Origin of the sequence: Staphylococcus sp. SM3655, from assembly GCF_016917315.1 — a bacterium.
In the GTDB taxonomy this organism is placed as follows: Bacteria; Bacillota; Bacilli; order Staphylococcales; family Staphylococcaceae; genus Staphylococcus; species Staphylococcus aureus.
Genome location: NZ_CP070305.1, coordinates 1,211,099 through 1,326,441, shown reverse-complemented (window position 1 = coordinate 1,326,441; position 115,343 = coordinate 1,211,099). Strand labels below are relative to the sequence as shown.

At 33.2% G+C, this 115,343-nt stretch carries 129 protein-coding genes, 2 rRNA genes and 6 pseudogenes (2 of these 137 running past the window's edge); 28 read left to right on the top strand and 109 right to left on the bottom strand.

What is annotated here, in order from left to right; all coding sequences use genetic code 11:
• The 10 genes and pseudogenes from JQN76_RS06545 to JQN76_RS06500 all read right to left on the bottom strand — a co-directional run.
• Window positions 1–55, bottom strand: a 23S ribosomal RNA gene (locus tag JQN76_RS06545) (it extends 2,868 nt beyond the left edge of the window).
• Between the two features lie 366 nt (window positions 56–421).
• Window positions 422–1,973: ribosomal RNA gene (locus JQN76_RS06540) — 16S ribosomal RNA — on the bottom strand.
• Together the 16S and 23S rRNA genes form the textbook arrangement of a ribosomal RNA operon.
• Before the next feature lie 183 nt (window positions 1,974–2,156).
• A pseudogene (locus tag JQN76_RS06535) lies at window positions 2,157–2,341 on the bottom strand (hypothetical protein).
• 88 nt (window positions 2,342–2,429) lie between these two features.
• Window positions 2,430–3,494, bottom strand: coding sequence for an Mrp/NBP35 family ATP-binding protein (locus tag JQN76_RS06530; RefSeq protein ID WP_000958531.1), 1,065 nt, complete (start codon window positions 3,492–3,494; stop codon window positions 2,430–2,432).
• Between the two features lie 147 nt (window positions 3,495–3,641).
• Window positions 3,642–5,084 carry a multidrug efflux MFS transporter LmrS gene (gene lmrS, locus JQN76_RS06525; protein ID WP_025175394.1) on the bottom strand — a complete coding sequence of 481 codons (1,443 nt, stop codon included), beginning with the start codon at window positions 5,082–5,084 and terminating at the stop codon, window positions 3,642–3,644.
• A gap of 321 nt (window positions 5,085–5,405) precedes the next feature.
• A complete protein-coding gene (gene sepA / locus JQN76_RS06520) occupies window positions 5,406–5,879 on the bottom strand; it encodes a multidrug efflux transporter SepA (protein WP_000636857.1) in 474 nt (157 codons plus the stop codon).
• Window positions 5,880–5,977: 98 nt separating this feature from the next.
• Window positions 5,978–7,321: a multidrug efflux MFS transporter SdrM gene (gene sdrM / locus JQN76_RS06515; protein WP_001237506.1), complete on the bottom strand. Its 1,344-nt coding sequence runs from the start codon at window positions 7,319–7,321 to the stop codon at window positions 5,978–5,980.
• 176 nt (window positions 7,322–7,497) lie between these two features.
• Window positions 7,498–8,181 (bottom strand): PAQR family membrane homeostasis protein TrhA, encoded by a 684-nt coding sequence (trhA, locus tag JQN76_RS06510; RefSeq protein ID WP_000047255.1) that lies wholly within the window; start codon window positions 8,179–8,181, stop codon window positions 7,498–7,500.
• Between the two features lie 18 nt (window positions 8,182–8,199).
• Window positions 8,200–9,387 (bottom strand): UTP--glucose-1-phosphate uridylyltransferase, encoded by a 1,188-nt coding sequence (locus JQN76_RS06505; RefSeq protein ID WP_000884739.1) that lies wholly within the window; start codon window positions 9,385–9,387, stop codon window positions 8,200–8,202.
• A gap of 43 nt (window positions 9,388–9,430) precedes the next feature.
• Window positions 9,431–9,946, bottom strand: coding sequence for a metal-dependent hydrolase (locus JQN76_RS06500; protein WP_000147094.1), 516 nt, complete (start codon window positions 9,944–9,946; stop codon window positions 9,431–9,433).
• 176 nt (window positions 9,947–10,122) lie between these two features.
• On the opposite strand from JQN76_RS06500, the gene JQN76_RS06495 reads away from it, so the two are divergent.
• Window positions 10,123–10,383, top strand: coding sequence for a SunI/YnzG family protein (locus JQN76_RS06495; RefSeq protein ID WP_001251935.1), 261 nt, complete (start codon window positions 10,123–10,125; stop codon window positions 10,381–10,383).
• Window positions 10,384–10,514: 131 nt separating this feature from the next.
• Here the strand turns inward: JQN76_RS06495 and JQN76_RS06490 are convergent, their stop codons facing one another.
• The 4 genes from JQN76_RS06490 to JQN76_RS06475 form a co-directional block, all read right to left on the bottom strand.
• Window positions 10,515–11,885, bottom strand: a complete 1,371-nt coding sequence (locus JQN76_RS06490) for a YjiH family protein (RefSeq protein WP_001549577.1) — start codon at window positions 11,883–11,885, stop codon at window positions 10,515–10,517.
• Between the two features lie 235 nt (window positions 11,886–12,120).
• Window positions 12,121–13,089 carry a FecCD family ABC transporter permease gene (locus JQN76_RS06485; protein WP_000989091.1) on the bottom strand — a complete coding sequence of 323 codons (969 nt, stop codon included), beginning with the start codon at window positions 13,087–13,089 and terminating at the stop codon, window positions 12,121–12,123.
• Window positions 13,086–14,117 carry a FecCD family ABC transporter permease gene (locus JQN76_RS06480; protein WP_000974906.1) on the bottom strand — a complete coding sequence of 344 codons (1,032 nt, stop codon included), beginning with the start codon at window positions 14,115–14,117 and terminating at the stop codon, window positions 13,086–13,088. The genes JQN76_RS06485 and JQN76_RS06480 overlap by 4 nt, the downstream gene beginning before the upstream one ends.
• Window positions 14,118–14,128: 11 nt before the next feature.
• A complete protein-coding gene (locus JQN76_RS06475) occupies window positions 14,129–15,112 on the bottom strand; it encodes an ABC transporter substrate-binding protein (protein WP_001214661.1) in 984 nt (327 codons plus the stop codon).
• A gap of 165 nt (window positions 15,113–15,277) precedes the next feature.
• Here JQN76_RS06475 and JQN76_RS06470 point away from each other — a divergent pair, with 165 nt between their 5' ends.
• Window positions 15,278–15,403 (top strand): hypothetical protein, encoded by a 126-nt coding sequence (locus tag JQN76_RS06470; RefSeq protein WP_001789076.1) that lies wholly within the window; start codon window positions 15,278–15,280, stop codon window positions 15,401–15,403.
• 100 nt (window positions 15,404–15,503) lie between these two features.
• Here JQN76_RS06470 and sfaC read toward each other — a convergent pair whose 3' ends face one another.
• The 3 genes from sfaC to sfaA are packed head-to-tail and all read right to left on the bottom strand — an operon-like array spanning window position 15,504 to window position 19,518.
• Complete coding sequence (sfaC, locus tag JQN76_RS06465; protein WP_000951624.1) at window positions 15,504–16,574, bottom strand: staphyloferrin A biosynthesis protein SfaC; 1,071 nt, start codon at window positions 16,572–16,574, stop codon at window positions 15,504–15,506.
• 6 nt (window positions 16,575–16,580) lie between these two features.
• Window positions 16,581–18,338, bottom strand: a complete 1,758-nt coding sequence (gene sfaB / locus JQN76_RS06460; RefSeq protein ID WP_000262634.1) for a staphyloferrin A synthetase SfaB — start codon at window positions 18,336–18,338, stop codon at window positions 16,581–16,583.
• Entirely contained in the window at window positions 18,325–19,518 is a 1,194-nt protein-coding gene (gene sfaA / locus JQN76_RS06455) for a staphyloferrin A export MFS transporter (protein WP_000170397.1), read from the bottom strand. The genes sfaB and sfaA overlap by 14 nt, the downstream gene beginning before the upstream one ends.
• A gap of 101 nt (window positions 19,519–19,619) precedes the next feature.
• Between sfaA and sfaD the strand changes: the two genes are divergently transcribed.
• Window positions 19,620–21,596 carry a D-ornithine--citrate ligase SfaD gene (gene sfaD / locus JQN76_RS06450; RefSeq protein ID WP_001052562.1) on the top strand — a complete coding sequence of 659 codons (1,977 nt, stop codon included), beginning with the start codon at window positions 19,620–19,622 and terminating at the stop codon, window positions 21,594–21,596.
• A 160-nt stretch (window positions 21,597–21,756) separates the two neighbouring features.
• Here the strand turns inward: sfaD and JQN76_RS06445 are convergent, their stop codons facing one another.
• From JQN76_RS06445 to JQN76_RS06375, 15 genes are all read right to left on the bottom strand, one after another.
• On the bottom strand, window positions 21,757–22,266 hold the full coding sequence (locus tag JQN76_RS06445; protein ID WP_000215236.1) for an Asp23/Gls24 family envelope stress response protein: 510 nt from the start codon (window positions 22,264–22,266) through the stop codon (window positions 21,757–21,759).
• A 62-nt stretch (window positions 22,267–22,328) separates the two neighbouring features.
• A complete protein-coding gene (locus JQN76_RS06440) occupies window positions 22,329–22,568 on the bottom strand; it encodes a DUF2273 domain-containing protein (protein ID WP_000002683.1) in 240 nt (79 codons plus the stop codon).
• Between the two features lie 12 nt (window positions 22,569–22,580).
• On the bottom strand, window positions 22,581–23,117 hold the full coding sequence (gene amaP, locus JQN76_RS06435) for an alkaline shock response membrane anchor protein AmaP (RefSeq protein ID WP_000825819.1): 537 nt from the start codon (window positions 23,115–23,117) through the stop codon (window positions 22,581–22,583).
• Window positions 23,118–23,291: 174 nt separating this feature from the next.
• Window positions 23,292–24,854 (bottom strand): BCCT family transporter, encoded by a 1,563-nt coding sequence (locus JQN76_RS06430; RefSeq protein ID WP_000792338.1) that lies wholly within the window; start codon window positions 24,852–24,854, stop codon window positions 23,292–23,294.
• 307 nt (window positions 24,855–25,161) lie between these two features.
• Window positions 25,162–26,169, bottom strand: coding sequence for a zinc-binding alcohol dehydrogenase family protein (locus JQN76_RS06425; protein WP_000781941.1), 1,008 nt, complete (start codon window positions 26,167–26,169; stop codon window positions 25,162–25,164).
• A 233-nt stretch (window positions 26,170–26,402) separates the two neighbouring features.
• Complete coding sequence (locus JQN76_RS06420; RefSeq protein WP_001180210.1) at window positions 26,403–27,404, bottom strand: NADP-dependent oxidoreductase; 1,002 nt, start codon at window positions 27,402–27,404, stop codon at window positions 26,403–26,405.
• Window positions 27,405–27,685: 281 nt separating this feature from the next.
• The gene (locus tag JQN76_RS06415) at window positions 27,686–28,555 is read right to left on the bottom strand and encodes an alpha/beta hydrolase (protein ID WP_000719328.1); all 870 of its coding nucleotides are present in this window, start codon (window positions 28,553–28,555) and stop codon (window positions 27,686–27,688) included.
• A 265-nt stretch (window positions 28,556–28,820) separates the two neighbouring features.
• Complete coding sequence (gene lacG, locus JQN76_RS06410) at window positions 28,821–30,233, bottom strand: 6-phospho-beta-galactosidase (RefSeq protein WP_000169224.1); 1,413 nt, start codon at window positions 30,231–30,233, stop codon at window positions 28,821–28,823.
• A 17-nt stretch (window positions 30,234–30,250) separates the two neighbouring features.
• Complete coding sequence (locus tag JQN76_RS06405) at window positions 30,251–31,963, bottom strand: lactose-specific PTS transporter subunit EIIC (protein WP_000983330.1); 1,713 nt, start codon at window positions 31,961–31,963, stop codon at window positions 30,251–30,253.
• 5 nt (window positions 31,964–31,968) lie between these two features.
• On the bottom strand, window positions 31,969–32,280 hold the full coding sequence (locus JQN76_RS06400; protein WP_001078309.1) for a PTS lactose/cellobiose transporter subunit IIA: 312 nt from the start codon (window positions 32,278–32,280) through the stop codon (window positions 31,969–31,971).
• A gap of 21 nt (window positions 32,281–32,301) precedes the next feature.
• Window positions 32,302–33,282, bottom strand: coding sequence for a tagatose-bisphosphate aldolase (gene lacD, locus JQN76_RS06395; RefSeq protein WP_000047010.1), 981 nt, complete (start codon window positions 33,280–33,282; stop codon window positions 32,302–32,304).
• 3 nt (window positions 33,283–33,285) lie between these two features.
• On the bottom strand, window positions 33,286–34,218 hold the full coding sequence (gene lacC / locus JQN76_RS06390; protein WP_000604145.1) for a tagatose-6-phosphate kinase: 933 nt from the start codon (window positions 34,216–34,218) through the stop codon (window positions 33,286–33,288).
• A 12-nt stretch (window positions 34,219–34,230) separates the two neighbouring features.
• On the bottom strand, window positions 34,231–34,746 hold the full coding sequence (gene lacB / locus JQN76_RS06385; RefSeq protein WP_000684746.1) for a galactose-6-phosphate isomerase subunit LacB: 516 nt from the start codon (window positions 34,744–34,746) through the stop codon (window positions 34,231–34,233).
• A gap of 15 nt (window positions 34,747–34,761) precedes the next feature.
• The gene (gene lacA / locus JQN76_RS06380; RefSeq protein WP_000974608.1) at window positions 34,762–35,190 is read right to left on the bottom strand and encodes a galactose-6-phosphate isomerase subunit LacA; all 429 of its coding nucleotides are present in this window, start codon (window positions 35,188–35,190) and stop codon (window positions 34,762–34,764) included.
• A 367-nt stretch (window positions 35,191–35,557) separates the two neighbouring features.
• Window positions 35,558–36,313: a DeoR/GlpR family DNA-binding transcription regulator gene (locus JQN76_RS06375; protein ID WP_001032739.1), complete on the bottom strand. Its 756-nt coding sequence runs from the start codon at window positions 36,311–36,313 to the stop codon at window positions 35,558–35,560.
• A 241-nt stretch (window positions 36,314–36,554) separates the two neighbouring features.
• Between JQN76_RS06375 and JQN76_RS06370 the strand changes: the two genes are divergently transcribed.
• Together JQN76_RS06370 and JQN76_RS06365 are read left to right on the top strand one after the other, a co-directional pair.
• On the top strand, window positions 36,555–37,295 hold the full coding sequence (locus JQN76_RS06370; protein WP_025175395.1) for an NAD-dependent protein deacylase: 741 nt from the start codon (window positions 36,555–36,557) through the stop codon (window positions 37,293–37,295).
• Between the two features lie 36 nt (window positions 37,296–37,331).
• Window positions 37,332–37,533, top strand: a pseudogene (locus JQN76_RS06365) (hypothetical protein).
• A 55-nt stretch (window positions 37,534–37,588) separates the two neighbouring features.
• Here JQN76_RS06365 and JQN76_RS06360 read toward each other — a convergent pair.
• The 5 genes and pseudogenes from JQN76_RS06360 to JQN76_RS06340 all read right to left on the bottom strand — a co-directional run bounded on the left by JQN76_RS06360 (window position 37,589) and on the right by JQN76_RS06340 (window position 40,139).
• A complete protein-coding gene (locus tag JQN76_RS06360; protein ID WP_000273451.1) occupies window positions 37,589–38,197 on the bottom strand; it encodes a DUF3885 domain-containing protein in 609 nt (202 codons plus the stop codon).
• A 13-nt stretch (window positions 38,198–38,210) separates the two neighbouring features.
• A pseudogene (locus JQN76_RS06355) lies at window positions 38,211–38,459 on the bottom strand (SAR2788 family putative toxin); the annotation flags it as partial.
• Window positions 38,459–38,584 carry a hypothetical protein gene (locus tag JQN76_RS06350; RefSeq protein ID WP_001815470.1) on the bottom strand — a complete coding sequence of 42 codons (126 nt, stop codon included), beginning with the start codon at window positions 38,582–38,584 and terminating at the stop codon, window positions 38,459–38,461. The gene JQN76_RS06350 and the pseudogene JQN76_RS06355, both read right to left, overlap by 1 nt.
• 220 nt (window positions 38,585–38,804) lie before the next feature.
• Complete coding sequence (locus tag JQN76_RS06345; protein WP_001015500.1) at window positions 38,805–39,653, bottom strand: aldo/keto reductase; 849 nt, start codon at window positions 39,651–39,653, stop codon at window positions 38,805–38,807.
• Window positions 39,654–39,722: 69 nt separating this feature from the next.
• Window positions 39,723–40,139, bottom strand: coding sequence for a MerR family transcriptional regulator (locus tag JQN76_RS06340; protein WP_000848406.1), 417 nt, complete (start codon window positions 40,137–40,139; stop codon window positions 39,723–39,725).
• 244 nt (window positions 40,140–40,383) lie between these two features.
• On the opposite strand from JQN76_RS06340, the pseudogene JQN76_RS06335 reads away from it, so the two are divergent.
• The 3 genes and pseudogenes from JQN76_RS06335 (at window position 40,384) to JQN76_RS06325 (ending at window position 43,608) form a co-directional block, all read left to right on the top strand.
• Window positions 40,384–40,550: pseudogene (locus JQN76_RS06335) on the top strand (hypothetical protein).
• On the top strand, window positions 40,547–42,994 hold the full coding sequence (locus JQN76_RS06330) for a polysaccharide lyase 8 family protein (protein WP_047210388.1): 2,448 nt from the start codon (window positions 40,547–40,549) through the stop codon (window positions 42,992–42,994). Before JQN76_RS06335 ends, JQN76_RS06330 begins: the two are co-directional and overlap by 4 nt.
• Before the next feature lie 188 nt (window positions 42,995–43,182).
• Window positions 43,183–43,608, top strand: coding sequence for an MAP domain-containing protein (locus tag JQN76_RS06325; RefSeq protein ID WP_000769703.1), 426 nt, complete (start codon window positions 43,183–43,185; stop codon window positions 43,606–43,608).
• A 386-nt stretch (window positions 43,609–43,994) separates the two neighbouring features.
• Here JQN76_RS06325 and budA read toward each other — a convergent pair whose 3' ends face one another.
• Together budA and alsS are read right to left on the bottom strand one after the other, a co-directional pair.
• Window positions 43,995–44,699, bottom strand: coding sequence for an acetolactate decarboxylase (budA, locus tag JQN76_RS06320; RefSeq protein ID WP_000179062.1), 705 nt, complete (start codon window positions 44,697–44,699; stop codon window positions 43,995–43,997).
• Window positions 44,700–44,735: 36 nt separating this feature from the next.
• Window positions 44,736–46,400 carry an acetolactate synthase AlsS gene (gene alsS, locus JQN76_RS06315; protein WP_000130155.1) on the bottom strand — a complete coding sequence of 555 codons (1,665 nt, stop codon included), beginning with the start codon at window positions 46,398–46,400 and terminating at the stop codon, window positions 44,736–44,738.
• 232 nt (window positions 46,401–46,632) lie between these two features.
• Between alsS and JQN76_RS06310 the strand changes: the two are divergent.
• Window positions 46,633–46,862: pseudogene (locus JQN76_RS06310) on the top strand (hypothetical protein).
• Here JQN76_RS06310 and JQN76_RS06305 read toward each other — a convergent pair.
• From JQN76_RS06305 to rpsJ, 36 genes are all read right to left on the bottom strand, one after another.
• Window positions 46,844–47,026, bottom strand: a complete 183-nt coding sequence (locus tag JQN76_RS06305; protein ID WP_000655246.1) for a hypothetical protein — start codon at window positions 47,024–47,026, stop codon at window positions 46,844–46,846. The pseudogene JQN76_RS06310 and the gene JQN76_RS06305 overlap by 19 nt on opposite strands.
• A 281-nt stretch (window positions 47,027–47,307) precedes the next feature.
• Window positions 47,308–47,700, bottom strand: a complete 393-nt coding sequence (gene rpsI, locus JQN76_RS06300; protein WP_001790547.1) for a 30S ribosomal protein S9 — start codon at window positions 47,698–47,700, stop codon at window positions 47,308–47,310.
• Between the two features lie 19 nt (window positions 47,701–47,719).
• The gene (gene rplM / locus JQN76_RS06295) at window positions 47,720–48,157 is read right to left on the bottom strand and encodes a 50S ribosomal protein L13 (protein ID WP_001250038.1); all 438 of its coding nucleotides are present in this window, start codon (window positions 48,155–48,157) and stop codon (window positions 47,720–47,722) included.
• A 239-nt stretch (window positions 48,158–48,396) separates the two neighbouring features.
• On the bottom strand, window positions 48,397–49,200 hold the full coding sequence (gene truA / locus JQN76_RS06290) for a tRNA pseudouridine(38-40) synthase TruA (protein ID WP_001221855.1): 804 nt from the start codon (window positions 49,198–49,200) through the stop codon (window positions 48,397–48,399).
• A gap of 4 nt (window positions 49,201–49,204) precedes the next feature.
• Complete coding sequence (locus JQN76_RS06285) at window positions 49,205–50,011, bottom strand: energy-coupling factor transporter transmembrane component T family protein (RefSeq protein ID WP_000791621.1); 807 nt, start codon at window positions 50,009–50,011, stop codon at window positions 49,205–49,207.
• Window positions 50,001–50,861, bottom strand: coding sequence for an energy-coupling factor transporter ATPase (locus JQN76_RS06280; protein ID WP_000155385.1), 861 nt, complete (start codon window positions 50,859–50,861; stop codon window positions 50,001–50,003). Before JQN76_RS06280 ends, JQN76_RS06285 begins: the two co-directional genes overlap by 11 nt.
• The gene (locus JQN76_RS06275) at window positions 50,858–51,667 is read right to left on the bottom strand and encodes an energy-coupling factor transporter ATPase (protein WP_000389652.1); all 810 of its coding nucleotides are present in this window, start codon (window positions 51,665–51,667) and stop codon (window positions 50,858–50,860) included. Before JQN76_RS06275 ends, JQN76_RS06280 begins: the two co-directional genes overlap by 4 nt.
• Before the next feature lie 537 nt (window positions 51,668–52,204).
• Complete coding sequence (gene rplQ, locus JQN76_RS06270; RefSeq protein ID WP_000542274.1) at window positions 52,205–52,573, bottom strand: 50S ribosomal protein L17; 369 nt, start codon at window positions 52,571–52,573, stop codon at window positions 52,205–52,207.
• Between the two features lie 16 nt (window positions 52,574–52,589).
• Entirely contained in the window at window positions 52,590–53,534 is a 945-nt protein-coding gene (locus JQN76_RS06265) for a DNA-directed RNA polymerase subunit alpha (RefSeq protein ID WP_000569649.1), read from the bottom strand.
• A 74-nt stretch (window positions 53,535–53,608) separates the two neighbouring features.
• On the bottom strand, window positions 53,609–53,998 hold the full coding sequence (gene rpsK, locus JQN76_RS06260) for a 30S ribosomal protein S11 (RefSeq protein WP_000101625.1): 390 nt from the start codon (window positions 53,996–53,998) through the stop codon (window positions 53,609–53,611).
• Window positions 53,999–54,021: 23 nt separating this feature from the next.
• The gene (rpsM, locus tag JQN76_RS06255; RefSeq protein ID WP_000090796.1) at window positions 54,022–54,387 is read right to left on the bottom strand and encodes a 30S ribosomal protein S13; all 366 of its coding nucleotides are present in this window, start codon (window positions 54,385–54,387) and stop codon (window positions 54,022–54,024) included.
• 22 nt (window positions 54,388–54,409) lie between these two features.
• Window positions 54,410–54,523, bottom strand: coding sequence for a 50S ribosomal protein L36 (gene rpmJ, locus JQN76_RS06250; RefSeq protein WP_000868342.1), 114 nt, complete (start codon window positions 54,521–54,523; stop codon window positions 54,410–54,412).
• Window positions 54,524–54,554: 31 nt separating this feature from the next.
• Entirely contained in the window at window positions 54,555–54,773 is a 219-nt protein-coding gene (gene infA, locus JQN76_RS06245; RefSeq protein WP_001118443.1) for a translation initiation factor IF-1, read from the bottom strand.
• A 192-nt stretch (window positions 54,774–54,965) separates the two neighbouring features.
• Window positions 54,966–55,613 (bottom strand): adenylate kinase, encoded by a 648-nt coding sequence (locus tag JQN76_RS06240; RefSeq protein WP_001021468.1) that lies wholly within the window; start codon window positions 55,611–55,613, stop codon window positions 54,966–54,968.
• Window positions 55,614–55,629: 16 nt separating this feature from the next.
• Window positions 55,630–56,922, bottom strand: a complete 1,293-nt coding sequence (gene secY / locus JQN76_RS06235; protein WP_000616784.1) for a preprotein translocase subunit SecY — start codon at window positions 56,920–56,922, stop codon at window positions 55,630–55,632.
• Window positions 56,922–57,362 carry a 50S ribosomal protein L15 gene (gene rplO / locus JQN76_RS06230; RefSeq protein ID WP_000766074.1) on the bottom strand — a complete coding sequence of 147 codons (441 nt, stop codon included), beginning with the start codon at window positions 57,360–57,362 and terminating at the stop codon, window positions 56,922–56,924. Before rplO ends, secY begins: the two co-directional genes overlap by 1 nt.
• A gap of 16 nt (window positions 57,363–57,378) precedes the next feature.
• A complete protein-coding gene (gene rpmD / locus JQN76_RS06225; RefSeq protein ID WP_001096577.1) occupies window positions 57,379–57,558 on the bottom strand; it encodes a 50S ribosomal protein L30 in 180 nt (59 codons plus the stop codon).
• Window positions 57,559–57,574: 16 nt separating this feature from the next.
• On the bottom strand, window positions 57,575–58,075 hold the full coding sequence (gene rpsE / locus JQN76_RS06220) for a 30S ribosomal protein S5 (protein ID WP_000113851.1): 501 nt from the start codon (window positions 58,073–58,075) through the stop codon (window positions 57,575–57,577).
• A gap of 20 nt (window positions 58,076–58,095) precedes the next feature.
• On the bottom strand, window positions 58,096–58,455 hold the full coding sequence (gene rplR / locus JQN76_RS06215; protein ID WP_000623881.1) for a 50S ribosomal protein L18: 360 nt from the start codon (window positions 58,453–58,455) through the stop codon (window positions 58,096–58,098).
• A 30-nt stretch (window positions 58,456–58,485) separates the two neighbouring features.
• Window positions 58,486–59,022, bottom strand: coding sequence for a 50S ribosomal protein L6 (gene rplF, locus JQN76_RS06210; RefSeq protein ID WP_000091975.1), 537 nt, complete (start codon window positions 59,020–59,022; stop codon window positions 58,486–58,488).
• Between the two features lie 24 nt (window positions 59,023–59,046).
• On the bottom strand, window positions 59,047–59,445 hold the full coding sequence (rpsH, locus tag JQN76_RS06205) for a 30S ribosomal protein S8 (protein WP_000178881.1): 399 nt from the start codon (window positions 59,443–59,445) through the stop codon (window positions 59,047–59,049).
• A gap of 31 nt (window positions 59,446–59,476) precedes the next feature.
• Window positions 59,477–59,662 (bottom strand): type Z 30S ribosomal protein S14, encoded by a 186-nt coding sequence (locus JQN76_RS06200; RefSeq protein ID WP_001140799.1) that lies wholly within the window; start codon window positions 59,660–59,662, stop codon window positions 59,477–59,479.
• Between the two features lie 22 nt (window positions 59,663–59,684).
• Window positions 59,685–60,224 (bottom strand): 50S ribosomal protein L5, encoded by a 540-nt coding sequence (gene rplE, locus JQN76_RS06195; protein ID WP_001080824.1) that lies wholly within the window; start codon window positions 60,222–60,224, stop codon window positions 59,685–59,687.
• Between the two features lie 26 nt (window positions 60,225–60,250).
• Window positions 60,251–60,568 carry a 50S ribosomal protein L24 gene (gene rplX, locus JQN76_RS06190; protein WP_000547687.1) on the bottom strand — a complete coding sequence of 106 codons (318 nt, stop codon included), beginning with the start codon at window positions 60,566–60,568 and terminating at the stop codon, window positions 60,251–60,253.
• A gap of 35 nt (window positions 60,569–60,603) precedes the next feature.
• Window positions 60,604–60,972, bottom strand: a complete 369-nt coding sequence (gene rplN, locus JQN76_RS06185; protein ID WP_000615921.1) for a 50S ribosomal protein L14 — start codon at window positions 60,970–60,972, stop codon at window positions 60,604–60,606.
• Window positions 60,973–61,003: 31 nt separating this feature from the next.
• A complete protein-coding gene (gene rpsQ / locus JQN76_RS06180) occupies window positions 61,004–61,267 on the bottom strand; it encodes a 30S ribosomal protein S17 (protein WP_000004086.1) in 264 nt (87 codons plus the stop codon).
• 23 nt (window positions 61,268–61,290) lie between these two features.
• The gene (rpmC, locus tag JQN76_RS06175) at window positions 61,291–61,500 is read right to left on the bottom strand and encodes a 50S ribosomal protein L29 (RefSeq protein ID WP_000644737.1); all 210 of its coding nucleotides are present in this window, start codon (window positions 61,498–61,500) and stop codon (window positions 61,291–61,293) included.
• Window positions 61,490–61,924: a 50S ribosomal protein L16 gene (gene rplP, locus JQN76_RS06170; protein WP_000926310.1), complete on the bottom strand. Its 435-nt coding sequence runs from the start codon at window positions 61,922–61,924 to the stop codon at window positions 61,490–61,492. The genes rpmC and rplP overlap by 11 nt, the downstream gene beginning before the upstream one ends.
• A gap of 2 nt (window positions 61,925–61,926) precedes the next feature.
• Window positions 61,927–62,580 carry a 30S ribosomal protein S3 gene (gene rpsC / locus JQN76_RS06165; RefSeq protein WP_000529877.1) on the bottom strand — a complete coding sequence of 218 codons (654 nt, stop codon included), beginning with the start codon at window positions 62,578–62,580 and terminating at the stop codon, window positions 61,927–61,929.
• Window positions 62,581–62,603: 23 nt separating this feature from the next.
• Window positions 62,604–62,957 carry a 50S ribosomal protein L22 gene (rplV, locus tag JQN76_RS06160; protein WP_000387527.1) on the bottom strand — a complete coding sequence of 118 codons (354 nt, stop codon included), beginning with the start codon at window positions 62,955–62,957 and terminating at the stop codon, window positions 62,604–62,606.
• Between the two features lie 28 nt (window positions 62,958–62,985).
• Complete coding sequence (gene rpsS, locus JQN76_RS06155; protein ID WP_000124353.1) at window positions 62,986–63,264, bottom strand: 30S ribosomal protein S19; 279 nt, start codon at window positions 63,262–63,264, stop codon at window positions 62,986–62,988.
• 66 nt (window positions 63,265–63,330) lie between these two features.
• Window positions 63,331–64,164, bottom strand: coding sequence for a 50S ribosomal protein L2 (gene rplB / locus JQN76_RS06150; RefSeq protein ID WP_000985472.1), 834 nt, complete (start codon window positions 64,162–64,164; stop codon window positions 63,331–63,333).
• A 32-nt stretch (window positions 64,165–64,196) separates the two neighbouring features.
• Entirely contained in the window at window positions 64,197–64,472 is a 276-nt protein-coding gene (gene rplW, locus JQN76_RS06145; RefSeq protein ID WP_000388082.1) for a 50S ribosomal protein L23, read from the bottom strand.
• The gene (gene rplD / locus JQN76_RS06140) at window positions 64,472–65,095 is read right to left on the bottom strand and encodes a 50S ribosomal protein L4 (protein ID WP_000024827.1); all 624 of its coding nucleotides are present in this window, start codon (window positions 65,093–65,095) and stop codon (window positions 64,472–64,474) included. Before rplD ends, rplW begins: the two co-directional genes overlap by 1 nt.
• A 26-nt stretch (window positions 65,096–65,121) precedes the next feature.
• On the bottom strand, window positions 65,122–65,784 hold the full coding sequence (gene rplC / locus JQN76_RS06135; protein WP_000160212.1) for a 50S ribosomal protein L3: 663 nt from the start codon (window positions 65,782–65,784) through the stop codon (window positions 65,122–65,124).
• Between the two features lie 27 nt (window positions 65,785–65,811).
• Window positions 65,812–66,120 (bottom strand): 30S ribosomal protein S10, encoded by a 309-nt coding sequence (rpsJ, locus tag JQN76_RS06130; protein ID WP_001118667.1) that lies wholly within the window; start codon window positions 66,118–66,120, stop codon window positions 65,812–65,814.
• A gap of 356 nt (window positions 66,121–66,476) precedes the next feature.
• Here rpsJ and JQN76_RS06125 point away from each other — a divergent pair, with 356 nt between their 5' ends.
• Complete coding sequence (locus tag JQN76_RS06125) at window positions 66,477–66,866, top strand: hypothetical protein (RefSeq protein ID WP_000788443.1); 390 nt, start codon at window positions 66,477–66,479, stop codon at window positions 66,864–66,866.
• Window positions 66,867–67,056: 190 nt separating this feature from the next.
• Here JQN76_RS06125 and stgP read toward each other — a convergent pair whose 3' ends face one another.
• From stgP to JQN76_RS06110, 3 genes are all read right to left on the bottom strand, one after another.
• The gene (stgP, locus tag JQN76_RS06120) at window positions 67,057–68,391 is read right to left on the bottom strand and encodes a 6-thioguanine permease StgP (protein WP_000800700.1); all 1,335 of its coding nucleotides are present in this window, start codon (window positions 68,389–68,391) and stop codon (window positions 67,057–67,059) included.
• Between the two features lie 112 nt (window positions 68,392–68,503).
• Window positions 68,504–70,639: a DNA topoisomerase III gene (locus JQN76_RS06115; protein WP_000838479.1), complete on the bottom strand. Its 2,136-nt coding sequence runs from the start codon at window positions 70,637–70,639 to the stop codon at window positions 68,504–68,506.
• A gap of 25 nt (window positions 70,640–70,664) precedes the next feature.
• A complete protein-coding gene (locus JQN76_RS06110; protein WP_001790553.1) occupies window positions 70,665–70,760 on the bottom strand; it encodes a hypothetical protein in 96 nt (31 codons plus the stop codon).
• A 65-nt stretch (window positions 70,761–70,825) separates the two neighbouring features.
• On the opposite strand from JQN76_RS06110, the gene JQN76_RS06105 reads away from it, so the two are divergent.
• On the top strand, window positions 70,826–71,713 hold the full coding sequence (locus JQN76_RS06105; RefSeq protein WP_000029536.1) for a GNAT family N-acetyltransferase: 888 nt from the start codon (window positions 70,826–70,828) through the stop codon (window positions 71,711–71,713).
• A gap of 180 nt (window positions 71,714–71,893) precedes the next feature.
• Window positions 71,894–72,757 carry a GRP family sugar transporter gene (locus tag JQN76_RS06100; protein WP_001159898.1) on the top strand — a complete coding sequence of 288 codons (864 nt, stop codon included), beginning with the start codon at window positions 71,894–71,896 and terminating at the stop codon, window positions 72,755–72,757.
• A 116-nt stretch (window positions 72,758–72,873) separates the two neighbouring features.
• On the opposite strand, the gene JQN76_RS06095 is transcribed toward JQN76_RS06100, so the two are convergent.
• Complete coding sequence (locus tag JQN76_RS06095; RefSeq protein WP_001789121.1) at window positions 72,874–73,005, bottom strand: hypothetical protein; 132 nt, start codon at window positions 73,003–73,005, stop codon at window positions 72,874–72,876.
• A 170-nt stretch (window positions 73,006–73,175) separates the two neighbouring features.
• Entirely contained in the window at window positions 73,176–74,084 is a 909-nt protein-coding gene (locus JQN76_RS06090; RefSeq protein WP_001836988.1) for an AEC family transporter, read from the bottom strand.
• Between the two features lie 132 nt (window positions 74,085–74,216).
• On the opposite strand from JQN76_RS06090, the gene JQN76_RS06085 reads away from it, so the two are divergent.
• Together JQN76_RS06085 and mspA are read left to right on the top strand one after the other, a co-directional pair.
• Window positions 74,217–74,381 (top strand): SE1832 family protein, encoded by a 165-nt coding sequence (locus tag JQN76_RS06085; RefSeq protein ID WP_000051206.1) that lies wholly within the window; start codon window positions 74,217–74,219, stop codon window positions 74,379–74,381.
• Between the two features lie 244 nt (window positions 74,382–74,625).
• Window positions 74,626–74,943 carry a membrane stabilizing protein MspA gene (mspA, locus tag JQN76_RS06080; RefSeq protein ID WP_001161085.1) on the top strand — a complete coding sequence of 106 codons (318 nt, stop codon included), beginning with the start codon at window positions 74,626–74,628 and terminating at the stop codon, window positions 74,941–74,943.
• 161 nt (window positions 74,944–75,104) lie between these two features.
• Here the strand turns inward: mspA and JQN76_RS06075 are convergent.
• The 3 genes and pseudogenes from JQN76_RS06075 to femX form a co-directional block, all read right to left on the bottom strand.
• Window positions 75,105–76,711, bottom strand: a pseudogene (locus tag JQN76_RS06075) (IS1182 family transposase).
• A gap of 393 nt (window positions 76,712–77,104) precedes the next feature.
• Window positions 77,105–80,272, bottom strand: coding sequence for an efflux RND transporter permease subunit (locus JQN76_RS06070; protein ID WP_000592314.1), 3,168 nt, complete (start codon window positions 80,270–80,272; stop codon window positions 77,105–77,107).
• A 116-nt stretch (window positions 80,273–80,388) separates the two neighbouring features.
• Complete coding sequence (gene femX / locus JQN76_RS06065) at window positions 80,389–81,654, bottom strand: lipid II:glycine glycyltransferase (protein WP_000413866.1); 1,266 nt, start codon at window positions 81,652–81,654, stop codon at window positions 80,389–80,391.
• A gap of 388 nt (window positions 81,655–82,042) precedes the next feature.
• Between femX and JQN76_RS06060 the strand changes: the two genes are divergently transcribed.
• Entirely contained in the window at window positions 82,043–82,294 is a 252-nt protein-coding gene (locus tag JQN76_RS06060; protein ID WP_001566779.1) for a hypothetical protein, read from the top strand.
• Here the strand turns inward: JQN76_RS06060 and JQN76_RS06055 are convergent.
• Window positions 82,286–83,050, bottom strand: a complete 765-nt coding sequence (locus JQN76_RS06055) for a VOC family protein (protein ID WP_000600967.1) — start codon at window positions 83,048–83,050, stop codon at window positions 82,286–82,288. The two genes, JQN76_RS06060 and JQN76_RS06055, sit on opposite strands and share 9 nt — an antisense overlap.
• A gap of 161 nt (window positions 83,051–83,211) precedes the next feature.
• Between JQN76_RS06055 and JQN76_RS06050 the strand changes: the two genes are divergently transcribed.
• Both JQN76_RS06050 and JQN76_RS06045 read left to right on the top strand, forming a co-directional pair.
• A complete protein-coding gene (locus JQN76_RS06050) occupies window positions 83,212–83,652 on the top strand; it encodes a MarR family winged helix-turn-helix transcriptional regulator (RefSeq protein WP_001836615.1) in 441 nt (146 codons plus the stop codon).
• Window positions 83,645–84,856 (top strand): MFS transporter, encoded by a 1,212-nt coding sequence (locus JQN76_RS06045; RefSeq protein ID WP_000184419.1) that lies wholly within the window; start codon window positions 83,645–83,647, stop codon window positions 84,854–84,856. The genes JQN76_RS06050 and JQN76_RS06045 overlap by 8 nt, the downstream gene beginning before the upstream one ends.
• A 101-nt stretch (window positions 84,857–84,957) precedes the next feature.
• Here the strand turns inward: JQN76_RS06045 and sarV are convergent, their stop codons facing one another.
• Complete coding sequence (sarV, locus tag JQN76_RS06040) at window positions 84,958–85,308, bottom strand: HTH-type transcriptional regulator SarV (protein ID WP_000066900.1); 351 nt, start codon at window positions 85,306–85,308, stop codon at window positions 84,958–84,960.
• A 125-nt stretch (window positions 85,309–85,433) separates the two neighbouring features.
• Between sarV and JQN76_RS06035 the strand changes: the two genes are divergently transcribed.
• On the top strand, window positions 85,434–85,619 hold the full coding sequence (locus tag JQN76_RS06035; protein WP_001789125.1) for a hypothetical protein: 186 nt from the start codon (window positions 85,434–85,436) through the stop codon (window positions 85,617–85,619).
• A 263-nt stretch (window positions 85,620–85,882) separates the two neighbouring features.
• Here JQN76_RS06035 and moaA read toward each other — a convergent pair whose 3' ends face one another.
• From moaA to JQN76_RS06005, 6 genes are read right to left on the bottom strand one after another with little or no spacing between them, the layout of a single operon-like run.
• A complete protein-coding gene (moaA, locus tag JQN76_RS06030; protein ID WP_000230173.1) occupies window positions 85,883–86,905 on the bottom strand; it encodes a GTP 3',8-cyclase MoaA in 1,023 nt (340 codons plus the stop codon).
• A 19-nt stretch (window positions 86,906–86,924) separates the two neighbouring features.
• The gene (gene mobA, locus JQN76_RS06025) at window positions 86,925–87,524 is read right to left on the bottom strand and encodes a molybdenum cofactor guanylyltransferase MobA (RefSeq protein WP_000643985.1); all 600 of its coding nucleotides are present in this window, start codon (window positions 87,522–87,524) and stop codon (window positions 86,925–86,927) included.
• Window positions 87,525–87,530: 6 nt separating this feature from the next.
• Window positions 87,531–87,764 carry a molybdopterin converting factor subunit 1 gene (moaD, locus tag JQN76_RS06020; protein WP_000866971.1) on the bottom strand — a complete coding sequence of 78 codons (234 nt, stop codon included), beginning with the start codon at window positions 87,762–87,764 and terminating at the stop codon, window positions 87,531–87,533.
• Window positions 87,765–87,769: 5 nt separating this feature from the next.
• Entirely contained in the window at window positions 87,770–88,216 is a 447-nt protein-coding gene (locus tag JQN76_RS06015) for a molybdenum cofactor biosynthesis protein MoaE (protein WP_000808500.1), read from the bottom strand.
• A gap of 13 nt (window positions 88,217–88,229) precedes the next feature.
• Window positions 88,230–88,715: a molybdopterin-guanine dinucleotide biosynthesis protein B gene (gene mobB / locus JQN76_RS06010; RefSeq protein ID WP_000602940.1), complete on the bottom strand. Its 486-nt coding sequence runs from the start codon at window positions 88,713–88,715 to the stop codon at window positions 88,230–88,232.
• A complete protein-coding gene (locus JQN76_RS06005; protein WP_001836619.1) occupies window positions 88,712–89,971 on the bottom strand; it encodes a molybdopterin molybdotransferase MoeA in 1,260 nt (419 codons plus the stop codon). Before JQN76_RS06005 ends, mobB begins: the two co-directional genes overlap by 4 nt.
• A gap of 62 nt (window positions 89,972–90,033) precedes the next feature.
• Here JQN76_RS06005 and moaC point away from each other — a divergent pair, with 62 nt between their 5' ends.
• Window positions 90,034–90,528 carry a cyclic pyranopterin monophosphate synthase MoaC gene (moaC, locus tag JQN76_RS06000; RefSeq protein WP_000134527.1) on the top strand — a complete coding sequence of 165 codons (495 nt, stop codon included), beginning with the start codon at window positions 90,034–90,036 and terminating at the stop codon, window positions 90,526–90,528.
• A gap of 1 nt (window position 90,529) precedes the next feature.
• Here the strand turns inward: moaC and JQN76_RS05995 are convergent, their stop codons facing one another.
• The 5 genes from JQN76_RS05995 to modA all read right to left on the bottom strand — a co-directional run bounded on the left by JQN76_RS05995 (window position 90,530) and on the right by modA (window position 94,308).
• Entirely contained in the window at window positions 90,530–91,036 is a 507-nt protein-coding gene (locus JQN76_RS05995) for a MogA/MoaB family molybdenum cofactor biosynthesis protein (protein WP_000503820.1), read from the bottom strand.
• A gap of 30 nt (window positions 91,037–91,066) precedes the next feature.
• The gene (locus JQN76_RS05990) at window positions 91,067–92,071 is read right to left on the bottom strand and encodes a ThiF family adenylyltransferase (protein WP_000076931.1); all 1,005 of its coding nucleotides are present in this window, start codon (window positions 92,069–92,071) and stop codon (window positions 91,067–91,069) included.
• A 169-nt stretch (window positions 92,072–92,240) separates the two neighbouring features.
• Window positions 92,241–92,846: an ATP-binding cassette domain-containing protein gene (locus JQN76_RS05985; protein ID WP_000913019.1), complete on the bottom strand. Its 606-nt coding sequence runs from the start codon at window positions 92,844–92,846 to the stop codon at window positions 92,241–92,243.
• Window positions 92,847–93,518, bottom strand: coding sequence for a molybdate ABC transporter permease subunit (gene modB / locus JQN76_RS05980; RefSeq protein WP_001113093.1), 672 nt, complete (start codon window positions 93,516–93,518; stop codon window positions 92,847–92,849).
• 13 nt (window positions 93,519–93,531) lie between these two features.
• Window positions 93,532–94,308, bottom strand: a complete 777-nt coding sequence (modA, locus tag JQN76_RS05975; RefSeq protein ID WP_000825082.1) for a molybdate ABC transporter substrate-binding protein — start codon at window positions 94,306–94,308, stop codon at window positions 93,532–93,534.
• A 289-nt stretch (window positions 94,309–94,597) separates the two neighbouring features.
• Here modA and fdhD point away from each other — a divergent pair, with 289 nt between their 5' ends.
• The gene (gene fdhD, locus JQN76_RS05970; protein ID WP_001030826.1) at window positions 94,598–95,395 is read left to right on the top strand and encodes a formate dehydrogenase accessory sulfurtransferase FdhD; all 798 of its coding nucleotides are present in this window, start codon (window positions 94,598–94,600) and stop codon (window positions 95,393–95,395) included.
• A gap of 171 nt (window positions 95,396–95,566) precedes the next feature.
• Here the strand turns inward: fdhD and JQN76_RS05965 are convergent, their stop codons facing one another.
• The 6 genes from JQN76_RS05965 to yut all read right to left on the bottom strand — a co-directional run bounded on the left by JQN76_RS05965 (window position 95,567) and on the right by yut (window position 101,827).
• The gene (locus JQN76_RS05965) at window positions 95,567–96,337 is read right to left on the bottom strand and encodes a GNAT family N-acetyltransferase (RefSeq protein WP_000146745.1); all 771 of its coding nucleotides are present in this window, start codon (window positions 96,335–96,337) and stop codon (window positions 95,567–95,569) included.
• Between the two features lie 76 nt (window positions 96,338–96,413).
• Window positions 96,414–96,968 carry a biotin transporter BioY gene (locus JQN76_RS05960; RefSeq protein ID WP_000208737.1) on the bottom strand — a complete coding sequence of 185 codons (555 nt, stop codon included), beginning with the start codon at window positions 96,966–96,968 and terminating at the stop codon, window positions 96,414–96,416.
• A gap of 120 nt (window positions 96,969–97,088) precedes the next feature.
• Window positions 97,089–98,030 carry a nucleoside hydrolase gene (locus JQN76_RS05955; protein WP_000163416.1) on the bottom strand — a complete coding sequence of 314 codons (942 nt, stop codon included), beginning with the start codon at window positions 98,028–98,030 and terminating at the stop codon, window positions 97,089–97,091.
• 398 nt (window positions 98,031–98,428) lie between these two features.
• A complete protein-coding gene (locus JQN76_RS05950) occupies window positions 98,429–99,337 on the bottom strand; it encodes an ABC transporter substrate-binding protein (RefSeq protein ID WP_000735038.1) in 909 nt (302 codons plus the stop codon).
• Between the two features lie 213 nt (window positions 99,338–99,550).
• Window positions 99,551–100,705 carry an acyl-CoA dehydrogenase family protein gene (locus JQN76_RS05945; protein ID WP_000999205.1) on the bottom strand — a complete coding sequence of 385 codons (1,155 nt, stop codon included), beginning with the start codon at window positions 100,703–100,705 and terminating at the stop codon, window positions 99,551–99,553.
• Window positions 100,706–100,921: 216 nt separating this feature from the next.
• Window positions 100,922–101,827: an urea transporter gene (gene yut / locus JQN76_RS05940; protein WP_000691095.1), complete on the bottom strand. Its 906-nt coding sequence runs from the start codon at window positions 101,825–101,827 to the stop codon at window positions 100,922–100,924.
• A 259-nt stretch (window positions 101,828–102,086) separates the two neighbouring features.
• On the opposite strand from yut, the gene JQN76_RS05935 reads away from it, so the two are divergent.
• The 7 genes from JQN76_RS05935 to JQN76_RS05905 are packed head-to-tail and all read left to right on the top strand — an operon-like array spanning window position 102,087 to window position 107,135.
• Window positions 102,087–102,389, top strand: a complete 303-nt coding sequence (locus JQN76_RS05935; RefSeq protein ID WP_000545928.1) for an urease subunit gamma — start codon at window positions 102,087–102,089, stop codon at window positions 102,387–102,389.
• A gap of 13 nt (window positions 102,390–102,402) precedes the next feature.
• Entirely contained in the window at window positions 102,403–102,813 is a 411-nt protein-coding gene (locus JQN76_RS05930) for an urease subunit beta (protein WP_000612128.1), read from the top strand.
• Window positions 102,810–104,525: an urease subunit alpha gene (ureC, locus tag JQN76_RS05925; RefSeq protein WP_000008673.1), complete on the top strand. Its 1,716-nt coding sequence runs from the start codon at window positions 102,810–102,812 to the stop codon at window positions 104,523–104,525. The genes JQN76_RS05930 and ureC overlap by 4 nt, the downstream gene beginning before the upstream one ends.
• 12 nt (window positions 104,526–104,537) lie before the next feature.
• Window positions 104,538–104,990, top strand: coding sequence for an urease accessory protein UreE (ureE, locus tag JQN76_RS05920; RefSeq protein ID WP_001836617.1), 453 nt, complete (start codon window positions 104,538–104,540; stop codon window positions 104,988–104,990).
• Window positions 104,983–105,672 carry an urease accessory protein UreF gene (locus tag JQN76_RS05915; RefSeq protein WP_000565255.1) on the top strand — a complete coding sequence of 230 codons (690 nt, stop codon included), beginning with the start codon at window positions 104,983–104,985 and terminating at the stop codon, window positions 105,670–105,672. The genes ureE and JQN76_RS05915 overlap by 8 nt, the downstream gene beginning before the upstream one ends.
• A gap of 12 nt (window positions 105,673–105,684) precedes the next feature.
• The gene (gene ureG / locus JQN76_RS05910) at window positions 105,685–106,299 is read left to right on the top strand and encodes an urease accessory protein UreG (protein ID WP_000002969.1); all 615 of its coding nucleotides are present in this window, start codon (window positions 105,685–105,687) and stop codon (window positions 106,297–106,299) included.
• Window positions 106,299–107,135, top strand: a complete 837-nt coding sequence (locus JQN76_RS05905; protein WP_000344351.1) for an urease accessory protein UreD — start codon at window positions 106,299–106,301, stop codon at window positions 107,133–107,135. Before ureG ends, JQN76_RS05905 begins: the two co-directional genes overlap by 1 nt.
• A 188-nt stretch (window positions 107,136–107,323) precedes the next feature.
• Here JQN76_RS05905 and sarR read toward each other — a convergent pair whose 3' ends face one another.
• From sarR to JQN76_RS05885, 4 genes are all read right to left on the bottom strand, one after another.
• Complete coding sequence (gene sarR, locus JQN76_RS05900) at window positions 107,324–107,671, bottom strand: HTH-type transcriptional regulator SarR (protein WP_000036076.1); 348 nt, start codon at window positions 107,669–107,671, stop codon at window positions 107,324–107,326.
• A 427-nt stretch (window positions 107,672–108,098) separates the two neighbouring features.
• Complete coding sequence (locus JQN76_RS05895) at window positions 108,099–108,425, bottom strand: PH domain-containing protein (protein ID WP_000599584.1); 327 nt, start codon at window positions 108,423–108,425, stop codon at window positions 108,099–108,101.
• 63 nt (window positions 108,426–108,488) lie between these two features.
• Window positions 108,489–109,232 (bottom strand): SarA family transcriptional regulator, encoded by a 744-nt coding sequence (locus tag JQN76_RS05890; protein ID WP_000032856.1) that lies wholly within the window; start codon window positions 109,230–109,232, stop codon window positions 108,489–108,491.
• A 25-nt stretch (window positions 109,233–109,257) separates the two neighbouring features.
• On the bottom strand, window positions 109,258–111,213 hold the full coding sequence (locus JQN76_RS05885) for a helix-turn-helix transcriptional regulator (protein ID WP_000131846.1): 1,956 nt from the start codon (window positions 111,211–111,213) through the stop codon (window positions 109,258–109,260).
• A 609-nt stretch (window positions 111,214–111,822) separates the two neighbouring features.
• Here JQN76_RS05885 and JQN76_RS05880 point away from each other — a divergent pair.
• On the top strand, window positions 111,823–112,626 hold the full coding sequence (locus tag JQN76_RS05880) for a CHAP domain-containing protein (RefSeq protein WP_000717381.1): 804 nt from the start codon (window positions 111,823–111,825) through the stop codon (window positions 112,624–112,626).
• Between the two features lie 16 nt (window positions 112,627–112,642).
• Here the strand turns inward: JQN76_RS05880 and JQN76_RS05875 are convergent, their stop codons facing one another.
• The 3 genes from JQN76_RS05875 to JQN76_RS05865 form a co-directional block, all read right to left on the bottom strand.
• Window positions 112,643–112,885: a hypothetical protein gene (locus JQN76_RS05875; protein ID WP_001789136.1), complete on the bottom strand. Its 243-nt coding sequence runs from the start codon at window positions 112,883–112,885 to the stop codon at window positions 112,643–112,645.
• A 173-nt stretch (window positions 112,886–113,058) separates the two neighbouring features.
• Window positions 113,059–114,459 carry a Na+/H+ antiporter NhaC gene (gene nhaC / locus JQN76_RS05870; RefSeq protein WP_000977737.1) on the bottom strand — a complete coding sequence of 467 codons (1,401 nt, stop codon included), beginning with the start codon at window positions 114,457–114,459 and terminating at the stop codon, window positions 113,059–113,061.
• A 94-nt stretch (window positions 114,460–114,553) separates the two neighbouring features.
• Window positions 114,554–115,343: the 3' portion of an NAD/NADP-dependent octopine/nopaline dehydrogenase family protein gene (locus JQN76_RS05865; RefSeq protein ID WP_000684567.1), read on the bottom strand. Its footprint extends 293 nt past the window's final position; 790 of the gene's 1,083 nt are visible here — the last part of the coding sequence; its start codon lies off the right edge, out of view; the stop codon is at window positions 114,554–114,556.

The window sequence follows — 115,343 nt, the reverse complement described above, 5'->3', positions numbered from 1 at the left end:
CCTTCATCGGCTTCTAGTGCCAAGGCATCCACCGTGCGCCCTTAATAACTTAATCTATGTTTCCACCATTTTTATAAGTCAAACGTTAACATGAAGTTACGTTCTTTTATAAAAAGATTTAAACGCGTTATTAATCTTGTGAGTGTTCTTTCGAACACTAGCGATTATTTCTTATGAATTCAAGCTTATTTAAAACTCTTTATTCACTCGGTTTTGCTTGGTAAAATCTATATTTTACTTACTTATCTAGTTTTCAATGTACAATTTCTTTTTAGTCAAGCGCTCGCATACTGCTTTATTTTCATAAGCAATATCACTTTAACCAAAAAATATTTGAATGTTAAATAAACATTCAAAACTGAATACAATATGTCACGTTATTCCGCATCTTCTGAAGAAGATGTTCCGAATATATCCTTAGAAAGGAGGTGATCCAGCCGCACCTTCCGATACGGCTACCTTGTTACGACTTCACCCCAATCATTTGTCCCACCTTCGACGGCTAGCTCCTAAAAGGTTACTCCACCGGCTTCGGGTGTTACAAACTCTCGTGGTGTGACGGGCGGTGTGTACAAGACCCGGGAACGTATTCACCGTAGCATGCTGATCTACGATTACTAGCGATTCCAGCTTCATGTAGTCGAGTTGCAGACTACAATCCGAACTGAGAACAACTTTATGGGATTTGCTTGACCTCGCGGTTTCGCTGCCCTTTGTATTGTCCATTGTAGCACTTGTGTAGCCCAAATCATAAGGGGCATGATGATTTGACGTCATCCCCACCTTCCTCCGGTTTGTCACCGGCAGTCAACTTAGAGTGCCCAACTTAATGATGGCAACTAAGCTTAAGGGTTGCGCTCGTTGCGGGACTTAACCCAACATCTCACGACACGAGCTGACGACAACCATGCACCACCTGTCACTTTGTCCCCCGAAGGGGAAGGCTCTATCTCTAGAGTTGTCAAAGGATGTCAAGATTTGGTAAGGTTCTTCGCGTTGCTTCGAATTAAACCACATGCTCCACCGCTTGTGCGGGTCCCCGTCAATTCCTTTGAGTTTCAACCTTGCGGTCGTACTCCCCAGGCGGAGTGCTTAATGCGTTAGCTGCAGCACTAAGGGGCGGAAACCCCCTAACACTTAGCACTCATCGTTTACGGCGTGGACTACCAGGGTATCTAATCCTGTTTGATCCCCACGCTTTCGCACATCAGCGTCAGTTACAGACCAGAAAGTCGCCTTCGCCACTGGTGTTCCTCCATATCTCTGCGCATTTCACCGCTACACATGGAATTCCACTTTCCTCTTCTGCACTCAAGTTTTCCAGTTTCCAATGACCCTCCACGGTTGAGCCGTGGGCTTTCACATCAGACTTAAAAAACCGCCTACGCGCGCTTTACGCCCAATAATTCCGGATAACGCTTGCCACCTACGTATTACCGCGGCTGCTGGCACGTAGTTAGCCGTGGCTTTCTGATTAGGTACCGTCAAGATGTGCACAGTTACTTACACATATGTTCTTCCCTAATAACAGAGTTTTACGATCCGAAGACCTTCATCACTCACGCGGCGTTGCTCCGTCAGGCTTTCGCCCATTGCGGAAGATTCCCTACTGCTGCCTCCCGTAGGAGTCTGGACCGTGTCTCAGTTCCAGTGTGGCCGATCACCCTCTCAGGTCGGCTATGCATCGTTGCCTTGGTAAGCCGTTACCTTACCAACTAGCTAATGCAGCGCGGATCCATCTATAAGTGACAGCAAGACCGTCTTTCACTTTTGAATCATGCGGTTCAAAATATTATCCGGTATTAGCTCCGGTTTCCCGAAGTTATCCCAGTCTTATAGGTAGGTTATCCACGTGTTACTCACCCGTCCGCCGCTAACATCAGAGAAGCAAGCTTCTCGTCCGTTCGCTCGACTTGCATGTATTAGGCACGCCGCCAGCGTTCATCCTGAGCCAGGATCAAACTCTCCATAAAAATTATGATGTTTGATTAGCTCATAAATACTAAATAATGTTTGTAACTTATAGTTACATTTTTTGGAATTAACGTTGACATATTGTCATTCAGTTTTCAATGTTCATTAATGTTCAATCTCTTTTATTCTACTTCATTTATTTCTTGAAGTCAATAACTTTTTGAACGATTACTTTATTTATTCTATATTGTTTTTATAGTTATTTCAATGGTAAGTTTTACACTTTTGAAATTCTTCTTTAAAAACAACTGCGTCGTTTTTGACGACTTTATCATATTATCAACTTTGGAATTTAAAGTCAATAACTTTTTTAAAACTTTTTGTGTTCACAACCCGCTTCTTTTTCAACGCGTTTATTGCTTAACACAAGAACTTATTTTACCAGCATTCCAAAACAAATCAACATAAAAACGTACAAAATAAAAGTAATTTTGTACGTTTAGCATATATTATACCTATTTATTTGTAGCAGCTATAACTTTTTGTGCAATCGAGCTATAAATTTTACCTAGACGATCATCTGATTGATATATTGACGGTGCAAAATCTTTTGGATTCCAAGATGGTTGCTCTAAAGGTAATTCCCCAAGTAATTGAGTATTAAGTTCATCAGCTAACTTAGTACCGCCACCTTTGCCAAAGACATATTCTTTATTACCCGTCTCTTTACTTTCAAAATAACTCATGTTTTCAATTACGCCAAGAATAGAATGATCCGTATGTTTTGCCATCGCACCTGCGCGAGCTGCAACAAATGCTGCTGTAGGATGAGGTGTCGTTACAATAATTTCCTTACTTGAAGGTAACATCGTATGAACATCTAAAGCTACATCTCCTGTTCCAGGTGGAAGATCGAGTATTAAATATTCAATGTCTCCCCATTTAACTTCTGTAAAGAAATTCGTCAACATTTTACCTAACATTGGCCCTCTCCATATAACTGGCGCATTTTCTTCCACAAAAAAGGCCATTGATATAACTTTAACGCCATGACGTTCAACTGGAATTACTTCCTTCCCTTTAATTCCAGGCTTTTCATCAATACCCATCATATCTGGTACACTAAATCCATATATATCGGCATCTACTAATCCGACTTTTTTCCCTTCACGAGCTAAGGCAACGGCTAAATTTACTGCAACAGTAGATTTACCGACACCACCTTTACCGGAGGCTATTGCAATAAATTCGACTGGATTATTTTGAGATAATAGGCCTTCTATCGTTTTAGGTTTATTTTCTTCTTTTGGTTTAAATTGATTTACTTTTTCTTCCGGCAATGTTTCAAATCGTATACCGACCGTTTTCGCACCGTTTTCTTTTAATGCATTAACAACAGCCATCTGTAAATCTAATTGCGGTGCACCACCTAATTGTGCCATTGCTAATTTAACACTCACATGTTCTTTTTCTTCCTTAATAGAAACTTCAACAATACCTTCTGTTTCTTTTAAAGGCACATCTATAATAGGATCTTTAATTTCTCCTACCAATTCTTTCACTTGATCTACCGTTAACAAAGCAAATCCCCCTTAATCATTTTAAGACATCTACATCATAGCAAATAACAATTTTTGCTTAGTCTATCACTAAAAGTATAAAACTTTTTATTAAATAAAAAAAGCAGTTAGCCTATTATTTTAAATAGACCAACTACTATAATTATTTTAAAATTTCCTTCTATTACTTTCTATTTCTTTAGGTTCTCTTATAAAAAGTGCTATCACATAAGCTGCCATAACAAGCACAGCTACAAAAGCAAATGAGATATCCACCCCTATAGCAATGGATTGCTGTTTAATTTCAGTTGCAGTTAAATGCGATGGCGATGTAGATAAAAATATTTTTGCACCAAAACTCATTAATGTAACCATTAAAGCTGTGCCTAGTGAACCAGCCATTACACGACCAAAGTTCATAATAGCCGTGCCATGTGAGATTTCTTCATTTCTCAAAGAATTAATTCCTGTAGTATTTATCGGCATCATGAGTAAAGAAACTGAAAACATTCTAATTGCATATACGACTATTAAATACGTATAAGATGTGTCTGTATGCAAGAAACACAACATAATTGTAGTAATTGTTAAAATTGTAAAACCAGTATAAATCAATGGTCTAGGACCATACTTATCATAAAATTTACCTGTAAAAACTGACATAATACCATTTATTATTGCACCAGGCATGATAACAAGTCCTGATAACAAGGCAGATAAAGATAAACTGTTTTGAACATATAGCGGTATAAGCAGCGCAGGTCCAACCATTGACATCATTATAATCATTGAACTAATCGTACATAATGCAAATGTTCTATTTTTAAAAACCCTTAAATTTAAAAGTGCATTAGTAATATTAAATTGTCTACGTATAAATAAATAGATAATAACCATACTTATTATCAACGCACCTATTACTATTGGACTTGTAAATCCTAAATCTCCTGCACTACTAAATGCGTATAGCATTAACCCGAATCCAATAGTTGAATACATTACTGAGCGCTTATCTAATTTCGTATATTTCACTTCATTGTAACTTGAGATTGAAACTAAGCCGAAAACAAAGGCAACTAAAGCAATTCCTACAATTATAATAAATGGTACTCGCCAACTCGCTTGATCAATAATTAATCCTGTAACTGTAGGGCCTATTGCTGGTGCAAATTGAATTACTAAACCTGCTAGTCCCATTGCAAAACCTCGATGTTCTTTACTGAACAATGTAAATAACGTAAATTGCATTAAGGGCATAAGTACGCCTGCACCCATCGCTTGAATTACACGTGCTAACATTAAAACTCCAAAATTCGGAGCTAAGGCTGCAACAATAGAACCTAATAAAAATGTCCCCATCGCCGCTAAGTATAAAGGTCTAGTTTTAATTCTATTCATTAGATATGCCGTCAGAGGTATCATGACGCCATTAACAAGCATAAACCCAGTAACTAGCCATTGCGATGTACTTTCATTGATATTTAATTCTCTCATTATACTAGGTAACGCTGTATTTAATAATGTTTGATTTAAAATAGCTACAAACGCACTAATCAACATAACAGCAACTATGAAGTTTCGTCTCCGGGTTGTTAATTCAACTTTAGCCATCATAATTCCTCCTTTTTAAAACAGATATACACTTGTCCCTTTAATACGTATAGCCATGAACATAATGGGAGTAGTACTCAAATAATAAAGAAGCACTACATAATAAATCATTATTGGTTCTTACACATTAGGCACAGCTAATGTGTACTTAAAAACTAACAATATAACATTGTAGGGCCTAATAATTTATTTTATGTCTCAGACTCATACAATGGTTATTTAACTTATTTACCACAAATTGAGCACTAAGACTCACTATTATCGATTCTTCTATTGAACAAAAAGAAGTTGGAACACATATGTGCCCTCAACTTCAGATATCTATTTTCTATTATTTAAATTTTTACTTTCAGGGTAAAATTGAAGCTTACAAACATATAAGAACCCTATAATAACCATGATGACCCAAAAATCGATATTGATATACACATAGTTCAGATGAATAATAAAATAAAATAACGTTGTTGCAACTGTGTAAGAAATCAAATGAAAAGTCGCGCCTCTAAAATATGCATTTTCAGGCAACATTTTTCTAAAATAATCCATTAAATGCTCGACTGCAAATATGATGAAGTACCCAAAGATTATATAACTGCCATAATATAATAGGTTATCGTACATACTTCTATTATATGTAAAGTCACCCAACCTAAAATAAATAAGTATTCTACTTAATCCATATAAACCAAACCCTAGAAATGTTAAAAAAATCGCACCAGAAAGTACAAAAATAAAGAGAACAATCATTGTAGTTAACAAGTTATAAAACTTATGTTTAAGATAATTCACAATCATTGGCCTCCTTATTAATAAAATATTGAACGATTTATCTAGTATCTAGGAAATTTATTATTTCTTACTTTAATTACACTACATCAATTTTAATCATAATTCTATTCTTTTGATTGAGATGACTGTTCTTTAAAAAATACGACCCATAAAACAATAAGCCCAATGCTAATTACAGCAACAGCACTTAACACATTGTGTAAGTTTGGACCAAAGATTCCTGATTGTATCGCATAAAGATATCCCATTATTGTTGAACCTATTGATGCCCCAAGATTTTTAGTTAATCCATAAAATGACATCATTTTCTTCATTTGTAATGGGCTAGTTTCCTCTTGGACAATCACACTATCTTTCGTATAAATATATCCAAAACTTAATCCTGCCAAAATTAACACAAATGCTATAAGTACCGGCAATTTAATACCAAATGAAATGATAATACTACTTACTAGTAGCAATGTAAATGATAGTAAGTAAATAACTTTCCTTGATAGTTTTGCTTCAATTCGATGTAAATTAAAATTCAATGTAATCCAAGCTACAGATAAAGGAAAAATAACCAATCCACTTTGCAATGGAGATAATCCTAGTTGTTCTTGAAGGTAGACTGGAATATATAAATTGAATCCCATTAAACAAATAGCTGTTAGAAGGTCAGTTATAAAAACTAAAGTAATCGAACGATTAAATTCAACCACAGGTAAAAATGGTGAAGAAACATGTTTTTCTACTTTAAATAAACACATTGCCACAACGATAGCTAAGATAAAACTCAAGAAATTTAAAAGTAACAGCTGTTGGTTTAATAAAGCAAACATAATCAATCCAATAAATACATAAAATAGCGTGAGCCCTTTAGTATCAAATTTTGATTTAGCAACTGTTTCTTCCTCTGGAAAATGAAATGTCCATATAACTAATATAATGGCAATGATCGCAATCGGTATATTTATGTAGAATAACCAATGCCATGTTGCAAATTCTAATATACCACCACCTAGAAGTGGCCCAATGATACTCGAAATACCCCAAACACTGCCAACTATGCCCATAATTTTATATCGTAACGGAATTTCAAATGCTAACTTTGGAACAATTTGCGATAATGACATCAATACACCTGATCCAAAACCTTGTATCACGCGTGATATAATTAGCATAGTAAAATTAGTACTTAAACCACACATAAAACTACCTATACTAAATAAAAGTAATCCTGCAATTGCCACATAAATAATTTTAAATCTCGAAAGTAATTCGCCCACTATAGGATTGGCAATTACTAATGCGATAAAATACGCTGTGAAAATTAATGAAATTAAATTTCCTGCATTTAAATCTTGTTTAATTGTAGGTAATGCAAGCGAAATAATAGATGATTCAATCGCTGACATAAACATAATTAATATTAAAGCTATAACAGTTATGATTGACTTTAATCGCATGAAATACCTCCTTCTATATATTTATTTATAAGATTTTATTTACAAATAATTGGTTTTCATATGTATAAACACTTTTGACTTTCAAATCTTAACGATAATTCTATTACAATACAATCCCCTATTAGAATGATTTATGTAATAAAAAAAGCGGAGTTTCCCCCAGCTTTTCTAAACGACTACATAAAATATAAGATTGCAATTAAATGCAATAGTGATGCTATTACAATAAAAATATGCCAAATCATATGAAAATATGGTCTATTCTTTTGTGCATAAAACCATGCACCAATTGTATAAGACACACCACCTAAGAAAATGAATAATATGAATATCCATGATGTGCGAATAAAAATAATTGGTAACAAGATAATACCTACCCAGCCCATCACTAAATAGACAATTAAGCTTAACTTTTGGTTAACTTTGACAGCTATGGATTTATATAAAATCCCCCAAAGTGTCGTTCCCCATAATAAAATAAATACTGTCCAACCTATCCAACCACCTACAACTGTTAACAAAATAGGCGTATATGTACCAGAAATTGCTACGTAAATCATACTGTGATCGATAATCCTTAAAATATATTTATGAGGTGTTTCATTTTGCATAGAATGATAAATAGTAGATGAAATAAACATCATAAAGATAGAAATAACATAAATAGACATACTCACAGACGCAAGCGTACCATGTGCAATATAACTGTGCACAGCCGCATAGGGTAACACTAATAATGTTAACAAAGCTGCAACACCATGAGATGCCGCATTACCAATTTCTTCTCCAAATGATAAAGGGATGATATCCTTAAATGTTTCTACGATTGTGTCATTACTTTTTTTAGTTGATTTGGACATCATAGTCACCGCCTATCATTAAATTAAACCCATTCTACGTAAATCTTCTGTTGCAGTTGCAACACTATCTTTACCTTCTTTATTTTTAAGAGGTGAAAATTCTTCTTCTCTAGGAACTTGTAACGTGACAAAACTAGTTCCATAAGTAAATATGTCAAAATAGAACAATTCGAATTTTAAAGTTGGTTGTTCAATAACACCAAAGTTCTCATCTAATTGCTTCAAATTCTTAATAGCTAAATGATAAGGTAACTCACGATTTACAGCGTTTAAAATAAAACCAAGTTTAAATGCATGAATACCGATATTAGCATTGTTAAATTGATTTGCAACTTCTGGATCTAATTCTGAATACTCCAGTACTGTATCTTTACAATCGACATTAACTAAACGTCCAACACTTTCTCCTGGTTTTGGTTGAATCGTTTTAGAAGTAATATCGTAATCATGTTCTACCGTAAATCCTGCAAATAGTGGATCCAACACTCTTACTAAAACATTGTCGATATTATTCAAGAAAATATACTTAACGCCATTATTAGACATTTCTTCTAAGTATCCTGCCTTGTCTAAAGATTTAAACACGCCACCATTACCATTCGGCGTTTCCATAATACGACCCTGTTGATTTAAAATTAACTTCCCTTCTTCACTAAGCGCCACAATATTATCTTGTTTAAAGAAATGGATTGCTTCTTGATCATATCCAAAATAACTATGTGCTTCGAAATAAGCTAAAGTTTCTTCATGATTGATATCACTTGTCATAATATACCATTGAATCGTATGTCCAGATTGATGATTCAATGTTTTTAATTGGTTAGCTTGAAGTTCAAATAAACTTACACCTTCAATTTCAAACGAACCTTTAGGGCCCTTGTAACCAAGTCTTGTTCCTTGACCACCTGCCATCAAAAGTACTGCAAATTGTCCTTCTTTAATAGCTTGAAGTCCTTGTTCCTCTAAACGCTTAATCTCATCATCACTCATTTGTGATTTAATATCATATTTCACTTCAGAAACTGCAGATACATCATCTATTGTTTTCTTATTGATGTATAAATCGTTATATAATTTGGCAATAAAATCTAAATCTAATGACGCTACCTTCTCTTCAAGTGCTTCTTTTTCATTGTTACTCATTATTTTTTCATATTCACACAAATGATCTTGTTTATATTTAGCTAATTGATTTTTATCTAGCATTTTATGCCTCCTGCTGAGTTTGTAACCTTTAATAATTTATTTTCTATAAAAACTTAGTATTCCAGTTGCTTATTATATCATTGATGAAAGGCTGAAATAAAACATAAACTGTTCCGACCATTAACGCTGTAGCTAAAGATAAGTCTACAAGTCCACCTGTTTTAAATTGAATCGGTGTCTTCACATTAAACGGTAACGGATAAAATAATTTCACGCCTTTTGGTGTTATCATATCTAGTATAACATGTGACACTAATCCAATTATAATTGCTGCCATATAATAATTAGGCGTCTGAATAATTTGCAATAAAAATGCTATGATTGCGATAAATAATATTGAATGCGTAAAGGTTCGATGTCCAAAGATCAATCTCACAAAAAAACTAATTACCTTAAACCTTCTGCCAATCTTACTTTGAGTGTGACATATATCGGGTAATAAGCTAGCTAGAGTTGCTAGAATGATAACCGTAACCGACGAAAAAATATCCGTTTGAAAATATTGTGTTGTTAGCGCTCCAACGAGCATGCCGCATGAAGCATGTGTTTTACCTGTCATATTTGTTCTCCTTTAATACTCACATTTTACCACATCCCTAACAAAAACACGAACATATTTTCGGGTTAAAACTCATTAGTATGACACAATTTAAAAAAGTATCACATAACTCTTGAAAACGATTACAAAATCGTTTATGATGTATTTACAAAATATTTAAAGGATGTGTTTGAATAATGGCAATGACAGTAAAAAAGGATAATAATGAAGTGCGTATTCAATGGAGAGTTGCTGATATCAAAATTCCTACAAGTGAAATTAAAAATATTACACAAGACCAAGATATTCATGCAGTTCCTAAATTAGACAGCAAAGATGTATCTAGAATCGGCTCAACGTTTGGTAAAACGAATCGCGTTATTATCGATACTGAAGACCACGAATACATTATTTATACTCAAAATGATCAAAAAGTTTACAATGAATTAACTAAATAAATTGTATAAAAAAATCATTCATGGTGAGGGCTTCATGAATGATTTTTTTAATTGATTCAACACCCAGCATAAACAAATACAAAAGGACAACTGTTCCCATAATTTTAACAGTTGTCCTTTTTCACATATATTTATAACAAAAGATGTGCCATCAAAGAAATAATTGGTAGTGTAATGATTGTTCTAATCAAGAAAATCATAAACAATTTGCCGATGCTTACAGGAATCTTCGAACCAAGTATGACGCCACCTACTTCAGACAAGTATATTAACTGCGATATACTAAGTGCCCCAATAACAAAACGAGTTATATCATTTTGTACACCTTCAATTAATATAGAAGGTAAAAACATATCGGCAAAACCGATAATAATCGTTTGAGAAGCCTGTGCCGCTTCAGGTATTTGCATTAACTCTAAAAATGGAACAAAAGGTTTACCCAATATGACAAAAAAGGGCGTGTAGTTCGCAATAATGGTAGCAATAGTACCAATACTCATTACTACAGGCAAAATAACAAACCACATATCAATGACTGTTTTTAATCCTGACTTAAAAAAGTCAATAACGCCCGGTGCTTTAATACCTACTTCTGTTGCAGTATCAAAGCCATGTCTCAATGCCGTCTTTCCTTCTGGCAATGCCTCAGTACGCGCACTTTCAGGTACCTCCTTAGCATACTCATCAGGAATTTTATTTAAAGGCCAAATTCTTGGCATAATGACTGCTGCAACGAGGCAGGATACTATCACTGATAAATAGAAAGCAAAAAATTGATTTTGCATGTGCACTGTTTCAGCAACTACAATTGCAAAGGTGATAGAAACTACACTAAATGTCGTTGAAATAACTGTTGCCTCACGACGAGAATAATATCCTTCACCATATTGTCTACTTGTAATTAAGACCCCAACAGTTCCGTCTCCGATAAATGATGCTAAATTATCTACCGTCGAACGTCCTGGCAATGTAAATAAAGGTCTCATAACCGGTCTAAAAATAGGACCCAACATCTCTAACAAACCGTATTCCATTAATAGTGGTAAAAATAGAGCTGCAAATAAGAATACTGCCACTAATGTTGGCAATAAACTTGAGAACAATAATCCACCCGTTTCATCTGAGTAAATAACCTTTGAACCAATTCGTAAAAATGTCATCCATGCAAAAACAACTGCTAATATTCGTAAAATTAACCAACCAATTCTAACGTTAAAAGCATTGTTCATTAGCCCGTCAGGTTTCAATTTATCTTTTAAAATAGTTGAACAAATCAGAGTTATGATACCCGATAAAGTAATTATCGTCACAATTAAAAATGGCATTACGCCACCTAATACATCTTTAAGCACGCCTGCTAAAAATGCCACGGGCAACGTTGTTTGCTTCTGTCCATCTTGTTCGACTGGAATTGGTACTAAAAATAATAAGATACCAATTAAAGACATCGTAATAAACTTAAGTCTCCCAATAACTATCTCTTTCCTTGAAAAGCTATCCATAAAATCAATCCATTTCTCTATGTATTCGTTTTAAGTATATACAGAATTCTATTCAGTTAACAAACATATTCCTTATCATTCTATCTTTCAAAATGTTTATGTATGCAAAATAATGAATAATTACAGTTATTAAATATACGCTATTTCTTGTAATTTTTCAAGATGAATTCAAAAAAGGTTAAGTACAATTACTGATTTCGTACTTAACCTTTTTTAAACTCTAATCATATGTTAGTTATTTCATTCTTCGTAATAATATTAAGAAGTATGGTGCACCGATAATTGCAATGATAACCCCAACAGGAATATCCAGTGGCGGATGAATGCCACGGGCTAAACCATCTCCAAATGTTAACAATATAGCACCAATTAACCCCGACATGATAATAACGTGTAATGTTTTATTTCCTATTAATTGTCTCGCAATATGAGGTGCAATTAATCCTAAAAAGCTAATACCACCGACAACTGAAATTGCGGATCCTGCTAATATTACTGCTAAAATTAACAATAGCATTTTAATAGTTTTAACTTTTAAACCGAGTGCGGTTGCAACAGCATCACCTAGATTCAATACATCTAATTGATAACTCAATAAAATGATGATTGGTATCGTTATTAAAAACCAAGGTAATATAGTATAAATATTCGACATATCATGTCCATATAGACTACCTGTCAACCAAACAAGCGCTTTGTTTGCTTCCAGTGGATTTCTGATTAATAAGAACTGCACAATCGCCGTACATATTGCGCCTATTGCTAAACCAATTAAGGCAAGCTTTGAACCTTTAACATCATATTTTGAAATTAAAAATGATAAAAATAAACTTACTGCAAAGGCACCTAAGAATGAACCTATAGGTAATACAAACAATGGTGCTGTTGGAAAGGTCATAATAATAATCACAGCAGCTAAACTGGCACCTTTAGAAATACCTATAACATCAGGTGAGGCTAACGGGTTTCTTATTACAGCTTGTATAATTGCACCTGAAATAGCCAAGCTACTACCGATAATAATACCAAGTAATGTTCTAGGTATACGATACTCATTTAAAATAAAATCATCTTGTGTAAAGATTCCCTTAATAGCATCAATCGGATGAATCATGACAGACCCTACACATAAACTTATGAATATACTCACAATTAAAAGGATTGTGATTAAACTATAACGACGTATAATTTTCGTTGTCATCATATTCTTTTCACCCCTTTAATCGTTATAAATAAGAAGTAAAGTGCACCTACGAATGATGTAACAATCCCTACTGGTGATTCATAAGGATATGTAATTAAACGACTTAATACATCTGATAGTAGTAACAAATCTGCACCTATAATAAATGTTAATGGAATCATGACTAAATAATTCTTACTCACATAGCGTTTGACTATATGCGGTACGATTAAGCCAACAAATCCAATTGGTCCTGCCACTGACACCGACATACCTGTAAGAATAATGACTAATAGTCCAATGATAATTCTAACTTTATTTATATTTTGACCCAATCCCTTAGCAATGTCATCGCCTAGTTCCATTATCGTTAGTTGACGTCCAATAAAAATCGTTACAATTAAAGCACCAATAATCCATGGTAGAATGGTTAAAATTTCATCCCACTTCATACTGGATAATGAACCGACAAGCCAAAACATCACTTGTTCGTTTGAATTCTCATTCAAAATAATAATACCTTCGGTCATACTACTAAAAAACAAATGGATGGCCATACCAGCCAATGCTAATTTAATGGGTGTCATACCTTTCGTAGCACCTGAAAGTGTATAAACAGTTAAACCACCTATAAATGCACCTATCACACCTAAATATAATGCATAATATTCTAATGCTGGAATGATAATCGTCACAAATACAATGAAAAACGATGCACCAGAACTGACACCAAAAATTTTAGGTGATGCTAGCGGATTGCGTGTCATTGCTTGCATTAACAAACCAGATACCGCTAATGCACCGCCAATAAATAACCCTGCAATCATCCTTGGCATACGTACATTATGCAATAAAAACGTTGCTTTCGTATCTGTATGACCAGTAACATAGTGAATGATATCGCTAAAATTAATTTTCGAAGAACCAATCGCCATATTTAAATATATACAAATAAAAAGAAAGCACAAACTCACTATATACGTGAGTGTTGTGCGTCTTTTTCTTTTATGATCTATGGCAGATTGGCTACTTATTTCTTTTATAGCCATTTACTTCCACCTTACTTTTGTTCTTTTTTTGATAATTCAACAAGTTCTTTAGCCATTTCTTCAGAAGAAATTAAGCCACGAGATCTTGCCCAAACATCACGGTCAACAATATCCACGCGATTATTTTTAACTGCATTCAACTTTTTCCATGTTGCATCTTCTTGTAACTTCTTGAATTCAGCAGAATCTTTTTTAGCATGATCTGTCATAATGATCATACGCTCTGGATTTAAATCAGCTAAATGTTCAGTGTCTAATTGTAAGTAAGGTCCTTTCAAATATTTACTTAAACCTTTTGTTACATCGTCACTTAATGCATTTTTAAATCCTAGTTCGTTTAAAAATTGTCCAACATATGAATAGTTTGGATGTGCTAATAAACCAGCTTTAGCAACTACTGCTGGAAGCACTTTTTGATTTCTATCAAATTTAATTTCATCTTTATACTTATTGATTAATTTATCATGCTCAGCAAGACGTTTTTCGCCTTCTTTTTCTTTATTTAAAGCTTTAGCAATTGTTTTGAACGAATTAATATTTTGTTTGTAGTCTCCATCAAAACTCTTTAATGATAATGTTGGTGCAATTTTGTTTAATTCTTTATTAATACCTTTATGTCTACTGCTATCAGCGATAATTAAATCCGGTTTTAATTTACTAATTTCTTCTAAGTTTGGCTGTTTACGTGTACCTACAGAAGTATAATCCCCAATTTTTTCTCTAACTGGTTTAATGATACGTTTTTTCTTACCATCATCAGCAATACCAACTGGTTTAACGTCTAATGCTGCTAATGCATCTGCAAATGAGTACTCTAATACAACGATACGTTTTGCATCTTTAGGTACTTTTACTGTACCATTTTCATCTTTTACCGAAATAGTATCTTTAGTTGATGATTCTTTTTTACTTGAATTATCCGTATTACCACAAGCTGCAACTAAAAGTAAGGCAACTATTAATCCCAATATACTAAAAGTTTTTAGACCTCTCATCGTTCCACTCCTTAATATGTATAACTTCATTTATTATTTTATTGATAACAATTATCATTGTCAAGTAGCGTTCAATCTTTTTTATATTTCTAAAATGTATGACTATATATTTCCTCTAATAATTATGACTACAATTAGCACATTTCCTTAGACAAAATACTGATAATGTATCATTGCTATATCATCTTTGCATTAATACAATTGACACCATTTAGCATGACCGTTATCCCTGTAATTCAGCTGATATTATCTGTTGCAATTTTATGTGACGAACTGTTGCACTTAATTTGATAAATCAACAAATACAAAAAATCTAAGTTGAACAATTATGATACAACCGTGCAAACGATATGTAGTATAACTTGTCAACTTAGACTTATTGATAAATATATTAATATTGGTTTACCATAGCAGGAGATTTCACATCAAAATTTTGAAGTAGCGTATCAATCTTTGAATCATCAATATATACCTTATGTAAATTTTTCATATACATCGAATGAGAAAGTGCTTCATAATTTAATGAAAAAGATATATGATCTCCAACTTGATAGTGTCCTTGACCATTTAAATCAAGCATTAAATGATCACTCGAAGCGCCTAAAATATTGATATGCTGATCCATAGGTGAAATATTATCGACTTTTGTATCTAAATAACCAATATCTACAATAGCTTGTAAGAATGATTCATGCGTTTGTGTATTAACTCGAGGTTTAATTTCTAAAATCTCAGCCTCCAATGTAATCGCATCTTGATATAACATAGCGATCGCTTGATTTGTCGTTGTATCAACACCTCTAAACAACGTTTCACCTATTCGCAATTCATTTATTTTACCCAAATCATTATATAAAAGTTGTGGTAACATGCTCGAATTACCACCTGAAATAATTTTCAATCGATATCCTATTTCTCTTTCAACAGCTGAGACGAATCGATTAATCATAAAGATATCATCATCACTTGGCGCATCAGATTTAAAACACATAAAATTGAATGCTAAACCTACAAAATGGATATTTTTCAAGTGAATAATCTCTTTAATATAATCTAAAACATCATAAGTCAGAACACCTTCACGGCCATCTTTCCAATCTACCATTAATAAAATCTTATGTTTTTTTCCTAAAACTTCTGCTACTTCATTTATTTGATGTATGGTAGATAATTCTGTTTGGATACTCATATCAACTTTTTCTATCATATCTGAAATCTCTTTTTTGGCAGGCGTACGCAATAACGTATATGTTAAATCCTGATCTGCAATACTAATTATGTTATCCAATCTGGATTCTGCAACATGATTGATACCTAACGCTTTTAAGCTTTCTACAATTGTACGGTCACCAGCTATACACTTAATTACTGGTGTGAATTGTATATTTTTACTTTGAAAAACTGTTTGAAGTACTTTGGCGTTATATTTAATCTTCGATATATTTATGTTAACGTGTGCCATGTAGTACTACACCTCTTTTTTTATCGGATTATCTAACTCAATATTTAAATATTGCTTTACTTTATTTTCCATTCTCATATTTAACAACGCTTTGACAGTAATTGTTGGTCCAAACAAAATATCTTTTAACTCATTTGCATGTGGTAGTGTTGGGTTAATAGCATGCGCTACTACTTGCTGTACTATGTTAAATAATTCGGTTTCTTCAACACAATCATACTGATTAAAATGATGGATTAATTCTGCCATTTGATTTTGAATAACAGCATGTTGGAATTTTGCAATCACTGCATCTATAGAATCAGCTATTAAACTATCATTTGTAATTTTAATATCTGATACACGATGTTGTAATGTTTCTAAATCAATTCTAGAACCACCTAAATCTCTCACTAAAAATTGAATGTCAAAATGTGGCCCCAAGTTCACTACTGTATTTTGCATGTGTGCTTCTAATGCAATTCCATAATTTTGAATAAAAGCAATTAAAGGCGGGATTAATGCTTGAGCGTATCGTTCAATAAATGTCGTAATACTTTCTTTAGTAATTCCTTGATTTAACCACTCTAAGTAACTATCCACGATAACTTTTTGATCTATTGGATTTTTATTAACTAGACTTGCACTAACTACTGTTGCACCTTTTCCATCAATTTCAGGCTTTTGTCTTATAATACAAGCAAGCTGACGTGCCCTATCTTTATCAACATTTGCATATTCACCGAACGGTTCCATAGCAACTTTAAATCCTGGATATTGATTCAACATGTTTTGTAAAGCATAACTTAACTTTGGTCCATCTACAGTAGTCACAGTTGAGACTGTTCTAACGGCACTTGTTGCTTGTGCATCGACGGGCAACTTAACATGGTATGGTTTATCAATTAAAGACATCGTCCTAAATGATAAAGTTGCTTTTGAAAGTATTGTAAACGGCGTTGGAATTAATATTTTTTTAGCAATCCATGCTTCAAAATATTTCCCTATCGTATGATCATATTGCCAAGGATGTACTAAAATCGCTCTATAGTCTTCACTTTTCAAACCTAAACTCTTTAAAAACACACGAATCTGATTGTAGTATTCGGGAATTATTTCATCAATAATAAATTGATCATTACCATCCATAGCTGTGCACACAACATGATCTTTTTCAATCATCATAATTTGCAAAGGGATTTCTTTTTCAAACTCAGGTGCATATGCTCGTACTTCTTCCATAGTTAAGGGCAATTTCGTTTTGGTTAAAGGGTGTGTTGGATGCCCCTCTGGTACCAAGCTCTCAGAATAAGTTAAATCATCTGTCTTATCACTATCTTTTACATGTTGTAACCATGAAAAAAAGTTAATATCTTGTGGTAATCTTGAAAATTTAAAACTTTGACTTATTAATGTTTGTCTGTGAGACATTTGCTTATATGTTTCAACTAAACTATCTCGACTGTGTATTAACTCTTCGCGTAGTCGCTCTGAAATAGGGATATCAAAGTCATGATTCAACACATCTAACAAACCTTCTAAAGTTATAATTAATGACGTTTCACCTTTATTTAAATAAGCAATATCACCTGTAAACTCATAGCGTTCTAATGCACTTTTTCTAACAACTTCAATAGTCAACACATGCATATGATACTGAATTTCAATTAAAGATCCTTTTTGCGAAATAAATGTTTGCTCGGGGTAAATACGTTCTTTAATAATGGCGTTAATTACACGATATTGAATATTTCTATCTGCCTTTGCCCATTCAAGATATACCATGATTACTTTCCTCCAACTTTAACTTCAACTTTCTATTTATAAAATAGAATACCATTGTAATGCATATAGTACTTATTCCCATTATTGAAAAAGTTCTAACAATGCCAAACACATCTGCACATATACTCATTAATAGACTTCCCAATGGAATCATACCTCTATCCATCATAATAATACTCAGTACTTTACCACGTTCATAATCTTTAACATTATTTTGAAAATAAACGCGATTTGTCGTACGTGCCCATTGACTAAATAACCCAATCAATGTAATACAAATGAACATGATGACAATATTGTGAAATACCACACCTAACAAAGCAATGCCAAATAAAAATGAACTTAAATAATACATATTTACCATACCAATATATTTAAGTACTTTAGGTAAAACTAGCGTTGCAATAATACCACCAATGGCACACATCGTCATAGCGATACCAAATATTTCAGATTTCCCCGGAAATACTTTGTTTGTCAAAACTGGTAAAAGTGTCGTATATGAAAAACCTGTCGCCATAATCAATAATGATGTTATAAATATTTGTCGACCTTCCATATGTAATTTGAAGTAATCTATAATAACTTTTAACGGCATGAATCTTGTTGCATCTTCAGGTATTTTAGTTACTTTAAAATGTAATGGTAAGCATAATAAAACTGCGATAAAATAACAAATTGCCTGTGCAAGAAATGTTGTTGGCGCATGATAGACTGCTAATATGACACCAGCAATGGCAGGCCCTATTGAACGACAAATATTAATGATGAATGAATGAAATGATACAGCTTGTGTAGTAGATATTTTATCTGATAAATCTGGTAAGATTGCTTGTCTTAAAGGTGTTTCAACCGCACTTAAAATCCCTCTTAATGTCGCATATATAATAATGACGCTAATTGGAATTGCAGTGAAACTATACGTGAGCGCACATAAAATTGCAGTTACTAAAAATGATGATGAAATTGTAATTCTCAGCAATCGCCCTTTATCATACTTATCGGCAATTGCCCCTGCCCACACACTTAGTAATAATATTGGTACAAGTCTGCAAAAATTGACAATCCCCAGATAAACTGCGTTATGATAAGTGGTAAGCACAAACCAATTTAGCCCTATTTGTCCAATCCAATTACCTAGAAATAGTAGAAAAGAACTGCTAAAAAAATATTTTGTCATAAAACTTACACCCGCATTCTGTTGATAATAAGAATCATTATCATTAATATGGATTATACAAATCTATCTTGCTTTTGTAAAATATTTCATAGAGGTGAATTATGAACTTGAACTTAATTTTTAAAGAACAGACATTAAAATTTAACAAAGAAGAACAAGAAACATATTTATTTTTACAACAACATAATAGCGATTGGGCTAATATTTTTAAAGAGATGATTTTACAAGGAAGAGATAAAGTCACTCAGAGATTAGTCACATCAATGCATCGCGAAAACTTAGTTAAAGCGCGCACTCAAAGTAAGAAAATATTGAGTCGTGATTTGATTATGTTAGATATCTCAACGACTCATATACTAGAAATCCAGTTCCCACAAGCTAAGCAAACATTATATGCTCCTATCACTGGAGAACACGCCTTTGATCGAATTGATGTTGAAGGCCCTTTCTACATTAAAGATGACATTACAAATACGATTACACGAGTACACCATCCAAATGAAATTCTTGAGTGTATTTTAATTGAAGCACCAGATTTAAAAAATGCTGCTAGTGATCAATTTCAGCAAGATTTAATAAACAGTGCAACTAATATGACATTTGCAATTAGCTATCAAGCACTGTCAATGCAACATGATTCTGCACCTTTATTTAATATTATCGAAAATAGCGAAGATAGTTACTTGCGTTCAGAGCAAGCCGTTATTGAAGGTCATCCGCTACATCCTGGGGCTAAATTACGTAAAGGTTTAAATGCATTACAAACATTCCTATATTCTTCAGAATTCAATCAACCTATTAAGTTGAAAATAGTACTGATTCACAGTAAATTAGGCCGGACTATGTCACTGTCTAAAGATTATGATACAACTGTTCATCAACTATTTCCGGAATTAATTAAACAATTAGAAAATGAATTTACGCCAAAGTTTAACTTTAATGATTATCACATTATGATTGTTCATCCATGGCAATTAGATGACGTATTACATTCTGATTATCAAGCAGAAGTAGATAAAGAATTAATCATTGAAGCAAAACATACGTTGGATTATTATGCTGGTTTATCTTTCAGAACATTAGTTCCTAAATACCCAGCTATGTCGCCACACATCAAATTGTCGACAAACGTTCATATTACAGGTGAAATTCGTACATTATCAGAACAAACGACGCACAATGGTCCACTAATGACACGTATTTTAAATGATATTTTGGAGAAAGATGTCATATTTAAGTCCTATGCATCAACAATTATTGATGAAGTTGCTGGTATTCATTTTTATAATGTGCAAGACGAAGCAGACTATCAAACTGAACGAAGTGAACAATTAGGTACATTATTTAGAAAAAACATATACCAAATGATTCCACAAGAAGTCACACCAATGATTCCTTCAAGCTTAGTTGCAACCTACCCATTTAACAATGAATCACCTATCGTGACATTGATTAAACGTTATCAATTAGCTGCATCATTGTCTGATTTTGAATCATCGGCGAAATCGTGGATTGAAACTTATAGTAAAGCATTGCTTGGTCTCGTAATCCCACTAGTTACTAAATATGGCATTGCATTAGAGGCTCACTTGCAAAATGCTATTGCAACATTTCGGAAAGATGGTCTATTGGACACGATGTATATTAGAGACTTTGAAGGTTTAAGAATTGATAAAGCACAACTAAATGAAATGGGATACAGTACATCTCATTTCCATGAAAAATCAAGAATTCTTACTGATTCAAAAACGTCTGTGTTTAACAAAGCCTTTTATTCTACCGTTCAAAACCATTTAGGCGAATTAATTCTTACAATCTCTAAAGCATCAAATGATTCAAACTTAGAAAGACATATGTGGTATATCGTTCGTGATGTACTAGATAACATTTTTGATCAACTTGTACTTTCGACACACAAATCTAATCAAGTAAATGAGAATCGCATAAATGAAATTAAAGATACCATGTTCGCGCCATTTATAGATTATAAGTGTGTTACAACAATGCGTCTTGAAGATGAGGCACATCATTATACTTATATTAAAGTTAATAACCCTTTGTATCGAGAAAATAATTAAAATTATAGAATTTTATTAATCGTGAGCTCAAGGATTACATTAACTTATTAAATACAATCTATACAAATGAGAGAATAATACATTTTCCATATTCAAATTATTAAAAATCACAAAAAAGCTCGGCACTTAAATTGAGTGCCGAGCTTTTTTATCGAATAACTTATTGTAAACCTTGTCTTTCTTGGTTATTGTTTTCGTTATTTTTTTCGTGTTTTTGTTTCCACTCTTTTTGAGTCATTACATCGTCAACTTGCATGTTAACTTCAACTACATCTAAACCAGTAATATATTTAACTTGTTCTTTAACTAATTCAGTTACTTTACGGAAGATTTTTGGTGCTGATTCACCATATTCTAAGATTACTTTTAAGTCTACAGCAGCTTGTTTTTCACCAACTTCAACAGATACACCTTGAGTAACATTGTTGCCACTTGAGAATGCATTAGTGAATGTATCAGTTAAGCCACCTTTCATATCTAAGATACCTTTAACTTCACGTGCAGCGATACCAGCAATTTTTTCAACAACTTCATCAGAGAATGTTAATTTGTTTTTGAATTGAGGCTCCTGATTTTGTTCTTGTTGTTTTTGACGCTCTTCTCTTTCTTTTTCGTTAACACCAGTTTGATTGTCGTATGCTTGTTTTGCTTTATTGTTATCTACAGTCATAATAGATTCTCCTTTTACTTGTTAATTTTTATATTTTTTTAATTAAATTCTAAATTGATGAATTAACTCCATCGATTTAAAAAATTCATAAAATCTTGCTTACGGTCTTTCATATACCCAATACCTACACCAATTAAACATAAAACGATGATAAGTACTGTTTTCCAAAAACCTAACGTTAAGAATAATATCGCGATTAATAGAAACGCTAGGAAACCAACGATTCTCCATTTAAATACTTTTAAAAAATTAATCACTTGTTGTGTAGAGTCTTGTCCGTTTTGGTTATGATTGTTAGCCATGATATACCTCCCTTACAACACTCGTGGACCAGAAGTTTTCTGATCTCTCACATTAACTTCTAACTTACGTACTGGCATTTCTGTGAAATATTCTACATTCTTTTTAATATCCGAACGAATTGCTTCAGTTAAAGATTGAACTTGAACATTATTTGGTACGAAAAAGTCAGTTTTAATGTCGATATAAGATTTATTTTTTTTGTTATATAGTTTCGCAACTACATTTGGTTGTCTTACTTGATCATATTTTGCAACCGTATCGAATGCCGTCTTTTCAACAGCTTTACGAGATACGTAAACATGACCATCATCGAAGTCTTTGTATAATCCAGGTTTTCGATGCGTAGGTTTGAAGATACTAAATACTAATATAAGACCTATTAATATCAATAGTGCAGCAAGTGAAATAAGTAATGGTTGGAACCATTCAAATTGAAGGAAGTAGTCTTGATATTCAGTTATACGTCCATCTTGGATATACATGAATAACAGGAACCCCACGATTACTACTATTAATAAGCCAAGGATAAAGTTTTTAAGTCGTTTCACCCCTAACGACACCTCCTTAGTTAAAGTTAATTTAAAAACATATTAAATATGTACCCATCAGTTTTTTTCTTAAACATAATAAATTAATAACTTTAAATTTATTTTTAATATATAAGATGAAGTACCATTTAGTAATATATTCCCTAGTTTTTGTAAATAAAACCTCATTATTAATTAATTTTCGTCAATATGTTTTGAAGAACGATATTCTAAAATATCTGGGTCACGATGTTTAATTAAAACCTTATTACTATTTCTCGGTTTCTCCTCACTCAAAGATTTTATAAGCGACCATATCATCGCTATAATGACCACGGAAAATGGTAACGCAGCAATGATTAATAAATTTTGAATCGCTTGAGTACCACCTGTGTAAATCATGATGATTGCAAATAATGCCATAATGATACCCCAACTCACTTTGACAAATGACTTCGGATTAATATCACCACTTGAACTCAACATACCTAAAACATAAGTTGCCGAATCCGCTGATGTAACAAAGAAAATCATAATAACAAGTAAAGTAATTAAGCTTAATACAAAACCTAGCGGATAATGTTGTAGCGTCGCAAAAGTTGCTGTTTCTGTCGCAGCTTTAGCAATATCGGCAATATGATTATCTTGTAAGTAAATTGCTGACGCGCCGAATACCGCAAAGAATATAAAGCAAACTAACGCCGGGACAAAAAGTACACCTAGAATAAATTCTTTAATCGTACGTCCTTTTGACACACGTGCAATAAATATACCTACAAATGGCGCCCAAGATATCCACCATGCCCAGTAAAAGATTGTCCAATTTTGTAACCATTGGAATTTTTGACCGCCAGACGGAATGCGTAAACTCATACTAAAGAAATTTGCAATATAATTACATAGACCATTCGTAAATGTATTTAAAATGTAAAGTGTTGGACCAACAATAAAAAGACCAATAAGTACTACAAAAGCAAGTAACATGTTGATATTACTCAACGTTTTGATACCTTTATCGATACCTGACCATGCTGACCAAGTAAATAATATGGTTGCAATGACAATCAAGATTACTTGCATCGTGAAGTTACTCGGTACATTAAATAAAAAATGTAAACCTTCGTTTATTTGCAATGCACCGAAACCTAATGTTGCAGCAACGCCTGTTACTGTAGCTATGACTGCCAATACATCAATGGCACCACCTAAAGGGCCACGCATTGCTTTTTCACCTAATAAAGGCGTCAATGTAGCGCTGACTAAGCCAGGATATCCTTTATGAAAGCTAAAATATGCAAACACAAGCGCGACAATACCATAGACTGCCCATGCATGAATCCCCCAATGGAAAAATGAAAACTGCATTGCATCATTAATTGCAGATTGCGTGCCAGCTTTATGAATAGGCGTTAATTTGAAGGCATGACTGATTGGTTCTGCCGTTGTCCAGAACACAAGTCCTATTCCCATACCAGCACTAAATAACATAGCAAACCAAGACGGCAATGAGAATTCAGGATCTTCGCCTTCTTCACCTAATGTAATGTTTGCGTATCTCGAAAATAAAATATACACACAGACAAATAAAATAACTAAAACGAGCAATAAATAATACCAAGAAAAATGTAGCGCAATAAATGTAGTAATGTTTTGCGTGAGTTTTTCTAACTGTTTCGGAAATATTGCTCCAAAAGCAACAAATATCGTACATATCACTAAAGATACCCAAAACACTAGACTTACTGATTTATTTTTCATAAATACAAACCCTTTCTGTGTAATGGTAAGTTCATACCCATAACTGCAACATTTTAATCATTTGTAATTTTATATAGACACAATTAATAATGCCTCATCTTTTAAAAATGATATATAAAACACACTCAAATTATTTATCATTGAGCAACAAAGTATTTTATTGTATTTAAGTAATGCCTTTCTAGTGCATTATTGATTTGATACCTGCAAAGTTGCCATATTTCCATTTAGAATCAATAGTCGCTAGACACAAAAAATAAGTCGCCCTATACAGTATTTTCTGCATAAGGCGACTTTACTTACTAAACTATATATTAATTACTAATTTTCCAATCATTGATTGTTTTTCCAACAATTGATGTGCTTGATATAAGTTTTCAGGTGATAAACCTTCAAAAACTTGTGTCGTTGTTGGTTGGTAATGCCCTGATTCTATATTTTTCGTAATATCTTCTAAATACTCATGTTGTTTAATCATATCAGGCGTTCGATGAATTGGACGCGCAAACATAAATTCATGTGTAAATGTTATACTTTTTAATTTTAGTGCATTTAAATCTTGATCTTCATTAAAAGCTACGATAGTTGCAATATGCCCTAATGGTTTTATCAGTTCAATCATAGTATTGTAATACAAGTCTGTATTATAGGTGCAAAATATATAATCTACTAATGGAATTTCTTTTTCTTTAAATTGACGCACTAAATCCTCTTTATGATTCAATACGATATCTGCGCCCATCTTTTCACACCACTCTGTTGTTTCTTGTCGTGATGCTGTTGTAATGACAGTTAAACCATACCGTTTAGCAATTTGAGTGGCAATACTTCCTACACCCCCAGCGCCATTAATGATTAACACGGATTTACCTACATTTTCAGAAGGATTATGTGAAATTTTAAATGTATCAAAAAACGTTTCATATGCCGTAATACCAGTTAGCGGTAGACTAACCGCTTCATTAGCACTTATGTTGTGTGGTGCTTTTGCAACTATAGCTTCTGACACCAATTGATATGTCGCATTTGATCCTTGTCTATTTGGCGATCCAGCATAAAATACAACGTCACCCGGACTAAATAATGTAACGTCTGGTCCGATAGCTTCAACAGTACCAATAGCATCAAACCCAAGTACACGAGGTGCTTGAGTGACTTCCATTTGTCGTTGCTTTGTATCTACAGGATTTACACTAATGCTATTTACTTTGACTAAGATATCATCGTTTTCTGGCGTTGGCTTTCTTTGTTCGTATACTTTAAATAAATTTCCTTCTTCCAATTTAAAGGGCTTCTCAAATCCTATCATTTTCATATCGTTTCACCTCATTTATGAACTTATTTCTTATTATACAAAATAGAAGCCATGTGTGCTTATATCGCAGCATCATGACTCCTTTTTCATTTGAATATATAAATAATTACAGACGACTTTCGTATTACATTTTAGACTTATTTCTACCATGTTACTGAACAAATTTGCTTTAGATAAAAAATTATTAAATTTTAGTCAATTAACAAAGTTAGTTTGTTAAAACGTATACTTTATTATTCCGTTACTTTAATAACTTGTTTACCAAAGTTATCGCCAGTAAATAAATTTTTAAATGCATGTGGCGCATTTTCAAAACCATCTTCAATGGTTACTTGTGACTGAATTTTACCTTCTTGAACCCATGTTGCAAGCTGTTCACTAGCTTCTTTAAAAGCATTAGCGAATTCACTTACCAAGAAGCCTCTCATCATTACTTGCTTCTTAATAAGCGTACCTTGAATACGTGGTCCGATATCTGCTTCAGGATGATTATATGACGAAATTGCGCCACATACTGGTACACGTGCAAAACGATTTAAATGCTTAAATACTTCATCGCCAACTGTTCCACCAACATTTTCAAAATAAACATCAATACCATCTGGTACTGCTTGTGCTAACGCTTCTGCAAAATCCTCTTTCTTATAATCAATACCAGCGTCAAAGCCCAGTGTCTCTGTTAAATAATTTACTTTTTTGTCGCCACCCGCAATACCTACTACACGGCAACCTTTAATCTTAGCAATTTGACCTACAACTGAACCTACAGCACCAGATGCAGCTGAAACCACAACAGTATCACCGGCTTTAGGTTGTCCAATATCAAGCAGACCATGATATGCTGTTTGTCCTGGCATTCCTAAAACACTTAAATATAAATCAAGTGGTACATCTGTCGTTGGAACTTTAGTAATTTGATCCGCTTGGACATGATTAATGATTCGCCAAGGCAACATACCTACAACGACATCTCCTTTTTTATAATCTGCGAGTGTCGAATCAATTACTTTTGCAACGACATGGCTAACAATCGGTTTACCAATTTCAAAAGGCTGTACATACGAATCTGCCTTAGTCATACGTCCTCTCATATATGGATCCACTGAAATATAAAGCGTTTGTACAAGTACACCATCGCTCTCAAGTTTAGGCGTGTCAATGTCTTCAATTTTGAATGTATCCTCTTGAGGCATGCCTTCTGGTATTTTGTTAAAAAGAATTTGTTTATTTTGCATCATTAATCACCTTTCTTTATTTGAAACTTTTACTTATTTGTTACTTAAGCGTTAAGTTTGAATTGTGTCTTCGTGATGTCTGTATGCAAATACATTCTTAGTTGTTATATTTTGACTTAAGCACTGATTCATTCATGTAACTTCAACCACATTATATTTGCTATAATCATAAATTTAAAATGTTACGACTTAGACATTTTATGGAAACTCTCAAACAATAGATAATTTTTGAAAAGCTCTAATATTAAAAGCTTTTTTGCCCCAGAAAACTAGCAGTTGCTTTATTTTTTCCATAAGAAGTCGATTAACTCATTAGCAACATTTTCATTCTCATGAAGCTGACTATGTTGTGCAGGCTCACCTTCATATTTAGATTCTCGATAACTTTTCGGACTATTTCCCAGTAAATATTTTAATGATTTCGAAGAACTATTAGACACTCTGCCGTCTGAATGTGTACCATCTTTCAAATCTCCATAAATATTTAGCACTTCGATACCTTTACCTTTATAAATATCTTTTAGCACGCGTAATTGCTGATAAGGTTGATTCATTCGACTTGGTTTACCATCTTTATCAACTGTAATTTCATTGACATCTTCATTCATATTTAAAACACCATTAAATGTCCCTGCAATATTCACTTGTTTGTTTAACTGTGGCAGTGACTTGTCGTTACCATATGTCATCATATATTGTGCAAATGTTAAGTTCCCCATTGAGTGACCGACAAAGTTGAATTTATCGAAATTGTATTCAGATTGTAACTTAGTCAGTACATTTTTAAACCACGCAGCATTCTTATCCAAATAGCCTTGTCTGTTATTTTCAAGTTCAATTTTTACAATAGGATTCACTGCATCTTTTCTTAGTTCCCCTTTAAATGTCACTGCACCATCCTTTGAAACGTAAGCAGTGATGATATCTTTAGTTACCCCTCTTTTTTCTGCTTGCTTCACCATAAACTTTTCAGAATTGGCACTACCACCAAATCCATGTAAGAACAATGTTGGAATTGGCTTTTTAACAAATTGCTGTTGTTGTATTTTAAATGTTTGTGCCTGTCGTTGACTAAACACCACCGTAATAATAGAGCCTATAATAATAGCGACCGCTAACAATGTCGTAATAATTACAAAAATTTTCTTCACACTTTTAACTCCCATTCATGTCTTTTATATAAGTATAAAGGATGTGATTAAAAATGTCCTTTAGTTGATTTTGAATACATCATTAACTTTTAAGATGACTTTGGAAAGTTGTCCGTTAACGTTTGTTAATTGATTGCTTCTTTAGCTTTCAATGGTGTGTCACCCATTGATTAATATATAAATATGTATATGCATGTTTAATTTATCTCTTTCTATAAATAAAGACCTACCAGCACTCGACTGATAGGCCTTTTAATATCTATAATTATTTAATTTCTTTTGTTTCGGCTAACTCTTTGTACCAATAAGCACTTTTCTTAGGATAACGTTCTTGAGTCTCAAAATCGACATAGAATAAACCATATCGTTTTTCATAACCATTTGACCAAGAGAACACATCCATTAATGACCAAATAAAGTAACCTTTAACATTTGCACCATCTTTAATAGCATCTGCAATAACGTTCAAATGTTGTCTTACATAATCAATACGTGCATCATCATGAACTGTTTTTTCAGATTCAATAAATTCATCTTTATATCCTAAACCATTTTCAGTGATATAAATCTTGTGATAGTTAGGATAATCTTTAACAACACGCATGATTTGATCATATAAACCTTGAGGATAGATCATCCAGTCCCAGTCTGTGCGAGGTACGTCGACATCAAATTCACGTTGTCCGACACCTTTAAGTTGGTATTTAGAACCGCCTTTATCACCTGTCGCATTATGCGTGATTTCAGATTCTCCATCGTAACCTCTCATCCAGTCACTCATGTAGTAATTGATACCTAAGAAGTCGTTTAAATCTTTGGCTGCATCTAAAATGGCATAATCTTCATCTGTAATATTTAATTTACCGCCATTAACAGATAAGATATGTTGCACACCTTCCATCGTTTCACGAGAATACTTACCTAAATATGTTGCATCTAAGATGAATTTATTATGGATGATATCTTCTAATTCTGCTGCACGAACATCTTCAGGATTTGATGGATCGAACGGATATTTTGTTGGCAATGCGTGTACAACACCAATTTCTCCTTGATAGCCGCCATCTTTAAATAATTTTACTGCTCTTGCATGAGCAACCATCATATTGTGATGTGATTGGAAAACTTTTTCAAAATCATATTTAATACCTGGAGGGAATTTACCTACTAAATATTGACCATCACCAATAGGTCCAATTTCATTGAATGTAGTCCAATATTTTACTTCTGGGAATTCTTTAAAACAATATTCAGCATAATCTACAAAGTAGTCAATCGTTTTACGATTTAGAAAATCGCCATCTTTGTGTAACACTTCTGGTGTATCAAAATGATGCAATGTTACAAATGGTTCAACATGACGTTTATGACACTCTGCAAATAACTTATGGTAATACTCAACACCTTTAGGGTTAACTTCGCCATATCCATTTGGGAAGATACGTGACCATGCAATTGAAATACGGATACCATTAACACCGAATTTTTCACTTAATTCTAAATCCACTGGATATCTGTTATAAAAATCACTCGCTGGTTCTGCAGTGTACCAATAGTTTTCTTCCAAATACGTATCCCATGCTACGCGACCTTTACCATCCGTATTTGTCGCACCTTCTGCTTGATATGCTGCTGTTGCTCCACCAAAAATAAAATCTTCAGGTAATGTTTTAGTCATATGAAAAACTCCTATTCTTAATTTTCAAATTGTTGTTGAACGAAATCAAGGGCTGCTTGGCCATCTCGTGTCAATTTGATATATTCGGCACCTTGAGTCTTCGCTAATTTAATACCTAATCTATCTGTATCTTGCTTAATATCTTCATAGTTAGACGCAACTTGTGGCGCTAAAATGATTAATTGGTACTCTTTCATAATGTCCATATGTGCGCCATATCCGCCAGCTGCCGCTTTCACTGGCACATGATATTCTTCAGCTGCTTTATTAAGTGCATTGGCTAATAATCCACTTGTACCACCACCGGCACAAAGTACTAAGACATTTGTTTGTTCTGTGATATTTGAAGCTTTAGCTGCATCGTCTGATACACCACTTGCCGCTAAAATTGAATCAGCTTTTTTCGTATCAAAGTTTGCTGCAACTTTTTCTTTTAAATCTGAATTACTTTCTTTACGTCCTTCTTCTTCATCAAGAATTTCACTATCATAAACTTTTAGGAATGGGTAGTAAATAATAATATCTACAACAATCAAAGTAATAGCTAGTACGAATGACCATAAACCAAAACCTGTACCCATGATAATGCCCAATGGACCTGGTGTTGTCCAAGGTAAATTCACACTAAAACTATTCATTCCTAACACTTCAACGAAAAGTTTGAAAATCCATACGTTAACAATTGGTGCTAATACAAATGGAATAAAGAACACAGGATTCAATACTAGTGGTGCACCAAATAAAATTGGTTCGTTTACACCAAAGAATGTTGGTACAACTGATGCACGTCCAATCGCTTTGTTTCGTTTAGATTTCGTCATCCACATAAACATGAACGGGACGACCAATGTTGCACCCGTACCTCCAAAAGTAACGATAAACATTTGTGTACCTGATGTAATAATTTTATCTGCGTGTTCTCCAGCTTGAAGCAACTTGAAGTTCGCTTCGATATTCGCATATGTAATGGCTGCAATTGCTGGCTCTACTATTGATGGACCATGAATTCCTACAAACCAGAATAATGCAAAGGCACCAAAGATAATTGTGACACCAATCCATCCATCTGCTGCTGTAAATAATGGTTCGAATAATTTTAAAATACCTTCCGCTACATTTGATTTAAAGCTGTTGCGAATGACTAAATCTAATGCATAAAGAATGATGATTACCGCTGAAAATGGAATTAAGTCCTTAAATACTTGTGAAATATTCGGCGGTACTTCTTTCGGCATTTTAATTGTAATATTGCGCTTCACACAGAAGTTATAAACAATAACAGTTACAAATGCTGATAAGAATGCTGTTAATAAACCTTTAGTTCCCATAAATGCACTTAAGAATCCACCATCTTTGGCTGGATCAGAAGCTAAGAACAAGAATCCACACATCGCTGCTAGCATTGTAGAAATAAAGTTAATTTGATTTGTACTTTCTAGCTTACGGTTAAATGAATCTGTTAAAGATTTCGCTGTCGTTCCTGCTACTAAAAATGCTACAAGCCCCATCGTATAGTTATATGGTTTCATTAAAATGGCTTCCATGCCTTTATCCCATTTAAAACCAAATATATTTGGCACGTATGCAATTAATAGAAAGATACTTGAGAATAAGATGACAGGCATTGCAGAAATAAATCCATCACGGATGGCTCTTAAATATATGTTACGTGATAATTTCTCGAAAAATGGCTTCCCTTTTTCAATTTGTGCGATCAATTTTTGCATCATTGTCATCACCCTCTTTTATAAAATTCTAATAAATGCTTCATTAAATCTTTCAGTAAAATTGTTGTCATTAAATGATCTTGACCATGCATCATCGTTACACTGTATGCAATATCATCACCTTGCGCTTCTTTAGCCAACAGGCTTGTTTGTGCTCTATGCGCTTCCGCAATGCAATTGTTTCCTTCTTCAATCAGTGCATCTGCTTTTGCAAAATCTCCAGCTTGAGCTGCTGTTAATGCTTCTAAAAACTTAGAACGTGCATCCCCTGCAAATGCAACAATTTCAAAACCTAATAATTGGACTTCTTCTCTATTCATAGCATTAATCCCCTTTTAAACTTATTTTCTTTGTTTCCAAGATGTCGCAGTATCTTTTAATACTTTATTTAAGTCATCAATATTTTTGAAACCAGTTGTACGTAACCATTCACGAGCAGCATCTTCACCTTGTTCAATGTATACTTGAACAGCACCAGACCATGTAGCACGGCCACAAAGTACCCCGTTGAATTTAGCACCAGCTTCGTGAGCAAATTTTAAAGTTTCTTGGAATAATTCCGCAGAAACACCAGCACTTAAGTAAATGTATGGTAACTGAGTTGCTGCATCTTGATCTTTAAAGTGTTGTGCCGCTTCCTCTTTTGTATAAACCACTTCACCTTCAGCAAAGCCTTCTACATATTTCATGTTTACTGGTACTTCAACTTTCAATACATCAACGTTAAAGCGTGGTTCTGAGAATAATTTCATTGCTTCGTTAACCTTTCTAGGCTTAACTTTTGCGAATTCAACACTACCGTTATCAGGAATGTTGTCATCGTATGTTAATACTTCTAAAAAGAATGGAATATCTTCTGCAACACATTCTGAACCGATTCTTTCAATGTATGCTTTCTTTTGAATGTTAATTTCTTCAGCATCATCAACATCATAGTAAAGTAAGAATTTAACAGCATTTGCGCCTTGTTCTTTTAAACGTTTTGCAGACCACTCTACTAAACAGTCAGGTAAACGACCTTTAGCATTTACGTCATAACCAGTTTTTTCATAAGCTAGCAATAATCCACAATCTTTGTTACGTGCATCAGATGCTGGTAAACCGTATTCTGGATCTAATAAAATTGAAGACGCATATTGTGTTAATTCTTCCGCAACCAATACTTTTAATTGTTCAATTTGAGCGACAGTTGGCTCTTCCGTTTGATGTTTAGCCATCATTCGTTTTAAAGCACCACGTTGGTCAAATGCTAATGCAGAAATGATACCTTCGTTATTACTTAATTGTTCAATTGATGCGATTTTTTGATTAGATTTTGACATTATTTACACCTCTAAAACTTCAATTTGATTGAATAATTCATCATAATTATTTAAATTGACATATCCTGTTTGTGCTTCTTGCGCATTCAGCATGCCTAAAGTATTAGCTTTTTTTAGTAAATCGTGGTCGTTTTCATGATTGAGAATTGCTGAAGTAATTCCAGCAACTGTAGAATCACCTGAACCAACCGGATTTAATACGCTTATTGTCGGAATATTCACTCTATAGAATGTATGATTGTGCTTAGCGAATGCACCTTGTGCACCTAAAGACACAATAATCCACTCAATCCCTTCGAATAAGGGTTGTGACACTGCCTGTTTCAAACTTTCTAAACTTTCATCAAGTGGCTGGTTAAGCAATTGATATAGTTCAGAAATGTTTGGTTTAATGACTGTTGGTTTGTATGGATTTTTCAAAACAGTTTGCAAAGTTGCACCCGAGCAGTCCAATATCACAGGCACACCTTTGTTTTGGCATCGTTCAATAATTTGTGCATAATAATCTTGATTTAATCCTTTAGGTAAGCTACCTGAAATAGCAACTGCTTCAACTTTTTCTAATAATTGTTCAAAATGTTTAATAAATCCTGCAGCCTCTTGATTATCAATCTCCGGTCCCTGCTCTAAAATTTCTGTTTGTTGCCCTTCATGTAAAATTGCAATGCAGTTTCGTGTTTCACCCTTAATGTTATAAAATGCATGCTTGATGTTGGCATGATCTAATTTTTTAGCAATAAATTGACCTAATTCACCGCCAATAAAACCACTCGCAAGGACTGGCTCGCCTACTTGCGCAAGTACTCTTGTTACATTTAAACCTTTACCACCAGCTGTTTTACTTACTTCTTGAACACGATTAACATCATCTAATTTCAATGCTGTTAATGGATATGAAATATCAACGGATGGATTTAATGTTAAAGTTAAAATCATATGTGTCGTCCCTTAATCGTGGTATTCGCCTCTGTCCCATTTTTCTAAGAATTCATCAAAGAAATGTGGATCAGCTTGATCTGCATTGCTTGTTTCTAAATGTTTAATTTTAGCGATTAATTTTTTGTTCTCTTCAGTTGGTTTATATTCAGCGTTAATAAATGCATCGATAATATCGCACATTAATAACTCACCTATAATACGTCCACCAAAGCCAATAACGTTCGCATTTAATTCTTCTTTAGCATATAACGCTGATGTCATATCACGTACTAGTGCTGAACGAACGCCAGGTACTTTATTTACAGCATTGTTAATACCAACACCTGTTCCACAAATACAAACACCTAAGTCTGCATTACCGCTAACAACTTGTTCGCCAACTTTTTTACCAAAAATTGGATAATGTGTTCTTGTGAAATCGTATGTTCCTACGTCAATGACTTCATGTCCTTTTGATTTTAAAAATTCAGATACACGCATTTTTGTATCTGTAACAATATGGTCGCATCCTAATGCAATCTTCATAGTAATTTTTCCTCCTTAGCACATTTTATTAAGCATATCTACGCGGATTTGGTGTCTACCACCATCGTATTTACCTTCAACAAAACCTTTAACGACATTTTTCGCTAATGTGTCTCCAACAATTTCAGATCCCATAGTGATCATTCTTGAATTGTTATGGCCTCTAGTCATATATCCAGAGCGTTCATCTGATACTTCAGCAGCAATCATGCCTTTGATTTTTGTAGCAACCATAAAGCTACCTGCACCAAATGCATCGATAACAATACCTAAGTTACCTTCTTGACTTTGAACATCTTTTGCTACAGCCAAAGTTGCATCAACAAAGTCAACTTCCTGTCCTTCTGTTACGTCAACAACATCATATTTATTGTCTAATAAGTATGATTTGATGACTTCTTTTAATCGTTTGCCAGCTTCATCTGAACCAATAATAATCGCCATAATAAGACTCCTTTTTACTTTAATTTTGAAATACCTTTCTTAAAATGTGACATATTTATTTGTAGGTTATGAAAATCTTGAGAAAAGGCTTTCAATTTGATTACGTTTAAATTATAAACATAAACAAACAATAAATCAACATAATATGTTTATAATCTGTTTGTTTATGACGTATTTTCAAACAATAAGTGAACATTCATATTGTGGTGTTGTTTTAATTAGGTATTCGTCTGAAATTGTAGTAAAACTTTGTCGAGGTTCCCGTTGACATAAATTTGCATAAAAAATAGCCCATAAATGAATGCAAATTCACATTCACTTATGAGCATATAGATACATATTTTAACAATGCAGTTATACTTTTAATTTAGTCGACTACTTCAATATATGTTTTAATCGTTTCTACTTTTTCTTCATCTTCATAGTCCATGACCACTGCAGTCAATTCGTTTAACTGACAAAATGATGTAAAATCTTCTTTGCCAACTTTCGTATGATCGATTAACAAGTATTTTTCAATTGAATTACTGAGTGCCAGTTGTTGCGTATAGGCTTCATCTAATGTAGATGTCATCACAGCACCTTTATTTACTGCGTTACTACTAAAGAACATCTTGCTAAATCTTAGTTTTTCCAACATGGCGTTCGCCATTTCACCTACAAATGCTTCTGTAATATGGCGCATTTCACCACCAATTAAATAGACACGAAAATGTGCTGTTTGTTTTTCTAACAAAATTTTATACACCGGCAAACAATTCGTAATAATTGTGAGCGTATGATGATTGACTTCTTCTGCTAATAGTTCCACTGTTGTTCCTGGTCCGAAAAACAAAGTATCCCCATCTTCAATTAATGATGCAGCTTTTTTAGCTATAAATCGTTTTTCTGCAATTTGACGGGTATGTTTTTCTTTATGCGATATTTCTTTATACTGAAATGTTGAATTACTGCGTGCACCACCATGAATCTTCGTTAAAATCCCTTTATTTTCCAATTCAATTAAATCTCTTCGAACTGTCATATCAGACACATTTAAACCTTCGACGATTTCATTCGTTCTTATCGTGCCCTTTTTATTCACTAGTTTAGCAATTTCGTCCAAACGTTCATGTTTATTCAATGTAAAATTGCCTCCTTTATTTAGGCGATGGGTCATTATCCTTTATGTTTAGACATCAATTTTAATATACATGCTTATTCTATAATAAAAATTGCGTAAAAACTAATATAATTTAACTGTTCGATTATATGTATAATTCATTTTTAAAAAGAACTGTTTAAACTGCGCTTTTGATAATCGTAAAATGAATATACTATAATAAAAGCAAAAGACGTTATAAATCATTCATTATTTTGATGGGGTGTTTATTTTGAGAAATGATTTAGAGACATTAAAACATATTATAGATAGTTCGAATCGTATTACATTTTTCACAGGTGCTGGTGTATCTGTCGCAAGTGGCGTTCCAGATTTCCGTTCAATGGGTGGCTTATTTGATGAAATTTCAAAAGATGGACTTTCGCCAGAATACTTGTTAAGCCGTGATTATTTAGAAGATGATCCTGAAGGTTTTATCAATTTCTGCCATAAGCGTTTACTATTTGTCGATACGAAGCCTAATATCGTTCATGATTGGATTGCAAAATTAGAACGTAATCAACAATCTTTAGGTGTCATCACGCAAAATATCGATGGTTTGCACTCAGACGCTGGAAGTCAACATGTTGATGAATTACATGGCACGTTAAATCGTTTTTATTGTAATGCATGTCATAAATCTTATACGAAATCAAATGTCATTGATAGAACTTTGAAACATTGTGATAATTGTGGTGTTGCCATTCGACCGGACATCGTATTATACGGTGAAATGTTAGATCAACCTACCATCATAAGGGCATTAAATAAAATTGAACATGCTGACACCCTTGTTGTATTAGGTTCATCACTCGTTGTACAACCTGCCGCAGGATTAATATCAAATTTTAAAGGCGACAATTTAATTATTATCAATAAAGATCGAACACCTTATGATAGCGACGCTACTTTGGTCATACATGACGACATGGTTTCCGTTGTAAAATCATTAATAACAGAGTAATCAGTACGTAAAAAGCATTTCCCTGTTACTCGGGAAATGCTTTTAATTTTGGAGTTGCGTTTTTGGAATTTGGAGTTTGGTTTTCGGAATTCGACATTTGGAATTCCAAATTATAATGAGTGAGAAATTTTATTTATTGAGTATAGAATGACTTGCTTGGTTTTATAGCGATTTTTATTTGATGGATTGTTTTTTGTTTGATGTTGGGATGCTACTTTTAATGGTTTGTCATTTGTAAGATTAAAAATAAACATAAAATAAGTAGAAAAATAAAAGCTACGAATATTAAAAAATTAGATATCTTCATTATCAAATTCCGATATTAAATCATTATATTTTTCAGAATATCTTGCATAATCTTCATTATTATTAAAAGCTAGCCATAGACCTCTATCATCATATAAATGATATATTAAGTTTTTAGTATTGTTAATTATATATATTTCAGAATAATTATCATTCTGATTGATATTTGGAACTAACCCTTTAAAGTCTTGATTGGATATAGCTTTTAATAATTTTTTATATTTTATATCTTTTATGGAACACTTATATGAAAACTCCTCGCACAAAATATTATCATCCTTCTCCTTTTTATATTCTTTAAAGTAATACAATTCATCTATTGTTAACGATGTAAATTTTTTTATAACATTTGTTTTCTTATAAGGTTCATTATAAACATATACTATATGAACCAAATTTATAGAATCAGAAGGCGAAAACAAATCTTCAAAAATGTTTATTGCATTATCATATACAGCTAAAAAATAAGTATTATTGATAGTTTTACCGTCCTCCAAAAACTGGTATTTATCGCCACTTAAACTTAAATGAATTGCGTTTTTTACCTTTCTAAAATTCAACTTTTTTATATCCAAATTATTTATATCAAAGTACATAATTTACAACACCTTATTCCCTTAAGATTTTTCCTTCTTTAGTTAAAGAAGCTATTCTTTTTCCTTTGTTATTGATTAACTTCCAATAAGAACCACCATGTGATTGCCCTTTATTTTTGGAAATAGTCCATTTAGTTTTTGGATCTCTCCAGGTAGGATTTTTCCCTTTAACCTTTTGAGTAAATTTACCAATACTCACACCCTTGTCATTTAATAAACTTTTATTAACGTTTTTGGCTATATTATGAGTCTTTACTGCTTTTAGATTGTAAAAATAATCATCATAAATAATGGCATTTTCCGACATTCAAATGGTACAAAGTACATTGTCATATGCATAATTATACCTGTAATTAATGTAATAATAGAAAAGTGTTTATATGTCATATCGCTACCTGCTATACAACTTATTAGATAATTAATTCCAAGACATATTAATTATCTAATTATAACCTTAGTTAAGTTATTACATAATATAAAAATATATAATAACTTATTTGCTTGCTCCTTTCACTTTTTAAGAGTAATAAAATAACCTGAAACATAGACTTTAACATCCAAGTTTCAGGTTAGCGTAATGTAAATTATTTACTTTGTTATATTATGATTAAACATCTAATTCTCTGCTTGTAAGTGCTTTAATCATCTCTGGATCAGCATGTGAGAAAAATTGGCTATTACTTTCTTCTAATGTCGCAATTTGTTGTTTATCTTCTTCTGTAAGTTCAAAATCAAATATATCTAAGTTTTGAGCCATACGTTCTGGATTTACTGATTTTGCGAGTACAACAATGTCACGTTCAACTAACCAGCGTAAAATAACTTGTGCAATTGATTTGTTATATTTATCTGCAATGGCCTGCAACAATTGATTTTGGAATAATTGATTTTTACCTTCTGCAAATGGTGCCCAAGCTTCTACCACAACATTTTCTTGTTGAAGTGCTGCAACTTGTTCTTCTTGTTGATGGAATGGATTAATTTCTATTTGGTTCACTTGTGGTTGAATTTGATTGTGAATACCTAAATCTACAATTCGATCAACGCCGAAGTTAGATACACCGATTGCTTTAATTTTACCATTTTCTTTTAACTCTTCTAATGCACGCCATGAGCCATATACATCATTATAAGGTTGGTGAATAAGCACTAGATCAAGATAGTCTAAATTTAATCGTTGTAATGATCGTTCGATTGATTTGATAGTATCTTCATAGTTTACATTTTCAATCCATACTTTAGTCGTAATGAATAGTTCACTTCTATCAATACCTGAAGCTTCAATACCTTGACCTACTTCAGTTTCATTTAAATAACTTTGCGCTGTATCAATATGTCTATAGCCCGCTTTAATTGCTTCTTTAACCGCTTCTGCTGTTTGTTCTTGAGGAATTTGAAATACTCCGAAGCCTAATACTGGTATCTTTACATCTTTACTTATTTCAATATGATTCATAAAATGAACCTCCTTTATCTTGTAAGTCCACTATAAACCATGGAGCGAACTCTATAGCAAGCCATAGGTTTACTTTCTCTCCCAAAGACGTTCAACATTGTCATCATAATTATCACTAGCATTGATTTTAGCAATATGATTATCATAATTATCAATTTTATATTGTAGTAAATCTCTCGCATCATGAATTGTCTTTAAGTTTTCATTTAATTCTTCGAGTTGCTTATTTAAAATTTGCTTTTGCTGTGCTTGAATATTTTCATTTTTAGGAAGCTGCGCTAACCTGCAAAATTCGATAAGCGATTCAATACTGACGCCTGCATTTCGCAAATTTTTCACTAAATAAATCCAATTTAAATCACTATCATTATATATTCTATATCCATTTTCATCTCGATTAACAGGTGGAATCACACCAACCTTTTCATAATATCTTAAAGTGTCTTGAGATATATTCATGAGCGCTACGACTTCTATAGTTTTCATTGCGACTATCCTTTCAGTTATGTTGGTGGCATCTTAAGTAATGTTGCTTTATATATTACCATCCTCGTTTGAATACCTCTTATTTTATTACTCAAATTTAAATTTGTCTCTTTTTTAACATTTTACATTTCATCGTTTTTAATTACTTTAAAAATTGTATAACTTAAATATTTAAAATGATATAATCACTAAGATTGATAATATTTAATTTTTTAAAAATTATTTTCGTTGCAATTTTTGGGTGATGCGGAAAATTTGGGTGATCGATTGTTTATATGCATCAACATTCTTTGTGGATTGTTTGACAGTAGACAGTCATTTGTATACGTTAACGAATTTTGAAAAATTGAATCATTATTTAATCATAATATTCATTGCGCACGCGCAACACAAAAGGAGACATGTCAATGACATATAAAATGAAGAAATGGCAAAAATTATCCACCATTACGTTATTAATGGCCGGAGTGATTACTTTGAATGGTGGTGAATTCAGAAGTATTGATAAACATCAAATCGCTGTGGCTGATACGAATGTTCAAACGCCAGATTATGAAAAGTTGAGGAACACATGGCTGGACGTTAACTATGGTTATGATAAGTATGATGAGAATAATCCAGATATGAAGAAGAAGTTTGATGCTACGGAGAAAGAGGCAGAGAAATTACTCAAGGAAATGAAAACTGAAAGTGATAGGAAATACTTGTGGGAAAACTCAAAAGATTTAGATAACAAGTCTGCGGATATGACTCGTACCTATCGTAATATTGAGAAAATCGCAGAAGCGATGAAGCATAAAGATACTAAGTTAAATACTCCGGATAATAAAAACAAAGTTAAAGATGCCCTTGAGTGGCTGCATAAAAATGCCTATGGAAAAGAACCGGTGAAAAAACTTGAAGAACTAAAAACAAATTTCTCAAAATCAGCACCTCAAAAGAATACAAACTTAAATTGGTGGGATTATGAAATTGGAACACCTAGAGCACTAACAAATACCCTTATACTCTTAAAAGAAGATTTTACTGATGAAGAAAAGAAAAAATACACTGCCCCTATTAAAACTTTCGCCCCAAAAAGTGATGAAATATTATCTTCTGTAGGAAAAGCTGAACCTGCTAAAGGCGGAAATTTAGTAGACATTTCTAAAGTAAAACTTTTAGAAAGTATTATCGAAGAAGATGCAACTATGATGAAAGAATCAATAGAGGCATTTAATAAAGTCTTCACTTACGTTCAAAGTAATGCAACTGGTAAAGAACGTAATGGATTCTATAAAGACGGCTCTTATATTGATCATCAAGACGTCCCATACACTGGTGCTTATGGCGTTGTACTCTTAGAGGGGATTTCTCAAATGATGCCGATGATAAAAGAAACACCTTTTAAAGATAGTAATCAAAATGATACAACATTAAAGTCGTGGATTGATGAAGGATTTATGCCACTCATTTATAAAGGTGAAATGATGGATTTATCACGTGGTAGAGCCATTAGCCGTGAAAATGAAACGAGTCACTCAACATCTGCAACTGTAATGAAATCATTGTTGAGATTAAGTGATGCCATGGATGAGTCAACAAAAGCTAAATATAAGCAAATCGTTAAAACTTCTGTTAAATCTGATTCAAGTTATAAACAAAACGATTATTTAAGCTCTTATTCAGATATAAGCAAAATGAAGTCTTTAATTGAAGACAGCACTATTTCTACTAACGGTTTAACACAACAACTTAAAATATATAATGACATGAATCGTGTCACCTATCATAACAAAGACTTAGACTTTGCATTTGGCTTAAGTATGACGTCGAAAAACGTCGCACATTACGAAAGTATCAACGGAGAGAACTTAAAAGGTTGGCACACTGGTGCTGGAATGTCTTATTTATACAATAGCGATGTGAAACACTACCGTGATAACTTCTGGGCGACAGCTGATATGAAACGTTTAGCAGGTACTACAACTTTAGATAATGAAGAACCTAAAGAAAATAAGAACTCCGATAAAACTTTTGTAGGCGGAACAAAATTCGATGACCAACATGCTAGTATCGGAATGGATTTTGAAAATCAGGACAAAACTTTAACTGCCAAAAAATCATATTTCATATTAAACGATAAAATTGTCTTCTTAGGAACTGGCATTAAAAGTACTGATTCATCAAAGAATCCAGTGACAACGATTGAAAATCGCAAATCGAATGGGTATACGTTATTTACAGACGATAAACAAACAACCGCTTCAAATATTAATGATCAGGAAACCAATTCAGTCTTTTTAGAGTCCACAGATACAAAAAAGAACATCGGTTATCATTTTTTAAACGAATCGAAAATAACTGTAAAAAAAGAAAGTCATACTGGTAAGTGGAGTGATATAAATAAAAGTCAAAAGTCAGATGACAAAACTGATGAGTATTATGAAGTAACTCAAAAGCATTCTAATACAGATGATAAATATGCATATGTCTTGTATCCAGGCTTATCTAAAGATAATTTTAAATCCAAAGCAAGCCAAGTAACTATCGTTAAACAAGATGATGACTTCCACATTGTGAAAGATAATGAATCGGTTTGGGCTGGTGTCAATTATAGTAATAGCACTCAAACTTTTGACATTAACAACACTAAAGTCGAAGTTAAAGCCAAAGGAATGTTTATTCTTAAAAACAAAGATGATAACACTTATGAATGTAGCTTCTATAATCCCGAATCTACAAATACCGCTTCAGATATTGAATCTAAAATTTCAATGACTGGATACTCTATTACAAACAAAAATACGTCGACTTCTAATGAATCCGGCGTGCGCTTTGAATTACAACAAACATTAAATAAAGATGATAATTAATGATTTAAAATTATAGTAACATGATGGTTTATTATAATTCTTTTTTCAAAATACACGGGTCATATCCCTCGTTAAAAACTATTACTAAAAATCAAAAATATAAAAAAAACAAAAAGTATGTTTTAAACTTTATGAAACGTGTTATACAAATAGTGTAATATCCTACAAAACAAAAAGGAGATTGAGTTATGAAACTAAAATCATTTGTTACTGCCACTTTAGCATTGGGATTATTATCAACAGTAGGTGCAGCTTTACCGAGTCATGAAGCATCTGCAGATAGTAATAACGGTTATAAGGAATTGACAATGGATGGAAAACACACTGTACCTTACACGATCTCAGTAGATGGTATTACTGCATTACATCGAACTTACTTTGTTTTTCCAGAAAATAAAAAGGTACTTTATCAAGAAATTGACAGTAAAATAAAAAATGAATTAGCTTCTCAACGTGGTGTTACAACAGAAAAAATTAATAATGCACAAATAGCAACGTATACACTTACTTTGAATGATGGTAATAAAAAAGTAGTGAATCTAAAGAAAAATGACGACGTTAAAAATTCAATTGATTCAAGTACAATCAAACAAATACAAATTGTAGTTAAATAATAATTTGAAAATGAAAATAGTTATACAGGACAAACGCTGAAAAATTGCGTTTGTCTTTTTAGTATGAAATGAATGATTGAACTTGTAATTTATTATTGATTGCTTCTACTGACAATAGATTAGATTGGCCTATGCAATTGTAAATTCGATATTAATGTCTACCACAATTTATAATCTAAACATAACAGCAAATCTCAAATATCTGGAACCTAAATAAATCCCCTCACTACCGCTAATAGTGAAGGGATTTATTTTATTACTTAGACGTAATTATAAATATATTTGTTCTATTGTAATCATGCTTAACCATATTTAACAAACTACCATTTCTAAATCGCGCATTATGAAGTCAATTTTCATAAACCGTCATTATATTTCTGCATTCATTACTCAGCTTCTCTAATTTCGTCTGCAATATCTTTATAGTCAATATTTGCATTAGTGAAATCTTCATCATGAATTGGAAAATGCTGTTCAAATGTTTCAATATTTTGGATTTCTACTTTAACATCTTCTACTTCAAAATCTAAGACATGTCCACCAAAGTTACGATCATCATTCGCAAAGTGTACATGGAATCCTGCTGACCCGATACCATGGAATAATTCTGGTGTAAAGAAACCAACGACTGAACCTTTGACATACGTTTCAGTTTGTTCAGGTTGTCTTCTAGCTGAATCGATTAAACGTGTATAAGGTGGTTCTTGAGCCGGCATCATACGTACATGCATTTTTTTAAATAAGCCTGAAATTTTTACTGCTGAAAATAAATTTTCACTCAGCATTTTCTCCTTAATTTCCGCAAAAACTGCTTCAGAAGATTTATCTTTCGTTTCATAGCTTGTATCTGCTACGAATTTAGTTACAGTTGCATATGGTGTTAACTCATCACCTTTTAATTCTACAAATTCTTTATGTTCATTTGCATGGTAAGCTTTTCCATCTAAAAAGATTACCTCACCGTTTGAACCTGTTAGTGTAGCGATACCTAAATCACCATGTTGCAATAATTCATTTATTGATGCAGTTCCTTTTAATAAACCTGCCATTAATGTGCCTAATGTACCATGTTGATATAAAACACTAGCCATAAAATTTCCCACTCCTCATTAACATTTATCTTTGTTTTAGTTAAATACGTCAGGTAACATATTTGTTGAAAGTTTGATATTATCTTTGTAATTTACAGGTATATCAATTAATACTGGACCATCTGTTTCATAGCCCTCTTTAATTGCCGCTTCTAATTCTTCTTGATTAGTAACTCGTAAACCTTTTGCGCCAAATGATTCAGCATATTTTACGAAATCTACAGGACCGAAGTCGACACCTGATGAACGTTTATATTTCATTTCTTCTTGGAATTCAACCATGTTATATTTTCCATCGTTCCAAATAAGTTGAATAATGTTTAGATTTTTACGTACGGCCGTTTCTAAATCTTGTGATGAAAATAAAAAGCCACCATCGCCAGCAACGGATACAACTTGCGTATTAGGGCGTACAAGTGCAGCTGAAATTGCCCACGGTAATGCTACACCAAGCGTTTGCATGCCGTTACTAAATAATAAATGTCTTGGATTATAACTTCTGAAATTACGTGCCATCCAAATATAGTGACTTCCAACATCAACTGTTACAGTAGTATCATCAGTTAATACCTTTTGCATAGATTCAATAATTTCCACTGGATGTAGAATACCTTCTTCATGCGTCGCTTTGATACCTGTTTCTTCATCAATATGTGTTCTTAATTGTTCTAATTCGTCTAAATGTTGTTGATTTATAAATGGCTCATCTACTTTGACAGAAATCATTTCAATTGTTTTAGCAATATTACCAATCAACTCTTTTTTCGGTTGCATATAATTAGTAATTTCAGCTTGAACTTCGTCAATATTGATTATTTGCGTATCTAATTCTTTATTCCAGTTACTAGCCTCATATTCTATAGGATCATAACCGATTGTAACAACTAAATCACTTTTACGTAATAATTCATCACCAACTTGATTGCGGAATAAGCCCACTCGCCCAAAGAAATGATTTTCTAATTCACGACTAATCACACCCGCACCTTGGAATGTTTCTACAACGGGTAAATTGGTACGCTCTACTAGCTTACGAATGGCATTTGTTTCTTCTGCACTAGAACTTCTCATACCAGCTAATAAAACAGGAAATGATGCATTTTTAATCGCTTCAATGACATCATTAATATCCTGTTCACTCGGTACCCCTAAACTTGGTTTTTGGCAAAGTGATATCGCTTTAGATTCAACTGGTGAAGAAATAACGTCTTGCGGAATACTAATAAAACTTGCGCCATTTTTTCCTGAAGTAGCAATTCGAATTGCATTTGTCATAACTTCTGATAATGATTCAGGATCTTGTACTTCTTCACTATATTTTGATGAATATTTTAATAAAGCAGCATTATCAATACTTTGATGCGTTAATCGTAATAAATCATTACGTTTCACTTGGCCGCCTAACGCTAAGACAGGATCCCCTTCAGATGTAGCTGTTAATAGTCCAGTCGTTAAATTACTTACGCCAGGGCCACTTGTAACAAGTACTACACCCGGTTTGCCTGTTAATCTTCCAATACCTTGCGCCATCATTGCGGCGTTTTGTTCATGACGAGTGACAATAAGTTCAGGACCATCATCAATTAAAGCATTAAATAGATAGTCAATCTTTGCACCCGGAATACCAAAAACATATTCTACCCCATTATTTTTCAAAGTATCAATAACCATATCGGCTGCAGTGTACTTTTTATCAGTCATTTATATTCATTTCCCTTCAAATGTGATGTATAGATGTGTATTACATGTAATTACATTGTGATTTGTAATCTAATGATAGTTACGCAAAATTAATGATGTTTATCAAAATTTTACATGTACGATTAGATTTGTAATACATAAAAATTGCCTTCATTACATTATATAACCTTTGTTAGATGAATAAAAATCGTTATTTGTAATACTAAGTATTCCAAAAATGCATGAGTAGATTTTGTGCGTTGTGATTATGAGGGATGTTGGATTGATTGTTGTGGAGGATTGTTAGCATATTTTGGGATGAGGTGTTTAGTCGATGGTGGGCTGAAAATGCTGTTTTATGACGGACTGAAAATGTTGTTTTTGGCGATTTAAAATTGTCATTTCGATAAAAAGCCGCAGCAAGATTTAGATTTAACTGTGACTTATACATTTCATACTTATATTTATCGATTGGTTTTATAGTTATAAATGATAGATGCAGTTCCTAAACAAATTAAGAAGATAATCATTAAATACATAGAAAAGTTATCTGTTTTAATATAAAACCTAAAAAGTAGAAACACCAGCATCGCAACAATAAAATAAACAGGAATAAAAGCTTTCTTCCAAAATATAGAATCTTTCAATTAAGTCACTCCTTATTTTAATAATACTTTTTAATTAAGGCTCTTGAGTTATCGTCTACCCTCCGCAAGCTAAATGACAATTTAATAATGTAAACTTTTGATTGTGTAAGCATGTACAAATTATACGTGTAAATCAATAATTCATAGTTGAATTTATTCTATTCCTGAGACATTAAATAAAGGAAAGTTCATTTATACTACATACATTTCATATTCCCCACACAAACGCAAAAAAACACCTCGACATAACATCGAAGTGTTTTGTATATATCGTCCGACAATTAACGTTTTGAGAATTGAGGTGAACGACGAGCTGCTTTAAGACCTGGTTTTTTACGTTCTTTCATACGTGGGTCACGAGTAAGTAATCCAGCGCGTTTTAAAGAACCTCTGTATTCAGGATCTGCTTCTAATAATGCACGAGCGATTCCGTGACGGATAGCTTGAGCTTGTCCAGTGAAACCACCACCATGAACGTTAACTAAAACATCATAGTTACCTTTAGTTTCAGTTACATCAAATGGTTGGTTTAAGTCTAAAATTAATGATTCGAATGGTAAGTATTCGCGTACGTCACGGTTATTAACTGTGATGTTACCTTCACCTGGTACTAAACGTACACGTGCTACTGAGTTTTTACGACGGCCTGTGCCTCTATATTCAACTTGTGCCAAAGTCATTTCCTCCTTCTAATTAACCACGTAATTCGTAGTTTTCTGGTTGTTGTGCAGCGTGTGGATGTTCAGCGCCACCATATACAAATAATTTTTTACCTTGTTTTTCGCCTAAACGAGTGCTTGGTAACATACCTTTAATTGAGTTTTCAATTAAACGTTCTGGGTTAGTTCTTCTTAATTCACCAGCAGTGATTGATTTGATACCACCTGGGTGATTTGAGTGACGGTAGTAAACTTTGTCAGTTTCTTTGTTACCAGTAAATTCGATTTTTGATGCATTAATAACGATTACATAATCACCAGTATCAACGTGTGGTGTGTAAGTTACTTTATTTTTACCGCGTAAGATAGATGCTACTTCTGATGATAAACGACCTAATGTTTGGCCTTCAGCATCGATAACATACCATTTGCGCTCAATGTTTGATTCATTTGCCATAAATGTTTGACGCATAATAATTGTCCTCCTAAAAAATAAATGCTTCTATTCAAGCTATAAACAGTTTCATAACCTAATAGATGATTTCATTTGTTTCATTTTTAAAACGTTTAATTTCATTTATTTTGTTAACTGTTGTTCGTTTCTGCTTATATATCTTGTAACACAATAAGTTTCCGGGGCTTATCGTGGGGTGGATATAAAACAATACCGTTAATAATCTTATAATTTCACAAGCTTTTTGTCAATGGCAATCAGTCATTTTGTAATGATTTTTTACGATGTATTTTGATATCGTTGCCAAAGTCTTTTAATAACTCATTTTCATCTAAATAAATCTTCTCTAAATATAATCCTTCAGCCGTTGCAGTGAAAGGAACATTCTTACGATTCTTTGATTCAAGTAGCTTCGGCACATCAGAAATTTCATGTCGTCCTTTTCCAACTTCTATTAAAAATGCAACTAAGACACGCACCATGTTATATAAAAATCCAGATCCAGTGACAATATAATCAAAGCCATCATCTGTCTTTACAATTTCACTTTGGTATAATGTTCTAACCTTGCTTTCTACTTCAGTTTTTTGCGAACAAAATCCCGTAAAATCATGTGTACCTATGAATTGTTGTGCCGCTCTGTTCATTTTATCTAAATCCAACGTTTCAGGAATAAATGTTTTCAAACCACTTTGAAATGGATCGCGGTGTTGTGCTTGATATACTTTATATCGATAGCGTTTACCTACACAATCGTAACGACAATGAAAATCGTCATCGACTGTAACTACATTGTTGACATAAATATCATCAGGTAACGTTCGGTTCATTGCATATTGCCATTGTGACATAGGTATATTCAGCTCTGTGTCGAAATGAAAGTATTGCTGTATCGCATGTACACCTCTATCAGTCCTACTTGAAGGATGGATTCTCACATGTCTTTTATGCATGCGTTGTAATAGCTTTTCAAATTGTTGCTGTACCGTACGTCCATTCTGTTGAATTTGAAAGCCTAGAAAATTATTTCCTTGATACGCAATTTCTACTAATATACGCATGAATTTACACTCCTGAATATTTTAATACGAATAAAATAATTGCAATTGGGATAATCATGATTAAAGATAACGTATCTCTCAATTGCCATTTAAGCTGTCTGTAGCTCGTTCTCTTAACATTGGCATCATAACCCCTAACTTCCATTGCGACCGCTAATTCTTCGGCGCGTTGGAAAGCTGAGATGAATAGTGGCACTAGTAATGGAATAAATGATTTAATACGTGTTGCAATGTTCCCTGAACTTATTTCAGAACCACGCGACTTTTGCGCCAAAATAATTTTATCTAACTCATCCATTAACGTCGGGATGAATCGTAACGCAATGGACATTATCATACTTAATTGATGAACTGGTAATTTAAACATCTTTAGTGGTGCAAGTAATCTTTCAAACGCATCTGTTAAATCAATTGGACTTGTAGATAGTGTCATAATTGTTGCAATCATCACAATCCCAATTAAACGCAGTGATATATATAGCCCTTCTAAAATACCATTAGTTTCAATCGTGATGCCATGCCATTCAACTAATACATATCCACCTTTAGTTAAAAATATATGCATCATTAATGTGAAGATTAAAAAGAAAAATATTGGTGTTAAACCTTTGATTAGGAACCATAATTGAATTTTTGCTAATCTCATAATGAATAAGATAAGTGCAAACACCCAAAGATATGTTAATGGTGAATGACAGAAAAATATTAATATAATAAAAAGAAAAACAAACATTAACTTTGCTCTTGGATCAAGATGATGAACAAAAGAATTAATTGGTAAATATCGCCCTATAATCAATTTATTTTTCATGTTGCCACTCCTTATACAAGCTTACAAATGCTTCTTCAGTTAAGGCAATATCTTTTAATTTTGTTTGATATTTTTGTTCAAAGTCATATTGTAACTGAACAATTTCTGGCAAACCAATATGCCAATCCGCCAATTTTTCTTTATCTTTGAAGAGCTCTTTTGGTGATGTTTGCGACACTATACTACCTTCTTTCATAACGATGACTTCATCTGCATAACGCGCGACTTCATTCATATCATGTGAAATTAGGATAATTGCCTTATTTTCATCTGTTTGTAGTGACTTTAGTAATCGCATTACTTGTCGTTTACTTTGTGGATCAAGTCCTGCTGTGGGTTCATCAACCACGATAATATCAGGATTCATTGCCAATATCGATACAATCGCTATTTTACGCATTTGTCCACCTGACATTTGAAATGGTGATTGTGACATTACATCTCTTGAAAAACCTAAATCCATCAACAGACGATGGGCATAGTTTTTGGCTTCATCTAAATTCATTTTAAAGTTTTTAGGTCCAAATATCATTTCACGCTCTACTGTGTCCTCAAATAATTGAGATTCGGGGAATTGAAATACCATTCCAATTCTTTTTCTTACAGGTCTAATATATTTATCTTTGGTCTTATGTGTAATAGTAATGTCATCAACTGTAACTGTCCCAGTAGTCGGCTTTAACAGTGCATTAATATTTTGTATCAATGTTGATTTACCACTACCCGTTTGTCCAACGATGGCGTAATATTTACCTTGTTCAAATTCTGTATTAACATCATGAATAGCTTGATGCTGGTATGGTGTCCCTTTTTGATAGGTATAACTTACATTGTCAAAGCGTATAGTCATAGTTGATCCACCAGCCCTTCATAAGTTAAGAATGATGTTTGGTGTCCCAGCATTTGATTTATTTTGATTGGGAATGGCAAATCTAGACCTATTGTTGTTAACTCTTCTGCATGGTCGAAAATTTCAATCGCTGTGCCTTCTTTATGGACAGTCCCTTTATTCATAACGATAACATGATCTGCTTCCATCGCCTCAGATAAATCATGCGTAATAGAAATGATTGTAATATTATGTTCTGATTTAACTTTTCTCACTAAATCCAATAAATTTTGACGTGCATCAGGATCTAACATAGAAGTCGCCTCATCTAATATAATGACAGAGGGGTTAAGTGCTAATACACTTGCTATAGCCACACGCTGCTTCTGTCCCCCCGATAATGCATTAGGTTCATAATCTGCACGTTCTAACATATCAACTTGTTTAAGTGCTTCGCTAACTCTTCTATGCATTTCGTCATGTGGAACCGCATGATTTTCGAGTCCAAATGCCACATCGTATTTTACAATTGAACCAACAAATTGATTATCCGGATTCTGAAATACAATTCCTATGTCTTTTCTTAACTTTTCAAAATTATCATCAGTTATAGCTTGATTATTATAAAAAATTTCTCCAGATTTAACTTTCTCTATGCCAATCATTAACTTGGCAATTGTAGATTTTCCAGAACCGTTATGACCAACAATAGATGTCCACTGACCTTTAGGTATATTAAAAGAAACATCTTTCAATGTGAAGGATGCATCACTTTGATATTGAAATGAAACATTTTTAAATACAATAACTGAATTCTTATCCTCCACTTGTCTCTCTCCTTTACGATTCGTGTATCTATCATATTTTACAATATTTATAAATCGCTGTATATGACATTGACTGGGTTCTCTATATATTACTAGTATTTTCTGACTCATTTCTAGTCTTTAAAGTGTTGTTTAACAACTAATGATAAGGACTTTTATTCCTCTCTAACAATTATGTATAAACGTTAATAAAATAAATGATTTACTAATATAGGGGTGGTCGCGTTTGATTCAACGATAATACTTTCACTTCATTCAGTTCTAGTGAAATTGATCAAACTAGCTTCATCATATTTTTAGATTCGCACTCAAAAAAGTAAATATAAAGAAATCGGACTTAAAAACATTTCTGTTCATAAGTCCGATATCTTATTCAATAAAAAAGCGCGCACCCCATCATAAGTTTGTTGAGTTCACGCTTTAAATCTTTATTTAGTTGATGGGGTACTCTGAGCTAGACAATATTTGTATGTGGCAAACATTATCGTTGCACTCATTTGCTTTATATAAAAGTAGTTAGTGTATTTATATAAATTCTTATACTAATTCGATAATTACTGATTCAGCACCGTCACCGCGACGAGGGCCTTGTTTAAGGATACGAGTGTAACCACCTTGACGTTCTGTGTAACGCTCTGCGATTTCACCAAATAATTTTTGAAGTGCAGTTTGTGTAGTTTCATCTTCGTTTAAGATTTCAACATTACGTAAAGTTTTAGCTGCATTACGACGAGAAGCTAAATCTCCTTTTTTACCTAAAGTGATTAATTTCTCAACAACACTGCGAACTTCTTTTGCACGAGCTTCTGTAGTTTCAATACGTTCACTAATAATAAGTGATGTAGCTAAGTCACGTAACATAGCTTTACGTTGATCAGAAGTACGACCTAATTTTCTGTAACCCATGAGTTAACCTCCTTTATCAATCTTCTTTTCTTAATCCTAATCCTAAATCTTCTAATTTGTATTTAACTTCTTCTAAAGATTTACGACCTAAATTACGCACTTTCATCATGTCAGCTTCAGATTTGTCAGCTAACTCTTGAACAGAATTGATTCCTGCGCGTTTTAAGCAGTTATATGAACGTACAGATAAGTCTAATTCTTCAATAGACATTTCTAATACTTTTTCTTTTTGATCTTCTTCTTTTTCAATCATGATTTCAGCGTTTTGCGCTTCATCAGTAAGACCAACGAAGATATTCAAGTGTTCAGTCATTATTTTTGCTGCTAATGAAACTGATTCTTGTGGTGTGATTGAACCATTAGTCCAAACATCCAATGTTAATTTATCAAAATCACTGCTTTGACCTACACGTGTATTTTCAACAGTATAGTTCACACGTTCAACAGGTGAATACAATGAATCAACAGGGATTACACCAATTGGTAAATCACTAGTATTATTTTGTTCTGCTAATGCGTAACCTCTACCCTTGTTAGCAACTAGACGAATTTTTAAGTGACCACCTTTAGATACTGTTGCAATTTTAAGCTCTGGGTTTAAAATTTCAACATCACTATCATGTGTAATGTCGCTTGCTGTTACTTCGCCTTCATCACGTACATCAATTTCTAAAGTTTTATCTTCTTCAGAGTAAATTTTCAATGCTAATTGTTTAATGTTCATAATAATTGTAGAAACATCTTCAACTACATTGTCTACTGCTGAGAATTCATGTAAAACTCCCTCAATTTCAATATACTTAACGGCTGCACCTGGTAATGAAGATAGTAGGATACGACGTAAGGAGTTTCCTAGTGTAGTACCGTAGCCACGTTCTAGTGGTTCAACAACGAACTTACCGAATTTAGCATCTTCACTAATTTCAATTGTCTCAATTCTAGGTTTTTCGATTTCTATCATTTAAATATCCTCCTTATATACGTCGACTTAATTTAAAATGTTTGCTCAGTGACCTGTAACAATACCATCATAAATTATACACGACGACGTTTTGGTGGACGACAACCGTTATGAGGTACTGGAGTAACGTCTCTGATCGCAGTTACTTCTAAACCTGCAGATTGTAATGCACGAATAGCTGATTCACGACCTGGACCAGGTCCTTTAACTGTTACTTCAACTGTTTTTAAACCATGCTCCATAGCTGATTTAGATGCAGTTTCAGAAGCCATTTGTGCTGCAAATGGTGTTGATTTTTTAGATCCTTTGAATCCTAATGCACCAGCTGATGACCATGATAAAGCATTACCGAACTCATCAGTGATAGTTACAATAGTGTTGTTGAATGTTGAACGGATGTGTGCTACACCATTTTCAATATTCTTTTTCACTCTACGTTTACGAGATACTTGTTTACGTGCCATTTAAAATTTGCCTCCTTTACCTATTATTTTTTCTTGTTAGCTACCGTTTTAACTGGTCCTTTACGAGTACGCGCGTTGTTTTTCGTTTTTTGACCACGAACTGGTAAACCACGACGGTGACGGATACCACGGTATGATGAAATTTCCATTAAACGTTTGATATTTAAGTTAGTTTCACGACGTAAGTCACCTTCGACTTTATAACCGTCTACAACTTCACGGATGCGACCTAATTCGTCATCAGTTAAATCTTTCACACGAGTATCAGCTGATACGTTAGCTTCTTCAAGAATTTTTTGAGCAGTTGACGTACCGATACCGTATATATAAGTTAATGAGATAACTACGCGTTTTTCACGTGGAATATCTACTCCTGCAATACGTGCCATATTAATTTACACCTCTCTTTTATTAACCTTGTCTTTGTTTGTGTTTTGGATTTTCACAAATTACCATTACTTTACCTTTACGTTTAATGACTTTACATTTTTCGCAAATAGGTTTTACTGATGGTCTTACTTTCATTTTTATACCTCCCTATATTATGGAGTGACGATTATTTATAACGATAAGTAATTCTTCCGCGTGTTAAATCGTACGGAGACATCTCAACAGTTACTTTGTCGCCAGGTAGAATACGAATGTAATTCATTCTGATTTTACCACTTACGTGAGCTAAAATCTCATGACCATTTTCTAATTCTACTTTAAACATTGCGTTCGGTAAAGTATCTAATACAGTACCTTCTAATTCAATTACATCTTGTTTAGCCATTGATTAACTTCCCCCTTTTTGCAATAGTAAGGTAATCGTCAATAGACAACTTTATTGTTACGAATCTATCAGTGATTAATTTTATAAGTTAAACAAAAATTACGGGAATTAATTATCGTTAATTGCCACTCTCATCTATCTAATATGATTAAATCATGCCTCACTTAAAATAGACCGCTAAAAGTTGATCTATTACAAATGATCTAAAATATCAATGACATCTTTGGTAACGTCGCTAATATCTTTTGAACCATCAATATTTTTCAATACACCTTTTTGATCATAGAAATCTAAAATAGGCTTAGATTGTTTAATATTAACACTCAAACGATTAGCTACCGTTTCAGGATTATCATCTTCTCGTTGATACAATTTACCACCATCGATATCACAAATACCTTCGACCTTCGGAGGATTAAATACAAGATGATACGTTGTACCACATGACTCACAGATTCGACGACCTGTAAGACGGTTCATTAATTCTTCTTCCGGAACTTCGATATTGATGACAGCATCAATGTTTCTGTCAAGCTCAGACATAATATTATTTAATGCCTCAGCTTGCTCGATTGTTCTTGGGAAGCCATCTAATAAAAAGCCTTTTTTTGCATCGTCTTCAGAAATTCTTTCCTTAACGATACCTACAGTCACTTCATCAGGAACTAATTCGCCACGGTCCATATAAGACTTAGCTTCTTTACCTAATTCAGTTTCTTCTTTTATAGCTTTTCTGAACATGTCACCAGTTGAAATGTGGGGTATTGGGAATTTCTTGACAATTTCACTTGCTTGAGTTCCTTTACCTGCGCCAGGTAAACCCATCAAAATGATATTCATAAGTGCCCTCCTAAAATTATCTACCACCAAAGCCTTTATATTCTTTTTGAGATACTTGTGCTTCTAAAGATTTCATTGTTTCAATCGCTACACCAATAACGATAAGTAAACTTGTACCACCAATCTGAATTGATTGTGGTAATCCCATAAACTTAGTTGCTAATATCGGTAGAATTGAAATAACGGCTAAGAAGATAGAACCTACAAAAGTTAAACGATATAAAACTTTAGTAATATATTTTTTGGTTTGTTCACCAGGTCTAATACCTGGAACATAGCTACCTTGTTTCTTAAGGTTATCAGCCATTTTTTCCGGATTAACTTGTACAAATGCATAGAAGTATGTGAATAGTATAATTAGTACAATATATACAACCATACCAACATTACTTGAAGGATTTGCAGCATTCGCAATGTTTTGTGCCCATTCTTTATCTGGATAGAACAACGTTAATGTTCTAGGCAGTAAGAAGAACGCCATTGCAAAGATTACAGGAATAACACCGGCTGAGTTCACTTTTAAAGGTAGATAAGTTGCCTGTGAACCTAATCTTTGAGCAGTTTGTTTCTTAGCATATTGAATCGGAATTTTACGAACGGCTTCAAGTACATAAATAGCACCTACTGTTAATAGTATCAGTGACACTAAAAGTCCTAATACTTTCAACCATGCTAATGATGTATCTTCTTGCCCAACGAACGCAGTTTGTCCAAATTGAATTAGACTGGCTGGCAACGTTGATAAAATACCCGCAAATATGATAATAGAAATACCATTACCAACACCGAACTGAGTGATTTGATCACCAAGCCATATTAAGAAAGCAGTTCCTGCTGTCAAAACTAGTGCTATTAATAAATAACTCATAATTGACTGATTGATAATCAGCGCACCTTTGAGATAATTATTAAATTGGAATGCCATACCTATAGATTGGATAAATGCTAAAGAAATTGCTAAATAACGAGTAACGTTATTTAACTTTCTTCTACCTACTTCACCTTGTTTTGCCCATTCTGAGAATTTAGGGACAATATCCATTTGTAATAATTGCATTACGATTGATGCAGTGATGTAGGGTACAATACCCATTGCAAAAATAGAAAATCGTTTCAAGGCTCCGCCACCAAAAGTATTTAATAACTCAGTGGCACCTTGAGAACCTTGGGGATTATCAAAAGCTGCAGGATTTACTCCTGGAGCTGGTATATAAGTCCCTATTTTAAAAATTACTAACATTGCTAGTGTGAAGAAAATCTTGTTACGAACCTCTTTTGTTCTAAAGAAGTTCACAAGGGTTTGAATCATTAGATCACCTCGTGTGCTCCACCTTTAGCATCAATAGCTTCTGCTGCTGAAGCTGAGAATTTATGAGCTTTCACTGTCAATTTCTTATCAAGTGAACCATTACCTAGTATTTTGATACCAGATTTTTCATTCTTAACAACACCAGATTCTACTAATAAAGCTGGAGTTACTTCAGTACCATCTTCAAATTTATTAAGTTGGTCTAAGTTAACAATAGCATATTCTTTACGATTTATGTTAGTAAAACCACGTTTTGGTAAACGACGGAATAATGGTAATTGACCACCTTCAAATCCTGGTCTTACACCACCGCCTGAACGAGCTTTTTGACCTTTGTGTCCGCGACCACTTGTTTTACCATTACCTGTCGCAACACCACGTCCAACACGATTGCGTTCTTTACGTGAACCTTCTGCCGGTTTTAACTCATGTAATTTCATTTCGGCACCTCCTTGATTATTTTTCTTCTACTGTTACTAAGTGCTTAACTTTGTTGATTTGCCCACGAATAGCAGGGTTATCTTCAACAACTACTGAACTGTTAGTCTTTTTAAGACCTAAAGCTTCAACAGTTTTACGTTGTGTTTCAGGACGACCAATAACACTACGAGTGAGGGTAATTTGTAATTTAGCCATAACTAGTTTTCCCTCCTTAATTGTATAATTCTTCTACTGTTTTGCCACGTAATTTCGCAACATCTTCAGCATTTTTAAGGTTTTGTAAACCATCGATTGTAGCACGAACCATGTTGATTGGTGTGTTTGATCCTAATGATTTACTTAAGATATCAGTGATACCTGCTAATTCAAGTACGGCACGAACAGGACCACCAGCGATAACTCCTGTACCAGGTGCAGCCGGTTTCATAAATACGCTTCCTGAACCGTAACGGCCAGTAATTGTGTGTGGAGTTGTACCTTCAACACGTGGAACAACTACTAAATCTTTTTTAGCTGCTTCAACAGCTTTTTTGATTGCTTCTGGTACCTCTTGAGCTTTACCAGTACCGAAACCTACACGACCATTTTTGTCTCCAACTACAACTAATGCAGTGAAACGGAAACGACGACCACCTTTTACAACTTTTGCTACACGGTTGATTGTAACAACGCGTTCTTCAAATTCTTTCGTCTCTTCTTCTCTACGAGCCATGTATTTGTCCCTCCTTTAAATTAAAATTCTAATCCGCTTTCTCTTGCTGCTTCAGCTAATGCTTTAACACGTCCGTGATATAAATATCCTCCACGGTCAAATACGATTTCTTTAATGCCTTTGTCAGCAGCTTTTTTAGCAATTGCTTCACCGACTTTAGTTGCTAATTCAACTTTAGTTGCTGTAGTAGCAATGTCGCTGTCTTTTGAAGAAGCTTGAGCTAATGTTACGCCTTTATTATCATCAATAATTTGAGCGTAGATATGCTTGTTTGAACGATATACGTTTAAACGTGGCTTTTCAGCTGTACCTGATAAGTTAGTACGAACACGAGCATGTCTTTTTAAACGCACTTTATTTTTATCAATTTTACTGATCATTTCAATACTCCTTTCTTTAGAGTTTATCTATTATTTACCAGTTTTACCTTCTTTACGGCGAACGTATTCACCTTGGTAACGAATACCTTTACCTTTGTAAGGCTCTGGAGGTCTTACTGAACGGATGTTAGATGCTAATGCTCCAACTTGTTCTTTTGAAATACCTTCAACTTTAACGACTGTGTTTTTCTCAACTGAGAAAGTAATGTTTTCTTCAGCTTTAATTTCTACTGGGTGAGAATAACCAACGTTAAGGATTAAGTCTTTACCTTGCATTTGAGCACGGTAACCTACACCAACAAGTTCAAGTACTTTTACGTATCCTTGAGAAACACCTTGTACCATATTGTTTAATAAAGCACGAGTTGTACCATGGTTTGTTCTATCTTCTTTAGAATCAGATGGTCTTACAACTTCAATTGTGTTTTCTTCTTGTTTGAATGTCATTCTTTCATTTAAAGTTCTTGATAATTCACCTTTAGGACCTTTAACAGTTACATGATTTCCATCAAAAGTTACTGTTACGTCACTAGGGATGTCAATAATTTTCTTACCAACACGACTCATGTTATGGCACCTCCTTATTTTTTATTACCAAACGTATGCGATAATTTCTCCACCAACATTACGTTTTCTTGCTTCTTTGTCAGTGATTACACCTTCAGAAGTTGATACTAATGCAATACCTAAACCATTTAATACTTTAGGCATTTCGCTAGCTTTTGCATAAACACGTAAACCTGGTTTTGAAATACGTTTTAATCCTGTGATAACACGCTCATCGTTTTGACCATATTTTAAGAATAAACGAAGTACACCTTGTTTATCATCTTCTACGTATTCAACATTTTTAATGAAACCTTCACTCTTTAAGATTTCAGCAATTTCTTTTTTAATATTTGATGCAGGTAATTCTAACTTCTCGTGACGCACCATGTTTGCGTTTCTTACACGAGTAAGCATATCTGCGATTGGATCTGTCATTGTCATTGATTGTTGCCTCCTTTCAGACTCTTTTTTATTACCAGCTAGCTTTACGAACGCCAGGGATTTGGCCTTTGTAAGCTAATTCACGGAAACAAATACGGCATAATTTAAATTTACGATATACAGAATGTGGACGGCCACAACGTTCACAACGAGTGTATTCACGAACTGCATATTTTTGTTTTTTTTGTTGCTTAGCAACCATTGAAGTTTTAGCCACTTAATTAGCCTCCTTTAAATAATTATTTACGGAATGGCATACCGAAGTTAGCTAACAATTCACGAGCTTCTTCATCAGTGTTAGCAGTCGTTACGATAACAATATCCATTCCTCTAACTTTACTTACTTTATCATAGTCGATTTCTGGGAAAATTAATTGTTCTTTAACACCTAAAGTGTAGTTACCGCGTCCGTCAAATGCTTTTTTAGAAACACCTTGGAAGTCACGTACACGTGGTAATGATACTGAAATTAATTTGTCTAAGAATTCATACATTCTTTCACCGCGAAGTGTTACTTTCGCACCGATTGGCATACCTTCACGTAAACGGAAAGTCGCGATTGATTTTTTAGCTTTAGTTACTAATGGTTTTTGACCAGTGATCAATTCTAATTCTTCAACAGCATTGTCTAATACTTTAGAATTTTGTACTGCGTCACCTACACCCATGTTCACAACGATTTTATCTATTTTTGGTACTTCCATTACTGAACTATAATTGAATTTTTTCATTAAGTTTTCAGTAACTTCAGTGTTAAACTTTTCTTTTAAACGGTTCAAAGTGGGATCCTCCTTTCAACTTGTTATTAATTATTAGATTTAATTTCTTCGCCAGATTTTTTAGCGATACGAACTTTTTTACCATCAACAAATTTGTAACCTACACGAGTTGGTTCGTTTGTTTTAGGGTCCAATAATTGTACATTAGAAACATGGATTGCTGCCTCTGTTTCTAAGATTCCACCTTCAGGATTTAATTGAGTTGGTTTTTGGTGTTTTTTCATAATGTTAACACCTTCCACAACGACACGGTCTTTTTTAGGTAGAGTAGCAATTACTTTACCTTCTTTACCTTTGTCTTTACCTGCGATAACTTTAACGTTGTCACCTTTTTTGATATGCATGTGGGCACCTCCTTATTTGTATTGGTTGTTATTAATTAAAGTACTTCTGGTGCTAATGATACGATTTTCATGAAGTTACCTTCACGTAATTCACGAGCAACAGGTCCGAAGATACGAGTACCACGTGGGCCTTTGTCATCACGGATGATAACACATGCATTTTCATCAAATTTGATGTATGAACCGTCATTACGACGAACACCTGACTTAGTACGTACGATTACAGCTTTGACAACGTCACCTTTTTTAACAACGCCACCTGGTGTTGCATTTTTAACAGTACATACGATAACATCGCCGATGTTTGCTGTTTTACGACCAGATCCACCTAATACTTTGATTGTAAGAACTTCACGAGCACCAGAGTTGTCTGCTACTTTCAAGCGTGTTTCTTGTTGGATCATTAGTTAAACCTCCCTTATCTCTAAACTTGTATTAAATAATTACTGACTCTTCAACAATCTCTACTAAACGAAAACGTTTTGTTGCTGATAAAGGACGAGTTTCTTGAATTTTAACAATGTCTCCTAATTTAGCTGAATTGTTTTCATCATGAGTTTTGTATTTTTTAGAGTATTTTACTCGTTTACCGTATAATTTGTGTGTTTTGTAAGTTTCAACAAGTACTGTAATAGTCTTGTCCATTTTGTCTGAAACAACTTTACCTACATAAACTTTACGATCGTTTCTTTCGCTCACTTTTGTAACCTCCTCTTACTTAATTATTGATTAGCCTTACTTTGTTCAATTTCTCTTTCACGAGCAACAGTTTTTAGACGTGCAATCGTTTTTCTTACTGTACGAATACGTGCAGTTTCTTCTAATTGACCTGTAGCTAACTGAAAGCGTAGGTTAAAAAGCTCTTCTTTTGAAGATTTGATTTGTTCTTCGATTTCTGAAGTGGTTAAGTCTCTAATTTCCTTAGCTTTCATTTGTTTCACCACCCAATTCCTCACGTTTTACAAACTTAGTTTTTACTGGAAGTTTGTGACTTGCTAAACGTAGTGCTTCACGCGCAACTTCTTCAGAAACGCCAGCAACTTCGAATAAAATTCTACCTGGTTTAACAACTGCGATCCAGCCTTCAACCGCACCTTTACCAGCACCCATACGTACTTCTAAAGGTTTTTTAGTATATGGTGTATGTGGGAAGATTTTAATCCAAACTTTCCCGCCACGTTTCATGTAACGTGTCATTGCTATACGAGCAGATTCGATTTGACGAGATGTGATCCAAGACGTTGTTGTAGCTTGTAAACCAAACTCACCAAATGTTACGTAGTTACCGCCTTTAGAACGACCAGTTGTTTTAGGACGATGTTGACGACGATATTTTACACGTTTTGGTAGTAACATTATTATTTTCCTCCTCCACTAGTGTTCTTAGTAGGAAGAACTTCTCCACGATAGATCCATACTTTAACGCCTAATTTACCGTAAGTAGTGTCAGCTTCAGCGTGTGCATAATCGATGTCAGCACGTAACGTATGAAGTGGAACAGTTCCTTCTGAATATTGTTCAGCACGAGCGATGTCAGCTCCGCCTAAACGACCAGATACTTGAGTTTTGATACCTTTAGCACCAAGTTTCATAGCTCTAGTGATTGCTTGTTTTTGTACACGACGGAATGAAGCACGGTTTTCTAATTGACGTGCGATGTTTTCAGCTACTAAACGAGCGTCAAGATCAACTTTTTTGATTTCAATTACGTTGATGTGTACTTTTTTATCAGTTAACGCATTTAATTTGTTGCGTAATTTTTCGATTTCTGAACCGCCTTTACCAATTACCATACCAGGTTTACCAGTATGAATTGCAATGTTGATACGGTTTGCAGCACGTTCAATCTCTACGTGAGAAACTGATGCTTCTTTTAATTCATTATCAATAAATTTACGGATTTTTAAATCTTCGTGTAAAAGTGAAGCGAAGTCTTTTTCAGCATACCATTTAGCTTCCCAATCACGGATAATACCAACACGAAGTCCGATTGGATTAATTTTTTGACCCACAGTATTCCCTCCTTAAAAGTTAATTAAGCTTCTTTAGCTTCTTCTTTACCGTCACTTACGACGATTGTAATGTGGCTTGTACGTTTGTTAATCGCACTTGCACGACCTTGCGCACGTGGACGGAAACGTTTTAATGTTGGTCCTTCGTTAGCATATGCTTCTTTAACTACTAATTCATCTGTGTTCATGTCATAGTTATGTTCAGCATTAGCTAAAGCGGACATTAATACTTTTTCAATTACTGGTGATGAAGCTTTGTTTGTTAATTTTAAAATTGCAATAGCTTCAGCAGCATTTTTACCTCTGATTAAGTCAAGAACTAGTCTTACTTTACGAGGTGCGATTCTTATTGTTCTAGCAACCGCTTTTGCTTCCATTAGGATGTCCTCCTCTACTTAATAGATATTATCTTCTTGTTTTCTTGTCGTCTGCAACGTGTCCTTTGAATGTACGAGTAGGAGCAAACTCACCTAATTTATGACCTACCATATCTTCAGTTACATATACAGGTACGTGTTTACGTCCGTCGTATACTGCAAAAGTATGTCCGATGAAATTAGGGAAAATTGTAGAACGACGTGACCATGTTTTGATTACTTGTTTCTTTTCGCTTCCTTCTTGAGCTTCAACTTTTTTCATTAAATGCTCATCGACGAAAGGTCCTTTTTTAATACTACGAGCCATTTGGGCGCCTCCCTTCTTATTATGTGCGTGCAGCTTTAAGCCGCACACCCAAATAAGTTGATTATATTATTTTTTCTTACGTCCACGAACGATAAGTTTGTCTGATGATTTTTTACCACGACGAGTTTTCTTACCAAGCGTAGGTTTACCCCATGGTGACATTGGAGATGGTCTACCGATAGGAGCACGACCTTCACCACCACCGTGTGGGTGATCGTTAGGGTTCATTACAGAACCACGAACTGTTGGACGGATACCTTTCCATCTTGAACGTCCGGCTTTACCAACGTTAACTAATTCGTGTTGTAGGTTACCAACTTGACCGATTGTAGCACGGCAAGTAGATAAGATCATACGAACTTCACCAGATCTTAATCTGATTAATACGTATTTACCTTCTTTACCAAGTACTTGAGCACTTGCACCAGCTGAACGAGCGATTTGTCCACCTTTACCAGGTTTAAGCTCGATGTTGTGTACTACTGTACCAACTGGAATGTTTTGTAATGGTAATGCGTTACCAACTTTGATGTCAGCTTCAGCACCACTTTCAACGATTTGACCTACTTCTAATCCTTTAGGAGCAATGATATATCGTTTTTCACCGTCTGCATATACAACTAAAGCGATGTTTGCTGAGCGGTTTGGATCATATTGAATAGAATCAACTTTTGCATTGATACCATCTTTGTTACGTTTGAAATCGATAACACGGTATTGACGTTTGTGTCCACCACCATGGTGTCTTACAGTCAATTTACCTTGGTTGTTACGTCCCGCTTTTTTCGGTAGCGGTTTTAATAATGACTTTTCAGGTGTAGTTTTCGTGATTTCTGCGAAATCTAACGAAGTCATATTACGACGACCATTTGTTATTGGCTTATACTTTTTAATAGCCATTGTCGCTTACCTCCTTAATGGTAATTGTTTTATTAGTTAAATAAGTCGATTGATCCTTCTTTAAGAGTTACAATCGCTTTTCTTCTTTTGTTTGTATAGCCTTGGTAACGGCCCATACGTTTTTTCTTAGGTTTGTAATTCATGATATTAACACTTGCAACTTTTACGTTGAAGATTTCTTCAACTGCCATTTTTACTTGTGTTTTGTTAACACGAGTATCAACGTCGAAAGTGTATTTGTCTTCAGCCATTGCTTCAGAAGATTTCTCAGTGATTACGGGGCGCTTAAGAATATCTCTTGCTTCCATTATCCGAGCACCTCCTCAACTTTTTTAGCAGCAGCTTCAGTAATTACTAAGCTGTCAGCATTAGTGATATCTAAAACATTTAAACCTTGAGCAGTTGTCACTTGAACGCCAGGGATGTTGCGTGCTGATAATTCAACATTTACATCTTCGTTTTCAGTAACTACTAATACTTTTTTAGGTTGTTCTAATGTAGATAATACATTTTTGAATTCTTTAGTTTTTGGAGCTTCGAAGTTGAATGCGTCAACTACAGTTAAGCCATTCTCTTGAGCTTTGAAAGATAATGCTGAGCGTAAAGCTAAACGACGCATTTTCTTAGGCATTTTGTATGCATAACTTCTTGGAGTTGGTCCGAATACGATACCACCGCCACGCCATTGTGGAGCACGGATTGTACCTTGACGAGCACGACCTGTTCCTTTTTGCTTCCATGGTTTACGTCCGCCACCGCTTACTGCTGAACGATTCTTAACAGCATGCGTACCTTGACGTAATGAAGCACGTTGTAAATTAATAGCTTCGAATAAAACGCTATTATTTGGCTCAATACCGAATACTGCATCGCTTAATTCGATTGAACCTGATTTAGTTCCGTCTAATTTTAAAACATCATAATTAGCCATTATGCATTTCCTCCTTTCACTTCTTATTATTTATTACCTTTTTTAATTGAAGTTCTGATTTCTACTAAACCTTTTTTAGGTCCAGGTACGTTACCTTTTACTAAGATAACTTTGTTTTCTGTGTCAACTTGAACTACTTCTAAGTTTTGAACAGTTACAGTGTTTCCACCCATACGTCCTGGCATTTTTTGGCCTTTAAATACTCTAGAAGCATCTGAAGCCATACCTACAGAACCTGGTGCTCTGTGGAAATGAGAACCGTGTGACATTGGTCCACGAGATTGTCCGTGGCGTTTAATTGCACCTTGGAAACCTTTACCTTTTGATACGCCTGTTACGTCAATAACGTCGCCAGCTACAAAAGTATCTACTGAGACTTCTTGACCTACTTCGTAAGCATCCACGTCTACATTGCGGAATTCACGAATGAAGCGCTTAGGTGCTGCGTCAGCTTTTTTAGCGTGACCTTCAGCTGGTTTATTAGCATATTTATTAGATTTTGCATCTTTTTTGTATGCTTTTTTGTCTTCAAATCCAACTTGGATTGCGTTGTATCCATCAACTTCTACAGTTTTCTTTTGTAATACAACATTTTCTTTAGCTTCTACTACTGTTACAGGGATTAATTCACCGTTTTCTCCGAATACTTGTGTCATCCCAATTTTTCTTCCTAAGATTCCTTTGGTCATCGAAAGTCCACCTCCTAAAATTGTCTATTATAATTTGATTTCGATGTCTACACCAGATGGTAAGTTTAAGCCCATTAAAGCGTCAACTGTTTTTGGTGTTGGGTTTACAATATCGATTAAACGTTTGTGTGTACGTTGTTCGAATTGTTCACGTGAATCTTTATACTTATGCACGGCACGGATGATTGTGTAAACTGATTTCTCAGTTGGTAACGGAATTGGTCCAGAAACATCTGCACCAGAACGTTTCGCTGTTTCTACAATCTTCTCTGCTGATTGATCAATCACGCGGTGATCATAAGCTTTTAATCTGATTCTGATTTTTTGTTTTGCCATAATTTTCCCTCCTTATTCGTCTACATTTAGTGATAGACTTCTCCACGAAAACTATCTTACACAGCGCCATGGCAAAGCGGCCGGGTGTGTCAGTAACCTTTCGCTTCATCGCTTTTCTTAAAGTCCAACGTTAGTTATATTACACGAAAAACATCGATAAATCAAGGCTTTTCACATAATTTTTCTATCTGTCTAACACATACTTTTATATTTTACTTTATATACTTAGTCAGTTCAACTATTTTCGAGATATTTTTTATTTCCTTCTTTATTGTAAATTCGTACCTTGAATCATTTTATTATTATCATTGAAAATTATTCTATATAATTAGTCATAAGAACGGTGGTGAATGAATATGAAAAATGGACCAAAATTATCTTTAGCACTTATAGGTATCTTTTTAATACTTTGTGAGTTTTTCTATGGCATTCCTTTTTTAGGTGCAACGTTTATTTTAAGTTTTGGATGGCAGCCTTTACTCTTTAATGCATTACTTTATCTAATTCTTACTATTATATTATTAGTGAATAGACAAAATGCGATTAGACCTATAGCGATTATTCCAATATTTGGTATAGTAGGTAGTTTTTTAGCTATTATCCCCTTCTTAGGAATTTTGATTCATTGGATTTTATTTTTCCTAATGATTCTATTTGTCCTAGTTGTATTATCAGCGCCAACCTATATACCTAATAAAAATGCTCGTGTCATTTACACACAATACAAAGATGGACATAGAGAATAATTCTTAAAACCTTTTTAATTAGGTATATAATATAGAAGAAACACGTCCAACAATTTTAAAAGAAGTATATTTATATCGGATATTTAAAGACATTCAAAATATTGCTTTATGTTATTTCGCTTCTTATTTTATCCTTACTTCAAAGAAAAAACGACTACCAATCATTGGCAGTCGTTTTTTGTGTCTGGATTTAACCATGAACAAATATGAAGTACAGAATGAATAGTACCATTAATACATACATTATCGGATGTACTTCTTTATGTTTTTTAGAGATAAGCATTGTAATTGGATAGAAAATAAATCCACACGCAATACCAGTTGCAATTGAGTATGATAAAGGCATCATAATGATTGTAATGAATGCTGGCACTGCAACTTCAAAACTTTTCCAGTTTATCTCAGCAAAGTTTGCAGCCATTAATACACCTACCACCACTAAAGCTGGTGTCGTAACTGCACTTGTTACAACAGCGATTAACGGACTAAAGAACAGCGCTAATAGGAAACAACAACCTGTTACGATACTAGCAAATCCTGTTCTAGCACCTACAGCAACACCTGAAGTTGATTCGATATAAGAAGTTGTTGTAGTTGTTCCAAAAACTGATCCTACAATCGTAGCTAAAGAATCTGAGAACAATGCTCTACCAGCTCTTGGTAATTTATTATCTTTCATAATACCTGCTTGAGTAGCAACAGCTACTAATGTACCAGCTGTATCAAAGAAATCAATAAATAAGAACGTTAAAATAACAATTAAGAACTGTATCGTTAATAATTGACTTGGGTCTTTAAACGCTTCAAATGCAGCACCGAACGTTGGTTCAATACTTGGAATCTTACCTACAATACCAGATGGCATTTGAATCAATCCAGTGAACATACCAACGATTGCTGTGATGATCATACCGATAAAGATAGAACCCGGCAATTTAATTGCATATAAAATAACTGTAATAACGATACCGAATATCGCCAAAAGTACTGGTGGATCAGTTAAATGTCCCAATGTTACTAATGTAGATTCATTTTTAACTATAATACCCGAACTTTGTAAACCTACAAATGTAATGAATAATCCTATACCTGCTGAAACAGCCATCTTCATTTGATAAGGAATTGCATTAATAATAACTTCCCTAAACCCTGTGACGGTTAATATCGCAAAGAATATACCTGAGAATAAAACGCCTGTTAAACCAACTTGCCAAGGAATACCCATGGTTAACACAACAGTAAATGCAAAGAATGCATTTAATCCCATACCTGGTGCTAACGCAATTGGATATTTAGCTATTAGCCCCATGAATAGCGAGCCTACAAATGCTGCTAATGCAGTCGCTACAAAAATGGCACCTTGGTCCATTTTCATATCTTCTGATACGCCTTTAACACCTGCTAAACTTAAAACTTGCGGGTTAACTGCTAAAATATAGGCCATAGATAAGAAAGTTGTGATACCGCCTAAGATTTCTCTTTTAAAGTTTGTTCCATATTTATCGAACTGGAAATAGTTTTTCACGAATGGATGCTCCTTTTTTTAAAATACCTTAATAGTTTAATATCATTCTTAATAAAAAACAATACCAAAAGCGAACTTTTCGTTTTTCTGATTCAACTTTGTTCGATTTTATCTATAAATTCAAGTTCTTTAATGCATCTTTAAACGGATTATTGTCTAAACCTTCATTTTTATTCATATACTTTTTCATTTCTTTACGAGATACTTTACCAGAGGATTTAGACTTCATACGCTGATCCATATGTGCTTGCGTTTCAGAATGTCCACAAACACAACGATATACCGCTTCTTTCCCTTTACCAAACAACGTTAATTTCTTTTTACAGTTTGGACATCTTGCATTTGTTTTGCGCTGTACATTCTTTTTCGTCTTACAAGATGGATCTTGGCACACAAGCATCTGACCATTTTTAGTTTTAACTTTAATCATGAATTTACCACACGTTGGGCATTCTGTGGTTGTTAAATTATCGTGTTTATATTTACGATCACTATTTTTAATCCCATTTACAACATCTTTCGTAAAATCTTTCATTTCATTAATGAATGTTTTCGCCTGATATTTACCACGTTCAATTAAAAGTAATTTTTCTTCCCATTGTGCAGTTAAAAGTGGCGACGTTAATTCTTCTGGTGCTAATTCTAATATTTGTTTACCTTTTGACGTTACTTTAATTTTACCGTCTCTTGATTCAATGGCATTCATATTAAATAATTTATCGATAATGTCGGCCCTTGTTGCAACTGTGCCGATACCACCTGTTTGTTTTAAAGTTTGCGCATATTTTTTATCCTTCAATTGAATAAAGTTCTGAGGGTTCTCCATCGCTTTTAATAACGAACCTTCATTAAAATATTCTGGAGGTGTTGTTTCATGTTCTCTAATATTTGTTTTTGAAATCTTCACTTCATCGCCTTCTGAAAAAGGCTGTTGCATCTCTGTAATAGATTCACCTTGTCTAATAGATTTAAAACCTAAAACAGTTGTTACATTCTCTTTCAAAACAAATGTGTGCCCTGCAACCTCTAAAGTTACAGTTATCGCGTCATACTCGTGCGGAGGCATTAAAGCTTCTAAAAAACGCTCGACAATCATATCGTATAACTTTAATTCTCTATTACTTAAGTCTGACATGACAGGTCTCACTTCTGTAGGAATAATTGCATGGTGATCAGATACTTTTTGATTATTAAATATCGACATTTTTGATGAAAATGTTTTAGACATTAATGGGCGTGCTTGGTCTTTATATGTTGTTGCCATCGTCGCCTGAATACGTTCTTTCATAGTATCTACCATATCAGTTGTTAAATAGTTTGAATCTGTTCTTGGATAGGTTACGACTTTATGTCTCTCATATAAGCTTTGAAGTGTATTCAATGTTTCTTTAGGTCCAATTTTATAACGTCTATACATATCTTGTTGTAAATCTGTTAAATTGTACAGTGATTGCGGATACGACTTCTTATGTTTAGTAGCAACAGATTTAATCTTACCATCGACATTTTTCAAATTATTAACCATCTGTTCTAAAGTTTCTTTATTGGTATATCGCTGATTTGATTCTAGCTGAAAATCAAACCCTTTTACCGTTAATGATAATGTAAAGTATTGTTGTGGTTTGAACTGATTAATCTCTTGTTGTCGTGTATTTACTAATTGAATCGTTGGTGTCTGAACACGTCCCAGGGATAGCTGTGCATCATACTTTGTTGTTAGTGCACGCGTTGCATTAATCCCAACAATCCAATCTGCCTCACTTCTCGCTAACGCTGCATAATACAAATCGTTATATTGACGACCGTCTTTTAAATTTTTAAAACCTTGTTGAATAGCTTTTTTAGTAACTGAGCTAATCCATAATCGACGGATTGGCTTTTTGTTACCAACTTTATCCAAAATCAATCTTGCAACTAGTTCACCTTCTCGTCCAGCATCTGTTGCAATAATAATATCTTTCACTTTATTATCTAAAATTAACGCTTTTACTGTTTTAAATTGTTTGCTTGTTTTACCAATAACAACAGTTTTCATATATTTAGGTATAATTGGAAGGTCTTCTAATCGCCATTCCTTTAAATTTTTATCGTATTGTTCAGGTGTCGCATTTGTCACTAGATGACCTAACGCCCACGTGACAATATATTGGTTATTTTCAAAGTAACCATTACGCTTCTGATTTATTTGTAAAGCATCAGCAATATCTCTTGCGACTGATGGTTTTTCAGCTAATATTAAAGATTTCATAAATTATCCTTTCTCATACGTTCTTTTATTTCGAACGTGCTTCATCTATTCCACTAATCTTTGATTTAAATTCAATGATTGCAAATGATGTGTTAAATGTATTGTAACATGTTAATATCACTATTAACTTTCATTTCAGTTGAAATACTATATAATAAAAGTAACAAAAAGTACGGAGGTAATGACATGAGCATAGTTCAGTTATATGATATTACACAAATAAAATCGTTCATTGAACATTCGAATTATGAATCAGCATCATACTTATATAAACTTCCTCAACAGTACAATGAAATAGATGTATTAATAACCGATGCGATTGAATCACCTGGTGTATTTTCGATTAAAGAAAACGATTCAATCAAAGCAATCATATTGTCTTTTGCATACGATAAAAATAAATTCAAAGTCATAGGCCCTTTCGTGGCTGACAATTATGTATTATCTGTCGATACGTTTGAAACGCTATTTAAAGCAATGACTTCGAACCAACCTGACGATGCCGTCTTTAACTTTTCTTTTGAAGAAGGCATTCAACAATACAAACCATTAATGAAAGTTATTCAAGCAAGTTATAACTTCACTGACTATTACATAGAAGCCCGTACAAGATTAGAAGAAGATATGCACCAACCAAATATCATTCCTTATCACAAAGGGTTTTATCGTGCTTTCAGCAAATTACACACAACTACATTTAAATATCAGGCACAGTCACCACAAGATATCATTGATAGTTTAGACGACCATCATCATTTGTTTTTATTTGTTAGCGAAGGTTTACTTAAAGGTTATTTATACCTTGAAATTGATTCACAACAGTCAATCGCCGAGATTAAATACTTCAGTTCTCATGTAGATTACCGTTTGAAAGGTATCGCTTTCGAGTTGCTTGCGTATGCATTGCAATATGCTTTTGATAATTTTGATATTAGAAAAGTTTATTTTAAAATTCGTAATAAAAATAATAAACTCATCGAACGATTTAATGGTCTAGGTTTCCATATCAACTATGAGTACATTAAATTCAAATTCGAATCACGTAACGTAAAAGATCAAACAATCCCTGAATAAAACACCAAGCAAATACCCTACAGTACATCATTAGCATGTATTGTGGGTTTTTCTACTTTTTGTAAATATTGAAAATTATAAGTAGTTGTTTTTTACTATTAGGGCAGAATGCTTTACAATAACATGCAAGTGTCAATTAAGGGGAGCACTTGCATAAATAGTATAGGAGAGTGAGTAGTCTTGCAATTTCTTGATTTCTTAATCGCACTTTTACCTGCTTTATTCTGGGGAAGTGTCGTTCTTATTAATGTGTTCGTCGGCGGTGGACCTTACAACCAAATTCGTGGTACGACGCTAGGCGCACTCATTGTTGGATTAGGTTTACTTATTACTGGTTTCGCAAAATTCAATAATCCTACTGTAATTATTGTCGGTCTTATTTCTGGTGCATTATGGGCGTTTGGACAAGCGAATCAGCTTAAATCTATTAGTTTAATCGGTGTATCAAATACTATGCCAGTTTCTACAGGTATGCAATTAGTTGGTACAACATTATTCAGCGTTATCTTTTTAGGTGAATGGTCTTCAATGACTCAAATTATCTTTGGTTTAATCGCCATGATATTATTAGTTACTGGTGTAGCACTTACTTCACTTAAAGCTAAAAATGAACGTCAATCAGATAATCCTGAATTTAAAAAAGCAATGGGTATTTTAATTGTATCTACAGTTGGATATGTAGGTTTCGTTGTACTTGGTGACATCTTTGGTGTTGGTGGAACTGATGCATTGTTCTTCCAATCTGTCGGTATGGCAATTGGTGGCTTTATCCTATCCATGAATCATAAAACATCACTTAAATCAACAGCACTTAATCTATTGCCAGGTGTGATTTGGGGAATTGGTAACTTGTTCATGTTCTATTCTCAACCAAAAGTTGGTGTAGCTACAAGTTTCTCATTATCACAGTTACTTGTTATCGTTTCAACCTTAGGCGGTATTTTCATTTTAGGAGAAAGAAAAGATCGTCGTCAGATGACGGGTATTTGGGCAGGTATTATTATTATCGTGATAGCTGCTATAATTCTAGGTAATTTGAAATAGAAAGTTAAATACTCATGTAACGTAAAAATGTAATCACTTCTGAAAATAACCATTCACTTATAGAATGATTAAAATTAATTTTCGGGAATTTTACGTTGAATGTTCCTCTATATGTCCTAGGAAATACGTGGCTCTAAAAACAAAACGCAATAACACATCATGACATTAATCATGCGTTTTAAGACTTTAAAATTAGCGATACTTTTAAAATCTTGATGATATTCATATATCAAGTATGCGCCATACATATGAAGTGGATAGCTGCATAACGCACTGCATTATCAACTTGAATGTATGAGTTGAACAACTATGTCATAAATAAAAGCCCCCTTTTCACAATATACATTTACATATTGTGGTAAAGGGGGCTCTCATTTTCTACGAATACTAAAATGGATTTTATTTTCAAATGTGTAAACTAGACAAACACTGCCTGATACACGTACAAAATAATGATACTAATAATGATTGTCAAATTGGTCGTCATACCTATAAATGGCAGTGTTCGATATTTAAACTGAATACCATAAGAAATAATTGCAACACCTACCGGGAACATCCAAGTGACCAACAATGTCGTCTTAATCATATCATCTGATACTGGTAACAACACATATACTAACAATCCCGCAACTAATGCTAATCCATAATGCAAACATAAATATTTAATAGTAGCAGGTATATACTTTCTTTCCAGAGTAAAATTCAACATGACACCTAGCAAAATCATTGATAACGGCATATTTGCATGGGAAAGTATGCTAAAGAAATCGATTGCCACATGTGGTAAATGGATGTGACTTATATTCAATATAAACATTACAATGTATGTAACGAGTGGCACTGATTGTAATAATTTCTTACCTAAATATTTAAAATCGAATTGATCACTACCTTCACTAAAGTAGCTACCTACAAAGTAAGTAATTCCAAACATCACAAAGGCACCACCTATATCAGCCATAACAAAATAAATAAGTCCCGTTTTAGGCCATATCACTTCAATTAGTGGATATGCAAACAATCCAATATTCATAGCACCAGTCATCATACCTACTGATCCACGCATGTGATTATCATATTTTCTAAAAAACCAGACAGCAATCATTTTCGCCACAATACCATATATAATCGTTAAAATTGGTAAAATGGAGAATGACAATTTTAATTCTGCACTGTTTAAATTCACAATAACTAAAGATGGGAGTGTGACATTAAGAACTAATGTAGCAATGACTTGACTATCTGTTGCTTTTATAAAATTAATGCGCTTCAAAAAGTAACCAAGCGCAATTAATAAAATAATCATAGTAAATTGTTCTGTCACTGTTATCCCTTCTTTCAATAATCTTCATAATTTATAACTTTAACATACTCCACAGATATTTTAGAAGTCTACTGTTTCATGCTATAATCTACATTAAATGCACTTAATTATATTTCAAAGGAGTGTTATAGTATGTCTTTAGAAAACCAACTAGCCGAACTTAAATATGATTATGTTCGTCTTCAAGGTGACATAGAAAAACGGGAATCTTTGAATTTAGATACTTCCGCACTTGTTCGTCAACTTAAAGATATTGAAAATGAAATTAGAAACGTTCGTGCTCAAATGCAAGATTAATAATCTATCATTCAAGCAATAAATGCTTTTTGTTACATAAATTTGACTAGCATTGCTCTGAATACGTTATATTGATGAATTGCTTCATTTTTCGCTCAATTACATCTAGAATCACAAGATGTTGTCGTGTTATGATTTAGTGTTTCATTAACAACATACACGCATATCTATCCCAACACTGCTATTTATGTTTTCTACGCTGCTGTACTACATGAACCCTTTGAAACGGAGAGGAAGTTATCATATGCAATTTTATCTGATTTTACTAGCAATACTTTATCTAATTGTTAGTTTTATTAGTATTTTTAAAATGGAAGTTGTATTTACTCGCATTTTGAGAATTATTATGGGTGTGTTGTTATTATTCGTCTTAGCATTAACGACGATGAGTTTTCCAAAAGAGAATTGGTGGGTATTTATCGTCTTACTACTCTTAGTCGGCAATGTCGAAGTGACAGGATTTAAAATGCTTAAAAAAGATCTAAAAGGTGTAAACATCTTGAATTTAATGTCATTATTTATCTTTGTCATATATTTCATCCTAACCATCGTATTATTCTAAGTAATAAACAAAACATGCAATAACATAATTGCAACCTTATTTTATTATCGTACATGTTGAATGCCAGCATTGTTTTATTAACACATCGATTAAATCGCACGTGAAATAAGATCTAAAATTTCAAATTTTAAAAAGCCATAAAAGCTTGGGACATTAAGTTCTTAGGCAATGTAAAAAAGCTGATTTCTATTAATTATTTGATAGAAATCAGCTTTTTTGATATGTATTTTATAATGTACAGCTCGTTGAGCTGCTATTTTCCTTATATTAAGTGCCATTAATACAAAACCTAGCTCTCGTTTAACTTTATTTATTCCTCGAACTGACATTCGAGTGAAACCCAAAATAGCCTTCATAAATCCAAAAACAGGCTCTACATCAATTTTTCTTTGCCTATAGATTTTTTTCGTTTCTGATTCAGAAAGCTTTTGATTAATTTGGACTTTAAAGTATTCCCAATTATAATTCTTCATGATTTTCTTATTGGATTTCGAATTTGGTTTCATGCATTGATGTCTCAAAGAACATGATGAACAGTCATCACATTCATATAGTTTGAAGTCTCGTTTAAAACCATATCTATCATTACGGTATGCATATCTTTTAAAACCTATTCTTTTGTTATTAGGACATATAAATTCATCATTAAGTTCGTCATATTTCCAATTTTGAGTGTTAAAAATGTCACTTTTAAACTTTCTAGTTTTATCTTTAATAAACATGACATACGTAATAAGTGGCGTTTTATTAAAATCATCTATAATAGCCATATAGTTTTGCTCACTATCATAACATGCATCAGCTACAATATACTCCGGTAAATAACCGAAGGTATTTTGAATCATTGTTAAAAATGGAATTAAAGTTCTAGTATCTGTTGGGTTTTGAAATAGGTCATAGGATAAAACAAATTGAGAATTTGTCGCTATTTGTAAATTGTATCCTGGCTTAAGTTGCCATTTTTCATATGGTCTTCCTTCATTCTCATAAAAGTTGCATCATGATCAGTTTTTGAAAAGCTATTTCTATCTTTAAGAATCGATTTTTGTTCTTCATATTTACTTTTTCTTTCAGAATAATCATCAAATTTCTTTTTGAACTTCTTAATCTCAGTTCTTTTCTTACGAGTCTGTTTTCTAATTTGAGCACAATCTTCGTTCTCAATAGAATGATTTAAATCTTCGATTTCTTTATCTAAATGACTACCAATTAAATCTATTTCTTCTATTGTTAAATCGCTATCTCCATCTTCTTTTATCTCTGGTATTATTTTTTCTTCAACTAAGTCACGATATAATGCTTTTGAATTTTCGTTCAATTTCGATTCGTGATTTTGAATACTTTTCTTCCACACAAATGTATACCTATTGGCATTAGCTTCTACTTTTGTACCATCAATAAAAATTGAATTATCATCAATAAGATTTTGCTTTAAACATTGTCTATGAAACTGGATAAATAAAGATTCAATTAATGCATCAGTATTAGGATTTACTCTAAAACGATTAATAGTTTTATAAGAAGGTGTTTGATTTTGAGCTAACCACATCATTCGAATACTGTCATGAAGTAATTTCTCTATTCTACGACCAGAAAATACAGATTGAGTATATGCATATAAGATGATTTTTAACATCATTTTTGGATGATAGGATGTTGCGCCACGATGATGTCTGAATTCATCGAATTCGCAATCAGGTATCGTTTCAACAATTTCATTAACATATCGCGAAATATCATTTTGAGGGATTCTAACAGAAGTTTCTATTGGTAGTGTAAGTTAGGTCATGTTATAATTTTTATACTTAAGGCACCTCGTTAATTTAGTTTATTGGTATTTATTAAATTATACGAAGGGACCCAACACAGAAAATTCATTTTATTGAATTTTACATTTATGTGCAAGTTGGGCAAAGTCTCTTATTTTTTTAAGTATTTAAAAGTAAAATTACATGTTAATACGTAGTATTAATGGCGAGACTCCTGAGGGAGCAGTGCCAGTCGAAGACCGAGGCTGAGACGGCACCCTAGGAAAGCGAAGCCATTCAATACGAAGTATTGTATAAATAGAGAACAGCAGTAAGATATTTTCTAATTGAAAATTATCTTACTGCTGTTTTTTAGGGATTTATGTCCCAGCCTTTTATGGCTTTTATATTATCTATCGTTTAGTGAATCGTTTTTTCAAAGTAAAGAGAATTTCATATATTACTGGTACAACTACAAGTGTTAATAAAGTTGATGAAATTAAACCACCAATAACTGTAGCAGCTAATCCTTTCGAAATAAGAATCGAGCTATCTTGACCAAATAACAAAGGAACTAATGCACCAATTGTTGCAATCGCCGTCATTAATATCGGTCTAATTCTAGTACCGCCTGCTTCGATTAATGCTTCTTTCATCTCCATGCCCTGTTGCTCATTATTAATAACACGGTCTATTAACACAATGGCATTTGTTACTACGATTCCAATTAACATTAGCATACCAATTAAACTTGGTACTGATATTGTTTCTCCTGTGATTAATAGTGCAATAATTACACCGATAACTGTAAATGGTAAAGAGAATAAAATTGTAAATGGTGCTAGGCCACCTTTAAATGTAATAACTAGGATTAAATATACGATAATGATTGCAGCTAACATTGCAAAGGCTAATTGTGTCATTGCATTGTTAATATCATCTGATGCACCACCGATATTAACCTTTACATTATTCGGTTTGTCCAAATTATTTATTTTAGACATCACTTGTCGTGTTGTGCCACCCACATCTTTATTTGTTACTTTAGCAGATACCGTCGTTGCATAATCTCCTTGTTCTTGCGTCAATTTACTTGGTGTCGTTGTTTTAACTAACGTAGCGATATCTCCCAATTTAATCGTACCACCAGTCGGCTTTTTCAAAGTTATATTATTCAACTTATCTTCTGACCAGTCTGTTTGCTTATTTTGTTTGACTTTAACATCAACAGTTTTACCATTTTCTTTAACAGTCGTAACTGTTTTTTCTGGTAAGTTTTCATTCAAGTGCATTGCAAGTTGACTTGCAGAAATACCATTTTCTGCCGCTTTATTTTGATCGACTTTAATTTCATACTGATCATATGTTTGCGATAAATCAGATTTGACATTGGCTAGTCCTTTAACCTGTTTCATTTTCTGTTCAATATCTTTTACAGTTGATTTTATGGCATCCATTGATGGACCTTTTACAGTAACCTCTACAGATTTATTACCTGCACCTGTTCCTAAATCTTGATTTTTCCACTCTCCAGGATGTTTAAAGCCATCTGCATGTTTAATAACCTTATCCGCTTCTACATCAAAATTAGGCGTGTCATTATCATATTCAACCATGATTGCCATACTATTTGTACTACCCGTTGGATCTACTGGACTACTACCGCCAACTGAGTATTGAATTGTTTTTACATGCTTTTTCTGTTTTAAATATTTTTCAACATCTTTCGCATGATTCAACACTGCTTGCTCCGTTTCACCAGGCTTCGGTGTATAAGTAATAGCTAAAAATTTATCGTCACCTGCTGAAATAAAGCTAGTGCCTAGTCTCGGTCCTCCAAATACAATAGTTGCAACCAAAATTAATGTACTTAATATAATTACAATCCACTTATGATTTAATGACCAATGTAATACTTTTTTATAAGTTGTACTAACAACACCTAATCCTTCTTGATGTTGTTTATTACGACGTTTAACGCCTTTTTTAAATAGTGTAGCTGCCAACGCTGGAACGAGTGTAATTGACACTAATAACGATGCTAATAAACTAAATGCAATAGCCAATGCAAAAGGTCTAAACATTTCGCCTACTGAACCTGATACAAACACAAGTGGTAAGAAGACGATAATAGTAACTAGTGTCGATGACATTATTGGTTTAAATACTTCAGTTGTCGCACTGATAATTAAATTTTCACCTTTTAGTTGTTCTTCTGAATCTGTTAAGCGTCGATAAATATTTTCAACAACTACAATCGAATCGTCTATCACACGTCCAATCGCTACTGTTAATGCACCTAACGTTAGTATATTCAATGAAACATCACTCAATTTCAGAGCAATAAGCGCCATAAGAAGTGATAACGGAATCGATATAATAGAAATTGCCGTCGTACGAATGTTTCTTAAAAACAGCAAAATAACTATAATTGCCACGATTGTACCTAATGATGCTTTTTCAACCATCGTATAAAGTGATTTCTCAACAGGCTTTGCAGTATCCATTGTTTTTGTGACATTAAAATCTTTATTTTCATCAACGAATGTATCAATTTTACGTTGTACATCTTTGGCTACTTGAACTGTATTGGCATCTTGAGCTTTAGTTATTTGTAAATTAACCGCATCCTTGCCATTCGTTTTAGAAATAGAAGTACGCACATCACCAACTGTAATATCAGCTAAATCTCCTAGTTTCGCTGTCGGCATACCACTTATATTATTTGATGCTGACGCTTTTGAATTTTGCTGCGGTGATGCCTGATTAACATCTGACATGGCTGAATTTTGTTTATTGTCACTTTGGGATTGAGATTGCCCTTGTCCTCCTGCCAACGTTAATGGAATATTTATGTTTTTAAAAGCATCAACAGATTGATATTGACCATCAACAACAATTGATTTATCTTTATCACCAAATTGGAACAATCCAAGTGGTGTTGTTCTTGTTGCCGTTTTTAGATAGTTTTCTACATCATCAGCAGTCAATCCATATTTTTCAAGTTCATTTTGCTTAAATTTAAGGGTGATTTCACGGTTCGTCTGCCCATTTAATTGCGCATTTTGCACACCATCTACCGTTTGTAATTTTGGTATTAATTGTTCATTCAGTACTTTCGTTACTTTTTTCAAGTCATTCTCTTTATTTGAAAATGAATATGCTAAAACCGGAAAAGCATCCATCGAATTACGTCTTAATTCTGGTTGACCAACTTCATCTTTAAATTTAATTTTATCGATTTCTTTTTTAAGCTGTTCTTCTGCTTTATCCATATCTGTATTATTTTCATATTCAACTGTTACAATTGAAGCATTTTGTATGGATTGCGTTTTAACATTTTTCACATATGCCAACGATCTTACTTGATTGTCAATTTTACTACTTATTTCATCTTGGGTACTTTGTGGCGTTGCACCCGGCATTGTTGTTGTAACTGAAATAACTGGATTTTGTACATTTGGTAGTAATTCTAATTTCAATTTAGCACTCGCGTATACACCGCCCAAGACAACTAAAACAACCATTAAAAAGATAGCAAACTTATTCCCCAAAGAAAATTGTAATAGTTTTTTTATCACAGTACTTCCCCCTCTTTCACTATATTCAAAAATATTTTACTCAACCATTCTATATTGTGTAAAAAAATCTGAACGCAAATGACAGTCTTATGAGCGTTCAGATTTCAGTCGTTAATCTATTTTCGTTTTAATTTACGAGATATTTTAATTTTAGCTTTTGTTAAACGCGGTTTAACTTGCTCAATTAATTGGTACAATGGCTGATTCAATACATAATCAAATTCACCAATCTTTTCACTTAAGTATGTTCCCCACACTTTTTTAAATGCCCATAAGCCATAATGTTCTGAGTCTTTATCTGGATCATTATCTGTACCACCGAAATCGTAAGTTGTTGCACCATGTTCACGTGCATACTTCATCATCGTATACTGCATATGATGATTTGGTAAAAAATCTCTAAATTCATTAGAAGACGCACCATATAAGTAATATGATTTTGAGCCAGCAAACATTAATAGTGCACCAGAAAGATAAATACCTTCAGGATGTTCCTTTTCTAAAGCTTCTAGGTCTCGTTTTAAATCTTCATTTTTAGCAATTTTATTTTGCGCATCATTAATCATATTTTGCGCTTTTTTAGCTTGCTTTTCAGATGTTTCCATCTTCTGCTGCCATTTAGTAATTTCGGCATGAAGTTCATTCAATTCTTGATTTACTTTCGCTATATTTTCTTTTGGATCCAACTTTACTAAAAATAGTTCAGCATCTCCATCTTCATGCAACGCATCATAAATATTTTCAAAGTAACTAATATCACGCGTTAAGAAGCCATCGCGTTCCCCAGTGATTTTCATTAATTCAGCAAATGTTTTTAAACCTTCTCTATCAGATCGTTCCACTGTCGTACCTCGCTTTAAAGCCAAGCGCACTTTTGAACGATTTCGGCGTTCAAAACTATTTAATAACTCATCATCATTTTTATCAATTGGTGTAATCATAGTCATACGTGGTTGGATGTAGTCTTTTGATAAACCTTCTTTAAATCCTTTATGTTTAAAACCAAGCGCTTTCAAATTTTGCAAAGCATCTGTACCTTTATCAACTTCAACATCAGGATCGATTTTAATTGCATACGCTTTCTCAGCTTTAGCAATTTCTTTTGCACTGTCTAACAATGCATTTAACGCTTCTTTATTACTATAATCAACAACAAAACCACGTGAAATATAACATAGCGTATACGGTAATTTAGGTACTTTTTTAAAAAGTAATTGCGCAACACCCTGAACTTCACCGTCACGACCTACAGCGATTCTTCGCGCGTACCATCCAGTTAATTTCTTTGTTTCTGCCCATTTCGTTAATTGTAATAAATCTCCATTTGGGTGAGATTTAACAAATGCGTCATGTTCCTGATTAGTGATATGCATCTTTTCCATGATTTATGATATCTCCTTCTATTTAACAATACCTTTAATTATACAGTTTGTATCTTATAGTGTCGATTCAGAGCTTGTGTAAGATTTGAACTCTTATTTTTGAAATGTCCATGCTCCAATTAATAGTTTAGCAAGTTCAAATTTACCCATTTTAATTGTGAATCATTTTATATCTATGTTTCGTGTTAAATTTAATGTTATCGTACAATTAATACTTTTCAACTAGTTACCTATACTTCAAAATACTTTCATCATCTAACACGATATTCATTTCTAACATGAACCAATTTGACTTCAATAAATAAATTTCTCCTCAAGCAACCACATTAATGTTCATATACAATTACCCCTGTTATAATGTCAATAATCTAATAATGAGGTGTTTGATATGAGAACAATTATTTTAAGTCTATTTATAATTATGAACATCGTTGCAATCATTATGACATTGAGTCAACCTCTCACCGTGAATTACTTTAGTTTACGGGTTATACTTATCTTTTTCACATTTATATTATCAATCTTTTTCATTTTAATTAAGTCATCACGATTAAATAATATATTAACGATTCTTTCCATTGTGCTTGCCATTATTCATATGGGCATTCTCGCTCATAGTACTTACGTATATTTATACTAATGGTTCAAAGCGATAAATAGCACCTCTGATAAAAATTGAATATGGTGAAGTTGCTTGTGCGTCTTTTATGATAACCGAATGATATTTTGAAACTTTACCATCTTCAATTCTAAAATAAATATCATCATTTTTTAAAATCAAATCTGTGTAATGGTCATTCTCTTCTACAATGTCCATATCAAACCATTTCAACCAATTCGATACTGTTTGTGATCGGTTTTTACTTTTGACAATAACAGTTTCAATTGAAAATTGTTTTTGAAAATATTTTTGCAATTTTTTAGTACGCATGGAATCACTTTCTTCCCATTGAATAAAAAATGGTGGCTTAATTTCATCATCATCCTGATTCATTATATAAAGCAATTGCCACTTTACCTTACCATCTTTATGTGTATCTCTTTCCATTTGAATCGGCCCTACTACTTCAACCTGCTCACTTTGTAGTTTATTTTTAACTGCCTCTATATCATTTGTACGCAAACAAATATTTTTAAAGCCTTGCTCATACTTCTCTTGAACAATTTGAGTAGCAAAAGCGACTCCACCTTCTATCGTTTTTGCCATCTTTTTCAACTTTTCATTATTTTCTACATCCAGTAGCTCAATATAATTTTCATTGATATAACCTAATTTATTGAATGTTCCATATTTATGATGATACCCACCTGAATGTAATTTTATAACATCTCCTGGAAAACTAAACCGATCTAACTGATCTATATAATGAATGATGTGATCAAATTTCAATATCATTAGTATCCCCCTATTTACATGTAATTACGCTTATTTTAACAAAGTATAATTATTTTTGCTCTTAATAATTATATATTGATTTCTAATTGCTCCCGTTTTATAATTACTATTGTTGTAAAAAGGTTAGCTAAGCTAACTATTTTGTCTTAGGAGATGTCACTATGCTATCACAAGAATTTTTCAATAGTTTTATAACAATATATCGCCCCTATTTAAAATTAGCAGAGCCGATTTTGGAAAAACACAATATATATTATGGTCAATGGTTAATCTTACGCGATATAGCTAAATATCAACCCACTACTCTCATTGAAATTTCACATAGACGTGCAATTGAAAAGCCTACTGCAAGAAAAACTTTAAAAGCTCTAATAGAAAATGACCTTATTACAGTAGAAAACAGTTTAGAGGATAAACGAAAAAAGTTTTTAACTTTAACACCTAAAGGGCATGAATTATATGAGATTGTTTGCCTTGATGCACAAAAGCTCCAACAAGCAGTAGTTGCCAAAACAAACATTTCGCAAGATCAAATGCAAGAAACCATAAATGTGATGAATCAAATTCATGAAATATTATTAAAGGAGGCACACAATGACTAATCAAGGCTCATTAAATAAATCACCTATTTTCACCAAAAGTTTTACAATTAACTTTTTAGTCAACTTTATCGTATACCTATGCATGTATTTGTTACTTGTAGTTATTGCTGGCTATAGTAAGCAAGCTTTCGACGCTTCCGATTCATTAGCCGGATTAGTTGTAGGACTATTTATTGTCGGGTCTTTAATTGGTCGATTTGCTACAGGTAAATTTGTAAATCAAATCGGACCTAAACGATTATTATTTATTGGTTTAATTGCTTTAATTATCACGCAATTACTTTATTTTATTGATGGATCTTTAGCTTTTTTAATCTTTGTACGTCTCATAAACGGTATCGCAACTGCAGTTGTGACAACTGCAACAGGTACTATTGCGGCATACGTTACCCCTGTTAATAGAAAAAGTGAAGGCATCAGTTTATTTTCTTTAAGTTTAGTATTAGGTACAGCGATTGGCCCATTTCTAGGCATGTTACTTATTACAAAATACGCAATTGATTTACTGTTTATTATTTGTGTCATATTAGGCATACTCGGACTCATTATCTCATTATTTATAAAAGTTGATTTCGAAGTAACAAATAACAAAACTGAAACTAATGTCATTGATAAACCAAGATTTAGTATTCATCAATTTATTGCAAAAGAGGCCATTCCTGTTGCTGTAATTATGCTTTTAATTGGCGTTACCTATGCGTCCATCCTAACTTATTTACAAGCATTTGCTTTAGAGCGACACCTAGTAACTGCAGCAAGCTATTTCTTTATTTGCTATGCTATAGCATCGTTAATTACTAGACCTATTGCTGGTAGATTGATGGATGATAAAAATGAAAATATTATTGTCTACCCAGCATTTATCATGCTTTTCCTTTCATTTGTGTGCTTAATTTCAAGCTATCAAAGCTGGTTAATATTACTTGCTGGGGCTTGCCTAGGTTTAGGGTATGGAAATTTATCATCTGCAATGCAATCTATTGCGATAAAAGTCTCACCTCCGATTAAATATGGTATCGCGACATCTACTTTTTACGTTGGTCTAGATGCAGGTGTCGGCTTCGGTCCATCATTCCTTGGGTTATTTACTCATATGTTTTCATATAGTGAAATCTTCGGCTTTATGGCCGCTTTAGCAATCATTACTATGCTTGTTTACTTCTTAATTCATGGACGTCATGTAACTAGAAATGCCATGAACTAAATATTTATATTCAAAAATAAAAAGCATGCCAATCTCTATTCATCATTTGTCTGTCCCCAAGACGCAATTATGATGTACTGATTGGCATGCTTTTTAAGTTTTTAGTTTGTAACGCTTAACACTTCTATTTCTTTAGTAATTTTATCTAACAATTTCTTTTGAGAAGTACTATAGAAATAGAATACTTGTCTTTCATCCGTTTCAGAACGCAATTTAGAAATAAGCTCTTTTTTATAGATTTTACGGATAATCACATCGATTTTACTTGTATCCCATAGCATTTCAAAATGTAATGTATCCCTCAATTCTTTACCGCTAATCTTTTCAGCTTCATACACTTTAAAAAGTACTACAAATTCTTCAATTGAAATCTTATGTGTTGTTTTTAACCAGTGCTTTAACTGACTTAACTCCCTTTCTGCTTCTATAAAACGTTGAACTTTATTACTCATAATATGATGCCTCCTATGTTTCTTCTTAGATGTTTGTAATTCATATTATTATACAATTACTTAAATTTATTATATATCAAACTTAGCATTTTATCTATTACAAATATTAAATTGCTAGCTATATCTTGTTTAGATTTATATCTTTTGGACAACTTGTTGTTTATTCGACAACATTTATACCTAAAAAAGATATATTACAACTCAATGACTTGGAGTGTGACAACAATGTTAAAGAGCCCTTAAAGATTTATTATGTAGTGATTTTTGGGAGTGGGACAGAAATAACCTTTTCACAAAATTTATTTCGTTGATCCCCAACTTGCATTGTCTGTAGAATTTCTTTTGAAATTCTCTATGTTGGGGCCCCGCCAACTTGCACATTATTGTATGCTGACTTTTGTCAGCTTCTTTGTTGGGGCCCCGCCAATTTGTAAAAACTTTAAAAACGATCATTTCTATTAAATCTGGCATAGATATGACCGTTTTTACTTTAATAAATAATATTGTATTTTAGGGAGTAAGACAGAAATATTAAAGAATCTCTAATGATTTAATATGTAGTGATCCCTACACATTAACCACCAATATAATTCATGTTTATCTTTTTACGTTGACGATTGGCAACTGTTTGAGCAGTTCTCTCATCTGAATATCGATCATCTCTTATTTGCCATAAAGCTTTAAATTGTTCTTTTAATTCTTCGTCGGTCACGCCAGAACGAATAAACGCTTTAACGTTAAATCCATCGACAGTTGCAAATAAACATCCGTAAAACTTCCCATCTGATGACAGCCTTGCGCGTGTACATGTAGAACAAAATGATTGTGAAACACTTGTAATCAAACCAAATTGAACACCATTATCCTTATGGCGATAATATTTTGCTACTTCCCCAAAATATTTTGGTTCTACAGGATCGATTTCAAAGTGCTGCTCTATCATTGTAAGCATTTCATCTTTAGTTACAACTTTACTGAAATCCCATCCATTATCATTACCAACATCCATAAATTCTATAAATCGAATCTCTATATGTTTATCTTTAAAATATTCAAGCATTGGTATGATTTGATCATCGTTAATACCTTTTTGTATAACAACATTTACTTTTACATTCAAACCAATAGACGTCGCGTAATCAATTTGTTCTAAAATCGTAGTCGCTTTAATATTACGATTATTGATTGATTGAAATAGCGTATCATCAATAGCATCCAAACTGACATTAATTCTGCGTAGCCCAGCATCATATAACTTTTGTCCATGCTTTTTTAATAACAAACCATTTGTAGTCAAACCAATATCTTCAATACCATCGATTTGATTTAATTTAGCTATAAGTACATCTAAATCCCGTCGCATCAATGGTTCTCCACCTGTAATGCGTATTTTTTTTACACCTAATTCTGCATATACCTTAGCGATTCTAGCCATTTCATCAAACGTTAACAGTTCATTTTTAGGTAAAAATACGAAATCATCTCCAAATACCTCTTTAGGCATGCAATAATCACACCTAAAGTTACACCGATCTGTCACAGATAACCGTAAGTCACGGATGGGACGTCCTAGTTTATCTTTTATTTGTTCTACCATTTGTGGACCTCCTAACAGCTTACAATTTTTGAATTAAAGCGTCCAAATCATGCTGATAATTTATATTTTTGTACCAATATGAGGGCGCATCTACATCCCTGACATCCAAATAATCCGTTGATAATTCATGATATACATTTTTAAAACTGTAATTATCAGAATGTAGTGCTTTAGTTATAGCGCCTAATGCATTCGGACTATAAAATGCAATTGTTGGAATAAAACGTCCATCTTCTTTAAAAGCTGCGACATCTAAATGATTTTCAATAAGATGAGAAACTAAAAACTGATACAACTTGCTTACAGCTTTACCAGTAATCATTGGTGTATCAACAGAAACGACAAAAAACAATTCTTCTTCAGGATGTTGCTTCATGATTGTATAAATTCCTGCTAATGGACCTTTATCATTATGATTCTCATCATCTATAACAACATTTGGATATTTAAATTGCGTTGCCAATTGCGCATTTGTACTAATAATAATTTCATTGAACATATTTGTTGATTCTAATGTCTTAATTACTCTACTATAAAAGGTCTCACCGTTCACTTCCGCAAAAGCTTTGGGCTTACCAAATCGCACTGAATGACCACCTGCAAGAATTATTGCTTTCATGCTCCCTTAACCTCCACTAACCGGTGGAATTAATGCAACAGTATCATTAGGTTGAATGAAATCCGATTTTTGTACAAATTCCTCATTTACAGCAACTTGAAACTTTTTATTATTGATTTGCGGATAACGTTCAAACAATAAATCTTCAAATTGTTGTACAGTCAATGCTTGTTCAAGCACAATATCTTCCTGTGCTTTTTGTAATATATCTTTAATTTCTGCGAAGTAAAGTACCTTCATCTCTCTTATTCCTCCCTCTTCGCTTCTTCATAATTCCCTTTTTGATGCCCTTGCCATTTTGAACCATCTTCCCAAATTTCTTTTTTCCAAATCGGAACAATTTCTTTTATACGCTCAATTGCATATTCATTTGCTCGATAGGCATCTTTACGATGCGGTGAAGAAACCGCAATTAATACAGCGATATCTGAAATTTGTAATGGCCCTATTCTATGAACAATACTCGTTATCGTTCCAGGCCATTTTTCATTTATTTCATCTCCAATTTGTGCCAATTTCTTTTCAGCCATTGGAATATACGCTTCATATTCTAAATATTCCGTTTTGACGCCTTTAGTCCATTCGCGAACATGACCGGTAAAAACAACTACTGCACCTTGATATTCATTTATAGTGAATTCACGATATTGTTCTGTTTGTATCGGTTCTGTCACGATTTCAAATTGTTTCATTCATTTCAATCCTCTATGTTAATTGTGTATCACAATCATTTTTAATTTTATTTAATAACCATTGCTCAAATGCTGTAAAATCTTCATGCTCCTTTACATTAATGCTATAACAAACATTCGACAATTGTTGTAATACTTGCAACTCTTCTTCATTTCGATAGACTACGACTTTTTCAAAATCAGCATTTTTAAAGCCTTCAACTAATACGATATTGGTGTCAATTGTAACAGATTTTTCAATAATTTGAGTAAGATTTTGATTATCTACACGTGTTACAGTTTGCTGATATTGAAAACCTTGTACAATACTTCGATCTGCCCCCGCTTCAAAATGCTTCATGTGATCGACGTCTGAATCCTGTAATTGAATATCTTCCTTACCATGCCCATGATGTTTAATAGTAGCAACTGTATAACCATGTGACTTTAAGAAAGAGACAATATGCCTCATCAATGTTGTCTTACCAGACTTTTTGTAACCTACAATTTGTAAAATCATAAAAGAAGTTCCTCTTCAGCAGCGTCAGATTCAGTCAATATAATATCTACTGTATGCCCCGCTTTAAAACCACGTGACCCTCCTGGTAACATGACCATACAGTTAGCATGTGCAATCGCTACAACCGCACCTGATTTATTGAATCCTGAAGGTACTACAGTAGATCCAGCACTTGTTAACGTTGCTTTAGCACGTATAAATCGTGTGAATGGGTTTGCCTTGGTAAAATCTTCCATTAATGTTGCTTTAATTATTTGCGGGAAGACTTCTAGTGCGCCACACATATGTTTAACAGCTGGTTTCACAAATAGTTCAAATCCTGTAAAACAAGCTGATGGATTTCCAGATAATCCAAACAAATACTTTCCATCTGCAAATGCAACCGTTGTTACGCTACCAGGACGCATTGCTACTTTATTAAATAACACTTCCGCCTTTACAGCCTTATAAATCTCAGGTAAATAGTCAAAATCTCCAACAGAAACTCCTCCCGTTGTAATAACGATATCATGTTTTTCCATAGCTTCTTTAACGACTTGTATGCCACTATCTAAATCATCTTGTTGTGTTTTGTAAATACCAACTTCAAGACCTAATTTTTCTGCTAAGGCACGAATCATTGGGCCATTAGAGTTACGAATTTTTCCATCTTCTAATACATCATTAACATCTAATAATTCGCTTCCTGTTGCAATAACAGCGACACTCGGTTGCTTAATAACTTTAACCTCTGCATAGCCATATGTTGCAAGGACCGCTATAGCCCCTGGATTAATTACTTGTCCTTTTTTTAGAACAACATCGCCTGTCGTTGTTTCTTCACCTTTTAAAGATATATTTTCATTTTTTGAAAATGGTTTACGAATTGTAAATGTATCTTCTAGTTCAATCGTTTGTTCAAACATAACAACAGCATCTGCGCCATTAGGTATTTGTGCTCCAGTCATAATACGCACCGCTTCGTGATCCCCAACTAATTTATCAGAAACTGAACCTGCACCAATATGATCAATCACTTTAAACTCAATGCGATTCTGACCACTTGCCCCTTGTGAATCAACACTGCGAATTGCAAAACCATCATAAGGTGATTTATCAAACCTTGGTATATCATAAGTAGCTACAATATCTTCTGCTAAGATATGATTTAGACTTTTTTCAAGTGCTACCGTAATTGCCGGCATTGAACTCTGCTGATTAACGATACGTTGAATTGCTTCTTTAACTGGGATTGGGTTTCTTTTTTCTACTACCATTAAAAATCATCTCCAAAACTTTTATTTTTTCATGATATACTAGATGCACTAGGAGGGGTAAAATGACTGAGTTTACTCATATTAATCAACAAGGCCACGCCAAAATGGTCGATGTATCAGACAAACAAATTACAAAAAGAACTGCTGTCGCTCATTCAAGCATTACTGTAAATGAAACTATTTTTAAGCAGATTTCTAATAACACCAATACCAAAGGCAATGTATTGAACACTGCTCAAATCGCTGGTATTATGGCTGCCAAAAATACATCAACAATTATTCCGATGTGCCATCCATTACCATTGACTGGCATAGATGTTCACTTCAGCTGGGATGAAACAAATGCACCCCTTTATACTTTAAACATTCAAACAACTGTCTCTACAACTGGCAAAACCGGTGTTGAAATGGAAGCTTTAACCGCTGCATCAGCAACGGCTTTAACCATTTACGACATGACGAAAGCAGTTGATAAAGGTATGATTATTGGCGAAACCTACCTTGAAAGCAAGTCTGGCGGTAAATCTGGAGATTTTCAACGCCAATCAAATCAATAAATTATTTTGTAAGCTCATGAATCAGATGATTTAATTCTGGTTTAATGAGCTTTTCTAATGCTAATTTAACTGCGCCTGTTGATCCTGGAATCGAAAATATCAATTTATTATTAACTGTACCTGCTACAGCGCGAGACAATAATGCACGCGTGCCAACATCTTCAACATAACTCAAATATCTAAACAATTCCCCAAAGCCTTCTATCTCTTTAGTTAAAAGTGGTTTTACTGCTTCAATCGTCACATCACGTTGTGCAATACCTGTTCCACCAGTCGTAATGATGACATCAATATCTTCTTCTAACCACTTCTTCACCTGCGTCGTGATGGCTACTTTTTCATCTTTCACAATTGTATAATGTGCGTCACTCACTTCAACGTCATCTGCTTGTAATAGTTGGCGCACGCATTGACCACCTTTATCTGTATCAAAGTCTCTAGTATCTGATACCGTTAGTACGGCTGCTTTAACTGTACGATTCAATTTAACGTTTTGATGTTCGCCCATAATATTACACTCCTTTTGTCTTATCTTTTTTTATCCAAACAATAAATTCATTAGATGTGTGGCATCTGATGTGCGTGTCATGCCATGTATTAAAAACCTTCCACCTTTAAAAGCAACAATGCGGTGTCCTTTAAATTCAAACATAACCATATACGAATTACTGCGATAATTTAGTTGATGTTGTTTTAAAAATTGAACAAGAATGTCGTGTGTAATTGATGCATTTTCATACTGTACAGTGTCTCTACCACACAATGTTGCATAACGTTGTTCATTCTTGTTTAAATACGGATAACTTGGTACATCTCCACAAGTTGTACAGTCTGAACGTTGCATTTTACTGAAACCAAATGAATAATGACTACCTTCCCAAATATCACCATAAGTTATTTTTGTGTCAATTGGTTGTTCCGTTAATACTTTCATCGCATCTCTTAATTGTAAACTTGTTGCCATCGTCACGGCAGGTTGAATGACCCCTACTGTATCACATGTTAAATTTAATGCTGGCAATTGTGGTACCAAACAGTTAAAGCAAGGTGTTTTACCAGGTATAAATGCAGCTTCTGTATATGTACTCTGTACAACACCACCATAAATCCAAGGTACACGATGTTTATATGCAAAATCATTAATCAGTTGTCGTGTTTCAAAGTTATCGGTTGCATCAATAATAACGTCAACGTCCTGTCCATGTGTTTCCAAAAAATAATAATCCACATGGGCAATATAATCATCAATATCAACATCACTACGTAACGCTAGCAAATGCTTTTTAGCTGCAACCACTTTAGGCATCATTTTCAAAGCATCTTCTTCAGTAAACAATGTTTGTCTTTGTAAATTACTAAATTCAATATAATCTCTATCAACAATGATTAGTTTAGCAATGCCTGCTCTAACAAGTCCTTCGGCCACATGTGTACCTAATGCGCCCATACCAATAATCAACGCACATTTTTGACTTATTTTGCTTTGACCTATTTCACCTATTTGTTTAAATAAAATTTGCCTTGAATAACGTTCTTGACTCACATTAAGTTATCCTTTCTTTTTATCATTACTTTCATTATATGACGCGCGTCAATGTCTCTCAAAAAAACTGCCCCTAAAAAAGAGTTTAAAACATCATTAAAATGCTGATAGAAGCATTCACTTCTACAATTTTAAATACGTTCTAAACTCTTTAATGGCAAATAAATGATTACCCAATTGTAATAATTTCATGAGCCATTTGTTCTGCTTCATAGTTTGAATGTGTCACAAATATGATTGGTATTTGCCATTCGTTGAAAATACGTTTAACTAATGTAATACTCTCATCTTTTGTAGTATCATCCAAACTAGAAAAAGGTTCATCTAATAAAATTAAATCTGGTTTCGTGCTAAGTGCACGTGCAAGTGCTACACGTTGTGCCTCTCCACCTGACAATGTCATAGGATATTGTTTCATCAAATGATCAATGTTTAAAGTTTGAATTAATTGATCGATGTGTTCAGATGGTTCAGCCATAAAAGTAATATTTTTATAGACCGTCATATTAGGAAACAATTGGTAGTCTTGAAACAGATATCCAATACGTCGTTGTTGAATTTTAACATTCACGTTTTTTGCCGTATCAGTAAGTAATTGCCCATTCACTTCGATAATAGCTTCATCTGCTTTACGTAATCCGGCAATCATATTTAAAACAGTAGTTTTACCAATGCCAGATGGACCACGAACTGCATAAATTTTTGGTTCAGTATCATCTATATTGATGCGAATTAAAGTGTTCTTTAATTGATATTTCACATTGATTTTAAGCATCTAGTCGACCTCCTTATATTTATCTTTATTCAATAAATTAATTGTAGATATAACCACAATAGAGAATGCGACTAGCACTAATACCCATAACCACGCTTCATTTTCTCTACCTTGTTCCACTAAGAAGTATATTTCTAAAGGTAGTGTATTCGTTTTATTTGGAATATATCCTGCAACCATTAATGTAGCACCAAACTCACCTAATGCACGAGCAAAACTCATCATTATACCTGCTAAAATAGAGCGTTTAGCTAATGGTAAAATTAATTTGAGGAAAATTTTCGTTTCACTTGCTCCCATTGTTCTAGCTGTATTAATCATTTTCGTGTCTATACCTCTGAAGCCTTGCACAGTATGTTGATACATTAGTGGAAAACTAACAATGACAGATGCTATCACAGCACCTGTCAAAGTGAACACTACAGGTAAATGTAGTACATTCGCAAAGAATTGACCGATTGGTCCTCTTGGCGAGAAGATGATTAATAGAATAAAACCTAATACCGTTGGCGGCAAAACAATAGGTAATATCAATAAACTTTCCAATACTTTAACCCACGAACCCTTACGACGATACAACCATTTAGATATAAAAATACCTAAAACCGTTACAATAATCGTACTGATTACAGCAACTCGTATTGATATCCAAAAAGGTGTTAAGTCAGGCATGGATTACAACTCCTTATGCTGCAAAGTGGTATTCTTTTAGTATTTCTTTAGCTTTATCTGATTTTAAGAATTCCATCCACTCTTTTGCTAATTTACTATCTGATGTAGCACCAGCTTCGTATGTGATTGGCTTCTTAAGTTCTACTTCTTTAATTACTTTTACAGTATCAATTTTTTTATTTTGTTTATATAAGTCAGTTTTATACACAAAACCTTGTTTCGCATTACCCTTTTCAACATAATTTAATACTTGTTTTACATCTTTAGCATAAACGATTTTACTTTCGACTTCTTTAAATAAGTTATTGTTATCTAAATACTGTTTCGCATATTTTCCTGCTGGTACAGTTTTCACTTCACCTAATGCTAATTTATCATTGTCTTTTAAGTCTTTTACTGAAGTGTAATTTGAATCTTTATCACCAATTAATACTAGACTATTTTTCGCATATTTATATGTATCATGCGCTTTATTCTTGTCTTTTAATGCATCTACATCTTTAGTATTTGCAGACATAAATACGTCAACAGGTGCGCCTGATTCAATTTGTTTTCTTAATGCCCCTGATCCACCATAGTTAAATTTAATATCAGCATTTTTATGCTCTTTTTTAAATTCTGAAGCTAATTTCTTGGTTACATCTGTTAAACTTGCTGCCGCTGCAACTTGAATCTCTTGTTTCTTACCATTGTCTGCGTCATCTTTTTTACTTTCATTATTATCGTTAGAATTAGAGCAACCAGCTAATACTAAAAGCATTGCAATCACAACAGCAAATAAACGTTTCATTATGAAATACCCCCAATTATTAAATATTTACACTCTCATTATACACTTACTATTATATTTGAAAAGAACCGTTGCCTGTTTATATATTGATTCAAACAATTGTCAAATTTGCATAAGATTGATATTTATTAATTGATCCCCTAGTATGTATACTCTCGAATTCAATTTAAATCAAACAGATTGCTCGCTATTAATTTTTATAAATCAAATTTCAAACTTAAGCAAATATGTTAAAATTTTAAGCAAATTGCTTTAAAATAAAGTTTAAGCTAATTAAAGGGGTTAGATAATGAACAAAGATGTATCTTTAGGTCAACCAATTGTTAGATATGAAGATGGAAAATTATTCAATACAACAGATCAATATGTGACAGAATTTCCACTTACAATTATGGTGAATGGTGAAGAATTTGCGACTGTTATATGCAGTCCAACAAACCTTGAGGAGTTAGTCATTGGATTTCTGGCTTCGGAAGGTGCCATTTTAAAGCGAGATGAATTAAAATCTGTGCTGATTGATGATAGTAAAGGTTTTGCCCATGTTGAACTTAATAAAGATTTAGGCGATCGCTTTCAATATTCCACAAAACGAATGATTGCATCTTGTTGTGGAAAGAGTCGTGAGTTTTATTTTCAAAATGATGCTGCTATCGCTAAAACATCTATGTCTAAAATCACTTTAACTCCAATGCAAATTATTAACATGATGACTCGATTACAAAGTGCAAGTCATATTTACCAAGAAACAGGTGGCTTACATAATGCTGCTATAAGCGATGGTTTGACATTTTTTGTACATCGACAAGACATTGGTAGACATAACGCTCTAGATAAATTATATGGATTTTGTATTCAGCGACATATTACTGTCCGAGATAAAGTATTAATTTTTAGTGGACGTATTTCATCAGAAATTTTAATTAAAGCCGCAAAAATTGGTGTTGGCGTCATTTTATCTAAATCAGCTCCGACAACGCTTGCTGTAACCTTAGCTAATGACCTAAATATTACGGCAGTTGGATTTATTCGAAATGGTGGCTTTAATATATACAGTCATTCAGAACGTATCATTGATTCTGAACAATAACATATTCATTATAGTGTGTCATAATGAACGATATTCTACATGAATCAACAATTTAAACGCACTATTTTTATAAGTATAAGTAGCTCAAAACAATTTAAAAAGCAGTAAGTTGATTTCTACTCGAAACCAGCTTACTGCTTTTTTATTCTAATACAAACCTATCATCAATCGTTAATTGCCAATATCTTCTTTTAATATTTGATAACAAAATGATTGGTAAACATAACCTTGCTTTGCATACATATCTTTTGCTGTATCTTCACCATCTGCAACTAATATGATTGGTTTGTGATTTTTTGATATGGCGTATTCACCTATCAACGATTGAATTGTAGATCCAATTCCTTGGTGCCGAAATTGTTCTAATACACCAAATCCATCTAATTCAATGTAATTTTCACTTTCAATGACATCTACAACGCCAATAGGTTCATTATTTAAATAAGCTACTAAGCGTTTAATCACATCTTTTTGATAATGTTCCCTTACCATTTCTTCATGTGCATCTGCATAGTCTTTTCCAAATGGCAGACTAAACTGATATGCAACTTTTAAATAGGCATCTATATGCGACTCGTCAACGATGGCAATTTCAACGTCAGAGTTACGCGGCAAATTAGCAAGCGCATCACTTTCTATGGCATACAATTCCATAATACCTAGTTCAAAATTCATATCTTTAAACATAGCCATCCAATGATTATCAAGTTGTTCATTTTCCGGGAAACTAAACGCATAATGATTTGAACCTTGATTTGTATGTAATTGATGTTGACGTTCTAAGTCTTTCAGCCATCGCTCTTGGGTAGGCGTCTTTTTATATATCCATGTGTTGCTTGTGTATCGTTGTGGAAAAGAAGGCGTTAAATAAATTAACTGCTCGTCGTCATTTTCAAATATAGTGCCGTTACAATATATATCTGACATACTTATACTAGCCATTGACACCTACTCCTTTCACTTTTATAAATTTCAAAGCAACTTATTCAATTACTTTATTATCTTAACTTAAATATGATTATTTTAATCCCATAATTTGACGAAACTGCGAGTGATTAAGTAAAGCTGTACCAATCAAACTTGCTACAATTGCTTTTAATATATCACCAGGCAAATAAGCTAATGAAATTGAAATAGCTTTCGTAAATGGTATGTTAATAATCATGCCCATAATCAATGTACCAATAACATCTAATGCTATAACACCAAAAACTAAAATACCAACGAATAAAATCCAGAAATTAATTTCATTGATGAATCTATCACGAATCGCACCAATCATGAATGCTACAACTGGATATAATAGTAAAAACCCTGCTGAAGGACCTGCGAATACACCAATGCCACCGCGACCGCCTGATAACAGTGGCAAGCCAGCAACTACTAATAATAAAAAGACGATAACACTTAATGTGCCATATTTACGTCCTAAAATCACACCTGCTAAGAAAATACCAATGTTTTGAAGTACAATTGGTACTGAAGAAAATGGTAGTGGAATTACCGGTACCAATCCTAAAATAGCGATAATCGCTGTCATTAAAGCTGTATATACTAACTGTTTTGTTGTCATTTTTTACTTCCTTTCGTATTTCATGACCATTATTATAGCACCATTGTAAACTTTAAGAAACGAAAAGTTTACAATAAGTTGTTCTATATAAATTAAAACCTTAATTATTCTACACAGCTGTTAATTTACTTTTTTAGCAAGTGCAGTTATATAATCAAAAAATGCGTTGTTATCTACATGATTTATGACATTAATTTTGCGCCCATCTTTACACTCAAATGTCTTACCTTGACTTGGTCCATAACTTATTACATCGACTTTTTTCTCAATTGAATGAACCAAGTCCTTGTTACCAATATAAGCAGTCGTTAAAACATCCCATAAAAAGTAAGTAGAATTTGTTATAAAGTGTGTTAATGGTGGTACCGCTGCATAACTTACTCCTAAAAAATCAATGCCCGTATATTGGCGTTCATTCGCCCATCTTTGTCTAACATCTAACGTTAACGGTACTTGATTCGTACTTTCTAAAGCAACCATATCAATCTCTATATCGCTATCAAAAACAATTTTAACCGCTTCTGGATCCCAATATGCATTCCATTCTGCAGAACCATCATGCTCAGGTTCTTCAACATTTCCTTTTGGTAAAAAGGTACCACCCATCCAAACTAATTTTTCTATATACTGAACGATAGATGAATCTTTTTGTAGTGCTTTTGCTAAATCTGTAAGCGGGCCTGTAAATAATAATGTTACTTTTTCTGATTGTCTCTTTAAAGTTTGAATAATGTCTTCAAAGGCTTCTTTGTCGCTCACATTTGAAGCAACATGTTTGACTGGCTCATTTAAAATTGGCAATGCGTCCATAAAAAAGGCATGCATACGCCATTCTTTAGGAAATGGATTTTTTCCTCGTTCATATGATGGCGCAACTTGAATATCTTCATTTGAAAAACGATTAATAATTTTTACTGATGCGCTCAAAGATGGCTCTAAATAACAATCAGCACCAATTGTACTGACCCCTATCAATTGAACGTTTTCCATTTGTAATAATAAAAATAGAGACACTAAATCATCTACACCACCATCATGGTTAAAATAAACTTTCTTAGTCACTCGAAATCCCCCTTACATTTCATTTTCCATTAACAATATTATGTTTTTATAAAACGTTGTTATATATCTTTCTACAAAATCATAACATTCTGTTGTAATCCTTTTAAACCTCTTCTTTTATTGATAGCCATTCCCTGATATCCCTTCCATAAAGTATGCACTAAAATAATTATGATATAACTTATTAATAAAGAGATACATTGGGCTATTTTCTCAGGTATACTACTATAGCTATAATAATACTAATCTATCATTAATTAAATTGAACGATAACAACGGCACTTATTATTTAAAAAAATACAAATATCTAACTTTCTAGCTATAAAAATAAGAGCCTAATACAATATCAAAAGATTGATATGTTTCAGACTCTCATTTCACTAACTTATATAGCTGAATTATTTTGCAGCTTTAATTAATTTTTCTTTTAAATCTTTACGCATGAAATCTAATGTATAAGGATCGTTGTACCAGTATGTACCAGCATCAACTTTAACAATATGTCCTTCTTTAGTAGCTTTCAAATTCTTCCACATGTTTGTTGATTCATATCCTGGTGTAGGTTTACCTTCACTTGTACTCACAATGTAATCACCAGCATATTTTTCAATTTCTTCTTGTTTCACTTCAGCCCAACCTGCTTTTGCAGTTAACTTTTGTTGTTCTGGTTGCATTTTTAAACCAAATGCTTGATATAATACTTCTCCACCACGACCCCAGTTATCGCCGTAAGTGTATAATTTTTTATCAAATTCATCAAACAATGACACTGTTGCATCTTGTCCAATTGCTTTTTTAATTTCTTTACCGTCTTTAGCAGTTGTTTCTTCCCAATCTTTCTTCCAAGCTTTTACTTTATCTTCTTTACCAACAATTTTCCCTAACATTTCTTGTTGTTCTAAATATTTATGCTTATTATAGTCAACAACTACTGTTGGTGCTACTTTTTGATATTTTTTAATATCTTTGTCAGTAGAGTATACAATAATTAAATCTGGCTTTTCTTTAGCAACTTTTTCTACATCGCCATCACCAATTTTTGTAACACCTTTAAATTTATCTTTTAATACTTTGCTTTGATCGACTTGTTGATTTACAGCTACAATGTTTGCACCTAATTTTTTAAGTCCACCAGCATATGTTGGCGCAACTACTGCAATGCGTTTAGGGTCTTTCGGAATATCTACCGTTTTGCCATCGTCCATTTTATAAGATTTAGTTTCAGCTTTGTTATTTTTTTCACCTTGGTTCCCACACGCAGCTAACACTAATAACATAATTATTAATGGTAATAATAGTTTTTTCATAATTTCCTCCTATTGAAAATGATTATCAATTATTCCAAAATTATACAAGATTGCATATACATTTACAATAGCTAGTGCTATTTATTTTTTTATTTTCGCAAAAAATTTAGCAAAATATCTTAACATCCCTATAAATCCCCACAAAAAAGGGTAAATCCGAACGTCAAATTTCATCTCTTTATGCCAATCAACGATCGATTTACCTTTTTAAATTTAAAATGTATCTGTAATACTCTTAGCAATATTTGTATATGCTGCATCTTCCATAGGTGGATTGTGTAATCCTGCACGCATGTCACGATAGTAACGTTGTAATGGTCGATTCATTTCTAAGCTTTTAGCACCAACTATTCTCATCGCTAAATCAATCACTTCAAGCCCTTGATTCATTACCATCACTTTACTCGCACTTGTTGGATTTCTTATCTGACTGTCATCTTTATATTGTTGATACCCTTTTGCTGTACTCCATAAAAATTGTCTCGCACATAACAATAGCGTTTCCATTTTCCCTAAATTTTGTTGCACAGTTGGCAATGTTGCAATCGTTCCTTCAATACTATTAGGGCTATGTTGGATTGCAAAGTCTACAGCATAATTTCTAGCAGCTTGTGCTATACCTAAATAACAGCTTGGTATATGCAATATCCAACCATTTGGCGCTTTACTTTTCTCTGTTTCCACTAAATGTTTTAATGGTACTTTTACATCATTTAATATTAAATCATGACTTTCTGTCGCTCGCATACCTAATACGTCCCAATTATCGGCAATTTCAACACCAGGCAAATTCCTGTCTACTAAGAAAAAACCAACACTTTCTAATTCTTCTATATAAGCAGCAACAATAATATGTGTTAGTGCTTTACTCATTGATGTATATGTCTTCACACCATTTAAAATATACCCATCATCAGCTTTAACAGCATGTGTACTTGGTCTTCCCCCTCTTGTTGGACTACCCATTTCAGCTTCACTAACTGCTCTATTAACTAATGCACCATTATTAATTTCAACAGCAAATTGCTCCAACATATCTTGAGACCATAATTTCTGTTCATAAATTTGTCCTACGACACTCACATGCCAACCAATAGATAATGCTGTGGCACCATCAAGTTCGCCTAAAAATGATTGCAAAATAACCATGTCTTCTATGGTCGCACCTTCACCACCATATGCTTTTGGTAACGTTAATTTTCCATAACCTTCTTTAATTAACCATTCAATATTTTTATATGGAAATTGGCTATGTTGATCATTATATTCAGCTTTAGCCTTAAATGTATCTCTAATTACTTTGAATTTTTCAATCCATTTTCTTTGAATTTCCGTTGTTATTAAAAAGGAATTATCCATATCATTCATATTAGTCACCCCACACAACACACAATATAAATTATTTATTCCTAGTTTAACACTCGACTTTAAAAATAAAAAGGAACGTGCTGTGAACAATTAAAAGAAAACTGATAATTCGATTAAGTATGCACTTAATTTTATCCATAAAAATACACCTTAAACTATACAATTCGCTGTATAGTTTAAGGTGATATTCAAACAATATTAGGTTTGATTTAACTATCAAGCATCTACTTTGTCATGTTTAATACCAGCAAATAATAAAATCCATGTCACGATAATAAATGGCAATGTTAATGCAGGTAAGCCAAACGGTTCAAGCAATGTTGTTGTACCTAGTTGCACCACTACTGTTAATAACACACCTAAAAAAGTCGAAATATAAGGGTTAATCGCTGTTTTAAATGTATATCCTAGTGCGATTGCCATTAATACAAAGTTATAACCGAATAATCCCTGATTAATATCATCATAATTACCACCTAATAGAGCTACAATGATAAAGCTTAACAAACTAGCTATAACAGCTAAGAGTGTTGCTTTTCTTGATGCTATCAATATGCCGATTAAAATACATACGCCACCAATTACACTCGCTTCGATAAATACTTGACTGAATCCTTCAAATAATGACTGAATGAAATGTATTCTATCATTGTTGCTAAAATTAACCGTTTCAATGTTTTGAGGCATTAACTTTAACGATGTATCTACAAATTTAACCTGTCCTGAAAGTAAAATTGTAAACCAAGTCACAATGACAAAAGGCATCGTCAGCATCGGAACTTTATATGGTCTTAAAACTTCTCTCACTGCAGCAGCAACTGGTAACGTTAATAAAGTTGCTATCATTGTTATAACAATATCTAATCCTGACTTATCTAAAAAGATTGTTAACGCAATGGCAGTTAGCACTGGATTAAATCCAGCTAACCCATCATTAATCTCTGCCTCACTATAATTTATAAAACGCGCAAAAGTATAGGCGATGATGCTACCTACAATAGCCGCTAATCCAATTGTCCAATCGGCTACAAATAATCCTATTAAGATAAATAATCCTGTCCATTTATTACTAATTAACACAACCTGAGATATATTTTTCAAAAGCACATCTATTATCTTCAAATCTTTCACCTTTCCTTTGAATCATTACTCATTAATATACTACTATTCTATGAAAAGTTATATTAAAAACTATTTTGGTTTTTACATAAATATATTCCACTATTTGTTTTCGATTAGATTGTTTGCTTTAATATCGGATATGCTAAAAATATAATTTTCTAATTACACATTGAACTTTGTATATTACTTGTTTATCACAACAATTAGGATTAATATAAATTTTGTAAATTGTATCTAATATGAAATTGGGGGTTTTAATTTGCATTTTACACAACGAGAGCAAGACAAATTAATGATTGTAGTGGCGGCGGAAGTTGCACGTCGTCGTAAAGCACGTGGTTTGAAACTAAATCATCCTGAGGCATTAGCTTTAATCAGCGATGAATTATTAGAAGGTGCACGCGATGGTAAGACCGTTGCAGAGTTAATGAGTTATGGTAGACAAATTCTAAACAAAGAAGATGTCATGGATGGTGTCGAACACATGATTACAGATATCGAAATCGAGGCTACGTTCCCCGATGGTACTAAGTTAATCACAGTACATCACCCTATTGTTTAAAGGAGGCAGTCAAATGATACCTGGAGAAATTATTACAAAAAGTACAGAGGTTGAAATTAATAACCATCATCCTGAAACAGTTATCGAAGTTGAAAATACAGGAGATCGACCAATTCAAGTGGGCTCACATTTTCATTTTTATGAAGCAAATGCAGCATTAGATTTCGAACGTGAAATGGCATATGGAAAACATTTAGATATCCCAGCTGGAGCAGCTGTCCGATTTGAACCTGGGGATAAAAAAGAAGTTCAATTAGTTGAATATGCTGGCAAACGTAAAATTTTTGGTTTTCGTGGTATGGTCAATGGTCCTATCGATGAGTCACGTGTCTATCGCCCAACTGATGAAAATGATGAATATGCAGGTGTATTCGGAGATAACGGTGCTGAAAACGTGAATAAAAAAGGAGGAAAAAGATCATGAGCTTTAAAATGACGCAAAATCAATATACGAGCTTATACGGTCCAACTGTTGGAGATTCCATTCGTTTAGGTGATACGAATCTATTTGCTCAAATAGAAAAAGACTATGCGGTTTATGGTGAAGAAGCTACTTTTGGTGGTGGTAAATCTATTAGAGACGGTATGGCGCAAAATCCTCGTGTAACACGTGATGACGTGAACGTTGCAGACCTTGTCATTTCTAATGCCGTTATTATCGATTACGATAAAGTGGTTAAAGCTGATATAGGCATTAAAAATGGTTATATTTTCGCCATAGGTAATGCCGGCAACCCAGATATAATGGATAATGTCGACATTATTATAGGTTCAACAACAGATATCATTGCCGCTGAAGGTAAAATCGTCACTGCTGGTGGTATTGATACTCATGTTCATTTTATTAATCCTGAACAAGCAGAGGTCGCATTAGAAAGTGGCATTACGACTCATATTGGTGGTGGTACTGGTGCTTCAGAAGGTTCTAAAGCAACAACTGTAACTCCAGGTCCATGGCATATTCATAGAATGTTAGAAGCTGCCGAAGGTTTACCGATTAATGTCGGTTTTACAGGTAAAGGACAAGCAACAAATCCAACTGCACTCATTGAACAAATCAATGCCGGAGCAATTGGATTAAAAGTACATGAAGACTGGGGTGCAACACCATCTGCTTTGAGTCATGCATTAGATGTTGCTGATGAATTTGATGTTCAAATTGCATTACATGCAGATACTTTAAATGAAGCAGGATTTATGGAAGACACAATGGCTGCTGTTAAAGACCGTGTACTTCATATGTACCATACTGAAGGTGCTGGTGGCGGTCATGCGCCTGATTTAATTAAATCAGCTGCATTTTCAAATATTTTACCTTCATCTACAAATCCAACTTTGCCTTATACACATAATACTGTAGATGAACATTTAGATATGGTAATGATTACTCACCATTTAAATGCGGCTATTCCTGAAGATATCGCATTCGCAGATTCACGTATTCGTAAAGAAACGATTGCAGCAGAAGATGTTCTGCAAGATATGGGTGTATTCAGTATGATTAGTTCCGATTCACAAGCAATGGGCCGTGTAGGTGAAGTAATTACACGAACATGGCAAGTAGCACATCGCATGAAAGAACAACGTGGTCCTTTAGATGGTGATTTTGAACATAATGATAATAATCGCATCAAACGTTATATCGCTAAATATACAATTAACCCAGCAATTACACATGGTATTTCTGAATATGTAGGATCTATCGAGCCGGGCAAACTAGCTGATATTGTCTTATGGGACCCAATTTTCTTTGGGGTTAAACCTGAATTAGTTGTAAAGGGCGGATTAATTAACTCTGCCGTAAATGGCGATGCAAATGGTTCTATACCTACATCTGAACCGATGAAGTACCGTAAAATGTATGGTCAATACGGCGGAAACCTTACAAGTACGTCAATGACATTCGTGTCTAAAACTGCTTATGAAAATGGTATCAATCGTGCATTAAATTTAAAACGCATGGTGCGTCCAGTTAAAAATATTAGACAATTATCTAAAGCAGATATGAAAAATAACAGCGCAACACCTAAATTAGACGTTGATCCACAAACATATGAAGTATATGTAGATGGAGAAAAAATTACAAGTAATGCAGCAACTGAGTTACCATTAACTCAAAGATACTTCTTATTCTAGGAGGAACATAGAATGATTGTTGAAGAAATCCAAGGCAATATTGCCAATTTGTCAAATTCAGAAAAACAAAAGCACGTCGAAAAAGTATACCTTGAAAATTCAGATCTTGTTAAACGTATTCAAAGAGTCGTTACAGACCATGGCACTGAAATAGGCATTCGTTTAAAACAACCTATTGACTTACAATATGGAGATATTTTATACGCAGATGACCATAATATGATTATTTTGGATGTTAATTCAGAAGATCTTTTAGTGATTCAACCAAGAACATTGCAAGAAATGGGAGATATAGCCCATCAATTAGGAAATCGTCATTTGCCAGCACAATTTACAGAGACTGAAATGCTAGTACAATATGATTATTTAGTTGAAGATTTATTAAAAAGTTTAGGCATCCCATATGTTCGAGAAGACCGTAAAGTTAATAAGGCTTTCAGACATATAGGGCATTCTCATGATTGATCATACACACTTAAGATTATTTCAGTTCTGTGATTCACAGTTTCCAACAGGTGCTTTCAGTCATTCATTTGGTCTTGAAACATATATTCAACGAAATATAATTCATGACGATCATACTTTTATTGCTTGGTTAAAAATGTTTTTACAAGAGCAACTTACCTATTCTGATGGTTTAGCCATGCGTTTAGTTTATGATGCATTGGAAAATGATGATACACAAAAAGTATTACACATAGATAAACTGATGTTTGTTCAAAACTTACCTAAAGAAACACGTGTTGGTGCAAAACAAATGGGGACTCGCATGGTTAAATTGGCTTTAGAACTTTATAATAGCCCATGGATTGCTTGGTATCATCAACAAATGCAAGATAAGAAAGCAAAGTTAAATCCAGCTATTTGTTTTACTATGCTAGGCCATCATTTAGGTGTAGATATTGAAACGATTATTGATTACTATTTATATCAAAATGTTTCAAGTTTAACTCAAAATGCTGTTCGTGCTATTCCACTTGGACAAACTGCTGGTCAAAAGATAGTTACTCACATGATTCCTTATATAGAAGGAACAAGAAAGCAGATTTTCGAATTAAAAGAAGCAGATTTTGGCATGACAGCGCCTGGTTTAGAACTAAATCAAATGGCGCATGAGAACGTCAATGTTAGAATTTTCATATCATAGGAGGTTATAATTGTGGCAAATCCGATTAAAATTGGTATTGGTGGTCCTGTAGGTGCAGGTAAAACACAATTAATTGAAAAAGTTGTAAAACGTCTTTCAAAAGAAATGAGTATCGGCGTTATTACAAATGATATATATACAAAAGAAGACGAAAAGATATTAGTAAATTCAGGAGTTCTACCTGAAAGTCGTATCATTGGTGTTGAAACTGGTGGATGTCCTCATACTGCGATTCGTGAAGATGCATCTATGAACTTTGCAGCAATAGACGAATTATTAGAACGTCATGACGATATAGAACTAATTTTCATAGAATCTGGTGGCGATAACTTAGCAGCAACATTTAGCCCAGAACTTGTTGACTTTTCAATATATATTATCGATGTTGCTCAAGGTGAAAAGATTCCACGTAAAGGTGGTCAAGGTATGATTAAGTCAGATTTCTTTATAATTAACAAAACTGATTTAGCTCCCTATGTAGGTGCATCATTAGAACAAATGGCTGAAGATACTAAAGTATTTCGTGGTAAACGTCCATTTACTTTTACTAACTTAAAAACTGACGAAGGTTTGGATGAAGTTATCGATTGGATTGAACGCGACACTTTACTCAAAGGATTATCATAATGGATGAACAACAATGGACTGGGCAACTTGATTTAACAGTGTTTTTTGATGGCAACCGATCAGTATCAAGAGATATTTTCTTTGAAAAAGCACTTAAAGTGATACGTCCAGTTTATCTAAATCAATCTACCATTCCTACATTTTATATAGTAAATGTAGGTGGTGGTTATTTAGATGGAGATCGTTACCGTATGAATGTGAATGTCGAAGATAACGCTAAAGTGACATTGACATCTCAAGGTGCAACAAAAATATACAAGACACCTTCCAATCATGTTGAGCAGTATCAAACTTTTAATTTGAAAGATAACGCATATTTAGAATATGTCGCTGATCCAATCATCGCATATGAAAATGCTAAATTTTATCAACACAATACGTTCAATCTCAATAATTCTAGTTCATTATTTTATACTGATATTTTAACTCCTGGTTATTCAAAAACTGGCGAAGCCTTCAAGTATCAATATATGCATTTAATAAATGAAATTTATATTGAAGATGAGTTAGTCACATATGATAATTTATTATTGAATCCTAATAAACAATCGATCAATGAAATAGGTTATATGGAACATTACTCTCATTACGGCTCTGCTTACTTCATACATGAAGATGTTAACCAAAAACTAATCGATTCAGTTTATGAAACCATTAGTTCTTATAGCAATACATTCGATTGTCGTGTTGCTATTTCTCAATTGCCTACACATGGTTTTGCAGTTAGAATTTTTGCTTATCGCACACAAATTATAGAGAAAATACTTGGAATCATCCAAAGCTATATCGCAGAAAATATTTATGATCGTAAACTTGATTTTCTAAGAAAATATTAAAATAAAAAGACTAGTGTACCTTGTTTCAAGCTTAATAAGCTGAAATAAGGTATGGCTAGTCTTTAACTTTAATTAAAGCATCTTCAATATTTAAATTTTAAGTTAATTTTATGTCCCAATGCTGAATAAATAACTTCGTTTTAATAAATTGTTATCGTTCAATGTTATTAAACGCAATTAACCTTGATTTAATTTTTAATGTATTCTTCTAATTCTGAAATCAGTTTTTGAATATTTGCTTTTTGTGTATCTGTAACATAAACAATAACTGTTCTTTCGTCTTGTAAACTTCTTTTCTTTGATAACAATTTTAAATCTTTTAGCTTTTGTAAAGCTTTAGTTAAATAGTAAGGTTTGAACTCTGAGCACTTAGCAATCTCTTTAGATGAGATTTCGTTAGACTCACTTCTTAAAATATGATTTAAAATATAAATTTCTTCATAGTTCAAATTGAACTTCTTTTTTGTATCTCTGAAAAACTTCTTAACTTGAAATGTTGCGTTGACTAAATCATTAATGTCATTAATTTTACTCATTATTAAACCACTCCTCTGATGCACATCTTGTTGTAGCAAGGTTCACATGTAATTTATTAAATCGAAACTCTATCCAACTATGTTATAAAGTTCATTCTAAACAAATAAGTATAAAAATTCAATATTTTTATTACTAGAATATGGTTAAATACATTTATTTCTTATAATAATTTGATGTTTAAGATATTTTGCCAAATTGAAAATTATTAGTCTGAATATTTTGTATCTTAACTGATATGTAAACTTTTAAAATTTTAATCTATATCAACGTGTTTGATTTGATATTTTTTATATTAATTGGATGGCTTGCTCACAAAATTTATAAAATATAAAAAAAGAAGAGCTTTAAATCATAACGCATGCCATTTATCTTTAAATGCAATGAGTTATCATTCAAACTCTTCTTATCAACCTACATACATTGACATTATACTATCATATGTTGTTTTACATATTCAACAAACATTTCAACGTTATCACTTTTAATATCATGCATTGGGACATTACCAATATTAAATTTGAACATTATAGTTTGACCATCATAATCTATCTTCTCTATTTCATTATAACTAATACTTCTATAATAAAATTGGCCATTCATATCTACATTCATAATTAATCTTTCATTTGTTGCTATAAATGCCCCTTCAAATTCATTCTCACCTTGAACTTTATACTCAATTATTCCTAGCACTGACGGACCCTTTTTTTCAGTTGGAAATAAATCATTTGGATTCACATTATCTAAAATCATAATATCCCTCCCACTTAAAACTATAAACTATTCTTCATAGGTATATGAAATACAAGTGATTAACTATTTATTATTAAGCTTAACTTGTATTCCCTTTTCAAGATAATTATAACATGCTTGAATAAGCATAGTGACTTTAGAAAACTTTTCTCGCTTGATTGTTACAATAACACGCCTTTCATCTAATTCACATCTCTCTTTTTTAACTAATCCCTTCAAAATTAAACACTTTAAAATCGGGCTAACCGCAAATATCGGGTGATGGAATTCACCCTGTAATTCTTTAACCGTCAATTGACCTTTATGCAGATTTAATATTCCTAAAACGTATAACTCTTCTAATGTTAATTGACACATATTTAAATAACACTTTAGATTCCGCAATAATTCTTGTGACGACAATAAATACGATACATAGTCACAACTAAAATCAAATGTATATTGACCAAAATAACGTTCAATATAGTCACTAAGCTCATTATTCATATATTCTATTTTATCTATATGCATTTTATTAATCGAAATAGTCAATTTACGTTGATCCCTTTGATCTCTTCCTTTCAATAGCCATTGATGATTGTTTAAATAACTTAACATTTGAAGAAGGGCCATCTTAGATTGGATTTCTTTCATTTTTAATAAACTATCTATTGAAGCGCTATTGGAATCAGAATTATCATATTTAACTAATAGATTTAATAGTTTCACTTGAGTCAAAGTGAGATGAAATGAATATTTCAACATATCATTAATGACTTTCAACATTAGTATGTGTGCAGTTAAACGCTTAACTTTAAATTTAGACATCTTTAAAACCTCTCTTAAACCATGCCTATATCTCAAGATGATATTTCAAATGAACAATACTATTGCTTGAGACCATTAATGAATGATCATAAATATTTCTTTCTATAAAATTAGCTTTCCAATAACTGTGTTGTTGCATAATATCATTCACAAGTACACCATTTTCGGAAGTATGATTATCTTTATCTATACTTAAAACAATTTGTTTAGTTTTAGCATGGCTAAATTGTTGAAGACCCTTACACGATAAACGTATAGCGTCTGAATTCTCATTTAACAATGCGGCTGGCAAACAAATGACACATTGTACTTCATGTTTGAACTTCGTTACAATCATCGTGTCATTTTGATAAATAACAATCCCTCGTAATTGATTAAGTATATTTATGATAAAAATGAATATTGATAATCTAGTTAAATTTATTTCTTTGCTCGCTTCACTTATAATTGACATGTGCATAATAAGTCCTCGAAATTTTGTATAATTTGTCAAAAGTTCAGAAACCTTATTAATATCAGACATTGTGATTTTTTCTTTTAAGTCATTATTCTCATTAATCAAATCTACATCACATATAATTTTAGAACGTGCAATAGACACCTGTTCTATTTGTCTTAGCGGTAAGATAAAATAGTCTATTAGATGATCAATTTCTTTATCATAGCGCGTATTCAACTCTTTTGGTTCCAGATGATATATTAATTCAAATACTCCTATATAATTATCTATTAAACGTTTCAGTTTTTGAATTGCAGTAGTATTTAAGTCGTTAATTAAAAATGCAATCTTACATCTATTACTCTCAAAAGTCATATTAAAAATTGTAGCTACTAGCTTTTCTATCTTGCCTCTTTCAGCACTCGTTAACAATTCCTTATATTCATGTTTAATACGAAACACTACATTTACATTGTAATTCACTATCTTTTGAAGTAATAAAGTGATTTGTTCAATCGATAGCTCATTGCTTGTGTCGATTGTAACAATTATATGCAAGTTTTCAGGATTAACACCTAATCTTTGAATGATTTGTTTAATAGTATAATAATCCATCCAATAAAAATTACTTCCTTTAATATAAATGTTTTTAGGTTGATACATTTGACTCCTTTTTGTAGGCTCAAAAGGTATATCAATCTCGCGCATACTTGAAGAACTTTGATTAGTATCATCAAATAATTCAATTATATTTTTATCAATTTCAACTAATTGGGAATGGTTAATTGAATGAGATGTTGGACTATATCTTTTTCTAATTAATTTAGGAGTGTTACCATACGTTTCTTTAAAGAGGTGTATAAAACGAGAATAATGATTAAAACCATGACTACTTGCGATTTCTTCAATAGGCTTCTTAGAAGTTAAAATATCAATTAAGCAATGCTCCAGTCTAATATGATTTAAATATTGAATAAAATTACTATAAGGTGTCGCTTTAAACATTTCACTTAAAGCTTTGTTTGTAATACTAACTTGATTAATAACATCTTTCCTATTTATCTTTTTATGGTGGTTGTTTGTTAAATAATCGTGCACTTCTTCGGCTACTAAATGACGACTACCATCGTATGTATTTAATGACATTAATTCAACACACATGTAATTAATAATCTTATCATTAGCATTATAAGACTGTTGTTTAATTTTGCTGTAGATTAAATACTTAATCAAGATTCTAAAAGTGCTAGCAACCTCATTTGTTAATATCTTGCCACGCATCATATAGTTTGCATTCATAAACTTCAAAAATGTCTTTGCACTTACTTCAACAACACAACATACACTATCATCATGACCATCAATTTGATACAAATCATTCAACATAATAACGGTGACATCATTTCTTTTTACATCATATTGTTGTAGATTGATTGAAACTACACCTGTACCTTGTAGCCAATATATAATTTTTAAGTTCGCTTCCTTCACACTACTCATTTTCATACTTTTATAAATATGTAGTGAATAATTATCTGTCATCTTACATCCTCACATATACAAATATATTGATTTACTCCTGTTTGTCTTTCTCAAATCAATTGTCAACATCTAATATTCACTACCAATTATATCGCCACATGTTTTTTAGCAGTAACAAAACATAAATCGATTATATCAAATAATACTTTTATTAAAACATTTTTTTATGCTAAATTAGGATATTTTATCCATTAAATATACATTTTCATCCAAATACCAAAGCTTTCATAATCATAGAAACTTGATCGTTCGTGTCGAATTTTTATGCATTTTCTGATTAAAAGTCCTATATTATGCACAAAATATACATTTAGAATTTTCAGTAATATTACAAATTTGTAACAGACTTATTTTCGAAACATTCAGTTTTCACAAAGAATGCCGTAGTTATAAGTTTTGCAAAATGCAAATTTCTATACTTTTAAAATTCTATTGTGTCAAGATATTAGCAAAAAATTACAAAACGTTAACAAAGCACACAAGGACGCTAATTTCTGTTATAGTCTTTCTTGTCGTTTAATTACGAGAGATAACTTATAACATTAATTTTGTCACACGGACATTACGAAAATATTTTAGATTTAAAATTTTTAGGAGGATATTTTTAAAATGAAGAAAATCGCTACAGCTACTATCGCAACTGCAGGATTCGCTACAATCGCAATTGCATCAGGAAATCAAGCTCATGCTTCTGAGCAAGATAACTACGGTTATAATCCAAATGACCCAACATCATATAGCTATACTTACACTATTGATGCACAAGGTAACTACCATTACACATGGAAAGGTAACTGGCATCCAAGTCAATTAAACCAAGATAATGGCTACTACAGCTATTACTACTACAATGGTTACAATAACTATAACAATTACAACAACGGTTATAGCTACAATAACTACAGCCGTTACAACAACTACTCAAATAATAATCAATCATATAACTACAATAACTATAATAGTTACAACACAAACAGCTACCGTACTGGTGGTTTAGGTGCAAGCTACAGCACTTCAAGCAACAATGTTCAAGTAACTACAACTATGGCTCCATCATCAAATGGCCGTTCAATCTCAAGTGGTTATACTTCAGGACGTAACTTATACACTTCTGGTCAATGTACATACTACGTATTTGATCGTGTAGGTGGTAAAATCGGTTCAACTTGGGGCAATGCAAGTAACTGGGCTAACGCAGCTGCAAGAGCTGGTTACACAGTGAACAATACACCAAAAGCTGGTGCAATTATGCAAACAACTCAAGGTGCATACGGTCACGTTGCATACGTTGAAAGTGTTAACAGCAATGGTTCAGTAAGAGTTTCAGAAATGAACTATGGTTATGGCCCAGGTGTTGTAACTTCACGTACAATCTCAGCTAGCCAAGCTGCTGGTTATAACTTCATTCACTAATTAGTGATGGCTATGTTTACGCCAACAAGGTTTCAAGAGCCTTGTTGGCTTTTTTAATTTCTATGAAAAAAATCGAATTGGTAAAAATCTCAAAATTTCGATTTTCACCAATCCGATTCACTCTGTAATAAAGAATAAACAACATACAGCCATTGACACACCCAAATTTAGGCATGTCAAATCGGCTATACATTGATAAATTTTTAGTTAAAGTACTTACAAATATACTTGCCTTCAAATTCTCAATTAATTTAGTCATTACAAATCATGACATAAAACTTACATTACATATATCAACATGTTCCGCTACAAAACATATTCAGTATATGTATAGAGGATATTTATTCTAAGTTAAAACCTTTTCAAATTATAACCGCTACAATTATAAATGATTAAAGTGTTTCAACATATTATATATATTCCACGCTCACATTAAGTTAAACGTGAATTCGATGACTTTTTAATACCTATCCCTGTAAAACCATAGATAATTGCTATAATTGCGCATAAATAACATGGTACTGTCCATATGAAAAATTCTTCAACAGAGACATGAAGTTGATTCGTATAGTAAATACCTGATGTTCCCCATGGTATTAAAGGTAAGACCATCGTACTTGAGTCTTCAAGTGTTCTTGATAAAACGGAACGAGAGACTTGGTATTTTTCGAACAAATCTTTCATTAACACACCGACCATAATAATTACAATCGAAGCAACACCTGCAGCGAATACAAGCGCAATACAACAAATAACAGTAATACATATTAAACTTCCTACAGAATGGATGCCTTTAGAAATAGTAGTTAATAAGACTTCTAAACATCCTGCTTTTTCTACAATACCTGCAAATGCATATCCGCAAAATATCGTTACTAATATTTGGGTCATACTCATCATACCACCCTGTTCTAACAAGCTTTTCACACTGGATGAAATATGAGACTGATGTATCATTGATTCGTTAAAACCACTAAATGTTGCTTTGAAACCATCTGTCATTTTGAAATGATGATTAAAAGTCCCCACTATAATGGCAGAAAAGCTTGATATTAGCATAGCTGGCACTGTAGCCATTTTAAATAGCAAACAAACAATGATCACAATTAAGGGAACCCAGACCCATATGTTAATTTGATAAATCTGTGCAAGCTCTGATAACAAAGTTTGAATCTGTTTATCATTTGAATGCCCTTTAAATTGAAATCCAGCAATAAACCATACTAATAAACCTATGATTGATGCAGGTATCGTCGTCCACATCATCGAATGTATATGTTTAAATATATTAACTTTAGTAACAAGCGCCGCTAAATTAGTTGTATCTGATAATGGTGACATTTTATCGCCAAACACAGCCCCTGCTATAATAGCACCCGCTGCCATCCCTGGAGGAATCCCCAATTGATTACCAATAGAAATAAGTGCAATCCCTGCAGTTGATGCAGAGCCCCATGCTGTACCAGTTGCTACAGATGTAACAGCACTTATAAAAAAGGCTGATATTAAAAAATAGCTTGGATTCAATAAATCTAAGCCATAATAAATCAAGGCTGGCACTGTGCCAGAAAACATCCAACTGCCTACTATAATTCCTACCGCTAGTATAATTAAAATTGCAGGCATTGCAGTATTTAAACGTTCTGCAATGCCTTTTTCTAAATCTTGCCATGTTAAGCCTACACGTTTTGCAATCCATGTGGCATATGCTGAGGCAATAATTAATAATACTTGAATTGGAATATCAAAAAACACAAAGCCTGTTACAACAACAATAACCATTACAATCATTGTCGAAATTGATTCTAAAAAGGTGGGTTTTCTTTTCATCATCTATCGTCCCCTTCGCTTATTGATGAGAAACCTCTTTTCTTCAATTTATTGCTTTTGCATAATGCTATATCCTTTTCTATCTTCAAGCCATCATTTATTTTAAATATTTTTCTAAATCAAGCTTATCTAAACCAATTTCTTCAACTGTTAAGCCTTCCTCAAAGAAGTCTCTCTCTAAAATGGTTGATGCAATTACAATTACTGCATCTATATTTGGTGTCGGTACATCAATAACACGACCTAAGCTTGACCATAGTACTAAACCATATGCAATATCTTCAGTTAAATATCTGCTTTCTACATGATTTGGTCCTGGAATTTGTGAAAATACTGGGCTTGTATTAAACAAACGATTTAATGGTTCATCTTCTTTATCACGTTCTAAATAACCACGTTCAATACGTGATTCTTTAGCTGTTGATAATTCAAAACCTAATCTACGGCCTAAATTCAAACGTTCTAATTCGATTGCATGAAGTAATCTAACTGTATGTTTAGTAATTCCTTCTTTATATAAAGCGAACTCGCCAGCATAATCAATGCGACCGACATTCAATAATGTTGGTCCTGGATGCACTTCAGGATTACCATTTTCAAGATTTGTTTTAATTAAGCTTTCCTCTTTTACTAAATGATCATAAATACTTGAAACTTTGTCATAACAATCATTTAGACAGCTTCTATCATATGTTGAAAAGAAGATACGACGTACATTTAGAGATAAATCAACTGCTGCATTTTCAAAATCGACACGCGTACCATACGTCAACGTATTAGCTTCCGCTAGTTGTGGTTTTGTTTCAATATGTCTATCTTCTAAAACATTCATAAAACGAATTGACCCCATTGCTGCAGCCATGTTGAAGAATATCAACTGATTATCA

What these genes read in the sequence shown, in the direction of transcription:
- fdhD (WP_001030826.1), top strand. Translation starts at nt 94,598, where the DNA reads ATGAACAAAGATGTATCTTTAGGTCAACCAATTGTTAGATATGAAGAT.
- femX (WP_000413866.1), bottom strand. Translation starts at nt 81,654, where the DNA reads ATGGAAAAGATGCATATCACTAATCAGGAACATGACGCATTTGTTAAA.
- JQN76_RS06045 (WP_000184419.1), top strand. Translation starts at nt 83,645, where the DNA reads ATGACTAATCAAGGCTCATTAAATAAATCACCTATTTTCACCAAAAGT.
- moaD (WP_000866971.1), bottom strand. Translation starts at nt 87,764, where the DNA reads ATGAAGGTACTTTACTTCGCAGAAATTAAAGATATATTACAAAAAGCA.
- JQN76_RS06505 (WP_000884739.1), bottom strand. Translation starts at nt 9,387, where the DNA reads ATGCTAGATAAAAATCAATTAGCTAAATATAAACAAGATCATTTGTGT.
- rpsM (WP_000090796.1), bottom strand. Translation starts at nt 54,387, where the DNA reads ATGGCACGTATTGCAGGAGTAGATATTCCACGTGAAAAACGCGTAGTT.
- JQN76_RS06095 (WP_001789121.1), bottom strand. Translation starts at nt 73,005, where the DNA reads ATGTATGGCGCATACTTGATATATGAATATCATCAAGATTTTAAAAGT.
- rplW (WP_000388082.1), bottom strand. Translation starts at nt 64,472, where the DNA reads ATGGAAGCAAGAGATATTCTTAAGCGCCCCGTAATCACTGAGAAATCT.
- alsS (WP_000130155.1), bottom strand. Translation starts at nt 46,400, where the DNA reads ATGACTGATAAAAAGTACACTGCAGCCGATATGGTTATTGATACTTTG.
- JQN76_RS05930 (WP_000612128.1), top strand. Translation starts at nt 102,403, where the DNA reads ATGATACCTGGAGAAATTATTACAAAAAGTACAGAGGTTGAAATTAAT.
- JQN76_RS05905 (WP_000344351.1), top strand. Translation starts at nt 106,299, where the DNA reads ATGGATGAACAACAATGGACTGGGCAACTTGATTTAACAGTGTTTTTT.
- infA (WP_001118443.1), bottom strand. Translation starts at nt 54,773, where the DNA reads ATGGCTAAACAAGATGTAATTGAATTAGAAGGTACTGTATTAGATACT.
- JQN76_RS06125 (WP_000788443.1), top strand. Translation starts at nt 66,477, where the DNA reads ATGAAAAATGGACCAAAATTATCTTTAGCACTTATAGGTATCTTTTTA.
- JQN76_RS06430 (WP_000792338.1), bottom strand. Translation starts at nt 24,854, where the DNA reads ATGAAAAATAAATCAGTAAGTCTAGTGTTTTGGGTATCTTTAGTGATA.
- JQN76_RS05880 (WP_000717381.1), top strand. Translation starts at nt 111,823, where the DNA reads ATGAAGAAAATCGCTACAGCTACTATCGCAACTGCAGGATTCGCTACA.
- mspA (WP_001161085.1), top strand. Translation starts at nt 74,626, where the DNA reads ATGCAATTTTATCTGATTTTACTAGCAATACTTTATCTAATTGTTAGT.
- JQN76_RS06405 (WP_000983330.1), bottom strand. Translation starts at nt 31,963, where the DNA reads ATGATGCAAAAATTGATCGCACAAATTGAAAAAGGGAAGCCATTTTTC.
- rplF (WP_000091975.1), bottom strand. Translation starts at nt 59,022, where the DNA reads ATGAGTCGTGTTGGTAAGAAAATTATTGACATCCCTAGTGACGTAACA.
- trhA (WP_000047255.1), bottom strand. Translation starts at nt 8,181, where the DNA reads ATGTCCAAATCAACTAAAAAAAGTAATGACACAATCGTAGAAACATTT.
- lacB (WP_000684746.1), bottom strand. Translation starts at nt 34,746, where the DNA reads ATGAAGATTGCATTAGGATGCGACCATATTGTTACAGATACAAAAATG.
- JQN76_RS06055 (WP_000600967.1), bottom strand. Translation starts at nt 83,050, where the DNA reads ATGATATTGAAATTTGATCACATCATTCATTATATAGATCAGTTAGAT.
- rplD (WP_000024827.1), bottom strand. Translation starts at nt 65,095, where the DNA reads ATGGCTAATTATGATGTTTTAAAATTAGACGGAACTAAATCAGGTTCA.
- JQN76_RS06115 (WP_000838479.1), bottom strand. Translation starts at nt 70,639, where the DNA reads ATGAAATCTTTAATATTAGCTGAAAAACCATCAGTCGCAAGAGATATT.
- rplO (WP_000766074.1), bottom strand. Translation starts at nt 57,362, where the DNA reads ATGAAATTACATGAGTTAAAACCGGCAGAAGGTTCACGTAAAGAACGC.
- JQN76_RS06280 (WP_000155385.1), bottom strand. Translation starts at nt 50,861, where the DNA reads ATGACTATACGCTTTGACAATGTAAGTTATACCTATCAAAAAGGGACA.
- rpsJ (WP_001118667.1), bottom strand. Translation starts at nt 66,120, where the DNA reads ATGGCAAAACAAAAAATCAGAATCAGATTAAAAGCTTATGATCACCGC.
- JQN76_RS06050 (WP_001836615.1), top strand. Translation starts at nt 83,212, where the DNA reads ATGCTATCACAAGAATTTTTCAATAGTTTTATAACAATATATCGCCCC.
- modB (WP_001113093.1), bottom strand. Translation starts at nt 93,518, where the DNA reads ATGCCTGACTTAACACCTTTTTGGATATCAATACGAGTTGCTGTAATC.
- rplV (WP_000387527.1), bottom strand. Translation starts at nt 62,957, where the DNA reads ATGGAAGCAAAAGCGGTTGCTAGAACAATAAGAATCGCACCTCGTAAA.
- secY (WP_000616784.1), bottom strand. Translation starts at nt 56,922, where the DNA reads ATGATTCAAACCCTTGTGAACTTCTTTAGAACAAAAGAGGTTCGTAAC.
- sdrM (WP_001237506.1), bottom strand. Translation starts at nt 7,321, where the DNA reads ATGCGATTAAAGTCAATCATAACTGTTATAGCTTTAATATTAATTATG.
- JQN76_RS06085 (WP_000051206.1), top strand. Translation starts at nt 74,217, where the DNA reads ATGTCTTTAGAAAACCAACTAGCCGAACTTAAATATGATTATGTTCGT.
- rplR (WP_000623881.1), bottom strand. Translation starts at nt 58,455, where the DNA reads ATGATCAGTAAAATTGATAAAAATAAAGTGCGTTTAAAAAGACATGCT.
- rpsS (WP_000124353.1), bottom strand. Translation starts at nt 63,264, where the DNA reads ATGGCTCGTAGTATTAAAAAAGGACCTTTCGTCGATGAGCATTTAATG.
- JQN76_RS05915 (WP_000565255.1), top strand. Translation starts at nt 104,983, where the DNA reads ATGATTGATCATACACACTTAAGATTATTTCAGTTCTGTGATTCACAG.
- rplN (WP_000615921.1), bottom strand. Translation starts at nt 60,972, where the DNA reads ATGATCCAACAAGAAACACGCTTGAAAGTAGCAGACAACTCTGGTGCT.
- mobA (WP_000643985.1), bottom strand. Translation starts at nt 87,524, where the DNA reads ATGAAAGCAATAATTCTTGCAGGTGGTCATTCAGTGCGATTTGGTAAG.
- moaC (WP_000134527.1), top strand. Translation starts at nt 90,034, where the DNA reads ATGACTGAGTTTACTCATATTAATCAACAAGGCCACGCCAAAATGGTC.
- JQN76_RS06005 (WP_001836619.1), bottom strand. Translation starts at nt 89,971, where the DNA reads ATGGTAGTAGAAAAAAGAAACCCAATCCCAGTTAAAGAAGCAATTCAA.
- JQN76_RS06485 (WP_000989091.1), bottom strand. Translation starts at nt 13,089, where the DNA reads ATGATGACAACGAAAATTATACGTCGTTATAGTTTAATCACAATCCTT.
- JQN76_RS06400 (WP_001078309.1), bottom strand. Translation starts at nt 32,280, where the DNA reads ATGAATAGAGAAGAAGTCCAATTATTAGGTTTTGAAATTGTTGCATTT.
- JQN76_RS06015 (WP_000808500.1), bottom strand. Translation starts at nt 88,216, where the DNA reads ATGAAACAATTTGAAATCGTGACAGAACCGATACAAACAGAACAATAT.
- JQN76_RS05885 (WP_000131846.1), bottom strand. Translation starts at nt 111,213, where the DNA reads ATGACAGATAATTATTCACTACATATTTATAAAAGTATGAAAATGAGT.
- mobB (WP_000602940.1), bottom strand. Translation starts at nt 88,715, where the DNA reads ATGATTTTACAAATTGTAGGTTACAAAAAGTCTGGTAAGACAACATTG.
- JQN76_RS06425 (WP_000781941.1), bottom strand. Translation starts at nt 26,169, where the DNA reads ATGAAAATGATAGGATTTGAGAAGCCCTTTAAATTGGAAGAAGGAAAT.
- JQN76_RS05965 (WP_000146745.1), bottom strand. Translation starts at nt 96,337, where the DNA reads ATGGCTAGTATAAGTATGTCAGATATATATTGTAACGGCACTATATTT.
- JQN76_RS05890 (WP_000032856.1), bottom strand. Translation starts at nt 109,232, where the DNA reads ATGTCTAAATTTAAAGTTAAGCGTTTAACTGCACACATACTAATGTTG.
- JQN76_RS06325 (WP_000769703.1), top strand. Translation starts at nt 43,183, where the DNA reads ATGAAACTAAAATCATTTGTTACTGCCACTTTAGCATTGGGATTATTA.
- rplP (WP_000926310.1), bottom strand. Translation starts at nt 61,924, where the DNA reads ATGTTACTACCAAAACGTGTAAAATATCGTCGTCAACATCGTCCTAAA.
- rplB (WP_000985472.1), bottom strand. Translation starts at nt 64,164, where the DNA reads ATGGCTATTAAAAAGTATAAGCCAATAACAAATGGTCGTCGTAATATG.
- JQN76_RS05895 (WP_000599584.1), bottom strand. Translation starts at nt 108,425, where the DNA reads ATGATTTTAGATAATGTGAATCCAAATGATTTATTTCCAACTGAAAAA.
- JQN76_RS05985 (WP_000913019.1), bottom strand. Translation starts at nt 92,846, where the DNA reads ATGCTTAAAATCAATGTGAAATATCAATTAAAGAACACTTTAATTCGC.
- JQN76_RS06350 (WP_001815470.1), bottom strand. Translation starts at nt 38,584, where the DNA reads ATGACATATAAACACTTTTCTATTATTACATTAATTACAGGTATAATT.
- rpsH (WP_000178881.1), bottom strand. Translation starts at nt 59,445, where the DNA reads ATGACAATGACAGATCCAATCGCAGATATGCTTACTCGTGTAAGAAAC.
- JQN76_RS06490 (WP_001549577.1), bottom strand. Translation starts at nt 11,885, where the DNA reads ATGGATAGCTTTTCAAGGAAAGAGATAGTTATTGGGAGACTTAAGTTT.
- truA (WP_001221855.1), bottom strand. Translation starts at nt 49,200, where the DNA reads ATGCGTATATTAGTAGAAATTGCGTATCAAGGAAATAATTTTCTAGGC.
- ureE (WP_001836617.1), top strand. Translation starts at nt 104,538, where the DNA reads ATGATTGTTGAAGAAATCCAAGGCAATATTGCCAATTTGTCAAATTCA.
- rplM (WP_001250038.1), bottom strand. Translation starts at nt 48,157, where the DNA reads ATGCGTCAAACATTTATGGCAAATGAATCAAACATTGAGCGCAAATGG.
- JQN76_RS06060 (WP_001566779.1), top strand. Translation starts at nt 82,043, where the DNA reads ATGAGAACAATTATTTTAAGTCTATTTATAATTATGAACATCGTTGCA.
- JQN76_RS05995 (WP_000503820.1), bottom strand. Translation starts at nt 91,036, where the DNA reads ATGGGCGAACATCAAAACGTTAAATTGAATCGTACAGTTAAAGCAGCC.
- sfaB (WP_000262634.1), bottom strand. Translation starts at nt 18,338, where the DNA reads ATGGTATATCTTGAATGGGCAAAGGCAGATAGAAATATTCAATATCGT.
- JQN76_RS05960 (WP_000208737.1), bottom strand. Translation starts at nt 96,968, where the DNA reads ATGACAACAAAACAGTTAGTATATACAGCTTTAATGACAGCGATTATC.
- lacD (WP_000047010.1), bottom strand. Translation starts at nt 33,282, where the DNA reads ATGTCAAAATCTAATCAAAAAATCGCATCAATTGAACAATTAAGTAAT.
- moaA (WP_000230173.1), bottom strand. Translation starts at nt 86,905, where the DNA reads ATGGTAGAACAAATAAAAGATAAACTAGGACGTCCCATCCGTGACTTA.
- nhaC (WP_000977737.1), bottom strand. Translation starts at nt 114,459, where the DNA reads ATGATGAAAAGAAAACCCACCTTTTTAGAATCAATTTCGACAATGATT.
- sfaD (WP_001052562.1), top strand. Translation starts at nt 19,620, where the DNA reads ATGAACTTGAACTTAATTTTTAAAGAACAGACATTAAAATTTAACAAA.
- JQN76_RS06105 (WP_000029536.1), top strand. Translation starts at nt 70,826, where the DNA reads ATGAGCATAGTTCAGTTATATGATATTACACAAATAAAATCGTTCATT.
- lacC (WP_000604145.1), bottom strand. Translation starts at nt 34,218, where the DNA reads ATGATTTTAACTTTAACATTAAATCCATCCGTTGATATTTCATATCCA.
- rpsE (WP_000113851.1), bottom strand. Translation starts at nt 58,075, where the DNA reads ATGGCTCGTAGAGAAGAAGAGACGAAAGAATTTGAAGAACGCGTTGTT.
- sepA (WP_000636857.1), bottom strand. Translation starts at nt 5,879, where the DNA reads ATGATTGTGAATTATCTTAAACATAAGTTTTATAACTTGTTAACTACA.
- JQN76_RS06470 (WP_001789076.1), top strand. Translation starts at nt 15,278, where the DNA reads ATGTATCATTGCTATATCATCTTTGCATTAATACAATTGACACCATTT.
- sarR (WP_000036076.1), bottom strand. Translation starts at nt 107,671, where the DNA reads ATGAGTAAAATTAATGACATTAATGATTTAGTCAACGCAACATTTCAA.
- budA (WP_000179062.1), bottom strand. Translation starts at nt 44,699, where the DNA reads ATGGCTAGTGTTTTATATCAACATGGTACATTAGGCACATTAATGGCA.
- JQN76_RS06330 (WP_047210388.1), top strand. Translation starts at nt 40,547, where the DNA reads ATGACATATAAAATGAAGAAATGGCAAAAATTATCCACCATTACGTTA.
- JQN76_RS06500 (WP_000147094.1), bottom strand. Translation starts at nt 9,946, where the DNA reads ATGACAGGTAAAACACATGCTTCATGCGGCATGCTCGTTGGAGCGCTA.
- rplQ (WP_000542274.1), bottom strand. Translation starts at nt 52,573, where the DNA reads ATGGGTTACAGAAAATTAGGTCGTACTTCTGATCAACGTAAAGCTATG.
- JQN76_RS06475 (WP_001214661.1), bottom strand. Translation starts at nt 15,112, where the DNA reads ATGAGAGGTCTAAAAACTTTTAGTATATTGGGATTAATAGTTGCCTTA.
- JQN76_RS06340 (WP_000848406.1), bottom strand. Translation starts at nt 40,139, where the DNA reads ATGAAAACTATAGAAGTCGTAGCGCTCATGAATATATCTCAAGACACT.
- JQN76_RS06265 (WP_000569649.1), bottom strand. Translation starts at nt 53,534, where the DNA reads ATGATAGAAATCGAAAAACCTAGAATTGAGACAATTGAAATTAGTGAA.
- sarV (WP_000066900.1), bottom strand. Translation starts at nt 85,308, where the DNA reads ATGAGTAATAAAGTTCAACGTTTTATAGAAGCAGAAAGGGAGTTAAGT.
- lacG (WP_000169224.1), bottom strand. Translation starts at nt 30,233, where the DNA reads ATGACTAAAACATTACCTGAAGATTTTATTTTTGGTGGAGCAACAGCA.
- modA (WP_000825082.1), bottom strand. Translation starts at nt 94,308, where the DNA reads ATGAAACGTTTATTTGCTGTTGTGATTGCAATGCTTTTAGTATTAGCT.
- rpmC (WP_000644737.1), bottom strand. Translation starts at nt 61,500, where the DNA reads ATGAAAGCTAAGGAAATTAGAGACTTAACCACTTCAGAAATCGAAGAA.
- JQN76_RS06420 (WP_001180210.1), bottom strand. Translation starts at nt 27,404, where the DNA reads ATGCAAAATAAACAAATTCTTTTTAACAAAATACCAGAAGGCATGCCT.
- JQN76_RS05945 (WP_000999205.1), bottom strand. Translation starts at nt 100,705, where the DNA reads ATGAATGATATGGATAATTCCTTTTTAATAACAACGGAAATTCAAAGA.
- JQN76_RS06445 (WP_000215236.1), bottom strand. Translation starts at nt 22,266, where the DNA reads ATGACTGTAGATAACAATAAAGCAAAACAAGCATACGACAATCAAACT.
- sfaC (WP_000951624.1), bottom strand. Translation starts at nt 16,574, where the DNA reads ATGGCACACGTTAACATAAATATATCGAAGATTAAATATAACGCCAAA.
- rpmD (WP_001096577.1), bottom strand. Translation starts at nt 57,558, where the DNA reads ATGGCTAAATTACAAATTACCCTCACTCGTAGTGTTATTGGTCGTCCT.
- rplC (WP_000160212.1), bottom strand. Translation starts at nt 65,784, where the DNA reads ATGACCAAAGGAATCTTAGGAAGAAAAATTGGGATGACACAAGTATTC.
- JQN76_RS05950 (WP_000735038.1), bottom strand. Translation starts at nt 99,337, where the DNA reads ATGAAAAAACTATTATTACCATTAATAATTATGTTATTAGTGTTAGCT.
- lmrS (WP_025175394.1), bottom strand. Translation starts at nt 5,084, where the DNA reads ATGGCTAAAGTTGAATTAACAACCCGGAGACGAAACTTCATAGTTGCT.
- rplX (WP_000547687.1), bottom strand. Translation starts at nt 60,568, where the DNA reads ATGCATATCAAAAAAGGTGACAACGTTAAAGTTATCGCAGGTAAAGAC.
- JQN76_RS06345 (WP_001015500.1), bottom strand. Translation starts at nt 39,653, where the DNA reads ATGAATCATATTGAAATAAGTAAAGATGTAAAGATACCAGTATTAGGC.
- ureC (WP_000008673.1), top strand. Translation starts at nt 102,810, where the DNA reads ATGAGCTTTAAAATGACGCAAAATCAATATACGAGCTTATACGGTCCA.
- JQN76_RS06360 (WP_000273451.1), bottom strand. Translation starts at nt 38,197, where the DNA reads ATGTACTTTGATATAAATAATTTGGATATAAAAAAGTTGAATTTTAGA.
- JQN76_RS06240 (WP_001021468.1), bottom strand. Translation starts at nt 55,613, where the DNA reads ATGAATATCATTTTGATGGGTTTACCTGGCGCAGGTAAAGGAACTCAA.
- rpsK (WP_000101625.1), bottom strand. Translation starts at nt 53,998, where the DNA reads ATGGCACGTAAACAAGTATCTCGTAAACGTAGAGTGAAAAAGAATATT.
- JQN76_RS06495 (WP_001251935.1), top strand. Translation starts at nt 10,123, where the DNA reads ATGGCAATGACAGTAAAAAAGGATAATAATGAAGTGCGTATTCAATGG.
- lacA (WP_000974608.1), bottom strand. Translation starts at nt 35,190, where the DNA reads ATGGCGATTATTATTGGTTCAGATGAAGCTGGCAAACGATTAAAAGAA.
- JQN76_RS05875 (WP_001789136.1), bottom strand. Translation starts at nt 112,885, where the DNA reads ATGACTAAATTAATTGAGAATTTGAAGGCAAGTATATTTGTAAGTACT.
- JQN76_RS06440 (WP_000002683.1), bottom strand. Translation starts at nt 22,568, where the DNA reads ATGGCTAACAATCATAACCAAAACGGACAAGACTCTACACAACAAGTG.
- JQN76_RS06285 (WP_000791621.1), bottom strand. Translation starts at nt 50,011, where the DNA reads ATGAAAAATAAATTGATTATAGGGCGATATTTACCAATTAATTCTTTT.
- JQN76_RS06480 (WP_000974906.1), bottom strand. Translation starts at nt 14,117, where the DNA reads ATGGCTATAAAAGAAATAAGTAGCCAATCTGCCATAGATCATAAAAGA.
- rpmJ (WP_000868342.1), bottom strand. Translation starts at nt 54,523, where the DNA reads ATGAAAGTAAGACCATCAGTAAAACCTATTTGCGAAAAATGTAAAGTC.
- sfaA (WP_000170397.1), bottom strand. Translation starts at nt 19,518, where the DNA reads ATGACAAAATATTTTTTTAGCAGTTCTTTTCTACTATTTCTAGGTAAT.